Source organism: Nocardia sp. NPDC019219 (assembly GCF_040632645.1).
Taxonomy (GTDB): Bacteria; Actinomycetota; Actinomycetes; order Mycobacteriales; family Mycobacteriaceae; genus Nocardia; species Nocardia sputorum.
The window spans coordinates 114654-229996 of the sequence record NZ_JBEYCG010000005.1; the positions used below are offsets into that span (position 1 = coordinate 114654).

The 115343-nt window shown below is 69.2% G+C and carries 97 protein-coding genes and 3 pseudogenes (2 of these 100 cut by a window edge); 49 read left to right on the top strand and 51 right to left on the bottom strand.

The window, feature by feature from the left end; genetic code table 11:
- The 7 genes and pseudogenes from ABZ552_RS12060 to ABZ552_RS12090 all read left to right on the top strand — a co-directional run.
- On the top strand, nt 1–1210 hold the 3' portion of the coding sequence (locus ABZ552_RS12060; protein WP_281880637.1) for a serine/threonine-protein kinase. The gene continues 266 nt to the left of window position 1, outside the view; only the last 1210 of its 1476 coding nucleotides appear in the window; the start codon falls outside the window, past its left edge; the stop codon is at nt 1208–1210.
- An 18-nt stretch (nt 1211–1228) separates the two neighbouring features.
- On the top strand, nt 1229–2728 hold the full coding sequence (locus ABZ552_RS12065; protein ID WP_281880636.1) for a serine/threonine-protein kinase: 1500 nt from the start codon (nt 1229–1231) through the stop codon (nt 2726–2728).
- Nucleotides 2729–2981: 253 nt separating this feature from the next.
- Complete coding sequence (locus tag ABZ552_RS12070; protein WP_281880635.1) at nt 2982–3827, top strand: helix-turn-helix transcriptional regulator; 846 nt, start codon at nt 2982–2984, stop codon at nt 3825–3827.
- A 76-nt stretch (nt 3828–3903) separates the two neighbouring features.
- On the top strand, nt 3904–4668 hold the full coding sequence (locus ABZ552_RS12075) for a glucose 1-dehydrogenase (protein WP_281880633.1): 765 nt from the start codon (nt 3904–3906) through the stop codon (nt 4666–4668).
- 49 nt (nt 4669–4717) lie between these two features.
- Nucleotides 4718–4858, top strand: a pseudogene (locus ABZ552_RS12080) (cytochrome P450); the annotation flags it as partial.
- A gap of 207 nt (nt 4859–5065) precedes the next feature.
- On the top strand, nt 5066–6277 hold the full coding sequence (locus ABZ552_RS12085) for an FAD-dependent oxidoreductase (protein WP_281919602.1): 1212 nt from the start codon (nt 5066–5068) through the stop codon (nt 6275–6277).
- 156 nt (nt 6278–6433) lie between these two features.
- Nucleotides 6434–6574: a hypothetical protein gene (locus ABZ552_RS12090; protein ID WP_281880632.1), complete on the top strand. Its 141-nt coding sequence runs from the start codon at nt 6434–6436 to the stop codon at nt 6572–6574.
- 28 nt (nt 6575–6602) lie between these two features.
- Here the strand turns inward: ABZ552_RS12090 and ABZ552_RS12095 are convergent, their stop codons facing one another.
- Nucleotides 6603–7205 carry a TetR/AcrR family transcriptional regulator gene (locus ABZ552_RS12095; RefSeq protein WP_281880631.1) on the bottom strand — a complete coding sequence of 201 codons (603 nt, stop codon included), beginning with the start codon at nt 7203–7205 and terminating at the stop codon, nt 6603–6605.
- Between the two features lie 64 nt (nt 7206–7269).
- Between ABZ552_RS12095 and ABZ552_RS12100 the strand changes: the two genes are divergently transcribed.
- Nucleotides 7270–8649 carry a flavin monoamine oxidase family protein gene (locus tag ABZ552_RS12100; RefSeq protein ID WP_357436943.1) on the top strand — a complete coding sequence of 460 codons (1380 nt, stop codon included), beginning with the start codon at nt 7270–7272 and terminating at the stop codon, nt 8647–8649.
- A 74-nt stretch (nt 8650–8723) separates the two neighbouring features.
- On the opposite strand, the gene ABZ552_RS12105 is transcribed toward ABZ552_RS12100, so the two are convergent.
- The 4 genes from ABZ552_RS12105 to ABZ552_RS12120 form a co-directional block, all read right to left on the bottom strand.
- Nucleotides 8724–9080: an HIT domain-containing protein gene (locus ABZ552_RS12105; RefSeq protein ID WP_281918643.1), complete on the bottom strand. Its 357-nt coding sequence runs from the start codon at nt 9078–9080 to the stop codon at nt 8724–8726.
- 159 nt (nt 9081–9239) lie between these two features.
- Nucleotides 9240–10130: a class I SAM-dependent methyltransferase gene (locus tag ABZ552_RS12110; protein ID WP_281880627.1), complete on the bottom strand. Its 891-nt coding sequence runs from the start codon at nt 10128–10130 to the stop codon at nt 9240–9242.
- A gap of 45 nt (nt 10131–10175) precedes the next feature.
- Entirely contained in the window at nt 10176–11096 is a 921-nt protein-coding gene (locus ABZ552_RS12115) for a hypothetical protein (RefSeq protein ID WP_357436948.1), read from the bottom strand.
- Nucleotides 11097–11351: 255 nt separating this feature from the next.
- Complete coding sequence (locus ABZ552_RS12120) at nt 11352–12299, bottom strand: hypothetical protein (RefSeq protein WP_357436951.1); 948 nt, start codon at nt 12297–12299, stop codon at nt 11352–11354.
- Between the two features lie 111 nt (nt 12300–12410).
- Here ABZ552_RS12120 and ABZ552_RS12125 point away from each other — a divergent pair, with 111 nt between their 5' ends.
- Nucleotides 12411–12920 carry a hypothetical protein gene (locus ABZ552_RS12125; protein ID WP_357436954.1) on the top strand — a complete coding sequence of 170 codons (510 nt, stop codon included), beginning with the start codon at nt 12411–12413 and terminating at the stop codon, nt 12918–12920.
- Nucleotides 12921–13146: 226 nt separating this feature from the next.
- Here ABZ552_RS12125 and ABZ552_RS12130 read toward each other — a convergent pair whose 3' ends face one another.
- The 7 genes from ABZ552_RS12130 to ABZ552_RS12160 all read right to left on the bottom strand — a co-directional run bounded on the left by ABZ552_RS12130 (nt 13147) and on the right by ABZ552_RS12160 (nt 20381).
- Nucleotides 13147–14142, bottom strand: coding sequence for an ISL3 family transposase (locus ABZ552_RS12130; protein WP_357436957.1), 996 nt, complete (start codon nt 14140–14142; stop codon nt 13147–13149).
- A gap of 376 nt (nt 14143–14518) precedes the next feature.
- On the bottom strand, nt 14519–15097 hold the full coding sequence (locus tag ABZ552_RS12135) for a VanZ family protein (protein WP_357437224.1): 579 nt from the start codon (nt 15095–15097) through the stop codon (nt 14519–14521).
- Between the two features lie 435 nt (nt 15098–15532).
- Entirely contained in the window at nt 15533–16816 is a 1284-nt protein-coding gene (locus ABZ552_RS12140; RefSeq protein WP_357436960.1) for an IS256 family transposase, read from the bottom strand.
- A 173-nt stretch (nt 16817–16989) separates the two neighbouring features.
- Nucleotides 16990–17385: a DUF6188 family protein gene (locus tag ABZ552_RS12145; protein ID WP_281880620.1), complete on the bottom strand. Its 396-nt coding sequence runs from the start codon at nt 17383–17385 to the stop codon at nt 16990–16992.
- Nucleotides 17386–17807: 422 nt separating this feature from the next.
- Nucleotides 17808–18980 (bottom strand): hypothetical protein, encoded by a 1173-nt coding sequence (locus tag ABZ552_RS12150; RefSeq protein WP_357436964.1) that lies wholly within the window; start codon nt 18978–18980, stop codon nt 17808–17810.
- Nucleotides 18981–19146: 166 nt separating this feature from the next.
- A complete protein-coding gene (locus tag ABZ552_RS12155) occupies nt 19147–19740 on the bottom strand; it encodes a hypothetical protein (RefSeq protein ID WP_357436967.1) in 594 nt (197 codons plus the stop codon).
- 281 nt (nt 19741–20021) lie between these two features.
- Entirely contained in the window at nt 20022–20381 is a 360-nt protein-coding gene (locus tag ABZ552_RS12160) for a hypothetical protein (protein WP_281918634.1), read from the bottom strand.
- 68 nt (nt 20382–20449) lie between these two features.
- Between ABZ552_RS12160 and ABZ552_RS12165 the strand changes: the two are divergent.
- Both ABZ552_RS12165 and ABZ552_RS12170 read left to right on the top strand, forming a co-directional pair.
- Nucleotides 20450–20612 (top strand): annotated as a pseudogene (locus ABZ552_RS12165) (IS5/IS1182 family transposase); the annotation flags it as partial.
- A 40-nt stretch (nt 20613–20652) separates the two neighbouring features.
- Nucleotides 20653–21153: a transposase gene (locus ABZ552_RS12170; RefSeq protein ID WP_357436971.1), complete on the top strand. Its 501-nt coding sequence runs from the start codon at nt 20653–20655 to the stop codon at nt 21151–21153.
- Nucleotides 21154–21177: 24 nt separating this feature from the next.
- On the opposite strand, the gene ABZ552_RS12175 is transcribed toward ABZ552_RS12170, so the two are convergent.
- Nucleotides 21178–21972, bottom strand: a complete 795-nt coding sequence (locus tag ABZ552_RS12175) for a methyltransferase domain-containing protein (RefSeq protein ID WP_357436974.1) — start codon at nt 21970–21972, stop codon at nt 21178–21180.
- Between the two features lie 415 nt (nt 21973–22387).
- Here ABZ552_RS12175 and ABZ552_RS12180 point away from each other — a divergent pair, with 415 nt between their 5' ends.
- The 3 genes from ABZ552_RS12180 to ABZ552_RS12190 all read left to right on the top strand — a co-directional run bounded on the left by ABZ552_RS12180 (nt 22388) and on the right by ABZ552_RS12190 (nt 26904).
- Nucleotides 22388–22843, top strand: coding sequence for a DoxX family protein (locus tag ABZ552_RS12180; protein WP_281880989.1), 456 nt, complete (start codon nt 22388–22390; stop codon nt 22841–22843).
- 130 nt (nt 22844–22973) lie between these two features.
- A complete protein-coding gene (locus ABZ552_RS12185) occupies nt 22974–23858 on the top strand; it encodes a hypothetical protein (RefSeq protein WP_281880614.1) in 885 nt (294 codons plus the stop codon).
- 286 nt (nt 23859–24144) lie between these two features.
- The gene (locus ABZ552_RS12190; protein ID WP_357436978.1) at nt 24145–26904 is read left to right on the top strand and encodes a TIR domain-containing protein; all 2760 of its coding nucleotides are present in this window, start codon (nt 24145–24147) and stop codon (nt 26902–26904) included.
- 188 nt (nt 26905–27092) lie between these two features.
- Here ABZ552_RS12190 and ABZ552_RS12195 read toward each other — a convergent pair whose 3' ends face one another.
- Nucleotides 27093–27371 carry an RDD family protein gene (locus tag ABZ552_RS12195; protein ID WP_281880610.1) on the bottom strand — a complete coding sequence of 93 codons (279 nt, stop codon included), beginning with the start codon at nt 27369–27371 and terminating at the stop codon, nt 27093–27095.
- 127 nt (nt 27372–27498) lie between these two features.
- A complete protein-coding gene (locus ABZ552_RS12200; protein WP_281880608.1) occupies nt 27499–27897 on the bottom strand; it encodes a hypothetical protein in 399 nt (132 codons plus the stop codon).
- On the opposite strand from ABZ552_RS12200, the gene ABZ552_RS12205 reads away from it, so the two are divergent.
- From ABZ552_RS12205 to ABZ552_RS12215, 3 genes are all read left to right on the top strand, one after another.
- The gene (locus ABZ552_RS12205) at nt 27884–29107 is read left to right on the top strand and encodes a serine hydrolase (protein ID WP_281880606.1); all 1224 of its coding nucleotides are present in this window, start codon (nt 27884–27886) and stop codon (nt 29105–29107) included. The two genes, ABZ552_RS12200 and ABZ552_RS12205, sit on opposite strands and share 14 nt — an antisense overlap.
- Nucleotides 29108–29276: 169 nt before the next feature.
- Nucleotides 29277–30518: a tryptophan synthase subunit beta gene (trpB, locus tag ABZ552_RS12210; protein WP_281880604.1), complete on the top strand. Its 1242-nt coding sequence runs from the start codon at nt 29277–29279 to the stop codon at nt 30516–30518.
- An 85-nt stretch (nt 30519–30603) separates the two neighbouring features.
- Nucleotides 30604–31743, top strand: coding sequence for a metallophosphoesterase (locus tag ABZ552_RS12215; protein ID WP_350356410.1), 1140 nt, complete (start codon nt 30604–30606; stop codon nt 31741–31743).
- A gap of 2 nt (nt 31744–31745) precedes the next feature.
- Here ABZ552_RS12215 and ABZ552_RS12220 read toward each other — a convergent pair whose 3' ends face one another.
- Complete coding sequence (locus ABZ552_RS12220; protein WP_281880602.1) at nt 31746–33401, bottom strand: alkaline phosphatase D family protein; 1656 nt, start codon at nt 33399–33401, stop codon at nt 31746–31748.
- A 54-nt stretch (nt 33402–33455) separates the two neighbouring features.
- A complete protein-coding gene (locus ABZ552_RS12225) occupies nt 33456–36074 on the bottom strand; it encodes a LuxR C-terminal-related transcriptional regulator (protein ID WP_281880601.1) in 2619 nt (872 codons plus the stop codon).
- A gap of 225 nt (nt 36075–36299) precedes the next feature.
- Here ABZ552_RS12225 and ABZ552_RS12230 point away from each other — a divergent pair, with 225 nt between their 5' ends.
- From ABZ552_RS12230 to ABZ552_RS12240, 3 genes are all read left to right on the top strand, one after another.
- Nucleotides 36300–36713: a hypothetical protein gene (locus ABZ552_RS12230; RefSeq protein WP_281880600.1), complete on the top strand. Its 414-nt coding sequence runs from the start codon at nt 36300–36302 to the stop codon at nt 36711–36713.
- A 49-nt stretch (nt 36714–36762) separates the two neighbouring features.
- Entirely contained in the window at nt 36763–38115 is a 1353-nt protein-coding gene (locus ABZ552_RS12235; protein WP_281880599.1) for a VWA domain-containing protein, read from the top strand.
- 297 nt (nt 38116–38412) lie between these two features.
- The gene (locus ABZ552_RS12240) at nt 38413–39192 is read left to right on the top strand and encodes an alpha/beta hydrolase (RefSeq protein ID WP_281880598.1); all 780 of its coding nucleotides are present in this window, start codon (nt 38413–38415) and stop codon (nt 39190–39192) included.
- Between the two features lie 35 nt (nt 39193–39227).
- Here ABZ552_RS12240 and ABZ552_RS12245 read toward each other — a convergent pair whose 3' ends face one another.
- The 3 genes and pseudogenes from ABZ552_RS12245 to ABZ552_RS12255 form a co-directional block, all read right to left on the bottom strand.
- The gene (locus ABZ552_RS12245) at nt 39228–41015 is read right to left on the bottom strand and encodes an FAD-dependent oxidoreductase (RefSeq protein ID WP_281880596.1); all 1788 of its coding nucleotides are present in this window, start codon (nt 41013–41015) and stop codon (nt 39228–39230) included.
- The gene (locus ABZ552_RS12250) at nt 41008–42102 is read right to left on the bottom strand and encodes an FAD-dependent monooxygenase (RefSeq protein ID WP_357436986.1); all 1095 of its coding nucleotides are present in this window, start codon (nt 42100–42102) and stop codon (nt 41008–41010) included. Before ABZ552_RS12250 ends, ABZ552_RS12245 begins: the two co-directional genes overlap by 8 nt.
- Nucleotides 42069–42419 (bottom strand): annotated as a pseudogene (locus tag ABZ552_RS12255) (oxidoreductase); the annotation flags it as partial. The pseudogene ABZ552_RS12255 and the gene ABZ552_RS12250, both read right to left, overlap by 34 nt.
- Before the next feature lie 160 nt (nt 42420–42579).
- Between ABZ552_RS12255 and ABZ552_RS12260 the strand changes: the two are divergent.
- A complete protein-coding gene (locus ABZ552_RS12260) occupies nt 42580–43224 on the top strand; it encodes a TetR/AcrR family transcriptional regulator (RefSeq protein WP_281918621.1) in 645 nt (214 codons plus the stop codon).
- 46 nt (nt 43225–43270) lie between these two features.
- On the top strand, nt 43271–44260 hold the full coding sequence (locus ABZ552_RS12265) for a Gfo/Idh/MocA family oxidoreductase (protein WP_281880591.1): 990 nt from the start codon (nt 43271–43273) through the stop codon (nt 44258–44260).
- On the opposite strand, the gene ABZ552_RS12270 is transcribed toward ABZ552_RS12265, so the two are convergent.
- From ABZ552_RS12270 to ABZ552_RS12290, 5 genes are all read right to left on the bottom strand, one after another.
- A complete protein-coding gene (locus ABZ552_RS12270) occupies nt 44243–45493 on the bottom strand; it encodes a glycosyltransferase (protein WP_357436990.1) in 1251 nt (416 codons plus the stop codon). The genes ABZ552_RS12265 and ABZ552_RS12270 overlap by 18 nt on opposite strands.
- Nucleotides 45490–46587 carry an alpha/beta fold hydrolase gene (locus tag ABZ552_RS12275; RefSeq protein WP_357436993.1) on the bottom strand — a complete coding sequence of 366 codons (1098 nt, stop codon included), beginning with the start codon at nt 46585–46587 and terminating at the stop codon, nt 45490–45492. The genes ABZ552_RS12270 and ABZ552_RS12275 overlap by 4 nt, the downstream gene beginning before the upstream one ends.
- Nucleotides 46587–48845, bottom strand: coding sequence for a thioester reductase domain-containing protein (locus ABZ552_RS12280; protein ID WP_357436996.1), 2259 nt, complete (start codon nt 48843–48845; stop codon nt 46587–46589). The genes ABZ552_RS12275 and ABZ552_RS12280 overlap by 1 nt, the downstream gene beginning before the upstream one ends.
- On the bottom strand, nt 48842–58849 hold the full coding sequence (locus tag ABZ552_RS12285) for an HAD-IIIC family phosphatase (protein ID WP_357436999.1): 10008 nt from the start codon (nt 58847–58849) through the stop codon (nt 48842–48844). Before ABZ552_RS12285 ends, ABZ552_RS12280 begins: the two co-directional genes overlap by 4 nt.
- Before the next feature lie 85 nt (nt 58850–58934).
- On the bottom strand, nt 58935–60227 hold the full coding sequence (locus tag ABZ552_RS12290; RefSeq protein WP_281880584.1) for a glycosyltransferase: 1293 nt from the start codon (nt 60225–60227) through the stop codon (nt 58935–58937).
- Nucleotides 60228–61049: 822 nt separating this feature from the next.
- On the opposite strand from ABZ552_RS12290, the gene ABZ552_RS12295 reads away from it, so the two are divergent.
- The 4 genes from ABZ552_RS12295 to ABZ552_RS12310 are packed head-to-tail and all read left to right on the top strand — an operon-like array spanning nt 61050 to nt 63309.
- Nucleotides 61050–61385, top strand: a complete 336-nt coding sequence (locus tag ABZ552_RS12295; RefSeq protein WP_281880583.1) for an Lsr2 family protein — start codon at nt 61050–61052, stop codon at nt 61383–61385.
- Nucleotides 61386–61420: 35 nt separating this feature from the next.
- Nucleotides 61421–62437 (top strand): iron-containing redox enzyme family protein, encoded by a 1017-nt coding sequence (locus ABZ552_RS12300; RefSeq protein WP_281880581.1) that lies wholly within the window; start codon nt 61421–61423, stop codon nt 62435–62437.
- 31 nt (nt 62438–62468) lie between these two features.
- Nucleotides 62469–63122 carry a HemK2/MTQ2 family protein methyltransferase gene (locus ABZ552_RS12305; protein ID WP_281880580.1) on the top strand — a complete coding sequence of 218 codons (654 nt, stop codon included), beginning with the start codon at nt 62469–62471 and terminating at the stop codon, nt 63120–63122.
- Nucleotides 63100–63309, top strand: a complete 210-nt coding sequence (locus ABZ552_RS12310) for a CDGSH iron-sulfur domain-containing protein (protein ID WP_281880578.1) — start codon at nt 63100–63102, stop codon at nt 63307–63309. Before ABZ552_RS12305 ends, ABZ552_RS12310 begins: the two co-directional genes overlap by 23 nt.
- 7 nt (nt 63310–63316) lie before the next feature.
- Here ABZ552_RS12310 and ABZ552_RS12315 read toward each other — a convergent pair whose 3' ends face one another.
- Complete coding sequence (locus tag ABZ552_RS12315) at nt 63317–63805, bottom strand: CinA family protein (protein WP_281880576.1); 489 nt, start codon at nt 63803–63805, stop codon at nt 63317–63319.
- A gap of 139 nt (nt 63806–63944) precedes the next feature.
- Here ABZ552_RS12315 and ABZ552_RS12320 point away from each other — a divergent pair, with 139 nt between their 5' ends.
- Nucleotides 63945–64445, top strand: coding sequence for a hemerythrin domain-containing protein (locus tag ABZ552_RS12320; RefSeq protein WP_281880575.1), 501 nt, complete (start codon nt 63945–63947; stop codon nt 64443–64445).
- 54 nt (nt 64446–64499) lie between these two features.
- Here the strand turns inward: ABZ552_RS12320 and ABZ552_RS12325 are convergent, their stop codons facing one another.
- Nucleotides 64500–65111: an NAD(P)H-dependent oxidoreductase gene (locus ABZ552_RS12325; RefSeq protein WP_281880574.1), complete on the bottom strand. Its 612-nt coding sequence runs from the start codon at nt 65109–65111 to the stop codon at nt 64500–64502.
- A 22-nt stretch (nt 65112–65133) separates the two neighbouring features.
- Nucleotides 65134–66609, bottom strand: a complete 1476-nt coding sequence (locus ABZ552_RS12330; protein WP_281880573.1) for an ornithine decarboxylase — start codon at nt 66607–66609, stop codon at nt 65134–65136.
- Between the two features lie 292 nt (nt 66610–66901).
- Between ABZ552_RS12330 and ABZ552_RS12335 the strand changes: the two genes are divergently transcribed.
- The 5 genes from ABZ552_RS12335 (at nt 66902) to ABZ552_RS12355 (ending at nt 76116) form a co-directional block, all read left to right on the top strand.
- Nucleotides 66902–68095 (top strand): alcohol dehydrogenase catalytic domain-containing protein, encoded by a 1194-nt coding sequence (locus ABZ552_RS12335; RefSeq protein ID WP_281918614.1) that lies wholly within the window; start codon nt 66902–66904, stop codon nt 68093–68095.
- Between the two features lie 83 nt (nt 68096–68178).
- Nucleotides 68179–72786, top strand: a complete 4608-nt coding sequence (locus tag ABZ552_RS12340; RefSeq protein ID WP_357437007.1) for an HAD-IC family P-type ATPase — start codon at nt 68179–68181, stop codon at nt 72784–72786.
- An 88-nt stretch (nt 72787–72874) separates the two neighbouring features.
- The gene (locus tag ABZ552_RS12345; protein ID WP_357437010.1) at nt 72875–74656 is read left to right on the top strand and encodes a thiamine pyrophosphate-requiring protein; all 1782 of its coding nucleotides are present in this window, start codon (nt 72875–72877) and stop codon (nt 74654–74656) included.
- Between the two features lie 20 nt (nt 74657–74676).
- Nucleotides 74677–75237: a hemerythrin domain-containing protein gene (locus tag ABZ552_RS12350; RefSeq protein ID WP_357437013.1), complete on the top strand. Its 561-nt coding sequence runs from the start codon at nt 74677–74679 to the stop codon at nt 75235–75237.
- Nucleotides 75238–75276: 39 nt separating this feature from the next.
- Complete coding sequence (locus ABZ552_RS12355) at nt 75277–76116, top strand: SDR family oxidoreductase (RefSeq protein ID WP_357437016.1); 840 nt, start codon at nt 75277–75279, stop codon at nt 76114–76116.
- Nucleotides 76117–76179: 63 nt separating this feature from the next.
- Here ABZ552_RS12355 and ABZ552_RS12360 read toward each other — a convergent pair whose 3' ends face one another.
- From ABZ552_RS12360 to ABZ552_RS12370, 3 genes are read right to left on the bottom strand one after another with little or no spacing between them, the layout of a single operon-like run.
- Nucleotides 76180–76410 carry a DUF6480 family protein gene (locus ABZ552_RS12360; protein ID WP_281880565.1) on the bottom strand — a complete coding sequence of 77 codons (231 nt, stop codon included), beginning with the start codon at nt 76408–76410 and terminating at the stop codon, nt 76180–76182.
- Nucleotides 76411–76419: 9 nt separating this feature from the next.
- The gene (locus ABZ552_RS12365) at nt 76420–76536 is read right to left on the bottom strand and encodes an LPXTG cell wall anchor domain-containing protein (RefSeq protein ID WP_157111893.1); all 117 of its coding nucleotides are present in this window, start codon (nt 76534–76536) and stop codon (nt 76420–76422) included.
- A gap of 42 nt (nt 76537–76578) precedes the next feature.
- Nucleotides 76579–76959 (bottom strand): inorganic diphosphatase, encoded by a 381-nt coding sequence (locus ABZ552_RS12370; protein WP_281918610.1) that lies wholly within the window; start codon nt 76957–76959, stop codon nt 76579–76581.
- 136 nt (nt 76960–77095) lie between these two features.
- Here ABZ552_RS12370 and ABZ552_RS12375 point away from each other — a divergent pair, with 136 nt between their 5' ends.
- The 3 genes from ABZ552_RS12375 to ABZ552_RS12385 all read left to right on the top strand — a co-directional run bounded on the left by ABZ552_RS12375 (nt 77096) and on the right by ABZ552_RS12385 (nt 79503).
- Nucleotides 77096–77719: an antibiotic biosynthesis monooxygenase gene (locus ABZ552_RS12375; protein ID WP_281880562.1), complete on the top strand. Its 624-nt coding sequence runs from the start codon at nt 77096–77098 to the stop codon at nt 77717–77719.
- 144 nt (nt 77720–77863) lie between these two features.
- Nucleotides 77864–78643, top strand: a complete 780-nt coding sequence (locus ABZ552_RS12380; protein WP_281880560.1) for a helix-turn-helix transcriptional regulator — start codon at nt 77864–77866, stop codon at nt 78641–78643.
- On the top strand, nt 78640–79503 hold the full coding sequence (locus ABZ552_RS12385) for a fructosamine kinase family protein (protein WP_281880558.1): 864 nt from the start codon (nt 78640–78642) through the stop codon (nt 79501–79503). Before ABZ552_RS12380 ends, ABZ552_RS12385 begins: the two co-directional genes overlap by 4 nt.
- 13 nt (nt 79504–79516) lie before the next feature.
- On the opposite strand, the gene ABZ552_RS12390 is transcribed toward ABZ552_RS12385, so the two are convergent.
- The 3 genes from ABZ552_RS12390 to ABZ552_RS12400 all read right to left on the bottom strand — a co-directional run bounded on the left by ABZ552_RS12390 (nt 79517) and on the right by ABZ552_RS12400 (nt 81808).
- Nucleotides 79517–80392 carry a TIGR03619 family F420-dependent LLM class oxidoreductase gene (locus ABZ552_RS12390; RefSeq protein WP_281880557.1) on the bottom strand — a complete coding sequence of 292 codons (876 nt, stop codon included), beginning with the start codon at nt 80390–80392 and terminating at the stop codon, nt 79517–79519.
- A 151-nt stretch (nt 80393–80543) separates the two neighbouring features.
- Nucleotides 80544–81047: a VOC family protein gene (locus tag ABZ552_RS12395; protein WP_281880556.1), complete on the bottom strand. Its 504-nt coding sequence runs from the start codon at nt 81045–81047 to the stop codon at nt 80544–80546.
- Entirely contained in the window at nt 81044–81808 is a 765-nt protein-coding gene (locus ABZ552_RS12400) for an SDR family oxidoreductase (RefSeq protein WP_281918608.1), read from the bottom strand. Before ABZ552_RS12400 ends, ABZ552_RS12395 begins: the two co-directional genes overlap by 4 nt.
- 60 nt (nt 81809–81868) lie before the next feature.
- On the opposite strand from ABZ552_RS12400, the gene ABZ552_RS12405 reads away from it, so the two are divergent.
- Nucleotides 81869–82507 (top strand): helix-turn-helix domain-containing protein, encoded by a 639-nt coding sequence (locus ABZ552_RS12405; protein WP_281880553.1) that lies wholly within the window; start codon nt 81869–81871, stop codon nt 82505–82507.
- Nucleotides 82508–82528: 21 nt separating this feature from the next.
- Here the strand turns inward: ABZ552_RS12405 and ABZ552_RS12410 are convergent, their stop codons facing one another.
- The gene (locus ABZ552_RS12410; RefSeq protein WP_281880552.1) at nt 82529–82786 is read right to left on the bottom strand and encodes a hypothetical protein; all 258 of its coding nucleotides are present in this window, start codon (nt 82784–82786) and stop codon (nt 82529–82531) included.
- Between the two features lie 204 nt (nt 82787–82990).
- On the opposite strand from ABZ552_RS12410, the gene ABZ552_RS12415 reads away from it, so the two are divergent.
- The 3 genes from ABZ552_RS12415 (at nt 82991) to ABZ552_RS12425 (ending at nt 85076) form a co-directional block, all read left to right on the top strand.
- Nucleotides 82991–83173 (top strand): hypothetical protein, encoded by a 183-nt coding sequence (locus tag ABZ552_RS12415; RefSeq protein WP_281918606.1) that lies wholly within the window; start codon nt 82991–82993, stop codon nt 83171–83173.
- Between the two features lie 198 nt (nt 83174–83371).
- Complete coding sequence (locus tag ABZ552_RS12420; protein WP_281880542.1) at nt 83372–84670, top strand: NtaA/DmoA family FMN-dependent monooxygenase; 1299 nt, start codon at nt 83372–83374, stop codon at nt 84668–84670.
- Between the two features lie 4 nt (nt 84671–84674).
- Nucleotides 84675–85076, top strand: a complete 402-nt coding sequence (locus ABZ552_RS12425; RefSeq protein WP_281880541.1) for a VOC family protein — start codon at nt 84675–84677, stop codon at nt 85074–85076.
- On the opposite strand, the gene ABZ552_RS12430 is transcribed toward ABZ552_RS12425, so the two are convergent.
- The 3 genes from ABZ552_RS12430 to ABZ552_RS12440 form a co-directional block, all read right to left on the bottom strand.
- Nucleotides 85066–85929: a hypothetical protein gene (locus tag ABZ552_RS12430; RefSeq protein WP_357437027.1), complete on the bottom strand. Its 864-nt coding sequence runs from the start codon at nt 85927–85929 to the stop codon at nt 85066–85068. The genes ABZ552_RS12425 and ABZ552_RS12430 overlap by 11 nt on opposite strands.
- 541 nt (nt 85930–86470) lie before the next feature.
- A complete protein-coding gene (prcB, locus tag ABZ552_RS12435; protein ID WP_357437030.1) occupies nt 86471–87295 on the bottom strand; it encodes a proteasome subunit beta in 825 nt (274 codons plus the stop codon).
- 108 nt (nt 87296–87403) lie between these two features.
- Nucleotides 87404–88723, bottom strand: coding sequence for a family 1 glycosylhydrolase (locus tag ABZ552_RS12440; RefSeq protein WP_357437228.1), 1320 nt, complete (start codon nt 88721–88723; stop codon nt 87404–87406).
- A 185-nt stretch (nt 88724–88908) separates the two neighbouring features.
- On the opposite strand from ABZ552_RS12440, the gene ABZ552_RS12445 reads away from it, so the two are divergent.
- Entirely contained in the window at nt 88909–90000 is a 1092-nt protein-coding gene (locus ABZ552_RS12445; RefSeq protein ID WP_281880536.1) for a hypothetical protein, read from the top strand.
- Nucleotides 90001–90044: 44 nt separating this feature from the next.
- Here the strand turns inward: ABZ552_RS12445 and ABZ552_RS12450 are convergent, their stop codons facing one another.
- The 4 genes from ABZ552_RS12450 to ABZ552_RS12465 form a co-directional block, all read right to left on the bottom strand.
- A complete protein-coding gene (locus ABZ552_RS12450) occupies nt 90045–91283 on the bottom strand; it encodes an alpha/beta fold hydrolase (RefSeq protein WP_357437033.1) in 1239 nt (412 codons plus the stop codon).
- 42 nt (nt 91284–91325) lie between these two features.
- The gene (locus tag ABZ552_RS12455; protein ID WP_281880532.1) at nt 91326–92324 is read right to left on the bottom strand and encodes an SMP-30/gluconolactonase/LRE family protein; all 999 of its coding nucleotides are present in this window, start codon (nt 92322–92324) and stop codon (nt 91326–91328) included.
- Nucleotides 92325–92627: 303 nt separating this feature from the next.
- Nucleotides 92628–93344, bottom strand: a complete 717-nt coding sequence (locus ABZ552_RS12460) for a metal-dependent hydrolase (RefSeq protein WP_281880529.1) — start codon at nt 93342–93344, stop codon at nt 92628–92630.
- A 354-nt stretch (nt 93345–93698) separates the two neighbouring features.
- Nucleotides 93699–94223, bottom strand: a complete 525-nt coding sequence (locus tag ABZ552_RS12465; protein ID WP_281880526.1) for an AAA family ATPase — start codon at nt 94221–94223, stop codon at nt 93699–93701.
- A gap of 456 nt (nt 94224–94679) precedes the next feature.
- On the opposite strand from ABZ552_RS12465, the gene ABZ552_RS12470 reads away from it, so the two are divergent.
- The 5 genes from ABZ552_RS12470 to ABZ552_RS12490 all read left to right on the top strand — a co-directional run bounded on the left by ABZ552_RS12470 (nt 94680) and on the right by ABZ552_RS12490 (nt 100551).
- On the top strand, nt 94680–95618 hold the full coding sequence (locus ABZ552_RS12470) for a hypothetical protein (protein ID WP_357437038.1): 939 nt from the start codon (nt 94680–94682) through the stop codon (nt 95616–95618).
- A 109-nt stretch (nt 95619–95727) separates the two neighbouring features.
- Nucleotides 95728–96384 (top strand): histidine phosphatase family protein, encoded by a 657-nt coding sequence (locus tag ABZ552_RS12475; protein ID WP_357437041.1) that lies wholly within the window; start codon nt 95728–95730, stop codon nt 96382–96384.
- 455 nt (nt 96385–96839) lie between these two features.
- Nucleotides 96840–97424, top strand: coding sequence for a hypothetical protein (locus ABZ552_RS12480; RefSeq protein ID WP_281880987.1), 585 nt, complete (start codon nt 96840–96842; stop codon nt 97422–97424).
- Nucleotides 97425–97701: 277 nt separating this feature from the next.
- Entirely contained in the window at nt 97702–98271 is a 570-nt protein-coding gene (locus ABZ552_RS12485) for a GNAT family N-acetyltransferase (protein ID WP_357437044.1), read from the top strand.
- A 66-nt stretch (nt 98272–98337) separates the two neighbouring features.
- The gene (locus tag ABZ552_RS12490) at nt 98338–100551 is read left to right on the top strand and encodes a molybdopterin oxidoreductase family protein (protein WP_357437047.1); all 2214 of its coding nucleotides are present in this window, start codon (nt 98338–98340) and stop codon (nt 100549–100551) included.
- A 343-nt stretch (nt 100552–100894) separates the two neighbouring features.
- Here ABZ552_RS12490 and ABZ552_RS12495 read toward each other — a convergent pair whose 3' ends face one another.
- From ABZ552_RS12495 to ABZ552_RS12510, 4 genes are all read right to left on the bottom strand, one after another.
- On the bottom strand, nt 100895–103135 hold the full coding sequence (locus tag ABZ552_RS12495) for a molybdopterin-dependent oxidoreductase (RefSeq protein WP_357437050.1): 2241 nt from the start codon (nt 103133–103135) through the stop codon (nt 100895–100897).
- Complete coding sequence (locus ABZ552_RS12500; RefSeq protein WP_357437053.1) at nt 103132–104103, bottom strand: enoyl-CoA hydratase/isomerase family protein; 972 nt, start codon at nt 104101–104103, stop codon at nt 103132–103134. The genes ABZ552_RS12495 and ABZ552_RS12500 overlap by 4 nt, the downstream gene beginning before the upstream one ends.
- A gap of 149 nt (nt 104104–104252) precedes the next feature.
- Nucleotides 104253–104864, bottom strand: a complete 612-nt coding sequence (locus ABZ552_RS12505; protein ID WP_281880516.1) for a TetR/AcrR family transcriptional regulator — start codon at nt 104862–104864, stop codon at nt 104253–104255.
- 258 nt (nt 104865–105122) lie between these two features.
- Nucleotides 105123–106025 carry an alpha/beta hydrolase gene (locus tag ABZ552_RS12510; RefSeq protein ID WP_281880515.1) on the bottom strand — a complete coding sequence of 301 codons (903 nt, stop codon included), beginning with the start codon at nt 106023–106025 and terminating at the stop codon, nt 105123–105125.
- A 127-nt stretch (nt 106026–106152) separates the two neighbouring features.
- On the opposite strand from ABZ552_RS12510, the gene ABZ552_RS12515 reads away from it, so the two are divergent.
- Nucleotides 106153–108009 (top strand): Na+/H+ antiporter, encoded by a 1857-nt coding sequence (locus tag ABZ552_RS12515; RefSeq protein ID WP_281880513.1) that lies wholly within the window; start codon nt 106153–106155, stop codon nt 108007–108009.
- A gap of 7 nt (nt 108010–108016) precedes the next feature.
- On the opposite strand, the gene ABZ552_RS12520 is transcribed toward ABZ552_RS12515, so the two are convergent.
- Complete coding sequence (locus ABZ552_RS12520; protein WP_281880511.1) at nt 108017–108565, bottom strand: TetR/AcrR family transcriptional regulator; 549 nt, start codon at nt 108563–108565, stop codon at nt 108017–108019.
- A gap of 215 nt (nt 108566–108780) precedes the next feature.
- Between ABZ552_RS12520 and ABZ552_RS12525 the strand changes: the two genes are divergently transcribed.
- The 3 genes from ABZ552_RS12525 to fadD11 all read left to right on the top strand — a co-directional run bounded on the left by ABZ552_RS12525 (nt 108781) and on the right by fadD11 (nt 112244).
- Nucleotides 108781–109383 carry a TetR/AcrR family transcriptional regulator gene (locus tag ABZ552_RS12525; protein ID WP_281880509.1) on the top strand — a complete coding sequence of 201 codons (603 nt, stop codon included), beginning with the start codon at nt 108781–108783 and terminating at the stop codon, nt 109381–109383.
- A 31-nt stretch (nt 109384–109414) separates the two neighbouring features.
- A complete protein-coding gene (locus ABZ552_RS12530; protein ID WP_281880507.1) occupies nt 109415–110065 on the top strand; it encodes an enoyl-CoA hydratase-related protein in 651 nt (216 codons plus the stop codon).
- A gap of 337 nt (nt 110066–110402) precedes the next feature.
- A complete protein-coding gene (gene fadD11 / locus ABZ552_RS12535; RefSeq protein ID WP_281880506.1) occupies nt 110403–112244 on the top strand; it encodes a fatty acid--CoA ligase FadD11 in 1842 nt (613 codons plus the stop codon).
- Here the strand turns inward: fadD11 and ABZ552_RS12540 are convergent.
- The 4 genes from ABZ552_RS12540 to ABZ552_RS12555 all read right to left on the bottom strand — a co-directional run.
- The gene (locus tag ABZ552_RS12540) at nt 112228–113310 is read right to left on the bottom strand and encodes an MBL fold metallo-hydrolase (protein ID WP_357437060.1); all 1083 of its coding nucleotides are present in this window, start codon (nt 113308–113310) and stop codon (nt 112228–112230) included. The two genes, fadD11 and ABZ552_RS12540, sit on opposite strands and share 17 nt — an antisense overlap.
- Nucleotides 113311–113353: 43 nt before the next feature.
- Entirely contained in the window at nt 113354–114592 is a 1239-nt protein-coding gene (gene mshC / locus ABZ552_RS12545; RefSeq protein WP_357437063.1) for a cysteine--1-D-myo-inosityl 2-amino-2-deoxy-alpha-D-glucopyranoside ligase, read from the bottom strand.
- Nucleotides 114593–114729: 137 nt separating this feature from the next.
- Entirely contained in the window at nt 114730–115152 is a 423-nt protein-coding gene (locus ABZ552_RS12550; RefSeq protein WP_281880501.1) for a hypothetical protein, read from the bottom strand.
- A gap of 75 nt (nt 115153–115227) precedes the next feature.
- On the bottom strand, nt 115228–115343 hold the 3' end of the coding sequence (locus ABZ552_RS12555) for an SCO1664 family protein (RefSeq protein ID WP_357437066.1). Its footprint extends 688 nt past the window's final position; 116 of the gene's 804 nt are visible here — the last part of the coding sequence; its start codon lies off the right edge, out of view — the gene reads right to left on this strand; it ends in the stop codon at nt 115228–115230.

Genomic DNA, 115343 nt, shown 5'->3' on the forward strand with positions numbered 1-115343 from the left:
GCGGTACGTCGACGGCGTGGACGCCGCGGAGCTGGTGCGCCGCGGTCCGGCCGTGCTGACCGCTCGGCGCGCGGTACGGATCATCGCCGCCGCGGCTCGCGGGCTGGACGCCGCACATCGCGGGGGGTTGTTGCATCGCGACGTGAAGCCCGCGAACATCCTGGTGTCGACGGCCGACGACGGATCCGACGCGGTGCGCATCACCGATTTCGGTATCGCGCGATCGCTGGACGCGAGCGCGTCGCTGACCACCACGGGATCGGTGCTGGCCAGCTGGGCCTACGCCGCGCCCGAACAACTGACCGGCGCTCCGCTCGACCATCGCGCCGACGTCTACTCCCTCGGCTGCACCCTGTACGAAATGCTGACCGGCACAGTACCTTTCGGTCCCCGTACCCCAGCGGCAAGCCTGCAGGCGCACTTGTACGAACCGCCGCCGCGCCCGTCACGGGCGAACCCGGCGCTGCCCCCGGCCGTCGACGAGGTGGTCGCCAGGGCCATGGCGAAGAATCCCGCCGCCAGGTACGACAGCTGCGGGGAGCTCGCGGCCGCGGCGATCCGCGCGCTCGAGCCTCAGCCTGTCCCGCCCGCTCCTGCCCTGCGCCCACCGCCTCCGCGCGCGAGGACCGGACGGCCGGCGTTGCTCGCTGGGGCGGTGGCATTGGTCGTCGTCGCCTCCTCGGCGGTGATCCTGCTGCGCACCGGCGAACGATCCGGCGGGCATCCGACCGCCGCGCCCACGTCCACCGCGTCGCAGCCCACCACCACCACTGCGCCCGCTACCGCCGCGGCCGCATCGGCCTGGGGACCCGCCGCCTACATCGTCGAGACGTTTCCGAACCTGCTGCCCGCCGATCCCGAAGGCGTGGGCTACCAGGGCATGCGCTGCGCCCTCAACGACGACCGCGGCGCCTGGTTGCACTGTCCCGCCGCCACCGACGAGGGGATCAACGTCAATATTCGCTGCGACCCGTCCCGGCGTCCGCTGACCTATACCTCCGATACCCTCGGCCGCGCCGACCTGCGCGAACAACCATGGAGCCGGTCGTCGGGCACGGGCACCGTCCGCTGGGCCACCGACCGGCTGGCCGGTTTCGGACTGCTGGACGTGGCGTTCACCGACCACCGGAGCTTCTGCGTCGTCAGCGCCTCCGGCGGCGCCGGGGGCCAGGATGTGTACGACAGATGGTGGAGCGGTGCGCCGATCTGAGCCGGGGACGGGATGGGCATGAAGCTGCGGTCGGGCTCGGTGTTCGCCGGGTACCGGATCGAGCGCACGCTCGGCACGGGTGGCATGGGGACGGTGTATCTGGCGCGTCATCCGCGGCTGCCGCGTTCGGTCGCGCTGAAGGTGCTGGACCCGTCGGCCGGCGCCGACGCCGAATTCCGCGCCCGGTTCCGGCGCGAAGCCGAACTGGCCGCGCGGCTGGATCATCCGAACATCGTGGAGATCTACGACCGCGGCAGCGAGGACGACCAGCTGTGGATGTCGATGCGGTACGTGGCCGGTTCGGATGTGGCACGGCTGCTCGGGCACCACGCGGGTGCGCTGCCGCCGCGCCGGGCGGTGGATATCCTCGCCCAAGCCGCCGCAGGACTCGACGCCGCTCATCGGCGCGGCCTGCTGCACCGGGACGTCAAACCGGCCAACTTGCTGGTCACCGCCGGAGACGACGGGCGCGACCACGTCTTCGTCACCGATTTCGGCATCGCGCGCAGCCGCGACGACACCAGTGGGCTGACCGCCGCCGGAGCCCTGATCGCGACGCTCGGGTACGTGGCCCCCGAACAGATCCGGGGCGAGCCGCTCGACCATCGCTGCGACGTGTACGCCCTCGGCGCGACGTTCTACCAGATGCTCACCGGCAGTATGCCGTTCGCGCGCACGACACCCGCGGCGGTGCTGCGCGCGCACCTGGCCGAACCGCCACCGCGGCCCTCGGCGACCGACCCGGCCCTGCCCGCCGCGCTGGACGACGTGATCGCCACCGCGATGGCGAAACGTCCCGCGGACCGCTACGACAGTTGCCGCGCACTGGCCGCCGCTGCGGCAGCGGCGCTCGCGCCGCCGCGCCCACAGCCTGCCGTGCCCCCGCAGCCCGCACCGGCGGCGCGGAAATCTCCACGCGCACTGGTGATCGCGGCCGCCGTGCTGGTGCCGCTGCTCGCGCTCGCCGGTGCGCTGCTCCTGCGGGCGGGGACCGTTCCCGGAGTGGCGACGCCCAACAGTGCGAGTCCGTCTACCACACCCGCTGCCACGACGGTGCCCGCGAGCACCACCACGGCGGTCACCACGTCTGCCTGGGGGCGCAATGCCGAACTCGTCGCGTTGTTCCCCGGCCTGCTACCGGCGACACCCGATGGCGTCGGATATCAGGGCGCCCGCTGCACCGATATCGACGTGGTCAACAACGGCGGAGCTCCTGCGGTCGAATGCCACCAGGACAACGGCATCCACTGGTATGTATGGTCTTTCCGGCGCGGTGACCCGCGACGGGACTCGACGTTCGAGACCGACATCGACAACGACACCACCCGCCAGGACACCTGGCGCAGGTCGTCCGGATCCGGGCGGGTGCGTTGGAGCCACTACCCGGGCGGAAACACCGGACTGCTCACGGCCGGTTTCGACGACCCGGCGCGAGCGTGGGTCGTCGTGGACGTGTCCTGGGACCACCACACCGGCCAGGACCTCTTCGACCAGTGGTGGCAGTCGGCGCCGCTGTGAGCCGCGTTCGACGCCCGCCCGCGTTCGACGCCCAGCGCCCGTTGCGTGTCGGTCGACTGGTGTCGCGGCGGAATCCTCCCACCGCGACGAGGGCTCGTCGGGCATGTTGCACGCCGACTTCGCCCTCATGGACGCACTGCGCCTATCGAGCGACGCCGCGCGGTGAGCGTCGCCGAGGTCGCGATGCGGCCCGGCAGTGACCGGTGCGACGGCCGGAGCCCCGCCCCGGGCAGTTCGCTTGTTACCGTGGCTTATGACCAGCGAAGCCGTGCCGCGACGCCGCGAGTTGTTACGTGACTTTCTGCGCGCCAGGCGGGCGCGGCTGAGTCCGGAGGACGTCGGTATTCCGGCGACGGGCCGGCGGCGCACGCCTGGATTGCGACGGGAAGAGGTCGCCGTGCTGGCCGGGGTCGGCGTCTCCTGGTACACCTGGCTGGAGCAGGGGCGCGTCATCACCGTCTCCGACGAGGTGCTCGATGCGATCGCCCGAGTCCTGCTGCTGAGCGAACCGGAACGGATCCATCTGTACCTGCTGGCAGGACTCAATCCGCCTCCTCTCGAGTGCGCGCCGGGAACAGCCGTCACGCCCGAGGTGCAGCAGTTGATCGATGCCTGGGACGGGCGGCCAGCGGTGCTGCGCGACCGGTACTGGAATGTACTGACCTTCAACGAGACCGCGCGGGTGGTGTTCGGCTACGGCGACGGCGAACACAATTGCCTGCTCACCTATTTCACCAATCCGCGTTATCGCGCCATGGACGAGATATGGGCGGAGAACGCACCGGCCATCGTTGCCGCTTATCGGGCAAGCGCAGCCATTTGTCCTGGTGACGCCGATTTCCGCAAAGTGGTGGACGATCTCCGGTCGGTGAGCGCGGAATTCGCCGAACTCTGGGAGCGGCAGGAAGTCGGAGTGCCGGCGCAGGCGGTGAACGCACTGCGTCATCCCGACCTCGGTGAATTGTTCTTCGACGCGACGACGCTGACGGTCGCCGACCATCCCGAATGGCAACTGGTGCTGTACAACCCGCGGCCGGAGACCGCCACCGCGCAGCGCCTGGAGCGGCTGCACCGCCTGCGCGTCGCCTCGCCCGCCTGACGTCGCAAGGTGGTGGTGCCACACCCACCATAAATGCGCACTGTTTGTTCCGGGGCAGCGTCGGCACGCTGGAGCCATGACGCACGACAGTTCCCGATACCACGGCAAGATCGCACTCATCACCGGTGGCACCAGCGGCATGGGCCTGGCCACCGCGCATCGGCTCATCGCCGAAGGAGCGCGGGTGATCGTCACCGGGCGCGACAAGGCCCGGCTCGACGCGGCGGTCGGCGAACTCGGCGATCGGGCACTCGGAATTGCCGGTGACGCAGCCGATCTCACCGATCTGGAAACCTTGGCCACAACTGTCCGCGAGCGGTTCGGCCGGCTGGACGTGGTGTTCGCGAACGCGGGCATCGGCGCGTTCCAGACCCTCGACGAGGTCACCGAAGGTGAGTTCTACCGAGTCCTCGACACCAATCTCAAGGCCGCGTTCTTCACCATCCAGAAGACGCTGCCCCTCCTGCCGGACGGCGCGGCGATCGTCATCAACGCATCCTTTGCCGCGTACCGCGGCGCACCCGCCGCAGCCCTGTACACCGCGAGCAAAGCCGCGGTGCAGAGTCTGGCCCGCACCTTCGCCGCCGATCTGACGCCCCGGCGCATCCGCGTCAACTCCGTGAGCCCTGGGTACATCGACACCCCGGCCTTCCAAGCCGAAGCATCCGCCGAGGTCAAGTCCGCGATCGCCACCACGGTCGCCGCCGGCCGGGTCGGAACCCCGGAGGACGTCGCGGCGGCGGTCGCCTTCCTCGCGTCGGACGAAGCGTCCTACATCAACGGGCAGGACATCCTCGTCGACGGCGGACTGATCTCGGTCATCCCGGCAGCGATGCTGTAGCCGACTCGACTCCACACTCCGCATCACTCACCTCGATGGCACACCGTACGACCTGCTGCTCGACGCGTTCCCGGATCTGGAGCCGGCGGTGCCGGTCGAAGAACTCGTCCGGCGTCCGGGACCTTTCCATCGGGCACCGGCCGCACTGCCGGTCGTTTTTCCGCCCTCGCCGCCGCTGAACCCTGTGTAGGGCGCAGGTCGGCGGCCGAGCACGGAGTAAAACGGCGGACGGCCCGGCGACCGGTGCCGGGCCGTCGCGCTGCTTGTCAAGGCACAAAGGGCTCGGCTCCGGCGATCTCGTGCGGTGTGGCCCGGGCCTGAAAGCGCCCTGACCAGCATCATCAAGAAGCGCGCAGTCCGGCTGCGGTCGTAGAATGACGACGTGCGGCGCCTTGCAGTGACCGATGCTCCGCGTGTCGTGGTTCTCGGGTCCGGGTTCGCGGGTCTGTGGGCGGCGCTCGCGGCTGCCAGGCGGCTCGACGAACTCGGGGTGGGGCTCGGAACCGTGGATATCACGATGATCAGTGCTACGCCTTATCACGACATTCGCGTGCGCGACTACGAAACCGATCTGAGCACCTCCCGCATCCCGCTGAGCGCTCTACTCGATCCGGTCGGAGTCGAGCACATCATCGGCGAAGTGACGGCGATCAATACTGCGGCCCGGACCGTGGAATCCACCGCGGGCGCTCACGGCTACGACCGGCTGGTGCTCGCGTTGGGCAGCCAGGTGGTCAAGCCCGATATCCCTGGCCTGCGGGAGTTCGGTTTCGACATCGACACCTATGACGCAGCGACCCGAGTGCAAGCCCACCTGCGCCGGCTTGCCGAGGGCCCCGCCGATCCGGCGGCCGCGACAGTAGTCGTCGTCGGAGCAGGTTTGACGGGGATCGAGGAGGCGACCGAGCTGCCCGCGATGCTCGCCGACACCTTCGCCGCGCGTGCCGTCGCACCGCGGGTGGTCTTGATCGACCGCAACCCGTTCGTCGGCTCGGACATGGGCGTATCGGCGCGACCGGTCATCGAGGCGGCGCTGGCCTACGCCGGGATCGAGACCGAGTTGGGCGTCGGGGTCGTCGCCGTCGACGAGCGCAGCGTGACGCTCTCGTCAGGCGAAGTGGTGCCCGCCGCCACCGTCGTCTGGTGTGCAGGCATGCGGGCCAACCCGCTCGCCGCGGATTTCGGGGTCGATCGTGACCGGCTGGGCCGACTCCCCGTAGACGATTACCTGCGGGTCTGCGGTGTACCCGGGGTATTCGCCGCCGGTGACGTCGCTGCCGCGAAAATGGACGACGAGCACATGTCGGTGATGTCCTGCCAGCACAGCCGCCCGATGGGCCGGTACGCGGGATACAACGTCATCGGCGATCTTCTGGGCAAGCCCATGAAGCCGCTGCGGATCCCTTGGTACGTCACGGTTCTCGATCTCGGACCGGCAGGGGCCGTCTATACCGAGGGCTGGGACCGCCACGTGGTCGCGTGCGGCGAGCAGGCCAAAAACACCAAGTGCGCCATCAACACCCGGCGTATCTACCCTCCGTTGAGCCGCGACCGCGACGCATTGCTGGCCGCCGCCGCGCCCGAACTACAGGCCGCGCCCGGGCACTGATCCGCCCACACGCCCCGCGCAGCGGGTTCACGCACCAGTGGGTCAGTGCCTGGCTGCCGCAGGTGGACCGGCAGCGGATGGCTGGACCGCCGGTCGGCGCTGCGCGATATCGCGGCGGCATCGGCGAGGTCGTCGGCACTCTGGTTGATCGCCGACATGAGCGATCGGGACCTGTGGCGGGGCAGCCTGCCGACGGTGTCGGCGCTCGACGTGGCGGTCGCCGCGGTCGAGGATTGTCGTCGACGTTTCGTTGCGCCGCCTGTGGTCGTCGTCGGCTGCTCTGGAACGGTGAGATGAGCCGGTTACTGCGGTGGACGGAGCATCGTCATTCTTGTCGTCGGTTGACGGCGAGCCCGCTCAGGAGTGCACGTGCCAAGGCGGCAGCCTCGGCGCGGCCTTTCTCGGTGTCGGCGGATTCCGCGATGATCAGTGACATCTCGGTCAGTGCGCCGTAGAAGGCGCTGGCGAGTAGTTCCGGGGGATGGGGCTGGATGAGGCCGGCGTCCAGCAGGTTGCGGGCGCCTTCGAGCACCAGGCTGCTGAGATGGCGCTGGTCCACTTCTCGCCAGCGGCGCCAGCCCAGCGCGATCGGGCCTTGCAGCAGCACGATGTGGCGGTAGTCGGGCTCCGTGCAGACGTCGAGGAAAGCCTCCAGGCTGCGGTCGACGCGTTCGAAGGGGTCCGTCGCGGAGTCTATGGCAGCCCTGATGCGTTGCGCCGCACGGTCTTCCAACTCGTCGACGACGGCTTCGAACAGTCCTTTCTTGCCGTCGAAGTGGTGATACAGCGCGCCTCGGGTCAACCCGGCGGCGCGCACCAGCTCCTCGGCGGACAGGTCGGCGTATTCCCGCTCGGCGAACAGCCGGGCCGCGGTCTCGAGCAGCGTCCGGCGGGTGTTCTCGATGTGCCTGTCACGCAGCGACTCCATACTGTACGTTTATCACATACACGATGTATGTTAGATGCACAGCGTATGAGCTTGAAGGATCGAGATGGGTAAATCAGTGGATGTCGTCATCGTCGGCGCGGGCATAGCCGGCCTTGTTGCCGCCCGCGACCTGGTGCGCACCGGCCACGAGGTTCTGGTGCTCGAAGCGCGTGACCGGGTGGGCGGGCGTCTGCTCAACGCCGAGTTGCCCGGTGGTGAGCCCATCGAGGTCGGCGGGCAGTGGGTCGGTCCGACACAGCATGAAGCGATGGCGTTGATCGATGAGCTGGGTTTGAAGACTCATCCGACGCATACCGCCGGCCGCCATATCGCCGAACTCGGCTCGTCGCGTTCGGAGTACACCGGCCGAATTCCCCGGATGAACCCGCTGGCCTTGCTCGACATCGCCCAGGCGCAGCTGCGGCTGGACCGCATCGGACGGCAGGTGTCGCGGACCGAGCCGTGGCGGGCGGATCGAGCCGAAGCGCTGGACTCGCAAACTTTCGACACCTGGCTGCGCCGCGCCACGCACACCGCGCAGGGGCGGGCGTTCTTCCGGGTGGTCACCGAGGCGGTGTTCTCCACCGGACCGGAGGACATGTCTGCGCTGTGGGCGAGCTTCTACTTCGGTGCGGGTGGTGGGCTCGACTCCATGATCGGTGTCAAGGGCGGAGCCCAGCAGGATCGGGTGGTCGGTGGCACGCAGGCGATCGCGCTGGCTGTGGCCGAGCAGCTCGGTGATCGGGTGGTTCTCGACAATCCTGTCACGGAGGTGGACTGGGACGATGCCGGTGTCCGTGTACGAAGCGGCGGGACCGTCGTGCGGGCGCGTCGCGCGGTGATCGCGGTGCCGCCGCCGCTGGCCGCGCGCATCCGCTTCACCCCTGGCCTGCCCGGCGACCGCGACCAGCTCGTCCAGCGGATGCCGATGGGCCGGGTCATCAAGATCAACGTCGTCTACGACGAACCGTTCTGGCGAGCAGACGGGTGGAGCGGCCAGGCCAACAGCGACCATCGACCGCTGGGGACAGTGTTCGACAACACTCCACCCGGCGGATCACCCGGCGTGCTCGTCGGTTTCCTGGAAGGCCGCCACGCCGACGTCGGCTCGCGATCGGACCTCGCCGACCGACGCGCTCAGGTGATCGAAGACCTCGCGGGCTACTTCGGTCCGCGCGCCCGCACACCGATCGATTACATCGAAAAGGACTGGGCCGAAGAAGAATACAGCCGCGGCTGCTACGGCGCGTTCACCACGCCGGGCACCCTCACCCGATTCGGGCACGCCCTGCGCCCCGCGATCGGCCCGCTGCACTGGGCGGGCACCGAAACCGCCACCCGCTGGGCGGGTTACATCGACGGCGCCGCCGAATCCGGTCACCGCGTCGCCCGGGAGATCGGGGCGGCCCTGGCCCCCACCGCGTTGACCGGCGATCCCGCATGACCGCCCGCGATGTGATCGCGCCATACCGTGGATCGGCGTTCCGCCCATAGCCCGCTACAGAAATCCAGCGGGGCTTACCTCTGCGGCCTGCTGAGAGCCACGAATCTGGCCACGCCCGCTCCGGCAGCTACATGCATATGAAGATGCCTGTTGTGCTGCTCGTCGCCGAGAGTCGTCAGGACCTGGCAACCGCCTTGCTCATGGACGACCCGCTGAGCAACGGCCTGGACGACCTCCAACAAGTGCGCTCCCAAGACCGGATCCAGCTCCAGCAGGGAACGAACGTGCTTCTTCGGCACCACGATCACGTGCTCGGCGCCGAAACCGGGATTCGGTGGCCGAAAGGCCAGAACCTGGTCCGTCTCGATCACGACATCCACCTCGACCAGCCGGGGAATCACCTCATCGCAATACCAATCGGGCTCCGTCACCCCAACGACTCTACGATCACATCCCCCGAACTCGGTCGAGATGAACCACGCAGCCGGGGCCACTACGTCACTTTTCACTGATACCAGCTGGCCTCCCGCCTGCCAGGTGGTACAACTCGTTCTGTTACAGAGAAAGCATCGTTAGAACTTCACCTGGAATCAAGGCCGCATCGCAACGAGATTCGCTATGTGTGGTCGAGGATAGGAGTCGAGTTCTTCGGAGCATTCGCTCAGCGCCTCCCGCATGATCTCGATGCGTTTGCCGATCGGAACGTCCATGAGGGCCGGAAGAAAGGTGACTCGCGATCCGTGGCTATAGAATCCGTCCAGCGTGAGAAGAAAAGCCGCGCTAGGTGTCATCGGTAGCGCCCAGGCCTCGACCTCGATATCAGTGAAGCCGGCGGCCCGCAGCTCTGACACTTCCCGATCTGTATCGGCGAACTGGTCGAATTCCTCATCATTTTGGTCACCGTGACGTATTCCGTGGCGTACCGCGATAGACTTCAGATGGTCGACGTAGACGTCACCGAACCTATTGTATATGTTCCCTGCTATCTTCAACGCGCCGAGATATTTGGTGAGGTTGAAGGCCCATTTCCCGCCCGGCTTCAAAACGCCGTGTACGGCGCGATGTAGTGAGTGCCTGTTGTGAAACGTATAATAGTAGGTAAAACTCGACAGAACTGCATCACAACCTGAGAATCCATTGCTGTAGGCGATCGAATGGACATCGGATGCTCGACCCTCGCGAAAAATGATCGGGCACGGGTAGATTCTTTCGCGTGCTCGATCAAGCATCGGAATGCTTGGGTCGACGGCTAATAAGCTTCCTGACCGTCCTATCGCTCGCGCGATGATCTCGGTGGAGAAGCCACTACCTGCGCCCACATCGACCACAGTGTTGCCTCGGCGGATTCGCGCAACCGTGACCAGTCGTTCCGCCGCGGCGGTGTAAATCTGCCCGTAGCTCTCATTGAGACGCTCATACTGCGCCGGATAGGCAGCGGGGAGCGTGGTCCAGTCGAATATCCGAGCTCCAGATCGCGACATGTTCTCCCATAACGTTGCAGAGTCGGTTGAAATAGCGTATGCGGCCTACTTCAGTCGCCCGATTGCGAGCTGGGCAAATCCTGTTACCAAGACAGCGAGTGCGAACGTTGTCACCCCGGTAAGCACATCTGTGGCAAATGCCGCCGGAAATGCTACGACGGCGCCGCCGGAAATCGCGATGATCGGCTCGATTGTAGACGACCAGAGCCGGTAGGTGACGCAACCACTGATCGTCTGCCCTTGCCTCGGCTCCCAGGTCGTATACGAGTACACGGCGCGCCCATCTATCTCCGCTGTCCGCTCGAACGCATGCAGTGATGTTTCATTGCTGTCCACGCTCAGGCTCGCGCCTCTCGGAAAGCTCAATTTGGTCTCGAAGTAATCGGTGTGAGACACGAAGGTGTACGTCCACACAAACGTGTGCCTTCTCGACAAGATGCCTCGACTTGTTGTGTCCACCGAATTTTCGAGAGAGTAGCAGAAATTCAACTCGATGGTTTCGCCGACCATGCAGCTCGACAGATCGAATACGGCGGTCGTGCACGCGACGGTGGTCGATACCTCTGCCTGATCGATACGGTAGGGTAATGGACTCGGCAGCACTCGAATGTCGAGAGCGAACGGCGGACGCTGCGGTGGATGTGGTATACGCCAGCGATATTCTGGCGGGTCTCCTCGCAAATCTCCCAGCCGGAGCACTACTCGGATTTTCCTGGTCAGGTCCCCGGTCTCCGATAGCTCACTGTCGAAGACCACTGCGACCAACCGATGTGGAGATGCAACTGCATCTCCGAATGCGGTATCTTGTTCGCGCAGTTGACGATATATTGCGCGCTCATTGGCTTGTCGCCGTCGAGCAGGCCGTGAGTGCTCGGTACTCACCATCAGTTCCAACCCTACATAGGGACGAGCCAGAGCTCGCATGATCGAGTCCGTCCGATCATAGGCCAGATAGTCGGCGCCCATGACCCGATACAAGATCTGGACCGATGGTGATCGCTCGACACCATGATGCACATGCAGGGTGCTGACCCAACGAAATTCGCTTCGGTGCCCCAGCTGCGAACCGTTCGGGTCGGTACGTCGGCCGATCGACCGCTGGCTGAGCTGACAGACGTTGCATAAGGTGATTCGGCCCGTGTTGCCGATCCGATCATCCCAGGAAGCAACTCGGATCGCTGTGCACGACCGAAACGAGTCGGTCGTGGGCGAGGCTCCAGGTCAACGCTCCCAGACGCTAACCATGGCCACCGCGGTGATCGGATGACCGGCGGATTCTTCAACCACTACGACGATCCCGACGAGTTCTGGGATGACGAGCCGATCCGCCCGGATCGACCAAGTCGCCGCATCCTGAACGCGCGTGCTGAATCCTTCAATCCCGATCAGCGCTATGATGACACGACCGTTTGCGCTGACCGGCTTGCCTCGGTCGCGAAGCTCGGCGGTGACCCGCGGCGAACCGTGGGTGCCGCCGGAGGCGGCGTGCATGTCCAGGGTCTTCACCGTCAGATCCGCGCATCGCTGCTCGAGGGGGGTGGAACCGTTGCCGCCCTGCGCTTCACAAACGCGTAGTAGACCGACGTTGTGGTTGAGGCGACGTCGTATGGAGCAGAATTGAGCAATGTTCGGGCGGGTGAGCGCCATTGACGCGCAGGTAGGTTCAAGAATGACCGCGTTGCGCACATGGTGGTCGATCAAAGACTTCCGCTCGTCGCTCGGGCGCCGCACGGGACGGATCCAGTTGCTGCCGGCGGTTCTACTCGCCCTCGCTGCGGGACTGCTTCGTTCGTTGCCCCAAAACAATGGGGGCCGCCGGCACCGGTGTTCGACTGGGATCAGGACCTCGGCCAGAAGCCCGCCAATGTCGAACCGCAGGATTGGCCACCGACCGTCGCAGTGCCGGTGGCACCCTCGTAAGTCTGAGAATCGTTCGGTTCTCCGACACCCCGCGAAGTCGGTGAGTGCGTCCCACCGTCCTGCATGTCGTCCCACCCGGCGCGGTACGCATCGGCGGCGCTGCCCTTCCAGGATACCGAACAGCGCCTGAACTTCACGGTCCAACGACACCGAGCCCGACCTCAGCTGCTCGGCCACGACATAGGCGAACCTGCCGACCGCCTTCACTTCCTCCGGCACCACATGCAGCGGTATGTCACCTGTCGTCATGATCTCCCTGGCTCTGTCCGCGAACTGTGGGATCTGGCCCACTTTCCGTGAGAGGCGTGGTCTGAGCGCGGTGGGTGGTTGGGGGACGGCGGAGGGCGTTAGGGTCTGTTGGTGGGCAAGCGCCGCGGGAAAACGACAGTGTCGAGCTACGAAGACCAGCTCCGGGAGTCGTATCGCGACTTCGCTGCGCCCAAGTTTCGTTTCGTCCGGGACGTTACCGACCAGCAGCCCTTCGGGGGCGTTTTGAAAGACCTCTCAGCGATCGGTCCGGTGATCGATGATACTGACACCAACTGTGATGTCTGTTTCACATTCGTTGTGCGGGGTGAGCAGCAATTTCTGAGCGTAAGGCTGTCCATGGTGGGGCCCTATGCTGTGATCTTGTCATTCGGGGCGGACGGTTGCGGCAAGACTGCGTTGATCGGTTCCGGACAGCCACAAATGCGCCCGGCTGAGGCTGCTGTCGTTTCGGTTGTCACCGCCCATGGGTTCACGCTGGTACCCGCCCATCATCTGGAAACCTGTGTTCCCATCGCCTTGGTTCGAGGACGTGAAGAAGTGACCCTCTACGCCGCCCTTTTCGAGCCTGGGGCAGAAGTCCCCTGGCTGGACAAGAGTTGAGGAGGCCCCCGGGCCTCACATCATCGTCGCGCGGCGGTGAGGAGCACGCGTTTTGCGTAGCAGTGGAAGTCCGGCCCGGCCGAACATCTGCCTTTTGATCCTCTTGATGTGATTGACGCGGCCCTCGTGATCTCACGGTGGAGCTGTAAGGCGTTGCAACAGCCGGATTCCAGCGCTGATGCAGGTAGGGCTTGAACGGGTCGAGTTTGCTGGGACGCGCGCCTTTTCATTTGCCATCGACCAACTCCTGCCAGGTGGCAGGGTGGGCGTAGCGCTGCACTGTGCGCTTGCCCCAACCCAGGCCGCGAGCGATACCGCGGATGCTGTGCCCCGAAGCGAGCAGATCATGCACCTTCTCGTGGTGCCGCCGGGCGCGCTGCGCGAACCGCCCGCCGGGCTCCTCGTCCTGAGGTCGCAGGCTCAGCTGGTCGGTCGGCTGAGGCTCGGTAGCGCGAAGGCAGTCACGGTGGCGAGCCACGCAGCGCTCGACGGCCTTGGCCAAGTTCTGCCAGAGGTGAAATCTATCCGCGACCTGCATCGCGTCGGGGGCGCCGAGACGGGCTCCCTCGGCGTAGGACCCGGAGCGGTCTGGGCATACCACCTCCACCCCGGGGTGTGCGGCCAGCCAATTCGCCAGGGTTTGAGCGTCTCTGCCCGGCAACAACTCCAGTGGTGCACCAGTCTCGCAGTCGATCAGCACAGTGCCGTAGTTCTGGCCGCGCCGCAACGCGAAGTCGTCCACCCCCACCACCCGTGGCGTTACCGCCGCGGGATCCGGCAACGCCGCGAGCAGGCGCAGCAGAGTGGACCGGCTTGCCGACGCATGCGGCAGCGAGGCCAGTCGCGCACCGGCCCGCCCCGCCAGCGCGACCGCGATACCCTCCAGCATCGCCCGCAGCAGTAGTGTTCGCCGCCCGAGCCGCACCGTCACCCCCGCGACCTGTTCCACGAAAGTGCTGACCCCACAAGACGGTTCGTCGCAGAACCACCGGCGTACCCGCAGCCGGATCGCCAACCGCCGTCCGCCCACCGGCGCGTCGGCCACGTAACGCCCGTATCGGCTGTGCACCCTGGCCGCGTCGCACCCACAGCGTACGCAGGCCACCGCCGCCGCCAGGGCGGACGTACACCACGCCCCCGACCTCTTCGACCTTCTCGATCGCCACCCCGGCCAGGTGCGGCAGCAGCAACTGCACACCATGATCAACACACAGCCGGACATGATCCCAAGACCCCAACCATGCTCCGAGTTCAGGCCACGCCCATCACGAAAAGTGGGCCAGATCCGACTGTGACGTCAGTTGTTCGCCAATCCTGGCGGCGTGTCGCGACCTACACCTCGTCGGAAATGTTCATGAATGCCGACGGCAGAGAGCAGGTCAAGGACTCGGCCCCAGCAGCTATCACGTGCCGAGACACGCGGTAGTGCCGATGGGCGGGTGGCCGTGCGTCACGAGATCGACTGCGGCAGGATCTCCGTTCATGCCGATTTCCGTGTATCCAGCGGGATCGGTCTCGAGTGTGGATCTGTCGATCGGGGCAGGTCGTGGGGGATGGCTGGCATCGACCTGGCCGCCACGCACTTCTCGATGATCTCCCTACTCGGGGAAGGCCGGCTGGCCGACGCCGTCTCGCTCGGAGACGATGCCGGGTGTCGGATCTTCGGGCAATGCCGGCTCGGACCGGTCGGTAACGGCGCCCGACGCCCACAGATGTCGTGAGAGCTGGCCCGCCAGGTATGCACCGGCCGCGTTGAACAGCACGTCGTCGACGGACGAGTGACGGCCGATAGCGAGGGCGAACTGTGCAGTCTCCACCGCGATCGAAGCTGCTGCTCCCACCAACAGGATGCGGTACGAGCGGGTGAACCAGGGTCGGCGCACCGGCAACAGGAAGCCGAGTGCGGCGAAGACCAACAGATTCCCGCCGAACTGCTCGATTACCCGGTCGTCGGCCAGTTGCTCGGCCAGATCACGCAGCGGCACGAGATTCAGCGAACGACCCGTTCCGTTCGGCGTGAGGATCATCCACAACCACGGCGCGGTACCCGTCACGATCCCTACATCGCACAGCGCCGCCCGCCACCCGCGCCGCCCAGCCAGCCACCAGGCCACGAGACCGGCTACCGGTATCGCGGCGACCGCGGCCAGCACGACCCGACCCCACGCCTCCCACATCCCGTTCACACCGCCAGTATCACCTAAATAACCAGCGCCACAGACCTGGCCGAAATCCCCACCCACAGGCGAAGCCGCTGACGAGGTGAGGTGCCCGGTTCCCTCCGGACAGTGACTCACTTCCAGCGCATCACCCCACCCGGCGGCCGCACCCGCCGACTGGTCGTAGCCCGTGCCTGCGAATGTGGCCTCACCCCGTAGCAGACGTGGTCAACCGGGTGGACTCGACGACTCTGCTGACGATGACGAGAAGGTTGTCGCGTAGCGGAGCACACCTGCAGGGTGCCACCGCTTCAGCGCCCGACAGCACACCGCGAACTACTCGGCATCTCGCGGCGCCCGGCCCGCGACAAGGTCCAGCTCTAACGGCTGGTCGCTGTCGCCTGCCAGGCTGAAGGGGGTCTATCTCGCTAACGGTGTTTGCGGCGATCTCTATCAGTAGGTTTGGGCGTTGGGCCAGCGGTCGGCGAAGGTGATCGCGAAGGCGTTGACCGCGGGTTTCCAGCGCATGGTCCATCGTGCCCGACCGGCGCCGGTCGGGTCGAGTGATCGGGTGACCAGATACAGGCACTTCAGCGCGGCTTGCTCGGTCGGGAAGTGGCCTCGGGCTTTGATCGCGCGCCGGTAGCGGGCGTTCAAGGATTCGATGGCGTTGGTGCTGCAGATGACACGTCGGATCTCGATGTCGTAGTCGAGGAACGGGATGAACTCCTCCCACGAGTTCTCCCACAGACGCACGATTGCACCGTATTTCGTGCCCCACCGCTCGGTGAGTTCGTCCAGCGCCGCGCGTGCCGCGGTGGCGTTGACGGCGGTGTAGATCGGTTTCACATCCCGGCGCAGCGCGTCCCAGTGCTGGCGTCCGGCCAGCCGGAAGGTGTTGCGGATCAAGTGGATGATGCAGGTCTGGACCGTGGCCAGCGGCCACACGTTCCCCACCACCTCCGGCAGCCCTTTGAGCCCGTCGCAGACCAGGAAGAGCACGTCCTTGACCCCGCGGTTGCGGATGTCGGTGAGCACGCTGAGCCAGAACTTCGCGCCTTCGCCACCGGTGCCGGCCCACAACCCGAGGATGTCCTTCTCACCGGTGACGCTGACTCCGATCGCGGCGTAGATCGGCCGGTTGGCGACCTGACCGTCTCGGACCTTCACCACGATCGCATCGATGAAGACGGCCACATAAACTTCATCCAGCGGCCGACTGGCCCATTCCTGCATTTCCGCGACCACCTTGTCGGTGATACGAGAAACGGTCTCCTTCGACACCGACGCGCCGTAGATCTCGGCGAAATGCGTCGAGATCTCCCCGGTGGTCAGGCCTTTGGCATACAGCGACAGCACGATCTCATCCACCCCGCTCAACCGGCGCTGGCGCTTGCGGACGATCTGAGGTTCGAAACTGCCGTCGCGGTCGCGAGGCACCTCGATCGGCACCGGCCCGGTCGTCTCGGTCAGCACCGTCTTCGGTCTGGTCCCGTTGCGCACGTTCGCCGAGTCCCGCTCCGCAGGCGCCTGGTTCGGCTCGAACCCTAGGTGTTCGGTCATCTCCTCGTTCAACGCCGTCTCGAGGACGGTCTTGGTGAACTGCTTGAGCAGCCCGTTCGGCCCGGTCAGGGACAAGCCCTGCTGTTTGGCCATACGCACCAGCTCCGCCGCTGCCAGCTCCTCGGCCGAAGCCTCGGCCTTCTTCCTCGCCACGGCATCAAGTGTCGTCATCACGGCACCTTCCCGCTGAAGTTCGTTCAGCGCGTCAGGCCGCAAACACCGTTAGATCCACAGTCCCGCTGAAGGGACCACCGGTTTGCCATGTGGATGGACCGGGTTGGTTCCGGTCGCGGGGCCGTTGTCGATGGTGGCTGAGTATCGGGTGGTTGGTCGATCGGGGGTGGGTTTCAGGGGTGGGGCCAGTCGGTTTCAGGTCCGCCGGGCGGGCAGTACCAGCGTTCGCCGGGAAGGCAGGCTGCCCAGGCTTCGTGGGGTGCTTGTGGAGGGCAGACGATGTGTGCGCTGGTGTCGAAGGTGAGGGTGAGTTCCCAGTTGCGGACCTGCGCGGTGGTCACCCGATGGTTCAGCAGGCCCAGGACCGGGCCTGCTGTGAGCGGATCGTCCTCGACCCGGACTTCCCAGTTCTTGTTCGCCGCGTCTTTGAACCAGAAGTCGGTCAGGTCGACGTAAACTCCGGGCTGGTCGGGTGTTCCGAGATCGAAGACGAGGCGCAGATACGAGTTCCAGATCCAGATCTGTTCGATCTCGAGTCCGGTCAACGCGGAGAACTCGCCCATGGCCATGACCGGGAGCGTAACGAAGGCACCTGATGCGTGCGGACGGTCGAGGTTCGGCGGATGGGGCTGTTGTATTTGTAGTCAGTGCACATTCCGGAGTGCCGAAGGGCTCTTCGCGGCTCGCCCCGGTCTCGGTAGGGGCTGACCGGTGTTCGTGCTCCACAGTCGGACAGTGTGGTCATAGCCCGTGGCGAGGAAGCGGCCGTCGCAGCGCAGATTGCGGCTCAGTTGCCGGGGTTGGCGTCGCCGTCGTGGTTGGTGGGTGGCCGCCTTTGTCGCACCACTGGCCGTTGGCGTCGCGGGCCCGGCCTTCGAATTCGGTGCTGATCAGGCTGTCGACCCCAAGCGTTCCCCAGGCGGAACGCACGGGACCTTCACCGTCGTAGCCCTTGTCGCCGCCGACCTGGCGGTCGTCCCCGCCTTTCGGCTCAGCCGATCCCGAATTCGGCTCTGACCGCGGCGAACAGTGTGTCCACCTCGCGGCCGAAGACCAATCCGGTGGCGTACAGGGTCGTCATCGCGGCATCGAGGGCGTCGGGTTGGTAGGCGTCGATGATGGTCGGCAGCGCGAAGGACGGGCGGTGGATCGGGCCCAGATCAAAGGGGTTCGCCGCCGCAGCGGCGGAGCCGGGGACGATCGTTGCTTCGATGGTGCCGACGTGTCCGTCCGGTGGACCGAAGTCCTCGTCGTGCAGCCGGGTCATGGCCGCGTCCACGTCATCGAACGGGGGCGGCAGCGGTCGACCGTCCCGCAGCGCCGCCAAGGCGGGCCGCACCCACGGCCGGTCGGTGAGCCCGGCTTTCGCGCAGGCTTGGGTCGCCGACCAGCGCGCCAATCGCCGCAACTCGGGATCACCCATTGTGGCGATCGCCTCGGCGATCTCGCGGTCACGGCGTGCGAGGTCTTCCGCGCCGGGGTGATCTTCGAGCCGGGGTATGGGGTCCCCGCCCCAGCGCCGCCTCTGGAAAGCGGCCGCTTGTTCTTGCAGTTCATCGATGTGCTGGCGGCGAGACCCTTTGTCGTCGACTACGACGATCCATTCCTCCGCGTCGTCGACCGGTGCGGTGACATCGGGAAGTGGAATATTCTCAGGCACACCATATCCGGGCATGTCCCACTGCACAGCCGGTAGCGGTTCACTGCCGTCGTCCGGCCAGAGCCGGATACGCCATACATCGCCGGGTTCGGTCGACCCAGGCCAGCCGTAGTTGACGAATCCACGGCCGCTGATCTCGATCAGATACCGGCCCTCGGGAACCGGGCAGTCGACCGCGCCGTCGGTCGGCGACGACAGGCACAGTATGCCCTCCGGTCCGACTCGCAACTTCGTCTCACACACCTGCTGCCACTCGGCACGATCGCCGGGCGGCCGCTCGTTCCACACCTGAACCGTCACCGGCATATGAAAGTTGTTCTGGTGCGGACTCAACACCGCCACCGCCAGCCCATCGGAGGCGAACGGATGCGCCGCCAGCGCGCGGTCGAGGAGTTCGAGCTCCTCGACCGGACTCTCGACGCCGCCGTCGATGCGGAACTGCCCGTAATCCATGAACAGATAAACGGTTTCCTCGCTGACCGGTTGTCTCGACACGCTGCTCATCGCGTCATCCTGGCACCCGAAGCACGCCGCCGCCCGAGGACGACCTTCTCGATCAGGGGAGCCCACATGCCGAATTTCCCTGACCTCGCTATCTACGCCGGCCGATCAACGCGATTCTGGACGAATTGAATGGGGGAGTGCCTGCTCGATTGTCGGAAGCCTCGGTTCAGAACTTGCCGGTGTGGTGTTCGATTCGGTGCCCGAGTCGGGCGGCGAAATCGGTGACGAAGGCATCGGTGAGGGGCGGCCAACCCCAGAAGTCGAAGGCGAGGGCACCCAAGGCGAAGCCGTCTGCCCATTGCCAGGTGGTGATGGGGCTCGGTGTGGTGCAGGTGGGGCAGATTGCTGCGCCGGTGCCTGTCTGCTTCCAGGCGTCGATCGCTTCCGAGAACGGCTGCCAGACAGCGGGATCGGCCTCCCATCGGTGCGGGTAGTCGATGATCACGGTGGTGGCCTGGCAGCGCGGGCATACCGCGGAGGCAGGTTCGATGCCGCCTTGCGCGGGATAGTGGTCGTGGCGGCCGACGATGACGGCGACGGGGCCGGGGATCCAGTCGGCGCCCCATTCCTGGGTGATCCGCGGCCAGTCGGGGCCTGGCACATAGCCTTCGTCGACCTGGAGGCTGTACATCGCCTCGCGTGAAGTCTGCCGAAGCAGCCATCGCCGCGACACCATCCAATCCACCACGTGCTCGGCCAGTGCGCTCGCGTCGGCCGAGGCTACGTCGAGATCGATGATTCGTTCGAAATGGTCACCCACACCCGCATCCTGCCATCGAGGATCGACGCTCGTATCGGAGCCTGCGTGGTGCCGAGTGACCTTCGTCCGATCGGCGAGCAAACTGTCGCCGTCGCAAGCCGGACGGGCAGGAAAGGTGCGATGGAACGATTCTCGCCGGAACCGATGGATTTCGCGAGTGCCGCCGTCCTATCAGGTGAACGCGCTAGGTCCTGTCTCCCAATGATTTGAGCCATGCGACGACGAGGGAAGGGTGATCGCCGCGACCTTTTCCGGGGGTTCGAGTCGAGGGTGCACTGCGGTCAGCAGGTCGGGTGTCCGTATTGCGCGGCGCTCAGGATCAGGACGTAGCCCGAGGCGATGATCAGGATCCCGGCGCTGAGCACTGCCACGGGGAGCGGGCCTACTCTTCGGCGGTTGAGCCACAGGTAGGCGAGCGCGAGCGCGCCGAGCAGGAGCATGACCATTGCGCCGGTGGTTTGGATTGTGTCGATCAGGGTGTAATCGCGGTCGCGTTGTTCACGGGAGCCATGGACTCCTACGTCGCAGAAGTCGCCGTTTGCGGGGGTGATGAGGAAGCCGGCCAGGAAGATGGTGGGGCCGAGGAGGATTGAGCCGAAGATATAGAGAAGCGCCGCGGGGATTGGGCGGATCTTGATCATGACGACTCACGATAGCTCGCGGTCGTTGGGGGGCTCCGTGGGTGTTGTGTGGAGATGCTGTGGGGTGGGACTGGGTGGCCTCGATCGACTCCACGATCGTGCGGGTGCACCAGCACGGCGCGGGCGCCAGACACGACTCGGTGTCAGGGTTATGAACCTGCTGACCACGCTATCGGGCGCTCACGCGGTGGTGGAACGACCAAAGTCCATCTGGTCGCCGACGGTCACGGCCGTGGCCTGGCGGTGCTGCTCACAACCGGCCAGGCCGGCGATGCACCGATGCTCGCGCCGTTATTGGAGGCGGTCGCGGTGCCCCGCCTCGACGGCGGCCCACCACGGCGCAACCGCAACCGCAGGCAATGATCGCCGACAAGGCGTACTCCTCGGCCCCAACCGCGCCTTGCTGCGGCGCAAACGTATCCGCACCGTCATTCCCGAACGATCCGACCAGCTCGCTCACCGCAAACGCAGAGGTCGCCGTGGTGGGCGGGCACCTGATTTGGATCGGGAAACTTATAAGCGTCGCAACGTCATCGAACGTGCCTTCAACAAGGCCAAGCACTGGCGTGCCGTGGCCACCCGCTATGACAAGTTGGCCATCACCTACCGCGCCGGAGTCGTCCTGGCCCTGATCATCGAATGGCTCAAGTCATTGGGAGACACAACCTTGGCCGATGTCGGCCAGATCGTCGGGGTAGGGCGCCCGGTGCCATGCTCCCGCTGTAACAGCACACCGGAGCGTGTGGCACCGCCCGACGTCACCAGCGGGTGATCGTCCGGATACCGGCTCGGCCCCTCACCGTGGGGATGACCGCTTGGCGATGAAGTGGAAGAACCTGGCCAGATGGATGTAGGGCGTGCGGGCGGCCAGCACCAATTCGAGGCGTTCGAGCTGGCGGTAGAACTCGGGATCGGATTTGCGTTCGTCATCGAGGATGTAGTCGCAAACGGTCCGGATGCCAAGATGAGCAATGACCTCGAATCCGGCAGCTGCCAGTTCGGCTTTGACGTGGTCGGGGTAGCAGGCGCGGGTGGTGGTTTCGTAGGCGACGCTGTAGCGGGAGGCAGTGTCCAGCATTCGCAATGCCCGGTCCGGGTCCAGGCCCCGCACTGCGGTCAGCACCGGGTCGGCGTCGGCGTTGGGCGCGATCACCGACAGCACGCCGCTTGCCCGCAGCGGCACCGCCAGTGCTGCGATCACTCCGGCCGGGTCGGGTAGGTACTGGATTACGTTGTGGCACAGCAGAACGTCGAAACAGTCGCGACCGAACTCGGCACCGAGGGTATCGAGGCTCGCGTGCCGGGTAGAAACACGGTCTTCCAGGCCGCGTTGTGCGGCCGCGGCGCGCGCCTCGGCGAGGGACTGATCGGAGATGTCGGCGATCGTGACGTGATGGCCCCGTGCGGCGAGTTCGAGCGCGTCAAGCCCGTTACCACCGCCCACATCCAAGATGGTCAGCGGGCCAGCGGGTAGATGAGCAGTGAGGTTCACGGCTGCGGTGGTGTATCGCAGTCGGCCCCACGGGCTGGCTTGCCACCGCTGGAACTCGCCGAACTTCTCGTCGAACACATCCGCTCTCGACTGGTTCACCGCGCTCCACCGTGCCCTTCGCATCAGGGGGTCGATTCGAGTGTTCGATCGTACGGAACCCCAGCGCGAGAGTCACTGAGTGTCCTTTCGCTCCGGTGCGATGCAGGTCGTGCGCGTGTGTTCGATGACCGCCGCTTTCGGGGCGGCAGCGAACGATTCCCGGGACGGGCAGTCGAGCACCGCGATGGCAGTCATCGTCGTGAGATCCCATATTCGCAGTGTGCGGCTGGCGGTGATGGCGATCGGTCAGCCGTCGATGCTGCTGGTGACAGGGATCGGGCGCCCGTCGATCATGGGTGGCGTCCAGGCGTGGGATCCGTCCGCGGCGGCGCGCTCGCCAGTAGGGTCGGGTGCCGTATCGGGTGACGATATCGGGAGGCGAAGGCCGATGACGGGAACAGGGTCGTTGCCGCGGATGCTCGGCGCGGACGGGCCGGCTGCGGTGATCTGTATCCGGGTGGCGGTGGGGCTGGTGTTCCTCAGCGAGGGGATCCAGAAGTTTCTTTACCCGGACACGCTGGGCCCGGGCCGGTTCGACAAGCTCGGGATACCGGCGCCGACGTTTTTCGCCAATCTCGACGGTGTCGTCGAAATCGCCTGCGGCGCGTTGATCGTCCTCGGATTGTTGACCCGGCTGGCGGCGGTGCCGCTGCTGATCGACATCAGCGGGGCGATCGTGCTGACCAAATTGCGTGAGCTGCGCCCGGGCGGTTTCGGTGGCGTGCAGGGCTTCTGGGGGATGGCCCACGACGCGCGCACCGATTTCGCGATGCTGCTCGGTTTGATCTTCCTGCTGTGGGTCGGGCCCGGCCGCTGGTCGCTGGACGCGGTGATCGCGCGGCGGTTCGGTTCACGCGTAGCGAGGCGATGAACCCGTAGCCCATGTGCAGCTGCTGGTGGCGGTGCGGCACCGCGCGGCAGACGCGGTCGATCCTCGAACGGCTACCGCAGCCCGACGGAGACAGAGCTGCCCGACAGGCGCGGCTCACTAGGCTGGCTGGGTGGAGTTCATAACGGATGTCGAGCGTGGTGGGTGGCTGCTGGCGCGCGTCGGCGAACACGGGGTCGGCGGCGTCGCCGGTACCGGCTTCGAGGCTTATGCGCGGATCCTGCACCCGGTCGAGGCGACCCGCCGCGACGTCACGCTCACCGACGAGTGGGGAAATCCCGAGATCGTGGCGGAGGCGATGTGGCCGTGGGCCGAGGTCGCCATGCGCAACGGCAGAGTGATGCATCCGCTGGTGCAGTGGCGCAACCTCACCGACGGTGAGGACGAAGCGGCGATGTCGTTCGACGACGGCTGGACAGTCGGCCAGACCGTCGAGGGATGGTTCGACCCATCCCTGCTGGCCGCGCTCACTGTCCACCTTCGCGCAGCCACCGAGGCACCGGAAGAGGTGACGGCTGGAGTTTGGAATGGATTCGGCGAGCTGAACACATCCTCGGGCGCGGTGTTCGTCGCGTCCACCGACGGCGATCCGCAGAACCTCGAGCGTGAGCGGGCTCGAATCGACGCCGAGCTGGCTGCCTCTGTTGCGCCGCAGGTGAGTCGGGCGGTCGAGGCAGGGCCTTTCCTGCGGTGGCCGGGGCGCGACTTCCTGCTGTTCGACACCAGTCTCGCCGAACTCGCCGATCCCAGCTGGGTGCATGCGGCGGGCCTGGGATGGACGACCGACTTCCCCGGAGTGACACCCCAGCTGCTCTGGCCCGCCGACCACGCATGGGTCGTGGCCAGCGAGATCGACTTCGACTCCACGATCGTCGCCGGCTCACGGGCTCTGATCGATGCGGTTGTGGCCGACGATCGTTTCGAGGCCTTCGAGATCGCCGAGGAATCGGATCTGAGCTGGGACGGCGACACGATCAACCCCGCGCCGAAGCACTGAGATGTCGGCGAGAGCTCGACCCTCGCCGACGACATCATCTCCGAGCGGTCGATCGGGCGCGTCACGCTGCGGAGGGCGCCTGTAGAGAGACGCTCGGTGCTATGAAACCGGTACCGAGTGTGAGTGGCCGCGGCTACACGCTGTTGCCGGTGTGACGTGAGATAAGCGTCATGGGTAGCTCACTACGCTGTCTTGCGGATGGCGGATGGGGAACGCTGGAGCAGGGGGAAGCAGTTCAGTTGCTCGATGGGGAAGGACTCCTGTGCGCAGCCGCCGTACGTTGACGATGGGCCCGCGACCCTCGTTCGGCACCGCCGATGTCATCGACGTGTTCCTCTCCTACAGTCACGCCTCCGACGACGCCCTCGCCCCCGCGCTGCAACGCGGACTGTCGCGGTTGGCCAAGGGGTGGGCGCGGCCCAGCGCGCTGCGGGTGTTCCGGGATCGCACCGACCTGTCCGCAGCGCACAACCTCACCGCCGAGATCGAGGACGCGCTCCGACGCTCCCGCTACTTCGTGCTGCTCGCGTCCCCGCAGTCCGCCGCATCGCGGTGGGTGCGGAAGGAGATCCGGTACTGGACCGAAAACAAGGCCCCCGACACCTTCCTGATCGCACTCACCGATGGGGTCATCGCGTGGGCCGGTGACGATTTCGACTGGCCGAAGACAACCGCGCTGCCACGGTCCCTGCGTGGTTATTTCGACGCGGAGCCTATTTGGGTAGATCTGACCTTCGCGCGCGATGAGAATCAGCGTTCGTTGCGGCACAGCGGCTTCCGGAGCGCGGTGGCGTCGCTTGCCGCGGGCCCCCGCGGTGTGCCGAAAGCCCGGCTCGACAGTGACGACGTCCGGATACACCGTACTGCTATGCGGCTGCGGATGGCCGCTTTCGTACTGGTGTGTGTCACCGCCGTCACCGCCGTCGTCCAGGGCGCGGAAGCACGCCGCCAACGCGACGTCGCGGAAACCCGTTTTCGCCAGGCCACGGCATTGCGGTTGGTGAGCGAGGCGAGCGCGATGATCGACGGTAGACAAGGCGGTGGTGTGGAGCGTGCGGTGCAGCAGTTGCTCGCCGGCCAGGCGATAGGCGGGCGGTCCGAGACGGCCATGCGCGAGATCTACGACCGGCTTTCCTTGGAGCGGGTCATTCACGCTTCGCAGAACGGGGTCCGCGACACGGCGTTCAGTCCGGATGGGCGGCGTGTCGCTTCGGCCGGCGCCGATGGAACCGTCCGGCTCTGGGATGTGGACACCGGCTGGCAGTTCGGTCGCTCGCTCACCGGTCATCAAGGAGGGGTGAACAGTGTGTGGTTCACCCCTGATGGCCTACGTCTCGCTTCGGCCGGGGCCGATGGCACTGTCCGGCTCTGGGATGCCGAGACCGGGGGGCAACTCGATCGGGCGCCGATGAGTCATCCGAAGTTCGCGGAGCGTGTCGTGATCAGCCCGGATGGTCGCCGGCTCGCCTCGATCGGTGGCCAACGCACCGTTCGCCTGTGGGACGAAGGCACCGGTGCGGAGCTCGCCCAGGTCCGCATACCCGGTGACGCGGCGCTGGGCGATATCGCCTTCGGCCCCGATAGTGCGCAGGTCGCGATCGTCGATGGGAAGGGAGTGGTTTGGCTGTTCGTCGCGGATACGCTCCGCGCCTTGGAGCAGCCTCTTCCCGGCCTCTTCACGAGCATGCTGTCCGCGGTGGCTTTCAGTCCGGATGGGCATACACTCGCCGCCGCTGGCGGTGACGGGATCATCTGGCTGTGGGATGTCCACACCGGCCGGTTGCGCGGACAATCGATGGTCGGCCACAACGGCGTCGTGAATAGCCTCGTATTCGCACCGGATGGAGAACAACTGGTCTCGGCGAGTGGCGATGGGACGATCCGGTTCTGGGAAGTCGCGACGGGCCGCCCCGTCGGCCAGCGCTTCGAGGCGCACGCCGGACAGGTGGATGGGTTAGCCATCGGCCGAGATGGTCGTTTCCTGGCTGCGTCCGCCGGTGACGCGGTGTGGATTTGGGACGTCTACGGCAGCCGGTCGCTCGTCGGGCACACCAGCCATGCGCTGTACCTCGGATTCAGCCCGGACGGGCGGCAGCTCGCTACCGCCGGTGCCGATCAGACGGTGCGGCGATGGGACGTCGATAGGCGTCAGGAGATCGGTCGCCCGCTGGTCGGTTTCGGTGCCGTGGATCAGGTGGCGTTCAGCCCGGACGGCGCTCGCCTCGCTTCCACGGGCTTCGACGGGAGTATTCGGGTCTGGGACGCTGGAACGGGTGAACTCGCCGGTCTGCTCCCGGTCGACGCCGGCAGCGTGAAGTTCAGCCCGGACGGACGCCACATCGCTACCGGAAATCGCGATGGAACGATCCGCTTCTGGGCAGCCGATACACTGCGACCGAGCGGGCCACCCGTGCCGGGGCACGGCAGTGATGCCCGCTTCGGATCGAAGGTCGTCTTCGATATCGCGTTCAGTCCGGATGGAAAGCGTCTCGCATCAGCCGGTGCCGACGCCACCATCCGATTCTGGGATCCCGCGACGGGACAACCGGTAGGGCAGCCGGTTGTCGGACACACGGATGCGGTATTGCAGCTGGCGTTCGATTCGGGCGGAAAACTGCTCGTTTCCAGCGGCGTCGACAAAACGGTGCGGCTCTGGGCCGCTGAGACCGGACAATCGATAGGTGCTCTGATATCTGGGGACATTCCGATCAACGGTGTCGCTTTCAGCTCAGACGGTCGCTATGTCGCCGGCGCCACGGAGTCGGGGACCATCCAGCTCTGGGATTCAGTGACTATGCAACCCTTCGGTCCGCCACTCACCGGTCACCAAGGTCCGGTGAACGGAGTCGCGTTCAGCCCCGACGGTCGGTACCTGGCGTCGGCAGGCGGCGACCACACCGTGCGGCTCTGGCGAATGCTCGACGACATCAGCAAGGCGCTCTGCTCGAAACTAACCGTGAACATGACGAAAGCGCAATGGCGAGAATGGGTCTCGCCCGATATTCCGTATCAGCAGGTGTGTTCCGATCTGCCCGTACCGGAATGATCGGCCGGGTTCTTCGCTTGGGGCACGGAATTTCCTGCGCTCCTGTGTTCAGCGATTCGCAGAGTCGAAAAAGAGTGGCTTACGGGCGCTTTCGCATGTCCACACGGCCCGGCAGTACCATGGGGATGTCGTTCTTCCAGTCGATCTTTCGCTCGGCCGCGCGTACCACCCTGCTGCCAGTTGCCAGATCATGCAGGGCTAGGCGTTTTCCCGCGGGAATCGCCGAGGGTCTGTCCGTCACGGCGGATCAGTAGGAAGACCTCCAGTCCGACGTAGGCGATGAAGTAGCACAACCACGCCGCTATTCCGTAGATCACCGCTTCGTGAGCTTCGGTCGTCAGCAAGGTGACCGGGACCAGCAGGATGCCGACGGGTATCGCGACGAAAAACGTCAGTAGCAGGCAGAAGACAAGATCGAGAAGCCTTGCGGCGAGTCGTCGGACGAACGGAGCGGATTCGTAGGGCATCTGACCTCATCTGTGAGTCTTCTCCGATGACGACTTGCTCGCGGCGAGAGCGTCTCTGGGTACTGTGTCGGAATCGCCGAGCCCTCGCGCTCTGTTACCTACCTGATCAACGGAGTTGAAAAGCCGGTCAGAGCAACCATGATCGGGTGGCGGCAAAGTACGGCAGCGTGGCCTCGTGACGGATCGAACTCGCGAGTGCCTTCCATGATCCCGAGCTGTCGCAGCAGCATCGACGGAGTACGAGGGCGGCGACCGTGATGACGCCCGCGCCGAAGAGGAAGCCGGTGATGAGGGTGGGGACGGCTGGGCGGGTGGGTAATGCTGCGGCGATGAGTAGCAGCAGGGAGAAGGCGGCGTCGGGTAGGGCGAAGATGTTGTCGGCGCGGTAGTCGGCGTTGAAGGCGAGGGCGGCGATCAGCCAGACGCTGACCGGGACGGCGATGACGCGAGGCCGGCTACGAGCCCGAGCAGCGCGGCGGCGGCAGGGCGCGGACGGTGGATAAGCTGACCGGGTGAGCGCACCCACCGCTGGAACCGTGCCGATCGTCGACGACCTGGAGGCCGTGACGACCCGGGGCCCCGAAGACGATCCCGCGGCCTCGGGGCTCAGCCGCGCCGACGTGGAGGCGGTGTGGGAGTCGGTGCAGGCGTGGTACCGCCTGGGCACCACCCCCGCGATCCAGGTCTGCCTGCGCCGGAACGGCAAGATCGCGCTGAACCGCACCATCGGCCACGGCTGGGGCAACGCCCCGGGTGACGGGCCGGACGCGGCCAAGGTCCTGGCCACCCCGGACACGCCGTTCTGCGGGTTCTCGACGGCGAAAGGCGTGGCCGGTGCGTTGATGTTCATGCTCGTCGAACAGGGCGCGTTCACCCTCGACGAGCCGGTGTCGCGCTACATCCCCGAGTTCGCGGCCAACGGCAAGGCGGCGATCACGATCGGCGACGTGCTTTCGCACTCGGCCGGGATTCCCTTCGTCCCGCCGCCGTATCAGGGCGTCGATCTGGTGCTCGACGAGGAACTGGCCGTGCAAGCGCTGGCCGACTTGGTGCCGAGCTGGAAGCCGGGACGGTTCCGCGTGTACCACGCGCTGACGCTCGGATTGATCGTGCGCTCGCTGGTGCGGCGCGCCACCGGCAAGCCACTGCGCGAGCACCTCGCCGAACAGGTGCTCGAGCCGTACGGATTCCGCTGGACCAACTTCGGGGTGCGACCCGAGGACCTGGACAAGGTCGTGCCCAGCGTGAAGACCGGACCGGCTCCCTCGCGCACCGCGAGCTTTCTGGCGCGCAAGGCGGTGGGTGGGCGGATGGACCGGGCGTCGCGTGCGGCGACCGACGGGTTCCTCACCGCCGAGCTGCCGTCGGGCAATCTGATCACCACCGCGTCGGAATTGTCGCGGTTCTACGAGATCCTCACGCGCGGCGCGCCGGACGGACGGCGCATCATCCGGCCGGAGACGCTGGCGGAAGCGGTGCGCCCGGCGCGCTGGATACCCGGCGTCGCCGGACGCGTCAGCCGAGCGGGGTTCGAACTGGGCGGCCGCAGGTCGAAATTCGGCCGCGACACCGGTGCGCACTTCGGGCGCAGCGGATTGACCACCCAGTACGGCTGGGCCGACCCGGCGCGCGGGCTGTCCGGGGCGATCCTCACCAGCGGCAAGGCCACGACCGATACCGAACGGCCGTGGCGGCTGGTGGCCCAGATCTCCGCCACCATGCCTGCCGACCGGTAGCCAGGGGCCGGGCGGCCGCCCCGCGCGGATCGCCTCCACCAGTGAGAACACCTTAGCCATCCGAACGATTTAGTCTGTTAACTCGGTCGTTGCCAACCCGTGGGGTTGTGCTAGCGCTAGCGGAACAGACTGACCCGTCGGCTCTTTGGCGGTGAAAGCGTTGGTGTTGATGAGGATTGACCTTGACGTGGCGGTGCGCGGATCCCGGCACGAGATGTTCCCCGACGAACGCGGCCGGTTCGGCGTGTTCGGCGGCAGATTCGTCCCCGAGGGCCTGATGGCCGCGCTGCTGGACCTGGAGGACGCCTACCACCTCGCCTGCGCCGACCCGGGCTTCGTGACCGAGTACCGTGAGCTGCTGCGCGATCGGGTCGGCCGTCCCACGTTGCTGCATCAGGTACGGCGCTTCGGGGAGTTGCTGGGTGTGCCGGGCGTCCGGGTGTATCTCAAGCGTGAGGACATGGCCCACACCGGCGCCCACAAGATCAACAACGCCATCGGGCAGGCGTTGCTGGCCCGCCGGATGGGCAAGAAACGGATCGTCGCCGAGACCGGCGCGGGCCAGCACGGCGTCGCGGTGGCGACCGTGTCGGCGATGCTCGGCTTGACCTGCGTGATCTACATGGGGACCGAGGACATGCGGCGCCAGGCGTCGAACGTGCTGCGGATGAAACTGCTCGGCGCGGAGGTGCGTCCGGTCGACATCGGTTCGCGGCGGCTGAAGGAGGCGATCACCGAATCGGTCCGCGACTGGGTGGCCAGCGTGGACACCACCTATTACCTGTTCGGGACCGCGGCGGGGCCCGCGCCGTACCCGCGGATCGTGCGGGACTTCCAGACGGTGATCGGCGCGGAGACCAGGGACCAGATCGCACGCCTCGAGGGCAGGCTGCCCGACTACGTGCTGGCCTGCGTGGGCGGCGGCAGCAACGCCATCGGTGTCTTCCACCCGTTCGCCGACGATCCGCGGGTGCGGCTGATCGGCGTGGAAGCGGCCGGGCTCGGCGTGGACACCGGCGAGCACGCGGCCACACTGTGCATGGGCAGCCCCGGTGAGATCGACGGCTCCTACAGCTATCTGCTGCAGGACGAGGACGGCCAGATCGCACGCACCCACAGCATCGCGGCGGGACTGGACTATCCCGGCGTCGGTCCCGAGCTCAGCCATCTGAAAGACAGCGGCCGGGTGACCTATCGAGCCGCCACCGACGCGGTCGCCCTGCGTGGCATGCAGGCACTCAGCCACACCGAAGGCATCCTCGCCGCACTCGAATCCGCCCACGCCCTCGGCCATCTGATGGAAATGGCCGACCGTGGCGAGATTCCCGAAGGCTCCCTGATCGTGCTGTGCCTGTCCGGTCGCGGGGACAAGGATCTCACCGTGGCCGCCGAGCGGCTCGGTGTGGCGTGACCGCTGCTATGGTCGACATCGCCCATGGCGCCGGAGAGGGACCGCGCGCTACACCCGCGCACGAGGACGAGCCCTCTTGAAGTATGTGCCCCGCCTGATCTTGTTCCTGGCGATTCCCGCCGTCTTGTTCCTGCTGCCCTGGTGGACGCTGGTGGCGGCGCCCACCGCGGAATCCGGCCCGCTGTTCTGGCTCGGTTCGGCGCTGTTCCTGCTCGGGTTCGTGAGCCTGCCCGCGGCGATGTTCCTCGGGCACGGGTCCACGCAATCGGATGCGGCCTCGATCGTGGGCGACACTTTGCTCGGCGTGATGTGGGTGCTGTTCAGCTGGTCGGTGCTGGGCAATATCGCGCGCGCCGGATTGACCGTCGCGGGCGTGGCCGATCCGGCGCGATCCGGGATCGTCGCGGTCGGCGTGCTCGCGGCCACGACGGTACTGGTGGTGTGGGGCGTGGTCGAGGCGCGCCGGGTGCCGCGGGTGCGCACGGTGGAGGTAGGCATTCCCGGGCTCGGCGCCGCGCTGGACGGACTGCGCATGGTCGTGGTGACCGACACCCATTACGCCGCGCTGGATCGGCTGCGCTGGTCGGAACGCGTGGTGGAGGTGGTGAACGAGCAGCGTCCCGATATCGCCTGTCACGCGGGCGACCTCGCGGACGGATCGGTGGCGAAGCGGCACGCGCAGGTGGATCCGCTGGGCAAGGTCGAGGCCGAACTCGGCCGGTTCTACATCACCGGCAACCACGAATACTTCGGCGACGCCCAGGGCTGGATCGATCACATGGCCTCGCTCGGCTGGCAGCCGCTGCACAACCGGCACGAGATCGTGCGCCGCGGCGAGGATCGGCTGGTGATCGCGGGCATCGATGACCCCACCGGCGTCGCCTTGCCCGGCCACGGTCCCGACCTGCCCGCCGCGCTCGCCGGGGCGGACCCGGAGGCGCCGGTCGTCCTGCTCGCCCACCAGCCCAAGCAGATCGCCGACGCCGCCGCCGCGGGTGTGGCGCTGCAGATCTCCGGCCACACCCACGGTGGCCAGATCTGGCCTTTCCACTATCTCGTCCGCCTCGAACAGCCCGTCGTCGCCGGGCTGAGCCGCCACGGCGACCGCACTCAGCTCTACACCAGCCGCGGCACCGGGTTCTGGGGGCCGCAGCTGCGGGTGTTCGCACCGAGTGAGATCACCGTGCTGATCCTGCGTTCGGAGCAGGCGGCCGCTCGAGCCTAGAGTCAGCGGTGGCCGCGATCGGCGTCGGCCTGGCTGGCGGCATCGGGCGCGGGCGGTGGGGCGGGCGGGTTTCCGGAACTCCATGCTTCGGTCACACCGGGAATCCCGTTCTGGACGACATAGCTTGCGCGAGTGTGGATGGGCGCGCCGGGACGGCGCACATAGGGCACGACGCGGAAGTCGTTGCGCCATAGCTGATGATCGAGTTCCACCCGGACATAGCCGCGCTGGGCGTTGAAGAATTTGACGTCCGGGTTGGCCGCGAGCAGCCTGCGGCCTTTGTCGCCGAAGTCGGCTCCGTCGCCGTTGCTGGTGATCGAGGTGCCCGTGAATTCCGCCGCGACGACCGGCGACCCCGGATCGGAGTAGTCCCGCCGCAGGTCGGCGGCCTGGTTCTCGTGCCGGTCGCCGGTGATCACCACCAGGTTTCCGGCGCCGCGCGCCGCGGCGGCGCCCAGCACCGCGTTGCGGTCGGCGACATAGCCGTCCCAGGCGTCGGTGGAGACGGCGACCCCAGGACCCGGATCGGAGTCGTTCTGGCTCATGCCCACCTGATTGCCGAGCACCTGCCAGCGGGCCGGCGAGTGGGTCAGCCCGTCGACCAGCCAATCCCGTTGCGCTGCACCGAGAATCGTGCGTTCCGGCGCGAACCGCTCGGTGCACCCGCTGACCACGCTGTCCGAACACACCTGCGGTGTGCGGTATTGGCGGGTGTCGAGCATCGTGATGTCCGCGAGGTCACCGAACCGGAAGCGTCGATGCAGCCGGACCCCCGCGGCCGACGGCAGCTGTGCCAGCCGCAGCGGCTGGTGCTCGTACATGGCCTGGAAGGCGGCGGCCCGCCGACGGCGGAACAGGGCGGGGACGCCCCAGATGTCCAGGCCGATGCCGGGGGAGTCGGCGGCCCAGTTGTTGTCGACCTCGTGATCGTCCATGGTGACCAGCCACGGGAACGCGGCGTGCGCGGCGCGCAGCGGTTGCTCCGATTTGTACAGCGCGTAACGCAGCCGGTAGCCGGGCAGGTCCACGGCCTCGTCGCGGAAATGCGGACCCATGGCGACGCCCGCTCGCCCGCGCAGCCAGGCCCGCTCGTAGATGTAGTCGCCCAGATGCACGACCAGGTCCAGGTCTTCCCGGCTCATGTGCTCGTAGGCGGTGTAATAGCCGGAACTCCACGATTGGCAGGAGGCGAACGCGAACCGTAGCCGCGCCAGAGCCTGTCCGGGTGCCGGGGCGGTGCGCGTGCGCCCCACCGGTGACACGGCCGAGCCCGCCCGGAATCGATAGAAATACCAGCGGTCCGGCGCCAAGCCGTGCACCTCCGGATGCACGCTGTGGCCGAGCGCGCGAGTGGCCACCGCGGATCCGCGGGCGACCACCTGGCGGAAGTGCTCGTCGTGCGCCACTTCGTAGTCGACCGTGACCGGATCCACCGGCATGCCGCCGAGACCGTCCGGCGCCAGCGGGTCCGGCGCCAGCCGCGTCCACAGCACCACGCCGTCAGGGGCGGGATCGCCGGATGCGACGCCGAGGGAGAACGGGTCGCCGAGCCGGCGCGGGGCGGGAAAGCGGGCGCTGCTCGCCGCCGCGGTGCCCGCCAGGACCGCCATCGACCCTGCGGCGCCGACTCGGAACAGTTCGCGACGTGAGAGGGCCATATCCCAGCGTAAGGCCGCGCTCAGCGGCGGGAAGGCGCCGCGGGCGCCGGTAGCTCAGAGCAGGCCGCCGCGGCGCGCGTGGTCGAGCGCGTCGACCCGGGAATTCGTGCCCAGCTTGCCGTAGATGCCGCGCAGATGGGTTTTGACGGTGTTGACCGAGACACCGAGGTCCTCGGCGATCTGCTGGGCGGTGCGGCCGGACGGCAACTGCTTGAGCACGGTCATCTCGGTGTGGGTCAAGGCGGGATAGGCGGGCCTGCGGCGCGCGGCGGGATGCCGCCGGATCGACTCCGCGAAGCTCTCCGCCCGGCCGAGACGGCCCGCGTAGCTGTCCAGCAGCGGCATCGCGGCGGGCACGTCGAGAAACGGCCGCAGGAGCCGGTGCGGCGTGGCGGACCCGAGCGCGTACTCGAGTGCGGTGAGGGCTTTGGCCGGGGCCCGGGACTCGTGCTGCGCCGCGGAGTACAGCAGCCATCCGGTCACCGCGCTGACCGGACGCAGGTCGCCGGCGCGATCCAGGAGCGGTTCGAGAACCGCGCAGGTCGCCTTGCGACGATCGGCCACCGCGTGCAGCGCCGCATCGGCCAACCGCACTTCGGGGACTTCCCCGACGATGCCGCGCGCGCGTTCGACCAGCAATTGCGCCGTCCTGGCATCGTGCACGCGCAGCAGCGCCCACACCACCGGCAGGATCAGGCTGCCCGTCGCGGCGGGCACCGCCCGGTGTTCCAGCAGGGCGAGCAGGCTGCGGCGCAGCGCGTCGACCGCGGCGGACTGCCCCTCGGCCCGCTCGAGCTCCAGCAATCGGCCCACGACGTGGCCGCGCCAACCGGCGACCGGTCCGCAGGAGCCGTCGTGATCGACACGCTCGGTGCGGAGGGACGCGACCTGAGCCGCGTCGGGCGTCTCGCCTTGCAGGTAGGCGCCGTAAGCGGCGACGGCGGTCGCCTGGACGGCGTCGGTGGTCTCCAGCAGCCCGTGTTCCTCCGCTATCGCCAGCGCGCGCGCCGCGCGATCACGCATCGCGGTGGCGGCGTCGACGGCGTCGGCGGCGAACGCCAACCGGGTCAGCGCCCGCAGTACCAGGCGGGGACGGGTCGCGTGCTCGGCGAGTGCGAGTCCGGAATGCAGCAGCTGTTCGCCGCGTTCGACCGCGCCGCCGGCGATGAAGGCGGTGGCGATCTGGATCTCGGTGTAGGCGTCCAGATCGGGGTCGCCGGTCGGCGCGACGTCGTCCGGGATCCGGGACGGAACGGTCCCGGTGGTCGCCGCGACGTCGATCGTCGCGGCGAGCGTGAGCGCGTCGAGCCGCTCAGGGGAGGCGAAGGAGACCTTCGCGGCGCGCCGCGCCCGCGCGGTGTCCAGGCAGGCCACCGCGGCGGCGGTGCTGCCCGCCACCAACGCGTCGACGACCCGCACCAGCCACAGGAACGGGTCGTCGAGCAGGTCGGGCGCCGAGCGGGCGAGCTGATCGAACAACGTCGCGCCCATTCCGTCGAGGACCATGCGCAACGCGCAGGTGGACAGGAATTCGCGGAGCTGGTCGGGGTCCGCGCCCGCGAGCTCGTGCGGCAGCGCGGAAGCGGGCAGCCCCGCCGAGCGCAACCAGCGGGCCGACTGGCGGTGCAGTTCCGCGCACAGCTGCGGCCCCAGGCGGCGGGCCTCGGCGAGGAAGAGTGCGCGCACCAGCGGATGACAGGAGAACCACACGTCGCCGTCGCGGACGACGGAGGCGATCGGGAAGTCGATGCGATCGAGCTCGTAGAGATGATGCCCCGCACCGCCGCCGACGAGTTCGTCGGCGAGTTGCTCGGTGAACGCGACGGGAATGCTGGTGTAGGTGAGGAACTGGCGCAGTGCGGGCGGCAGTCCCGTGACGAGTTCGCTTGTCAGGTAGTCGGCGATCGCGCGGGCCGGGCGCGCGAGCACGGTGAGCGCCGCGGCGCGGTCGTCGGTCCTGGCGGCCACCTGGGTCGCGGCGATGCGCACTAGTGCGGCCCAGCCCTCGGTCAGGGTGCACAGCGTCTCGAGTTCCGCGCCGGTGAGTTCGCAACCGTGGTCCCGGCACAGCGTGTCGATCTCGGCCGGGTTGAAGGCGAGTTCGCCCGGACCCCACCGGGTGAGCCGGGCGTGCAGGTCGAGGACGTGCCAGCGGATCGGCGGGGCGAAGCGGGCGCACAGCACCGTCGTGACCGTCGGTGGGGCATGGTGCAGGAAGTGTTCGAGGCCGGCGAGCGCGAGCGGGTCGGTGAGCATATGAGCGTCGTCGAGCACGAGGACCGTCCGCGTCGTCCGTGCCGCCAGGGTTTCGACGAGCGCCGCGGCCTGGGCGCTCGGCGGTCCGGGGCATGCGGTGACCGCGATGTCGAAGCGTGCGTGCAGCGCGGTCCACAGGGCCGTCGCATCGTCGAGCTGATCGGTGACCGTCAGCCAGGCGACGTCGGATCCGCTCGCGGCGCGCCGGGCGGCCCAGTCGGCCGTCAGTACGGTTTTCCCGGTCCCGGCGGGCGCGCAGATCAGCAGCACGTGTCCGTCGCGAGCGGACGACAACCGGTCGGCGGCGGCGTAGAGCTCGGGCCGGGGCATCGGTGTGAACGGCAACGCCGGTATCTCGGCGGCGGATTGCGCCGCGGCGGGGACGCGGCGTAGAGCGGGGACGTGCGAGGTGGTCACCGTGCCTCCCGGGCCGTGTGCTGACAGATCACTACCGCGCCTCGGTAGCGGAACTTACCCAATGGGAAGTCGGCTCGATCCCCTCATGTGTCGTCGTTATGGAATTTTCATTTCGCGAGCCCGCGAAAAATCGGAGTCACCCGAAACGGGTGAAGTGCCGAACGGTGTGACTGGTGGAGATTCGGAAGGCGTCCGTCCACTACTTCCCGAGAAAGGGGGCGACCGATGACGCACATGACCGAACCGGAGCCACACCCCGTCCGCCGTGGCATCGCGGCGGGCACGTCCATAGCGGCCGCGATCCTGCTGCTGACCGTCGGTGTGCTGTCGATCTTCGAGGGCATCTCGGCGGTCGCCGAGGACGACCTCATCGTCGTCGGCGCCGAGTACGTCTACAAGTTCGATACCACGACCTGGGGCTGGATCCACATCGTGATCGGCATCCTCCTGGTCATCGCGGCGCTGGGCTTGATGACCGGCGCGACGTGGGCGCGGGTGGTGGCGATCTGCCTGGCGGCCCTGTCGATCATCGCGAACTTCATGTGGCTGCCGTACTACCCGGCGTGGTCGATCCTGGTGATCGCGCTGAACATCGTCGTGATCTGGGCGGTGGCCACGTGGCGGCCGGAAGCCGTCTGACCGCGCGGACATTCGCGGCCGCGCGTCCGCGGACGGCACACTGGAGGGCGTGCCCACCCTGAGCAAAGGGGCGAACGCGCCCGTCACCGTGCCGGCTGTGCGCGCGGTCCTGGAATGGTCGGCCGGCCCCGGCGTGCCCGCGCCCGACTTGTCGGCGCTGTTGCTGAGCGCGGCGGGCCGCGTCCGGTCGGACGCGGACTTCGTGTTCTACAACCAACCCGAACACCCCGGCGGCGCCGTCCGGTACCTCGGCGGGCAGGGCGCGGCCGACGCGGTCGAGGTCGACTTGGCTCGAATCGAGCCCGGCGTCGACCGCGTCGTGGTGTGCGCGTCCGCCGACGGCGCGCCGTTCGGGCGGATCGCGGGCTTGCGTCTGCGGCTGCTGGACACGGCCACCGGCGCCGAGATCGCGCGTTACGACATCGCCGCGGGACCGGAGACGGCATTGCTGTGCGGGGAACTGTACCGGCGCGCCGGAGCCTGGAAGTTCCGTGCGGTGGGGCAGGGCTGGTCGAGTGGATTGGCGGGACTGGCAACGGATTTCGGCATCACCGTCGACGACGCGGAACCTGTCGCACCGCCGGTGCCGGTGCGGGAAGTGCCCCCGCCCCCGCCGCCGATGCCCGGTGTCCGGTTCACCGAGGACGAGAACCGGTTGCCGGTCGACATGCGCGAGCGGCTGTCGTTGCGCAAACAACAGGTCGCCGTCTGCCTGGACAAGCACGGGCTGGGCGGCCTGACCGCACGGGTCGTCCTGGTGCTCGACGCGTCGGGGTCGATGACCGGCCTGTACCAGTCCGGCGTCGTGCACCGCGTGGTGGAGCGCATGGCCGCCGTCGCGGCGCAGCTGGACGACAACGGCGCGATGCAGGCGTGGACGTTCGCCAGCAATCCCGCCCGCCTGCCCGATCTGCGCGTCGGCGAGCTGCCGCAGTGGCTGGAGCTGCACGTGCGCTGCGGTCAGTTGTCCTTGTTCGGCGGACGCAGGCCGGCCAGGGGCTTGCGTGACGGCCAGGTCGACATGCGCAAGGTCGGCATCCTCAACGAGGAGCAGAAGGTGCTCGCGGAGGTCCGCGCGTTCGTGCGCGCCGAACCGGCGCCGGTCCCGACGCTGGTGCTGTTCTTCTCCGACGGCGGCATCTACAAGAACCGTGAGATCGAACAGCAATTGCGAGAGGCGGTGGCCGAACCCATCTTCTGGCAGTTCGTCGGTCTGGGCAGTGCGGGCGGCTTCGGGGTGCTCGAACGCCTCGACACCCTCGGCGGCAGGCGCGTGGACAACACCGGATTCTTCGCGGTCGACGACATCGAGCACGTGCCGGATCCGGAGCTCTACGACCGCTTGCTGTCGGAATTCCCGTCTTGGACGCGCGCCGCCGCGCAGGCGGGCATCCTGCGCTGACCGGCAAGCCGCCGCGGCCGGAAAAATCCTCGCGCGGCTGGAGTTCGGCGCATCCGATGAGCGGGTTCCGGTGTGTTCCGACGGCTTGCTTCATGGAAAGCCTTGCGGCGCTTGCCTACTCCGGTGATCGGGAATCGGAGCCTCCGCCGCGGCGTTCCGGCGACACCTGCGCGGCGAGTAGCGTTCCGGCGAGCAAACATCGCCGATCGATCGGTGAAGTCGGTCTTTCCGCTGTCACCGTAGGCGAGGTTGTGGTATCCACCTTCCGGACCGCACTACGAAATCGAAGGGACGCCAATGCCCAGCAAGCCCCCGATCGTTCTTCTGCACGGTGTCACGATGTCCGAACGGGTGTGGGACGACGTCACGCCCTTGCTCGCCGCCCGGCACGAGGTGATCACACCGACCGCGCTGGGCCACCGGGGCGGCCCGCCCGCCCTGCGGCGACCGGCGCGGGTCGAGCATCTGGTGGACGATATCGAACGGCGGCTGGACGGGCTGGGGCTGCGCCGGGTGCACATCGCGGGCAATTCGCTGGGTGGCTGGATGGCGATCGAATTGGCCCGTCGCGGTCGAGCCGAGACCGTCTGCGCGCTCTCGCCCGCCGGGTTCTGGGAGGCCGGGGACCGCAGCCGCTCGGCCGCGACTCGCCGCATCGCTCGCGAGGCGATCACCGGGCAGCTGTTCGGCTTCCTCGCCCCGCTGGGGCTGCGCAGCGCGGTGGTGCGGCGGATCGCGTTGCGCAACATCGCCGTGCACGGTGATCGCCTCAGCGCGGCGCAGGCCATGACCTGCTTACGCGACCTGCTGGGATGCACCGTCACCGCAGACTTGCTCGGCACCGACGAACAGATCGCTCCGCTCACCCCGTTGCCGTGCCCGATCACCGTGGCCTGGGCAGAACACGACCGGGTGCTGCCCGAACCGGTCCACGGCCCGATCGCCCGGGTGCGGCTGCCGGAGGCGGTGTTCTCCGTGCTGCCCGACACCGGTCACGTGCCGATGATCGATGACCCGCGGTTGGTCGCGCAGACGATCCTGGCCACCACGAGCAGCACCGCCGCCGAGGCGTCCTGAGCGAGACCGGACGGGCATTCCGCGGCGCCGCCCGGTCACACGTCGAGCAGGTGGGGCAATCCGGCGCGGTAGCGGTCGGCGTCGATGCGTTTCCACGGCTCGAACACCGGCAGGGACACCAACGGAAAGATCGGCACGCGGGGCGCCGGGTCGTCGGCGGCGTCGAGGATCGCGTTGGCCGCGGCGCGTCCGGATTCGTTGGCGCCCTCCATCGTCGCGAGGTCGATGTTGTTGCGCACGTGGTCGCCGCCGAAGAACAGGTTCGGAACGGCGCAGCGCGCCTGCGGGCGGTGGTCGTAGGAGCCGACCGTGTTGACCAGCAGCGGGGTCTCGTTGTGGATGCCGCTCGCGCTCCAGCTGATCCCGGGGTCCAGATGCCAGGAGCGGATGTCCTCGGGACGCAGCCAGCCCGTTCCGGTGTTGAGCCATTCGGCGAGCTGGGCCCACACCTCTTCGGCGATCTCGGCGGCGGTGCACTGTTTGGCCGGACGGCGGAAGCGGATGCCGGGGGAATCCCAGTCGGAGATGTCCACCGAAAGGCATTCCCGCACGGTGCCGTCGCCGTAGCGGGCGGCGAAATCGCCCACCCACATCGGCGCTTGCCGCAACGCGGTGAGCGCCCACGGCGAGCCGAGCGCCGCGATGTGACCTTCCGGCAGCTCGGTGGGACGGGCGAGGTAGTACTGGATGCCGACCATCCAATCGGTACGCAGCTCCCGCATGCCGGCCAGATGCGGGTCGGCGTCGAGGATGTCCTCGCTCAGCAGCGGGACCGCGTTGTCCACCGGCATCGCGCACAGATACCAATCCGCGGTGACCGCGGTGGCGCGGCCGCTGGGGTCGGTCACCGTCACCGAGGCGATCCGGCCGTCGCGCAACCGCAGCCGCGTCGCCCGCTGACCCATCACGAACTGCACGCCCCGCGACCGCAGATATGTCACCCACGGATCGATCCATGCCTCATTGGTGGGGCGGTTGAGAATACGGTCGATACCGGCGGAATACTGCGGGATCGCCCCGCTGCCCGCCAGCACCAGCGCCTCGCCGATGGTGCCGATCGTGCGGGCCGAACTCACTTGGGGTTTGGCCGCTACGGTGATCCGGGTCAAGGCGCTGACCAGGTATTCGCGATAAGCCGGTGACTTGCCCTCGGCGCGCAGGATCTGCTCCCACGTCACGTATTCCCACTGCCCGAATCGACGTTCGGTACAGGAGGTGAACCAGACGACCATCTGTTTGGCGAAGAAGGCGAGTTCGGCCGGTGGCAGTTCGGGAACGAAGCCGAAGGCACCGATCAGGGTGTTCTGCAACCGCTGCGGGTCGAGCTGGTCGAGGCCACCGAATTCGACCGGCGCATAGATCGGCGGCCTGCCCCGGAAGCCCGCGACGGTGCCCTCGACCCGGACCAGGTTGCCCGCGACGCCATCGGGATTGCCCGGGAAGGGAATGCGCCGCATGGTGTCCGGAAGGTTCTGATAGCAGCCGGGAAAGAACCGGAAGCCGTGCTCGCCGGGCAGGTCCGCGCGGCCGCCGGTGCCGGTGCCCGGCACGCCCATGCTGCGGGCCTTGCCGCCGAGGAACGCCGGTTCGTACACGGTGACCGCGTAGCCGCGCTCGATCAGTTCGTGTGCCGCCGACAGCCCGGCGACTCCGCCGCCGAGGATCGCGACCGATTTGCCTGCGGTGCGCGACCCTGGCGTTCGGCGTGCTGCGGGGGCGGCGTGCGCCGGCGCGGCGGCGACGGCCATTCCGGCCGCGAGCGTGCCGCGCAGCAGGTCGCGGCGGGTGAGGTCGATGGTCGGCCGAGGACGCGAGTCATGCATGTCGATCTCCTGAAGATGCCGCGAGAACGCGCCGCGGCGGCCGGGACTGGATGGCGTCGGCAGGATCGGGGCGCGTGAAGGCGCAGGCCTCCCTCCGTTCGGCGACCGCGTCGCGGCATTCGCCCACCAGGTCCGCGAGAACCGGCCAGGGAGCGCGCCACGATGCGCGCAGCGCGCCCGCCGCGAACGTCGCCGCGCGTGCGGGAGTGAAGACATCCGCGGGAGTCACGGTGCGGGAGAAGATTTCGGTGACCGCGTCGGCCAGCGCGGGGTCGGAGGCGGCCCTGCGATAGAGCTCGATCTCCAGGGGGCGCATCGCCGTGCCCCGGGCCAGCCGGTTGGTCCACTGGTAGACGCCCAGGCATTCCCGATCGCGCAGCTGTTCCCACGCGGCCAATGCGGTGTCGAGGTGCTCGGTGTCGTCGAGGGCCGGTGCGGTGAGTTCGCCGAGCAGCCGGCCGTAGCGCAGCGCGTCCCGGATGCCCTGCGCGGTCACCGGGTCTTTGAAATGGCCCGCGTCGCCGGGCAACGCCCAGCCCGGGCCGGTCGAGCGGCGGAAGTAGGAGGCCAGGCGCGTGGCCGAGCGCACGCGTCCGACCCTGCGGCAGTCCCGCAGGCGCCGCTGCAGCCCCGGCAGCCGCTCGATCGCCTCCTGATAGCGGCGCTCGGCGCGCCCCGCGCCCGGTTCGCCGGGGTGCGCGGGCGGCTGGACGAGGCTCAGCAGCAAGCCGTCGTCGCAGGGGAACGCGGTGCCGAGATCGGAACCGGACCGCCATTGGGCCGCGATGTGGCGCTGGTCGGGCGCGCCGTCGTGCCAGTACGCGAAGTAGCAGTCCCGTCCGCTCGGCGCGGACAACCGAGGCCGGGTGACGCCGACGAGCCGGGCCACCGTGCTGCGACGTCCGTCGGCTCCGACGACCAGGCGGGCGCGCACCTCACGAGCGCCACCCCGTCGGCATAGCGGACGCCCACGCAGCGATCGCCCGACCACAGCAGGTCGGTGACCCGGACGCCCTCGCGAACCCGCGCGCCGGCGTCCACGGCGGTGGCCACGAGCGCGGCGTCCAACCCGGTCCGCCGCACGCACATCGCGTAGTCGACGCCGTCCACCGGCGTGAACGACGACCGGACATGATAGCCGCCGCCGTCGGCGAAGGCCGTGGTCAGCGGAGGCGCGCCGAGCCCGAGGACACGCTCGAGGGCGCCGGCGCGGCGCAGTTCGGCAAGGCCGCCGGGCCACAGCAGGTGCGTCGAGAGGGTGTCGGAGGGAAAGCGCGCGGAGTCCAGTGCGAGGACCTCACGCCCGGCCCGCGCGAACGCGATGGCGGCCGCGGAGCCCGCGCAGCGGGCGCCGACCACCACCACATCGGTGTACTCGATTGCCGGAGAGGGGGATCCGCGCATGCCCGAACACCTCGGTCACATAGTCTCGGACACTGTGTCCGATCGATGGTGAGCGGTGGCCGTCCGAATGTCAATATCGGTGCCGTGTCGGCAGAATGGGGAGACGCACCCGACCCGGCACAGCCGAGCAACGCGGCCCCGCGCCGCAGAGAGGAGCCGGATGCCCTCGCTGACCCGCGTCCCCAGAAACGCACGCAAACCGGTCGACGATCGGCGCGCGGAGTTCGAGCGACGCGTCCTGGCCGCCGTGGAGGACCTGCTCGCCGACGGCACGCCCTACACCGAGATCGCCGTGCACCGGATCGCCGCCGCGTCGCAGTCGGCGCGGTCGACGTTCTACCGGTATTTCCCGGACAAGAGCCGACTGCTGATCCGCATGGCCGAATTGGCCACGGCGGATCTGTTCGAGGCCGCCGAGCGCTGGTGGATCGCCGAGCACACCGGAGGGCAGGCGGGTGTGGTGGCGGCCGTGCGGACCATGATCGCGGGTTTTCGCGAGCACCGGTCGCTGCTGCTGGCGCTGAGCGAGGTGGCGGCCTACGACCGCGACGTCGGCGCGTATTGGCGCGGGCGGGTCGCATCGTTCGTGCGGGTGGTGCGATCGCGCCTGGAGACCGACCGGGCCGAGGGCCGGATCAGCCCGGCGATCGACCCGCACGCCACCGCCGTGGTGCTGACCTCGATGGTGGAACGCGCGATCGCCGCGGGCTTCTCCTCCGGCTCGGGCGTCACCGACGACGCGCTCGCCGAGGCGCTGGGCCGGGCGATCTGGTTGACGGTGTACGGCGACGCACCGCAGCGCTGACGGAACTCCCGGCCGCACAACCGGATTCATTGCTACAGTCGCGCCCATGACGCAACCTCTGCGGATCGGCATCCTGGGCGCCGCCCGCATCGCCCCCGCCGCTGTCGTGCGCCCCGCGCGGGCGCACCCGGACGTGGTGGTCGCCGCGGTGGCCGCGCGCGAGCCGGAACGCGGCCGTGCGTTCGCGCGCGAGCACGGCATCGAGCAGGTCTTCGACAGCTACGCCGCGCTGATCGCCGCGCCCGATATCGACGCCGTCTACAACCCGCTGCCGAACGGCCTGCACGGCCGGTGGACGAAAGAGGCCATCGGCGCGGGCAAACACGTGCTGTGCGAGAAGCCGTTCACCGCCAACGCCGCCGAGGCACAGGAGGTCGCGGCGCTGGCAGTGCGGTCGGATCGGGTGGTCATGGAGGCCTTCCACTACCGCTATCACCCGATGACAAGGCGGGCCGAGCAGATCATCGCCTCCGGGGAACTCGGCGAGCTGGTGCGGGTGGAGGCCGCGATGTGCTTTCCGCTGCCGCGATTCTCCGACATCCGCTACGACTACGCGCTCGCCGGCGGGGCGCTGATGGACGCGGGCTGCTACGCGGTGCACATGGCGAGGGTGTTCGGCGGCGAGGAACCGGAGGTCGTCACGGCCACCGCGAAGCTGCGCGGCCCGCGCATCGACCGCGCGATGAGCGCCGAGCTGCGTTTCCCCTCCGGTCACACCGGCCGGGTGCGTTGCTCGATGTGGTCGTCGGACGTGCTGCGCATCGGCGCGCGCGTGGTGGGTGAGCGCGGCGAACTGCGGTTGCTCAACCCGGTGGCGCCGCAATTGCCGCGCAGGCTGTGGGTGCGTTCGGAGCGTGGCAGGCGTACGGAGAAGATCTCACGCCGCAGCACCTACGCGTATCAGCTCGACGCCTTCGTCGCGGCGGTGCGCGACGGCGAGCCGGTGCTCACCGCGCCGGAGGACGCGGTGGCGACGATGACCGTCATCGATGCCATCTACGCGGCCGCGGGCCTGCCGCTACGGCAACCGGCCTGACGAAGCCGCCGTGATCGCCTCGGTATAGACCGCCACCAGGCGTTCGGTGAAGCGGGACTGCAGCGTCCGGCCGGCGTGGCGGGCGAGAACTTCCCGCATGGCGTCGAGCCGGTCCGGCTGCTCCGTCAGCACGCGCAGCGCCTCGGCCAGTGCGCCGGTCGAGGAATCACAAGCGCGCCATTCCCCGCCTTCGGGGACGGTTTCTGTGACGTCGGGGTCGCAGTGCAGCACGGGAATGCCGGTCGCGACCGCCTCGAGCAGCACCATGCCCTGTGTGTCACACCCGGCGGACGGGAACAGCAGCACGTCATGGGAGCGCATGGCGGCCAGGCACTCCACCTGGCTCACCTCGCCGTGCAGCCGCACCCGCTCGCGCAGCCCGAGCCGGTCGACCGCCGCCCGCAGACGCGCCTCCAGCGCTCCCGCACCGTAGATGTCGAGGGTGCAGCCCGCGGCCCGGTGCACCGCCTCGACGGCGTCCAGTGGCCGCTTCTCCGCGGAGAACCGGCCGCACCAGAGCACTCGCAGCTCACGATCGCGGCCGCGGGAGTGCTCGGGAAGAGCGCGCACGAGATCGTCGTCGACTCCGTTGGACACCACGTGGATCGGCCGGTCCACGCCATGCGCGGCCAGCCGCCGGGCGAAATGCCTGGTCGGCACGACGACTTCGTCCGCGGCTTGCGCCTGGGCGACCAGCGGCCGCCAGGCGTGCCGCGCGGTGCGGCTCTCCGGCAGGCGCGGCATCGCCTCGCGCAGGCCGACGAACGCACCGTGCAGGACGCGCGTGGTGAGCGCGGCGAGGTAGGGGAACGGGGCGTTGCGTTCGATGAACGAGTCGTCGCGACTGTGCATGGACTGCACGACCGGAAGGCCGTGGCGGCGCGCGGCGCGCAACCCGATGACGCCCGCGCCGTAGGTGGTCTGCGCGTGCACGACGTCGAAACCGCGCTCGGCGAACACCGCGTCGACGAGACGTGCGTTCCCGCGGGTGGGCAGGGCGACCGGATAGCCGTTCACCGTCAATCCGGCCGTGGTCGCCAGCAGGACGATATCCGGGTCCGGCGGCATGGATCGCGGTGCGGGAATAGTGAATACCGTGACGTGATGCCCCAGCCGTTCCAACGCCGTGCGCTGCGCGCGCATCGACGTCTGGATGCCACCGAGGGTGGCGGGGTGGAAGTCCGCGAACATGGCGATGCGCAGGGCACGGCCGTCGCCGTTCGGTGCGCTCACACGGCGCCCTGCGATCGGGGGAGGTGATGCCCACAGTCGTCGAGGAATTCGAGGATGTGCCCGTACACGTCCAGGGCCGCGCCGCGACCGAGGAAGGTGTCGAGATGACCGTAGGAAGGGACCTCCACGTAGCGGACGTCCAACTGGGGATGCCGGGCGTTGAGCACGTCGTGGCACAGCTTGTTCGAATCGAGCCAGACCTCGTTGCGGCTGCCCGACAGCAGCAGCACCGGGCAGTCGATCCGATCGGCATGGTCGAGCGCGTTCTCCGGTAGCGCGCGGTAGCGGTCGTCGTTGTCGTTCCAGCGTTGCACCGCGTGCGCCAGCTCCATCCGCCGCAACTGCGGAAGGACATGGACCGGGATCGGCCCGAACAGCTCCGCGAGCCGGTCGTGGGTGCGCGGATCGAGATGGTCGTGCACGAACAGCTCCACGCCCATGCCCCAGCCGCCGTGGACCATCCGGCAGGTGGGATCGGTGCATTCGCCTTTCCTGGTGAGCAGGGCGTAGAGCAGCGTCTTGCGCGACCACAGCCCCACTTTGCGGAAGTCCGACTCGACGTGGTGGACGCGGGAGCCGAGCAGTTCGCCGCCCACGAGCACGCGCATCCGCACCGAGTTGCTCACTTTGGGCGTGAGGAAGACACCCTGGGCGACGACCCCGGCGAGGCCCGGTACCAGTCCCGCGGCCAGGCTCATCGACAGCGCCAGGGCGCCGACGCAGTGCGCGACCACGAACAGCGGCCGGTCGCCGATGCGCGCGCGGATCTGCTCGACGGCGCCGGGCAGGTCGTAGAGGGCCACGTCGTCGAAGCTGAAGCGCGGACCGGCGGCGTTGTAGGGCAGGCGGCAGCTGCCGCGCCAATCCAGCAGCCAGGGTTGGTATCCGGCGTCGAGCAGCGCGTCGACGACGTTGCGGATCTCGGGCAGCAGGAACATGTCCGAGGACACCCCGTGGCCGTGGACCAGCAGGACCGCGGGCCGGTCGGGGTCGTCGACGACGACACGGCGCAAGCCCAGCCGGATGCCGTCGGCGGCCTGGAACGGGATCTCCTCCACGGCGGGCGCGGCGCCCGGGCGGATGGGGGTGAGCATCAGCGCGACTCCTTCGCGTTCCGGCGCAGATCCAGCAGCTCGGTGCCCACGCGTAACGCCGGCTCCAGCAGGCCCTTGCCGAGCTGGGATCCGAACCAGCTCAGCCACAACAGTTTCGCGGTCCGCCGCTGCCGCTCGGACAAGCGCGGATCCACCTGGATGCCGTCGATCTGATCGCGCAGGTAGGTCTCCAGCGGGACGGCGACCTCGCCGGCGAGGCTCGCCGGTTCGCCCGCGCGGCCGAGTTCCACGGTCAGCGTGCGCGCCTGCCGGACGAGGGTGCGGCGCGCCTCGGCGTATTTGTACCCGGACAGCCACCACGCGCCGCCCTCGGCATCGCGCAGCGACAGCCGGTAGTGCATCAGCGGATGCTGCCATCCGTGCCGCAGCGGAATGCCGTCGTGCGGACGCACCGACAGCGCTCCGGACACGGTGAGCGGTTCGTCGTGCAACCGGGCGCAGCGCATCTCGCCGCTGACGTCGACCGTGCGTCCGGCCACCAGCTGGTGGGTGCTCGCGATGGACAGCCGCAGCGTCAGCGCGCAGGAGGTGTCGGCGGTCGCGTCGACGGGCCCGAGCGTGCCCACCAGCGTCTCGGTGAACCACAGGTAGGGTGTGTCCTCCGGCTGCGGCAGCCGCGCCAAGCCGGCGCCCGCGAGCATCTCCAGCGTCTTGCGTTGTGACTGCGCACCGTAGCGGACCGGCTCGGGCAGATTGTGGGCGCGCAGGAAAGCGCGGGTGCGCTCGTCCCCTGCGGCGGGCGCGGAGGCCATCGTCTCCAGCGGGTGCCGGGCGACGGGGCTCTGCAGCACCTGCGCCAGCGATTCCAGCTCCGGCACCGGCTCGGTGCGGATCCGTTCCACCACCTCGTCGCACCAGGCCGCCCAGTGCTGCACCCGCATGTCCAGGCCGATCGCCGCGGACTCGCCGAGCATCTGCTCCAGCGTGGTCGGCGTGCCGGTGAGATGGTAGTTGTGGCCCCACGCGTCCGGTGCGCACACGATCGCCGCCGCGACCTTGCTCACCCAATCCACCGGGGCCACATGCAGATTGCGCAGCGCGGGGACGGTGCCGAACCGCGACAGCGCCGCGATGATGCCGCTGTTGAGGTCGCGGGGATTGTGCGCGCCGGTCTCGCGGTGTCCGCCGATGCCGCCGGGGCGCAGCACCGTGACGACCACACCGTGTTCGCGTGCCCGCCGCAGCACCGCCTCGGCGGCCCATTTCGTCCGGTCGTAGCCGATCACGAGTTTGCCGACGTTCGCCACCGGGTCGTCCTCGCCCATCGCGGCGATGCCGAGTTCGTTGAACACCGCGATCGAGGAGACGTGGTGCAGCGGTTTCGGTCTGCCGGTCGCCGCCAGCCGCCCCAGGGTCAGCGGGCCGAGGACGTTGCCGCTGCGCAGCGACGGGTAGCCGCGCAGGAAGTCGACCGCGGCGCCGACGTTGACGATCGCGTCGATCTCCTCCGCCAGCGTGGCCCAGCGTTCCTCGGACAGCCCGAGACACGGTTCGCGCAGATCGCCGGTCAGCACCGTCACGCGCCTGCGCACCTCCGCCGACCACGGCAGCAGAAACCGCGTCAGCGCCGCGGCCAGCCGGTCGAGGGCGGCCGCCTCGTCCTGCGCGCGGATCAGGCAGACGACGTGCGCATCGCTGCCGCGCAACAGGTCCAGCAGCAGATGGCTGCCGAGGAAGCCGGTGGCGCCGGTGAGCAGCACACGACGCGGGACGACGCGCTGCGGCGGGTCCACGAACGGCAGCCGGTCGGCTCCGGCGACATCGGACATGATCTGCGCGAGCTGCTCGTCCACGGTCTCCGGGGCCGCCACGGTGGTGGCCTGTCCGGTCGTCGGGGAGCCCAGCCAGCGCTCGGCCAGCCTGCGCGGACGGGCGTCGGCGAACACGTCGTCCAGCTCGAGGTGCACGCCGAGCTCGCCGGCCAGCGCCGCGACGAACTGCACCGCGGCGACGGACGTGCCGCCGCCGTCGAAGAAGTCCGTGTCCGGCCCGACGGTCTCGGCGGTGAACCGGTTCGCCACCCGGGTGACCGCCGCGGTGAGCGACTCGACGTCCCATTCCCGGGGACGCTCGACGGCCGGCGGCGCGGTGCGCGCCGCGCCACCGGCGCGCGCCAGCAAGGAGGCCACGTCCAGACCGCCGCCGCGTTCGATGGCCTCGGCGAGGTCGCGCCGATCCGCTCGCGGGTACTCGCCGTTCACGCCGCGCATAGCAAACTCCTTGTCGGACATGGTCATTGCGCCCAGGATCGGAACGTCCGCAGGCGATCCAGCGGCACCTCGGGCTCCAGCCGCTCGGCGTCGACGTCACCGCCGCCCAGCGCGGCGGCCAACCGGCGGGCGGGCACATTGCGGGCGGTGCGGTGGACGGTCATGCGCACCGTCGCGCAGCCCAGCGCCGCCGCACGGTCCGCCAGCCAGCTCAGCAGGCGTTCTTCGACGCCGCGGCCGAGGGCGCGGCAGCTGAGATGCCAGCCGAGCACCCGCAGCACGGTCCCGTCGGCGTGCAGGGCCAGCACGGCGATGGTTCCGTAGTCACCGAACCGGTCCCGCGCCGCGGCCGTCCACACCTCGCCGTCCGCGCGCCAGTGGTCCACATCCTGCTCGGTACCGGCGCTCATCGCGAATTGGCTGGTGCGCCGGACCAGTTGGGCGGCGCGCGCCCGCGTGCGGTCGGTCAGCCGCTCGACGGTCACCTCCAATTGCAGGCTGTCGAGGAACTGCGCGAAGTCCAGTTGCTCGCGGGCCACGTCGCGCTCGCGTTCGTGCCGGTAGAACTCCGCCCGCCCGGCGTCCTCCGCGGTGACCGCCACCGGCGTCACCGGCCACAACCGGGTCAGGAACGCCTCCAGTTCGCCGACCGGCGGACAGGTCACCGCGAGCACCTCCGGCAGCCGCGAGCGCATCTTCGCGATCTCGACCGGGTTGTCGTCGAGATAGACCACGTCGTCCAGCGCGAGCCGCAACGCGCGCGCGGCCTGCGCGAGCCGCTCGGCCTTGCCATCCCATCCGGCGGAGACGACGGTGAAATCGGCGGCGCGCAGCGGACTGTCGGAGCGGTCCAGGACCGCGTGGACGGATTCCTCGTCGTTGTTGCTGATCAGCACGAGCAGAGTCCCCGCAGCACGCCATTGCCGCAGCCGCCGCGCCAGCGCGAGCCGCGGTGCGTCGAAGGTGACGCCCTCAGGCCCGATCTCGCCCACGACGCCGCTCCACAACGTGTCGTCGCCGTCCACGGCGACGACCTTCGGCGCGGGCAGCAGGGCGACGCGGGCGACGTCGGCGAGCGTCAGCGCCACCGCGGCCTGGAACTCCTCGGTGAACGGCAGGTGCGCCAGCGCGTCGGTCCGCTCGTCGAAACGGTTCGCCACCCGGTGATCGCGGGTCCAGTCGGACTCGGTGAGCACCGCGACGCCGGGGATCTCCCGCATCCGCTCGGCGGTGCGCCGCTCCCACCGGGCCAGTCGCTCGTCGAGGGCGGGCGCGGGAAGGAATCCGACGATGATCGGCCCCCGGGCGCGCTCGGCCGCTTCCCGGACGCCGGCGGGATACTGCGCGGCCAGGTCGGTGAGCGCATCGTCGGACAGGGCGCCGAATCGCTCCAGGTCCGCCGCCCGCACCAGCACGATGCCCAGCGCGGTCGACGGCTGGGCGAACACTCCCGACGGGTCGCGCAGTCCGGCCAGGACGTGGTGGTAGGGCGCTTCGAGGACGGTCGGCCCGTCCGCGCCGTGGCCGTGCGCGGAGGCCGCGCTGTACAGATCCGGCAACTTGCCCAACGCGAACGTGGCCCCGAACGCGACACCGTGCGGTACGGCGGGACGCGATGCGCTCGACTGCGGGCGCACCGGCAACCCGGCCTGCTCGACGACCTCGCCGAGCAGCGCCAGATAGTCGTGCCCGAGGCGGGTGCAGGACGCGTCGTCGATGATGTCGGCGTTGTAGGTCAACCAGATCCGACCGGTGTCGGCCAGCACGGCCACCATGAGGTCGAGATCGGAGTACCCGGTTCCCACCGGGACGATGTCCGCGCGCCGGCCCGGCGCGGCGGCCCGCAGGTAGTTGAAGTACACCTCGACCAGCGGCGCGTTGTCCCGGTACAGGCCCTCCGCGGCGAGCGCGGCGAGCACGTCGGAGAACCCGGCTCCGGGGACCAGCAGCCTGCGCAGCCGGTCGCCGGTCCGGCGCAGCAGGTCGTCGACCGACTCGCCGGGCTCGACGGTGGCGGGATAGGGCACCGGCACACCGAAATAGCCGACGGCCGTCGGCGCGTCGGCGTGGATGCGGGTGTCCACGGGGACGGCGAGCGCGAAACGATCGGTGCCCTGCCGCCGGGCGAGCAGCACCGTCAGCGTGCCGAGGAACAGCGCCGCGGGCGTGATGCCCAGTTCGCGGGCGCGCCGCGCCACGTCGTCCCCGAGCCCGGCGGGCAGGTCCAGCAGTACTTCTCCGGCACGGTGACTGCGCTGCGCGGGCCGGGGCCGGGCGAGGGTGAGGTCGAGGCGGCGGCAGCCCGCGAACTCCGCACGCCACTCGGCATCGGGCTCGGTCTGCGGCGCCTGCGCGGCGAGCAGATCGTGCATGTCCTTGTTGGACGGGATGTCCGGGTACGGCGTGCCGGACAGTTCGGCGTCGATCTCCGCGGCGACCAGCACCATCGATTGAACGTCGCACATGCCGTGGTGCGCGCCGAAGATCAACGTCTGCTCGCCGGTATCGGAGGTCAGCAGCTCGAACCGCCACAGCGGCCCCTGCGCCAGGTCGAACGGCTCGCGCATCAGCTCGCCGAACCTGGTGCGCGCGGCGGTGTGGTCGAGCCGATCGACGGCCGTGCAGCGCAGCAGCGGCCCGCCCGGCCTGGCCCGCACCTGCAGCCGGGTGCCGTGCTCCGCGCTGGGCACCACGACCGTGCGCAGCGCCGCGTGCCGCCCGGCGAGGCGGGCGAGGATCGCGTCCAGTTCGGCGTGGTCGACGGCCCGGTGCAGGCGCATGGCCAGCCCGCCGGTCTGCGCGGCACTCGGAACGCCTTGCTGGGCGGTGCGCAGCAGCCGCATCAGGTCCCGGGTGACGGGCAGGGTGACGACCTCGGGGACATCTTGCTCGGGCGGGCGCGCGGCGGGCTCGGCGGTGTCCGTGCGCGCTGCCTCGCCGATGAGGTATTCCGCCAGCGCCACCGGGCTCTGATGGGCGAAGATCTCGCTCAGCGGCACGAGGATGCCGGTGTCGTCGCGCAACCGGTTGCGCAACTCCACCGCCATCAGCGAGTCCATGCCCAGCCCCTGCAACGACCGATCGGGTGTGATGGCGTCCGCGCCGGTATGTCCCAGCACGTCGGCGGCCCGGCGCGCCACCACCTCCACCGCGAGCGCGGTCGCCTCGCCCGGCGGCAGGCCGCGCAGCCGCTCGGCGAACCGCGACCGCATCGACGGATCGCCTGCCTCGCGATGGACGGCAGCGCGGCGCGACGGCGGACGGATCAGCCCGCGCAGCAGCACCGGAACGGACGGCGCGCGCCGCATCGCGTCGGCGTCGATCCGCATCGGCGCCAGCACCGGCTCGGTGCGCCGCAGCGCCGCGTCGAACGCGGCCAAGCCGTCGTGCGCGGACAGCGCCCGCACGCCGGAGCGTTCCATGCGGCGGATGTCGGCCGCCGCCAGCACCTCGTGCATGTCCAGGCTCCACGGACCCCATGCCAGCGATTGCGCGGTGCGTCCTTGTGCGACGCGATGCGTGGCCAGGGCGTCGAGGTAGGCGTTGGCGGCGGCGTAGTTCGCCTGGCCGGGATTGCCGAGAACGCCCGCGACGGACGAGAACAGCACGAAGCACGCGAGATCCATGTCCTCGGTCAGCTCGTGCAGATGGTGCGCCGCGTCCACCTTCGGGCGCAGCACCGCCGCGAGCCGTTCGGGCGTGAGCGAGCCCAGCGTGCCGTCGTCGAGCACCATCGCGGCGTGCACGACACCGCTGAGCGTGCGTCCACGCAGCACCTCCGCCAGCGCGGCGCGATCGGCGACGTCGCAGCGGGCGAAGACCACGTCCGCTCCGAGACCGGTCAGTTCGGCGCGCAGTTCGTCGGCGCCCGGGCCGTCGGCGCCGCGGCGGCTGACCAGCAGCAGTTTGCGGACGTCGTAGGCCCGCACCAGATGCCGGGCCAGTAGTGAACCGAGCCGTCCCGGCGCTCCGGTGACGAGCACGTAGCCGTCGCCGAACTCCGGGCGTCCCGGCGCATCGCCCGTCATCGGCGGCCGCGCCAGCCGCGGCGCGTACAGGGCTCCGTCGCGCACGAGAACCTGTGCCGCACCGGAGGCCAGCACCGTCGCGATATCGAGGTCGGCGTCAGCGCTGTCGACCAGCACGATGCGGTCCGGATTCTCCGACTGCGCCACCCGAGCCAAGCCCCAGACCGCGGCTCCCGCGGTGTTCGGGACGTCCTCGCCGGGCAGCGCCATCGCCCGGCGGGTGCGCACCACGATGGTCGCCGCGGCCAGGCGCGGGTCGTCCAATGCCGCATGGAAGGCTTCGAGTGTCTGCCGTACCGCCGCGTGCACCGCGTCGATCGAATCGCCCTCGGCGACATCGATGAGCACCGCCTCCGGGGCGTGGTGTTCCGGGCCGAGCGCCGACCAGGGCACCGCGGTGACCGGCCGGACCGTCACCGGTGCCGGAAGGGCCGCCCATTCCGGCCGGAACAAGGTGCGGTGCGCGGCGGACAGCGCCCCGTCGAGCAACCGGGCCGCGGGCGCGGGCCGCAGCACCAACGATCGCACCGACACGACCGGGCGGCCGCTGGGATCGCTCGCCGAGACGCGCACCCCCTCGGAGCCGTCGTTCGAGATGCGGACCCGTAGAGCCGTCGCACCGGAGGCGTGCAAACTCACCCCGGCCCACGCGAACGGCAGCAGGGCCGAATCGCTTTCGTCCGCGCTCAGCAGCAGCGCCGCGTGAAGCGCGGAGTCGAGCAACGCGGGATGGATCTCGAACCGCGCGGCGTCGCCGTGGGCGGACTGCGGAAGGGCCACCTCCGCGAAGACGTCCGCGCCGCGCCGCCACGCCGCTCGCACCGACCGGAACATCGGCCCGTACCGATGCCCCCGCCCGGACAGCCGCGCGTACATGGCGTCCACGTCGACGACCGCCGCACCGGCCGGAGGCCATACGGCGGCGTCGAGGTGACCGGCATCGGCTACCTGTTCCTGCGCCAGCATCCCGCGGGCGTGCAACGTCCACGAGGTGTCCAGATCCCGTTCCAGGCGCGAATGGATCGAAACGGGACGGCCGCCGGTCGCGTCGGCGTCCCCGACCGTCACCTGGAGCTGCACCGCCGCATCCTCCGGAAGCACCAGCGGGGCGTGCAGGACGAGTTCGCGCACGTCTGCGGCGGCCACTTCGTCACCGGCGCGGATCGCCAGTTCCACCAAACCGGTTCCGGGCAGGAGCACCGCGGCGGGCGCGGCATGCTCGGCCAGCCACGGATGGGTCCGCAGCGAGATCCGGCCGGTGAGCGTCACGCCACCGGAACCAGGATGCGGCACAACGGCGCCGACGAAGGGATGGCCCGCGGACTGCAACCCGAGCGCGGCGGCGTCCTCGGACGCCGATTCGGTCCAGAACCGCCGCCGGTCGAAGGCATAGGTCGGCAGGTCGACGCGGCCGCGCGCGGGCACCAGACGCGACCAGTCGAGGTCGCGGCCCGCCACCCACAGCGCGGCTTGGGCGCGGGCCAGGCTGCGCGGCCCGTCCTGCTCGCGCACCAGCGAACCGACGGCGACCACCTCGCGACCGGTCTGCTCCGCGACGGCCCGCACGGCGGTGGTCAGCAGCGGATGCACGCCCAGTTCGACGAAATACCGGAACCCGTCGCCGATCATGCGCTCGATCGTGTCGGCGAACCGGACAGGTTCCCGGGCATTGCGGTACCAGTAGCCGCCGTCGGCGGAGTCGTCCGTCAGCTGCTCACCCAGCACGGTGGAGTACCACGGAACGACTGGCGACGCGGCGGTCAACCCGGCCAGTTCGTCCAGCAGTCGCTCGCGGATCGGTTCCAGCAGAGCCGAATGTCCCGCCAGCGCCGGTCCCGCGGCCAGCACCCGCACCTCGACCTGTTCGTCCGCCAGATCCCGCACCAGCGCCTCGACCGCGTGGCGGGCTCCGGCCACGATCGTCGAGCCGGGAACGTTGACCGCCGCAACCGACACCGCCTCGGCCCCGGCCAGGCGTTGCGCGAGCCGCTGCTCGGGCAGGCCGACCATCGCCATCGCGCCCTCCTCGGCGATGCCCGCCATCAGTCGGCTGCGGGCCACGACCACCTGCGCCGCCTCGTCGAGCGTCAGCGCGCCCGCGACGTAGGCCGCGGCGATCTCGCCTTGGCTGTGCCCGATCACGGCATCCGGGAGGACGCCCGCGGCACGCCAGGTGGCCGCGAGCGCGGCCATGGTGGCGAACAGCAGCGGCTGCACGAGGGTGAAGTCGCCCAGTTGCGCCGGGGTGAGCCCGAACAGCGCGGTCGCCAGCGACCATCCGGTGCGATGGCGGAACGCTTCGTCGCAGCGGGCGAATTCGGCGCGGAACACTTCGGACCGGGCCAGCATGTCCCGCGCCATCCCCGCCCACTGCACGCCTTGGCCGGGGAAGACGAACGCCGTCTTGCCCGCGGTGAGCGCCGCGTCCACAGCGACCACGACGTCGGGCGCAGCACGCTGCTCGACCAGAGCGCCGAGACCGGACAGCATGTCGTCGCGGTCGCCCGCGACGACGACGGCGCGCCATTCGAACGGGGTGCGCTGCACCGCCAGGGAACGCGATACGGGTGCGGGGGTCAGAGCGGGGTCATCGGTGACGTGCTCGAGCAGACGGCGCGCCTGACCCTGCAACGAGGCCCGGTTGCGGGCCGAGATCGGCAGCAGGGCCACCCGGATGTCCTCCGGCGCGTCGTCGAACTCGCCGGAGCTGTCGTCGAGTGCGGGCGCCTCCTCCAGGATCAGATGGGCGTTGGTGCCGCTGAGCCCGAACGCGCTGACTCCGGCGCGGCGCGGCCGGGCGCCGCGAGGCCACGGCATCGACTCGGTTCGCACGGCCAACCCGCTACCGTCCCAGTCGATCTGCGCGGTAGGCGGCCCATCGTGGGCCATCCCCGGTATCCGCTCGTGTTGGAGCCCGAGGACCAGCTTGATGACCCCGCCGATGCCGGCCGCCGCCTGGGTGTGGCCGACATTGGATTTCAGCGAGCCCACCCCGAGCGGACGCTCCGGCTCCCGGCCGGGACCGAAGACGCGGGCCAGCGCGCGCGCTTCGATCGGATCGCCGAGGGCGGTGCCGGTGCCGTGCGCCTCCACGTAGTCCACGTCCGCGGGCGTCAGCCCCGCCGAGCGCAACGCCGCATTGATGACCTGCTCCTGCGCGAACCCGTTGGGGGCGCTGATCCCTTGGCTGCGGCCGTCCTGGTTGATCGCGGAGCCGCGGAACACCGCGAGCACCTTGTCGCCGTCGCGCCGGGCGTCGTCGAGACGCTTCAACAACACCAGCCCGGCGCCCTCGGCCCAGACCGTGCCGTCCGCGCCCGCCGAGAACGGCGCGCACCGTCCCGACGGCGACAGCACACCGAGTTTGCACAACTCCACGTGCGCGGTCGGGCCCATCAGCAGTGTCGCGCCACCGGCCAGGGCGAGATCGCACTCGCCCGCGCGCAAGCCCTGCGCGGCCAGATGCATGGCCACGATCGAGGAGGAGCACGCGGTGTCGAGGGTGACGGCGGGTCCGTGGAAGCCCAGGGTGTAGGCGACCCGGCCGGAAGCCACGCTCGGCGAGAGACCGGTGCCCACCTGCCCGTTCAGCTGCTGCGGTGCCGGGTCGGCGAGGTATCCGGTGCTGTACACCCCGAAGTAGACGCCGGTCATGCTGCCCTGCAGCTGTCTCGGGTCTCGCCCGGAGCGTTCGATCGCCTCCCAGCTCAGTTCGAGCATCAGCCGTTGCTGCGGGTCCATCACCGCCGCCTCGCGCGGGCCGATGCCGAAGAACGCGGCGTCGAACTCGTCGACCTGGGTGAGGTACCCGCCGCGGAAGGTGTACGCCTTGCCCTCCGCCGCCGGATCCGGGTCGTAGAGCCCGTCGACGCTCCAGCGCCCCGGCGGCACCTTCGACAGGCCGTCGCGTCCGTCGTCCAGCAGGCGCCACAGCGATTCCGGATCGTCGGCGCCGCCGGGGAAACGACAGGCCATCGCGATGATCGCGATGGCGTCGTCGGTGCGCTCCTGGCGTGCGACGGGCGCGGTCTCGGCTTCGGTGCGGTGCAGCGCCGCGACCACTTGCGCGATGGTCGGGTGCTCGAAGAACAAATTGGTGTCCAGGGTCCGTCCGACCCGGTCGGACAACTCCACGACGAGCTCGACGAGGTCCGCGGAGCCCAGGCCGAATTCGACCAGCGGACGGTGCACATCGATCCGCGCCGGATCGAGATACGCCAACCGGGCGATGATCTCCACCAGCGAGTTCTGCAATTCCTCGGCGGTCATCGCCGCGCCCGAGGACGTGCTCGCCGGCGCACCGAGCTCGTCGAACTCACCGCCCGTGGGCAGCACCGGGGAGAACTCGCCGTCGAGATAGGCCGCACGGCAGGCTTGCCGCTGCACCTTGCCGCTGCTGGTCTTCAGCAGCGCGCCGGGCCGGATCAGGACCACCGATCGCAGCGTGAGCCCGTGCTCCGCGCCGATCGCCGCGCGGATCGCGTCGTCGGCGTCGGCGAGTTCGGCCGGGTCCTCGGTGCGCACCTCCGCGACGACGACGGGCAGCTCCCCCTCGATGCCCTCGTCCACGGAGAACGCCGCCACGCAGCCCGCGCGGACGGCGTCGTGCGCCGTTTCGGCCGTCAGCTCCAGGTCCTGCGGGTAATGGTTCTTGCCGTCGATGATCAGCAGATCCTTGCGCCTGCCCGTGACGAACAGCTCGCCGCCGGACAGGAAACCCAGATCCCCGGTGCGCAGGAAGGCCCGATCAGCACCGTCGAGCCGGGCGTGGAAAGTCTCGTCGGTGGCCGCTTCGTTGCCGAAATAGCCGGCAGCGACACTGGTTCCGGACACCCAGATCTCGCCTTCGACGCCGTCGGCGCACTCGGTGCGGCGGTCGGGGTCCACGACGACGATCGACAGTCCGTCGGCCGGACGCCCCACGCCGACCAATTCGGAGCGGCCCGGCGGCAGGAGCACCGTCGGCCGCGCGCCGAGTTCGGCGGCACTGACGATGAGCGTCGCCTCGGCCAGACCGTAGACCGGCTGGAACGACTCCGCCCGGAACCCCGCGCTCGCGAAGGTGTCGGCGAACCGGCGCACGGTGGCCGGACGCACCGTCTCCGAGCCGTTGAACGCCACCTGCCAGCCTCGCAGGTCGAGCCGATCGATCTGCTCGGACGTCATCCGGCGCAGACACAGCTCGTAGCCGAAGTTGGGTCCGCCGCTGGTGTGCGCGCCGAACGCCGACACCGCCTGCGGCCAGCGCTCGGGGCGCTCCAGGAAGTGCCTGGGCGACAACAGCACCGCGTTCGCCCCGACGAACATCGTCTGCAGCACGGGCGCGATGAGCCCCATGTCGTGGTACATCGGCAGCCAGCTGACGAACAGCGCGTCGGGCAGCGACGCCAGCACCTCCGGCGTATGGCCCAGCGCCGTGGCGATCGCGCGTTCGTTGTGCAGCAGGTTCGCGTGGGTGACCACGACGCCGCGTGGCGCGCTCGTCGAACCCGAGGTGTATTGCAGGAAAGCGACCGAGTCCGGACCGACGGCGGGCCTGCGCCACGCGGCCGCCGCGTCGTCGGGGATCTCGTCGGTGGCCAGCCAGGCCGGCGCGCCCAGCTCGGGAAGGTGCTCGACCGCCGCCGCCGCGTCGGCGCGGATCTGCCCGGTGGTGAGCACCGCGTCGACGCCGGCATCGGTCACCATGTGCCGCAACCGCCGCAGGGACCGCGCGTCCAGCTGCGGCAGCGGTGCGGGCACGGCGACGACATTCGCGGCCAGGCAGCCGAAAAAGCTCGCGATGAAATCCAATCCGGACGGATACAGCAGCAGCGCCCGGCGGATGCCGCGATCCTGCAAGGTGGCGGCGATCGCCCGCGCGCGGACCGACACGGCGGCGTAGGTGATCTCGTCGACGGGACCGTCGGCATCCCCCGTCCGCAGGAAGCGGTAAGCCGTGCGCGCCGAGTGGGTGTCGCCACGGCTGAGCAGGACATCGACGAACGAACGGTATTCGGTCATGCGGTTCAACCTTCGGAACTCGACTGTCACGGTTGTCGTGCGCGCGCCGGACGACGCCGGGATCGCCCGCGGGCCGACCGGCGGCTCATGGTCGGGTGGTCGCGGCAGCCGATTTCTCCACGGCGTCGACCGCGGCGAGCACACCGTTCTCCGCCGCGACCGTGCGGCCGATCTCCGCCGCACGCTGCCGCACCCGCGGCGTCAGGGCCTGCGCCAGCGCTCGATGCAAGCGGTCGGTGGTGATCGTGCGATACGGGAAGGTCGCTCCGATGCCGAGCGCGGCGATGCGCCACCCGTAGAAGAACTGATCGCTGTGCACCGGGATCACCACGGCCGGGATCCCCGCCCGCACCACGTCGTGGGTGTTCCCGCTGCCGCCGTGGTGCACGACGGCGCTGCAGCGCGGCAGCACGCGGTCGTAGTCGAACGAATCGATGATCAACAGGGAGCGGTCGGCGCTGAATCCTTTCGGGAATCCCTCGCCTTTCACCGTGACCAGCGCCCGCGCTCCCAAGCGCGCGCAGACCGTCGCGATCATCTCGCGGCATTCCACCGGATCGAGCACGGGCATTCCGGTCATGCAGAAATAGATCGGTGGTTCCCCTTCGTCGAGCCACGCGTCGAGTTCCGGGTCGACGACCGCTTCACCCCAGGCGTCCCGCAGCGCGGGCGGCAGAACGGAGGCGCCGACGATCGTCGCGCGTTCCGGCCAATCGTGCGGCTTCGGCAACAGCACGGGACTGACCATGTGGACCAGCGGTATCTGCTCGGCACGTAGTCGCCGGAACGGATTGCGCGGCCTGCCCGGCAGACCCATCTGCTGCCGCAATTGCCGGTCGACCTTGCGGTACAGGAACGTGTAGGACAATTCGAAGAGACTGTAGGTCGCCCGCGACAGCAGCCGCGAGGAGGTCATGTTCTTCGCCATGAACGACGACGGGAACTCGTCGGTGCGTTCCAGCGGATAGGGCAGGCAGCCGAGCACCGGCGTCCCGGTCTTCTCGCGGAACTCCATCGCCCACGGCAGCGTGGACGCGCAGGCGACGACGACATCGGCGTCCGCGCAGGTCTCCGCGAGCACTTCGTGCATCGCGACGCCCCGCTCGCCTTCGATGATCTTCACCGTGTCGAGCATGATGCGCACGAACGGCAGTGTCTTGCCGGAGGCCAAAGCGCGTTTGGCCGCGGTCGTCTCGAGCAGTTCCGCGGCGTCGAAGGGAATCACCTGCGGTTCGAAATTCGCGTTGCGCACGATGTGCGCCTGATTGCGGGTGGCGGTGATCGCCACGTCGTGCCCGCGGGCGCGGAATTCGTGCGCCAAAGCGAGATACGGTTGATGATCGCCCCTGGTACCTGCGGGCAACAAGGCCACACGCATACTATCGACTTCCGCTCGTGCACTGGGCTCGTCGGGCCGAGTTCGGTGAATCGGCCGACATCTGGTTCGTTGTGGGGTCCGCCTCCCGCGGATGTCCCACTCGCTCGACAGAGTTCGGAACGGTACTCGGCCCCCCGCCGTCCTCAACGGGCCGATTGCCTGCCTGCAGAATCGAGAGATGATCCTTTCGTCCGAACCGTGAACCGACCGGCTACCCGCACCCGGCATGGTCGGTTCCTGCGAAACCGGCGCAGGCCAGTATTCCGCCTCGACCGGGCGCCGTCCAGACTAGGCGGAAGAGGAGTCGTGAACTTCTCAACGGTGGGAGCCGGTATGCCCCGAAAAATGGGGGGCACAACCGATTTCGGCACGTTACGGTGCCCGGGTGCGGGATCCCGTTCCGCTATGTGTGGCCCGCCGAGCTGGACCTGATGACCGAGCCGGCCGGTCTGCGGCTGCGTGAACGCTGGGAAGGATGGACGCGGGAGCCGTTCACCGGCGAAAGCCGCGGGCACGTCTCGGTGTGGCAGAAGGTCGCCGACTGAATTCGACCGGCAGCAGTGTGGACCGGCTCCGGTGAAATGCGGCTCCGTCGACGCGGCCGGATTCGGCAATTCGCCGAGGGGCCGTTTGCGGCCGGGCCGGGTGCGCGGGCAATATGTGGAGGCTCGACGGTCGCCGCTGGTGCGTCGCCGGTTGCGACGCGCTCCGTGCCGCGGTGGGGGACCCCCGCCGTCCGGTGGGCGGAACTGATCTGTTATCTACTGGCTACGAATGTTTTTTCGACTGCACGCGCTCGGTAACCGTGAAGGGATTATCTCTATGGCACGCAAGGTCGTCGTGACACTGGTCGATGACTACGACGGCAAGTCTCAGGCCGAGGAAACCGTGTCTTTCGCCGTGGACGGCGTGGCCTACGAGATGGACTTGTCGACGGAGAATGCCGGCCAGTTGCGCGGATTCTTCGAACAGTGGGTTCCGTATGCCCGCAAGGTCGGTCGTGCGCGCCGCGGCCGCGGCGGGGTCCTGCGGTCGGCGAACGATCGGGAACAGGCCACGGTGATCCGGGAATGGGCGCGCAAGAACGGCATCGATGTGTCGGCGCGGGGACGGATCTCCGCCGAGGTCGTCGAGGCGTACAAGAAGGCGAACGGATAAGCGATAACGTCGCCGGGCCGGGGTAAGCGACCGGTATGACGGTGATGATCGACCCCCAGCAGCAAGATCTGCCCCGCCCGCGCGGCGAGCTGTCGGAGGCGGTGGTGGAGCTACTGCGCGGCAGGCCGGGCGGGCCGGTGCCGGGGCTGGGTGCGGTGGACCCGTACGGCGAGGACCTGCATCTGGCCCTGCACACCTGCTACGAGCTGCACTATCACGGTTTCGGTCCGGTCGATGCCGGGTGGGAATGGGACCCGGGTCTGCTGGGTCTGCGAGCCGCGATGGAGCAGCGGTTCCTCGGGGCGCTGCGCGACGACGTGCCGGGGGGAGCGGATCTGGACGCGGAACTCGAACAGTTGCTGGTCACCCCGGCCGAGCCGGAGGGACTGAGCGGTTTCCTGCGCGAGGAGGGCGAGTGGTGGCAGATGCGCGAATACTTCGTGCATCGTTCGATCTATCACCACAAAGAGGCCGACCCCTACGCCTGGGTGATTCCCCGGCTGCGGGGCCAAGCCAAGGCGTCGCTGGTCGCTGTCGAGTTCGACGAGTTCGGCGGCGGGCGCGGCGAACGCGTGCACGCGCAGCTGTATGCCGATCTGCTGGCCGGCGCCGGGCTGAACCCGGACTATCTGCACTATCTGGACGCGGTTCCCGCGCCGATGCTCGCGCTGGTGAACATGATGTCGCTGTTCGGGCTGCATCGCTCGTGGCGCGGCGCGCTGGTCGGTCATTTCGCGACGGTGGAGATCACCTCCCCGCCCGGCGCTCAGCGCCTGGTGGAGGCGTTGGAGCGGTTGGACGCCGATCCGGCGTGTCTGCTGTTCTATCGCGAACACGTCGAAGCCGACGCGGTGCACGAGCAGGTCATGCGCACCGGTGTGATCGGTGACCTGCTGCGGCGCGAACCCGCGCTGACGGAGTCGGTGGCCTTCGGCATCCAGGTGACGAACCTGCTGGAGGACCGATTCGCCGATCATGTGCTGGCGGCGTGGCGCTGCGGTGGCAGCTCGTTGCGGGCTACCGGCGGCGGCCCGGGCGGCGCGCGGGATTAAGCAGCGCTCGGCGGGCTATCCGCTGAATGTGATGTTGATTCGACCTCCCGGCGTCTATCCGCCGCAGCTGGACACCTGGTTGCTCGTCCGTGCCCTGTCCGAGGCGGGCGTGCCGCACGGCGGGCATGCGTTGGACGTGTGTACCGGCACCGGCGCTTTGGCCGTCGCCGCCGCGTACACGGGAGCCGCGCGGGTGACGGCGGTGGACGTCTCCCGCGCCGCTGTCGTGTCCGCCTGGTTGAACTGCCGGCTGCGCGGGATCGACGCCGAGGTGCTGCGCGGGGATTTCGCGGCGGTCCTCGGCGGGCGCAGTTTCGATCTGGTGCTGGCCAACCCGCCCTACGTGCCCGCTCCCGAGGGCACCGACAGCCGCGGCCTCGCCCGCGCGTGGGACGCCGGAGCCGGGGGGAGAGCGATCCTCGACCAGTTGTGCGCGTCGCTGCCCACCCTGCTGAAACCGCGGGGCGTCGCGTTGATCGTGCATTCGGCGTTGAGCGATCCCGACAAGACGTTGGCCCAGTTGCGGGAGCGGGAGCTCAAGGCCGCGATCGTGGCACGGGCGACCGTGCCGTTCGGGCCGGTGCTGCGCCGCCGCGCGGAATGGCTGGAATCGGCCGGGTTGATCGGACCCGGTCAGCGAATGGAAGACCTGGTGGTGATCCGTGCCGACCGCATCCGGCAATGAGCAGTGGCGGCGGGTGACGCTCACCGCCGACGGCCCCGCGTTGATCGAGGGCCCGGTCGAGTTCGTGACCGCGGACGGCCGGACGGTCCGGTCCGACCGGTTCGTGGTGGCGCTGTGCTTGTGCAAGCGCTCGAAGAACTACCCGTTCTGCGACACCAGCCACCGCAAGCGGCGCCGCTCGACGTGACCGCGGGTCACGACGGCGAGCCATCCCGGCCCAGCGACCGGACGGTGTCGAGCAGCGTTTCGGTGGCGCAGGCGACGGTCTGCTCCACCACGTCCGCGGGTTCGCCGTCGAACTGACGGTGCCAGGCCCGCACGCCCTGCTCGCCTGCGATCGCGAACCACACCGACCCCGGCGGCTGGCCGTCCTGCGGATCCGGGCCGCCCGCACCGGTGACCGCCACGGCCACACCTGCTTTCAGCAGTTTCCGGACACCCGTGGCCATCGCTTCGGCCGCGATTCGCGACACCACCGGCACGTCGGGCACTCCCAGAACGGTCTGCTTGACCTCCGTGCTGTAGGCCACGAGGCCGCCGCGGAACCAGTCGGAGGAATTCGGCGCGGCGCCCAGAGTGGCCGAAAGCCGTCCGGAGGTGAGCGATTCGGCGACCGCCACGGTGATCTCCGCCTCCTGCGCCAATTCGGCCAGTTCCTGTGCGTAATCGTCCGCGTGGGGCATCTTCGTCCTTTCCTGTGTTCGCTGCCTGTTCACCATACGGCCGGCGACGAGGTGCGCCGCACGGCGCACACCGCGGTTTCGGCGGCGTGGCGCCGGGAATGTCGGCAGAAGACTCGGCCCCCGATGCAAGGAGAAAGCGATGACCACCGACGCGATCGTGCTGCTTCGCGACGACCACAAGGCGATCCGGAAGCTGTTCCGCCAGTTCGAGAAGGCGGGCGACGACGCCGTCGAAACCAAGGGCGACGTGGTGAAGAAGATCATCGAGGCGCTCACCGTGCACACCTATCTCGAGAACGAGTGCATGTACCCCGAGGTGCGAAAACTCGTTCCCGACCTCGAGGAGGACATCCTGGAGTCCTACGAGGAGCATCACGTCGCCGACGTGCTGGTCACCGAGCTGGCGACGATGAAGCCCGACGACGAGCACTTCACCGCCAAGACCACCGTGCTGATCGAGAACGTCGATCATCACATCGACGAGGAAGAGAACGAGTGGTTCCCGAAGGTGCGCGAGCAGCTGGGACGCAAGCAACTGCAGGAGATCGGCGCGCGCATGCAGGAACTCAGGAAGAAGGCGCCGACCTCGCCCGCGCAGCCGTCGGCCTTGAAGAAGACCGTCGACGCCGTCCTCGCCTGACCACGTGATCGCGCCGGCACCCGGAGGGGGCGCCGGCGCGATCACGGGCGGAAGTCATCCGGCGGGCGGGTACTGCTGGGCGCTCAGCACCCGGGCCAGGTGTGCGGCGTTTCGGGCCAGCGCCGCGGTGGCCGAGGCGACGGCCTTGGGCACCGAGTCCAGATCCTGGTAGTCGGTGCCGCCCATGGCTTGATCGTTCCAGTATGTGCAGCCCTGCGCGGGGATGGTGAATCCGATGTCGTTGAGCCCTTGGTACAGATCGGCGACGATCTTGTGCGCGCCGTCCTCGTTGCCGACCACCGCCACCGTGGCCACCTTGCCGACCATCGCGGGACGCCCCTCGTCGTCGGTCTCGGACAGCTCGGCGTCCAGGCGCTCGAGCACTCGCTGCGCCACCGACGACATGTGCCCCACCCACGTGGGGGTCGAGATCAGCAGGATGTCGGCCGCGGCGATCCGCTCGCGGATCGACGGCCACTGGTCGCCGGGCCCCTCGTCGGTGGTGACGCCGGGCAGTACCTCGTAGTCCACCACGCGCAGCGCCGTGCCCGGCACGTCGTGCTGGGCCAGCTCGTCGAGCACCTGCCGGGCGATGAGGTCGCTGCTGGATTCGGCAGGTGACTTCTTCAGCGTGCACACCAGCGCGAGGGCGGTCGGTCCGGCCATGAAGGAAACCTCCTGATCCACATCAACTTCCGGTTCGGCCGCGGGCGACGACCCGGATCGTGCGCAGCCGCGAGTCCGCGGCGTCCGGCACGTTCATGCCCGCGTCCAGCCCGGTGCGCAGGTAGTCGACGACGGCGCCGTCGATGCGTTCACCGGGCACGACCACCGGTATGCCCGGTGGGTAGGGCGTGAGCTGCTCGGCGGCGATCCGGCCGACGGCGTCGCGCGCGTCCACCGTCTCCACCGGGCCGAAGAACGCGTCGCGTGGCAACATCACCGATTCCAGCTGCAGGTCTTCCGGCGAGGGCAGGTCGATGCTCGGCGGGTCGGGGTCGTCGAGTTGGTCGCGCCAGGCGGCGATGCCGTCGATCAGGGTGTCGACGGTGTCCTTGTCGTCGGCGAGCGACAGGGTGGCGAGCAGACGCCGGTGATCGCTCAAACCCATGTCGATGCGCCGGTGCTCACGCAGCCAGTCCGCGGCCTGATAGCCGCTGGCCCCGGTGCCGGACACGTCCATGAGGACTTGGAGCCGGTCGAGGTCGTGTGAGGCTTCCGTGCCGAGCAGTTCGTCTTCGAGCACCTGGATACCGGGGATCTCCGCGAGCTGCCGCCTGGCCTGTTCGGCGACCCGCAGCGCGTCACCGAGCAGTTCCTGGCCACGTTCGACCATCTGCCTGCGCCAGCCGTCGAGCGCGGCGTAGACCAGGACGTTGGGGCTGGTGGTCATCAGCAGGTCGGCGCACTCGCTGAGCCGGATCGGGTCAACGAGATCACCTTGCAGGTGGAACACCGAACCCTGTTCGAACCCGGCGCCCATCTTGTGCACGCTGACCACGCACAGATCCGCGCCGGCGTCCATGGCCCAGGTCGGCAGGTCGTCGTGGAACGGCAGATGCGCGCCCCACGCTTCGTCCACGATGAGCGGCTTGCCCCGCTCGTGGCAGACCTCGGCGATGCCGGCGATGTCGGCGCAGGTGCCGTACGGACTGGGGCTCACGATCAGCGCGCCCGCGGCGTCGGGGTGGGCATCCCAGGCTTCGCGGACCTCTTGTGGCGAGGGCGGGTGCGCGAAGTGCATCTCGGCATCCCAGCGCGGCGTGATCCACCGCGGCTGGACGCCGGAGAAGATGAGCCCGGCGACGACCGATTTGTGACTGTCCCGCGCCACGAGCAGGCCGCCGTCGTGGCCGCCCGCTACGGTCATCATGGCCGCCTTGACCGACAGGGAACTGCCGCAGGTGGAGAAGAACGCCGATTCCGCCCGCACCGCGTCGGCCATGAGCGCCTCGGCGCGGGCCAGATAGCCGCCGCGGGAGAGCCGGTCGTCCAGCCCTGCGACGGCCAGCACATCGGAGCCGAAGGCGTCCCGGCCGATCACGTCCAGGACGCGTTCGTCGGTTCCGCGTCCTTGCCGGTGCCCGGGCGGCGTGAAGCCGTACCGGCCCAGGCGGTGATAGTCGGCAAGCGCTTCCAGCAGAGGAGCTCGTGTATGGTCCACGGCTACCGCCTACCCCCAAACGGCGCCGGCACACCTGCGGCTTACGGTGCCCGTCGTATACGGGCCGCCGCGGTCTTGAACAGCGGCTGCTTGGACGCGGGGTCGACATCGGTGGTCAGCTCGTTCGCCGCCCGGTCGTGCGTGCCGTCCCCCGCGATCCCGGTACCCGTAATGGAAGGGGAGACGCCACCTACCCGAAGGGGGTGCGGGCAAACCCGGCGGCGGTCGTTTCGGGGCCAGGCCGCCGGGTAGGACGGGGACAGTTATCGACCCCGACCGGAGGAGCGCCCGGATGAAGGCAGTGACCTGGCAAGGACGACGCAAAGTCGCCGTGGAGACAGTGCCCGATCCCCGCATCGAGGCCCCCACGGACGCGATCATCGAGGTCACCTCCACCGGGATCTGCGGTTCCGACCTGCACCTGTACGAGCTGCTCGGCGCCTACATGAGCACCGGCGACGTCCTCGGTCACGAAGCCATGGGACGGGTGGTGGAGACCGGCTCGGCGGTCACCGGGCTGTCCCGCGGCGACCGTGTCGTGATCCCGTTCCAGATCAGCTGCGGCGGCTGCTACATGTGCCGGACCGGCCTGCCCACCCAGTGCGAGACGACCCAGGTCCGCCGGTACGGTTGCGGCGCGGCCCTGTTCGGCTACTCGAAACTCTACGGGCAGGTGCCCGGCGGTCAGGCGGAATATCTGCGGGTGCCACACGCGGACGCCACCCATGTCAAAGTGCCCGAGGGACCTGCCGACGACCGCTTCCTGTATTTGTCCGACGTGCTGCCCACCGCTTGGCAGGCGGTGGAGTACGCCGGGGTGCCCGACGGCGGTTCGGTGACCGTGCTCGGTCTCGGCCCGATCGGGGACATGGCCTGCCGGGTCGCGGCGCAGCGCGGCTATCGCGTCATCGGCGTGGACCGGGTGCCCGAGCGGCTGGCGCGGGTGGCCGGGCGCGGCGTGGAAGTGATCGACCTCGCCGCCGCCGACGAGCCGGTCGGCGACATCATCCGCGGCTGGACCGAGGGCCGCGGCACCGACGCGGTGATCGACGCGGTCGGGATGGAGGCCCACGGGTCGCCGATCGCGTCGGTGGCCCAGCGTTCGGCGGCGTTCCTGCCGGACGCGGTGGCCCAGAAGGTGATGGACACCGCGGGCGTCGACCGGCTCGCGGCGCTGAACTCCGCGATCGACATCGTCCGCCGCGGCGGCACGATCTCGGTGATCGGCGTCTACGGCGGCATGCGCGATCCGCTGCCGATGCGGGTGTTGTTCGACAAGCAGATCCAGCTGCGGATGGGCCAGGCGAACGTCAAACGATGGGTGGAGGACATCATGCCGCTGCTGCGTGACGGCGACCCACTGGGCGTGGACGGCTTCGCCACCCATCGGCTACCGCTGAGCGCAGCGGCGCAGGGCTACGCCGACTTCCAACAGAAAACCGACGGCGCGATAAAAGTCGTGCTCGACCCGACCGCCACGAACTGACCGGCGCGGCGGACCCGGCCGCGGTCGTCCGAGACCGCGGCGGCGGACGGTTTGCTCTGTTCGGGCCTGGGTAGCTGCCGTGTATGAGCTTCTTACTACGCGCAGCCGTCTCGCCGTGGTGGCTCGAGGCGCCGACCTCCGTCGCCGCCGAGATGGCCCGCGCAGGGGTGGAGAAGGCCGTCGGTCTGGGCGCGAAAGCGGCACAGGCGCCGGTGCAGGCGGTGGTGGCGGGCGCGCGAGCGAGCGCGTCGCTGCTCAACCTGGGACGTGACGAGGAGCTGCGCGACGAACTGGCGGCGCTGATCGATCCGCATGCGCTGCGCACCCGCCGCCGGGTGGCCCTCTACGAGGACCGGGCCACCGTGGAAGTGCGCGGACTGGACTCCGGCAAGAGCGGCGACGTCACCCGAGCGCTGCACCGGACCCTGGACCGGCGCCGCGACGTGCGCTGGTGGCGGGTGAACGCGGTGACCGGGCGCGTCGTCGCCGCGCTCGAGCACGGCGCGGCCGACCTGCCCGCCCTGGTGTCGGCCATCGAGTCCGTCGAGGCCGACACCGCGGTCGGCGACCTGGACTGGAGCCGCGGCTGTGAGCACCCCGGCGATCGGGAACCGCTGCTGGCGGCCGGGATCCAGGTCGCAGGCGACGTGGGCGCGATCGCGCTGTCGACGGTGGCCGCGGTGCTGCCGTTGCGCAAGCCCGCCCGCGTGCTGCGCGCGGTGGCCGCCTTCGTCGACACCCAGCCCCGCCTGCGCAAACCACTGGAGGAACAGCTCGGCCGTACCCGCACCGACCTGCTGCTCACCACGGCCAACGCCATCGGCAACGCCCTGGGCAACACCGCCGCGGCGGGCACGGCGAACCTGGTGATCGACGCGGTGCACCGCGGTCTCACCCTGACCGAGTCGCTGACCCGGTACGCGCAATGGCGCGACTGGGAAGCCGACATCGACCGCCGCCCGGCGGAAGTCTGCGATCCGCTGACGCCGCGCGCCCGCGTGGTCGAGATGCCGCAGGGACCGATCGAGCGGGTCGCCGACGAAACGGCCGCGGGCGCGCTGGTGGGTGCGGTCACCTCCGTGCTCGGCGGCCGCGGCCTGTTCGGCGCCGCCGACGCGCTGGAACTGGGAGCGCCCAAGGCGGCGCGGGCCAGCCGCGAAGCCTACGGGGCGCTGGTCTCGACGATGCTGGGCCGGGCGGGCGTACTGACGCTGCACCCGCGCGTGTGGCGGCGGCTGGACCGATTGTCGGCGCTGGTCATCGACGGAGAGTCGCTGTTGACCGCGCGCCGGTTGATCCTCGACGCCGAAGCCACCGATCCACGGTGGTCGGTCGCCGAAGTATGGAGCGCGAGCCAGCGGCTGCTGTGGGAACAGGAGGCCGGCGAAGGCGCCCAGAACGACTTGCTGCCCGACGACACCGACCGCTACCTGTCGGCCGGCGGCCACCGGCGTCTGGTGCACCCCGCGACCGGAAGGCCCGACGACGGCGACACCCGCCGCGCCGTGTGGCGCGAACTCCACGACAACGGCACACCGGTGGGACGGGTGCTGGTCGGACGCGAACTCGACCGGCGCGCGCACGCCCTGCTGAGCAGGGCCCGCAGCGCGGGCCTGCGGGTGACCCTCGCCGCGGGCGCCGACGCCGCCGAACTGCGGTCGATGGCCGACGAATTCGTCTCCCCGTCGCGTTCGCTCAGCGAACGCGTGCGCAGCCTGCAACAGGACGGCCACGTCGTCGCGGTGCTGAGTCCCCGCGCGCACAAGGCCCTGGCCTTCGCCGATGTCGGTATCGGGATGGCGGTGCGGGAAGGCAACGCGCTGCAGATGCCCTGGACCGCCGACGCGGTCTGCCGCGATCTCGGGCAGGCCCACCGGGTGCTCGCCGCCATCGCCCCGGCCCGGCAGGTGAGCGAACGGGGCCGCTCACTGGCCCTGTCGGCGGCCGCGCTGGGCGGGTTGCTGCTGGCCGTCGCCCCGGACAGCGCGGGCCGGTCCTCGCCGATGACCGCCGCCCACTACACCGGTCTGCTCAGCGGCGCCTACACCGGCTGGCGCATAGCGCGCGCCGAGCCGCAGGCCACCCTCGCCCCGCTGCTGCCGTGGCACGCCCTCGAACCCGGTGAGGTGCTGAGTCGGTTGCCGCGGCCCGTTCCCGTCGAGGAGCGTGCCGCGCCCAGTCCCGCCGCCCGCATGCCCGGCGCGCGCGTCCTCGCCTCGGCGGTGTCGTTCGCGGGCCAACTGCGCCGCGAGCTGGCCGATCCGCTCACCCCGATTCTCGGGGTGGGCGCGGTCGCCACCGCCGTGCTCGGCGCGCCGTCGGACGCGGTGCTGCTGTCGTCGGTGCTCGGGGTCAACGCGCTGGTGTCGGCCTGGCAGCGGCAGCGTGCCGAGGGTGCGCTGCACCGCCTGTTCGAGGGCGAACGGCTCACCGCCCGCGTGATCGATCGCGCCGAGCTGGACGCGCGCGAACCACGCGAACGGAAGGTGCCCGCCACCGTTCTCGCACTCGGCGACGTGATCGTGCTGCGCGGCGGGGATGTGGTCCCCGCCGACGCGCGACTGCTGCGCGCCGACGACCTCGAGATGGACGAATCCGGCCTCACCGGCGAGTCGATCACCGTCGACAAGCAGGTGCCCGCCACCCCGGGCACGTCGGTGGCCGATCGCGCCTGCATGGTGTTCGAGGGCAGCACCGTGGTCAACGGCACCGCGCGGGCGATCGTCGTGGCCGTCGGCCCCGACACCCAGGCAGGCCGCGCCGCGGCCGGGGCCATCCCGCCGGAGAAGGCAGGCGTGCAAGCGCAGTTGCGCCGCTTGACCGACCGCGCCCTGCCGCTGACCTTGACCGGCGGTGGCGTCGTGACCGGGCTGGGCATGCTGCGCGGCAGGCCGCTGCGCACCGCGATCGCCGACGGTGTGGCCGTCGCGGTCGCCGCGGTCCCCGAGGGACTGCCGCTGGTGGCCACGGTCGCTCAGCTGGCCGCCGCCCGCAGGCTGTCGCGGCACGGCGTGCTGGTGCGCGCCAGCCGCACCGTCGAGGCCCTCGGCCGGGTGGACACCTTGTGCTTCGACAAGACCGGCACCCTCACCGAAGGGCGGCTGCGGCTGACCACCCTCGCCGATCTCGACGACCAGTGGTCCCCGGACGCCGGCTCGGAGAGCGCGCACCGCCTGCTGCGCGCCGCGGCCCGCGCCTGCCCCGACCCCGCCGAGGGCCCGATCGCGCACGCCACCGACCGTGCGGTGGTCGACGCCGCGGCCGAGGCGCTCGGCGAGGACGCCCGCCGCTGGGATCCGATCGAGGAGATCCCGTTCGAATCCAACCGCGGCTACGCCGCCACCCTCGGCCACACCGCCCACAAACTGCGGTTGATCGTCAAGGGCGCGCCGGAAGTCGTCCTGTCGCGCTGCACCCGGGTGCGGACCGACGACACCGACCATCCCTTCGACGAGCACATGCGCGAACGCGCCGACAAGGCGGTGCGCGATCTCGCCGAGCAGGGCCTGCGGGTGCTCGTGGTGGCCCGCCGCGATCTGCCCGGCGAACCCGACGACGTCGAGGCGGCCGTCGAGGAGCTCACCCTGCTCGGTTTCCTCGGCCTCGCCGACGCTCCGCGCCCGCAGACGCTGCCGCTTGTGACCGCGTTGCAACGCAACGGCATCAGCGTGCGCATGATCACCGGCGACCACCCGGTGACCGCCGCGGCGGTGGCCCGCCAGCTCGGTATCGAGGCCGGCCAGGTGGTGACCGGCGCGGATCTCGACCGTCTGGACGAGACCGCGCAGACGGAGCTGATCGAGCAGAGTACCGTCTTCGCCCGCGTCGACCCGGAGCAGAAGGTGCGTATCGTGGCGGCGCTGCGCCGCGCGGGTCACGTGGTCGGCATGACCGGCGACGGCAGCAACGACGCCGCCGCCATCCGCACCGCCGACGTCGGAATCGGTTTGGCCGCACAGGGTTCGGTCGCCGCCCGCAATGCCGCCGACATGGTGCTCACCCACCCCGACCCGCTGGTGCTGTTGCACGCCCTCGTCGAAGGGCGCGGCATGTGGCAGCGGGTCACCGACGCCGTCGGCGTGCTGGTCGGCGGCAACGCGGGCGAAGTGGCCTTCACGCTGTACGGCACCGCGGTCAGTGGCCGGGCGCCGCTGGGCACCCGGCAATTCCTGCTGGTGAACATGCTCACCGACATGTTCCCCGCCATGGCGCTGGCGCTGTCGCGCGAGCGCGACACCGCCGATCCCGACGACGCCGACGATCCGCGGGCGCAGGCGGAGCGGGCCGGAGAGCGGCTGGCCGGACTCCCGCGCGCCCACCTGGGCACGGACCTGCTGCGCACGCTCGGCGTCCGCGGTGTCGCGACGGCTACCAGCGCGTCGGTCGCCTGGACCCTCGGCCGCATGACCGGCACGCAGCGGCGCGCGGCCACCATCGGGCTGGTCGCGCTGATCGGCACGCAGCTCGGGCAGACGCTGGTCTCCGGATACCGCAGCCCGCTGGTGTGGCTCACCACGGCGGCCAGTGGCGCGGTGCTCGGCGCGGTGGTGATGACGCCGGGGCTGTGCGGCTATTTCGGTTGCCGCCCGCTGGATCCCGTCGGATGGGGGATCGCGACCACGTGCGCGACGACCGCCACCGCCGCCGCCGTGCTGCTCCCGCGGCTGCTGCCCCCGCAAGAGACCGCCTAGGGCGGCGGCCGCGCTGATTGGCGCATGACCGCCCGGGTACCCGCCCGTCGACGGACCCTGCCACCGGCACACGGACAGGAGGAACCCTATGGCTCAACAGGTCGGTGACTACGTCGTGCAGCGTCTGCGGGAGTGGGGCGTCGAGCAGGTCTTCGGTTATCCCGGCGACGGGATCAACGGCCTGATCGCCGCTTTCGGCCGCGCCGAGGACACGCCGGCGTTCATCCAAGCTCGCCACGAGGAGATGTCGGCGTTCCAGGCCACCGGATACGCCAAATTCAGCGGCAAGGTGGGCGTGTGCACCGCGACCTCGGGGCCCGGGGCGATTCACCTGCTCAACGGGCTGTACGACGCGAAGCTCGATCACGTCCCGGTGGTGGCGATCGTCGGGCAGACCGCCCGCAGCGCCATGGGCGGCAGCTATCAGCAGGAAGTGGATCTGCAGAGCCTGTTCAAGGACGTGGCGTCGGACTATCTGGTCGAGGTGAACGTGGCCAGCCAGCTGCCCAACGCGCTGGATCGCGCCTTCCGGATCGCGGCCGCGCGCCGGGCCCCGACCGCGGTGATCATCCCGTCGGATCTGCAAGAAGAGCAATACCATCCACCGCAGCACGCCTTCAAGCAGGTGCCGTCGAGCCCACCGGGATCGCTCTCGACACGCGTGGTGCCCGCGCACGAGGACATCCGGCGCGCGGCGGAGGTGCTCGAGGCCGGATCGAAGGTCGCCATCCTCGTCGGTCAGGGCGCCCGCGCGGCCGCCGAGGAGGTCGTCGAGCTCGCCGAGCGCACCGGCGCGGGCGTGGCGAAGGCGCTGCTGGGCAAGGACGTGCTGCCCGACGACCTGCCTTTCGTCACGGGCGCGATCGGATTGCTCGGCAGCAGGCCCAGTTACGAGCTCATGCGCGACTGCGACACGCTGCTGATCGTCGGATCGAATTTCCCCTACAGCCAGTTCCTGCCCGAACCGGGGCAGGCGCGCGCGGTGCAGATCGACCTCGACGGCGCCATGATCGGCATGCGGTACCCCACCGAGGTGAACCTGGTCGGCGACGCGACATCGACGCTGGCGGAGCTGATTCCGCTGGTGCGGCGCAAGGGCGACCGCAGCTGGCGGGAGCGGGTCGAGAAGAACGTCGCCCGCTGGTGGCAGACCGTCGAACGCCAATCCCTGCTGGACGCCGAACCGGTCAACCCGATGCGGGTGGTGTGGGAGCTGTCCGAACGCATTCCCGAGGATGCCATCGTCACCGCGGATTCCGGATCCTCGACCAACTGGTACGCCCGCTGCCTGCGCTTCCGCGGCCGGATGCGCGGATCGCTGTCGGGCACCTTGGCCACCATGGGCCCCGGCGTGCCCTACGCCATCGGCGCCAAGTTCGCCCACCCCGACCGGCCCGTGATCGCGCTGGTCGGCGACGGCGCCATGCAGATGAACGGCATGGCCGAACTGCTGACCATCGCCCGCTACCGCCCCCGCTGGCGCGACCAGCGCTTGGTCGTCTGCGTCTTCCACAACAACGACCTCAACCAGGTCACCTGGGAGCTGCGGGCCATGGGCGGCGCGCCGAAATTCGAGCAGTCGCAAACGCTTCCCGACGTCTCCTACGCCGAGGTCGCCCACAGCGCCGGCCTGACCGGCATCACCGTGCGGACCCCCGAGGAGCTGGGCCCGGCCTGGGACAGCGCCCTGCACGCCGACGGCCCGGTCGTGCTCGACGTGCACTGCGACCCCGACGTGCCGCCCATCCCGCCGCACGCGACCTGGGATCAGATGAAGGACACCGCCGAAGCCGTGCTGCGCGGCGACCCCGACGCCTGGCACCTGGTCGCGCAGGGCGCGAAAGCCAAAGTCCAGGAATTCATTCCGTAGCGACAGAAACGAGTGTTGCGATGACCGACCAGGATGTCGTCGACCTGCTCACCGCCCAGCACGCGAAGATCCGCGAGCTGCTGGCGCGACTACAGGCGGGTCCCGACGCGAAACAGGATCTGTTCACCGACCTGGTGCGGTTGCTGGCCGTGCACGAGAGCGCCGAGGAGGAGGTCGTGCACCCGGTGGCCGGGCGAGCCCGTTTCGGCGCCGACGCCGACATCGTGCAACCGCGGTTGGCGGAGGAGAACGCGGCCAAACGCGCGCTGGCCGACCTCTACGACCTCGGTGTGGACCATCCGGAGTTCGATGCCCGGCTGGCCCGGTTCGCCGCCGCGGTCGACGAGCACGCCACGCACGAGGAAGCCGAGGAGTTCCCGCTGCTGCGCGCGCAGTTCTCCAGCAGCCAACTGAAGCGGATGGCCGGATCGGTGCGGGCCGCCGAGGCGGTGGCGCCCACCCGCCCGCATCCGCACGCGGGGGAGTCCGCGCTGGCGAACCTGCTGGCCGGCCCGCCGTTGGCGCTGTTCGACCGCACGCGCGACGCGGTGCGCGACTGGCGGCAGCAGCAGGACACGTGATCACCCGTAGCGCCGAAGTGCACAGGAGGAAGAGACGACATGGGTTTTCCCGAACAGCAGCAAGACGTCCCTGGTATCCAGGCCAGGATGACCCCGGTCCCGGACTGCGGTGAGGACAGCTACCGCGGCTCCGGGAAGTTGACCGGCAAAGCCGCCGTCATCACCGGCGCCGACAGCGGCATCGGACGGGCGGTGGCGATCGCCTACGCGCGCGAGGGCGCGGATGTGCTCATCTCCTACCTCGACGAGGACGAGGACGCCAAACAGGTCGCCGACCTGGTGACGCAGGCCGGACGCAAAGCCGTGCTCGTGCCCGGCGACCTGTCCGAGGCCGCGCACTGCCGCGCCGTCATCGACCGTGCGGTGCGCGAATTCGGGAAGATCGACGTCCTGGTGAGCAACGCGGCGTTCCAGATGACGCACGAGACGCTCGAGGAGATCAGCGACGAGGAATTCGAGCACACCGTCAAACTGAACATCAACGCCTACTTCTATCTGGTGAAGGCGGCGCTGCCGCACATGCCCCCCGGCTCGTCGATCATCGGCAGCTCCTCGGTCAACTCCGACATGCCCTCACCCACCCTGGCTCCGTACGCGGCGACCAAAGCCGCCATCGCGAATTTCTCCGCCAGCCTCGCGCAGCTGCTGGGCGAACGCGGGATCCGGGTCAACAGCGTCGCGCCGGGCCCGATCTGGACCCCGTTGAATTCGGCCACGATGCCGGTGGAGAAGGTCGCGAAATTCGGCGACGACACCCCGCTGGGTCGTGCCGGTCAGCCGGCCGAACTGGCCCCCACCTACGTCATGCTGGCCTCCGACGACGGCAGCTACGTCTCCGGTGCCCGCATCGCGGTCACCGGGGGCAGGCCGATCCTGTGAGAGTGCGCGCACGCTGACCCACGGTCGGCCGCACGTCCGAGCGGCCGACCGTCGGGGCGCCGGTCACAGCATCGACACCACGATGCCGACCGCCGCGGCGACGAAGAGCAGGATCACCACCGCCCCGATGAGCATCGCCACGACCCCGGTGACGGGGAAGTGGTGTCTGGTGCTGGGCTCCGGCGCCGACAGCCCGGAGGTCTGCGGCGTGTCCGGGGGCGTGGCGCCCGGCGGCACTCCGCCGCCGGGTTCCAGATCGGGTGTTTTCGCGGGATCGGGATCCATCGCGCTCATAGCCGCTCCCTACTCGCCGTCGTTGCCGGGTACCTCGGGTGCGCCGGGCCGTTTGCCGGACCTCTTTCGATAGAGGATCACCGCGCCGACGAGCACCGCGAGTCCGAGAATCACCAACAGTTCCATGCCCGGGACCTACCCGGTATCCGCGCGCCCAATCGGCACCGGTCAGCTCCGTACGAGGACGTAGTGACCGGGGGTCTCCTGGAACGCGACGGCCTGATGGATCGCCGCGTCGTCCAGGACCGGATCTGCGCTCGGGACGATCACCAGCTTGTCGTCATCGTCGTAGAACCGGTGGATGATCCCGACGCAGCGTCCCCGTGCGAAGACCATCGGTTCGGCCGGTCCGAGGAAGTACGCGTCGAGTTCCTGCCCATCGGGGGCGCGGGTGAGCGGGACGTAGCCGTAGTTGGCGAGGTAGCGGAATCCGCACCGGGGGTGATGGCTTCCGTAGGGCCGGTCGATCACGAGATCCACTGTGGCATCGAGGAACAGGCGCGCCAGCCGCAGCGACTCGGAATCCTCGAGCGGCACCGGGTCGGTCATCGCCCCAGGGTACGGCAGGCTCGGGCAGGCGATCCGCGGGTGCAGGCGGGCATTGCGTGCGGACGCGGGCTGGAGGAAGGTGAGTATGTCCGGTGGCGCCACCGGGGCGCCACCCTGACAGGGCGGGAGGTGGCCCGTGTACGCACGTTCCAGCACCATCGCGGCCCAGCCGTCATCGATCGACGACGGGCTCGCGTATCTGCGCGATGAATTGATGCCGAATCTGCCCGAGATCCAGGGGTGGGTCGGTTTGTCCCTGATGGCCGACCGGTCGACGGGACGCTGCATCGCCACGACCTCGTGGGAGACCGAGGAGGCTCTGCACGCCAGCAGAGGGCGCGTCCAGCCACTGCGCGAGGGCATGGCCCGGCGGCTCGGCGGGCGGGCCGAGCGGGTGGAGGAGTGGGAGATCGCGGTGATGCACCGCGACCATCCGGCCGGCGACGGCTCCTGCACCCGGTGCACGTGGGTTCAGGTGGATCCGGGCCAGCTCGATCGGCTGGCCGACACATTCAAGAACGAAGTGCTGCCGCAGACGGAGATGCTCGACGGGTTCTGCAGCGCCAGCCTGTTCATCGACCGGGACAGCGGCCGAGCCGTCGGCGCGACGGTGTGGGAGAACCGGGAGGCGATGGACGGCAGCCGCGAGCAGACCAATCGGATCAGGGCGACGGCGACCCAGCGGGTCGGGGCCAACGTCCTGGAGGTGGGGGAGTTCGATCTGGCCTTCGCGCACCTGCGCGTCCCCGAGATGGCCTGATCGCACAGTGGATCCGGCCGGAACAGCATTCCGGCCGGTGACGCGCGTCCTGCCCGGCGTGGTCGAGAACGGTGCCGCCGGGTAGCGCTGTCGATTACCCGCGAGGTAATGGCCACGCCGGGCGGCCGTTCGTAGGATCGGGGCGTGAGTACCCCGACGGCAGGTGACCTGCTGCGACATTGGCGCCTGGAACGCAGGCTGAGCCAGCTGGAGCTGGCCGGACGAGCCGACACCTCGGCGCGGCACCTCAGCTTCATCGAGACCGGACGCGCTACCCCCAGCCGGACGATGATCGTGCATCTGTCCGAGCATCTGGAGATCCCGTTGCGCGAACGCAACCGCGTCCTGCTGGCCGCGGGCTACGCCCCGGCCTACGCACAGCCCGGCCTGGACACCCCGGCCATGGACGCCGTCCGCGGCGCGATGCGCCAGATCCTGGCCGGCCACGAGCCCTACCCCGCGCTGGCCATCGACCAGAACTGGACGATGATCGACGCCAACAGCGGCGTGGCCGTCCTCATCGCCGGCATCGATCCGGCATTGACGCAACCGCCGGTGAACGCCCTGCGGCTGAGCCTGCACCCCGACGGCATGGCCGGGCGCATCCGCAACCTCGCCGAATGGCGCGGCCACATCTTCGCCCGTCTGGCGCGCCAGGCCGAGGTCACCGGATCCCGGGACCTGGCCGACCTGCTCGAGGAACTGCGGTCCTACCCCGGCGGCGAAGTGGAACTCGCCGTCCCCGAACCCGACCAGGCGGTGGTTCCCCTGCGGATCGACCACGACGGCGACGAGTTGTCGTTCCTCAGTGTCACGACGGTGTTCGGCACCCCGATGAACGTCACCGTCGCCGAACTGGCCATCGAATCGTTCTTCCCCGCCGACGAGGACACCATGAAACGGCTCACCGCAGGCGTCCGGTGAGCCGCGCCGCCCACCTGTCGGCCCTGCTGGCAGCGCCGATTCGCACCGTCACCGATCTCGGCGCCAGCCATGCCTGGACGCTGCACCGCGCCGAACTGACCGACGGCCGGATCGTCTTCGTGAAGGCCTCGGACGGCCCGACGCCCGTCTTCGCGGCCGAAGCGGCGGGACTGACCTGGCTGCGCAGCGCCGCGCCGGGCCCGGCAGGCGACGGCGCCTTACTGCCGGAGGTGCTGGCGGCCGACGAGCGGATGCTGGTGCTGCCATGGCTGCGGGAGACCGGCCCCACGCCCACGGCCGCCGAGCGGCTGGGCCGGGAACTGGCCGCGCTGCACGCCGGCGGATCCGAGCAGTTCGGGGCGCCGTGGGAAGGCTGGATCGCGAGCCTGCCGCTGCCGAACACCCCGACGGACGGACCATGGTCGCGGTGGTACGCCGAACATCGCCTCGCGCCCTACCTGTCCCGGGCGGCCGGTGCGCTCGGCGCCGAGGGCACCCGCCTGATCGAGCGCGTCATCGACCGCATCGACGAGCTGGCGGGGCCGCCCGAACCACCGGCCCGCCTCCACGGCGACCTGTGGTCGGGCAACATCCTGTGGACCCCGGAACGGGCGATGCTCGTCGACCCGGCCGCGCACGCAGGTCACCGCGAGACCGACCTGGCCATGCTCGCCCTTTTCGGCGCCGCGCACCTGGACCGCATCCAGGCCGCCTACCACGAGACCCGCCCGCTCGCCGACGGGTGGCGCGCCCGCACGCCGCTGCATCAGTTGCATCCGCTGCTGGTGCACGTCGTGCTGTTCGGCGCCGGTTACCGGGCGCAGACCCTCGCGGCGGCCGCCGCGGCGCTCGCGTCGTGACCCGCGGCCGGCCTCACCGGTTGACGCGTGCGATGACCTTCTCGGCGAAGCGCGACAGGTTGGCGATCTTCGTCTCCAGCGGCTCGGTGTCCTGCTCGGTGGTGTAAGGCAGCCGGAAGCCGACGATCACGTCGGTGACCCCTTTGTCCTCGAGTCGTTTGATGCCGTCGACGGTGAAACCGTCCAGCGAAATGACGTGCACCTCGAAATCCTTGCGGGTGCCGTACTCCGCGCGCAGCGCGTCCAGTTCGGCCAGCAGCCGGTCCAGTTCGGCGCCGTCGCCACCCGCGTGCATCCACCCGTCACCACGCTGCGCGGCCCGCCGCAACGCGGGTTTGCTGTGCCCGCCGACCAGGATCGGCACCGGCTCGGTCGGCACCGGGCTGATCTTGATCGGCGGAATGTCGTAGAACTGCCCGTGGTATTCGAAGTAGCCGCCCGCCGAGAGCCCGCGCACGATATCGATGCACTCGTCCATCCGCGCGCCGCGCTTGTCGAACGGCACCCCCATGATCTCGAAGTCGTCCGGCCACGGGCTGATGCCGACGCCGAGCCCGAACCGGTTGCCGCTCAGCGCGGCCACCGAGGCGGCCTGCTTGGCCACCAGCACGGGCGGCCGGATCGGCAGCTTCAGCACGAACGGCGTGAAACGCAACGTGGTGGTCACCGCCGCCATCGCCGCGCTGAGCACGAACGCCTCCACGAACGGCTTGTCCTCCAGGAATTCACGGCTGCCGTCGGGGGTGTAGGGGTACTTCGCGTCGGATTCCTTCGGATACGCCACGCTGTCGGCCACGGCCATGGAGGTGTAGCCCGCCTCCTCGGCGGCTTTGGCGAGAGCGAGGTAATACGACGGATCGGTCATCGTCTCGGCGTAGGTGAAACGCATGATGCTCGCCTTCCTGGCGCGTCCAGCGCGCCGCGCGGGTCCCGGCGCCGGTACCCGCCGCAGCGGGCCGTGACCGGAACGGGAGAGGAAAAGGCCGCAAGCGGACCCGAGCCGCCCCGGCAGTTGCCGAGGCCGCCCAGGAGGTCACCGCCTACTGCCATGGGTTGGTGAAGCCTTCCGGAATCAAGTGGTCGAACAGCGCCTTCATCTCCGGCGACAACCGCAGCAATTCGATGTGCGAGCCGATCGGCCCGCCCTCGAGATAGGCGAACTCCATCCCGACGCCCTCGAACCGTCCGCGCGCGGCGATCTCGATCCCCGCCGCCGCGGCCTCCGCGAGCGCGGCGTCGTAGTCATCGGGCACCCAGGCGGCGTGATGCAGCCCTGGACCGAGACGGTCCAGATGCTCGGCATACAGGCTCACTCCGCCGCGCGGCTCGATCAGCTCCAACTGCTGGCCACCGGCATAGCCGAGCGCCACGGCGATGGTGTACTCCGCCGGGGCGCCGCGCAGTTCGGCGGCGTCGGGACCGAAGTGGACCTCCGGGATGGTGAACCACTCGCCCACCCCGTACCGGGTGGTGAACGCCTGGCAGGCCGCGGCCAGATCGGCTACCACCCAGCACAGTTGGAAGATCGGACCGCAGGCGATCATCCGCGCCCCCGGAAACGGCTCATCAGACCCGGACACCACCGGTGCGCGGCGATCACCGCCCTGTTGTAGTGCGGGAACACGATGTAGGGCTTGTTCTTGCGCATGCCGCGCAGGATGTGCCGCGCGGCCCGTTCGGCGCTGATCATCCCGATCGGCATCCGGCGCGCCGCCTGCCGATAGGAATACCCGGGCAGGTCGATCCCGGAATCGACGATGTCGGTCGCGACCCCGCCTTGCACCGCCACGCTCACTTTGACCCCGGACGCTGCCGCTTCGGCGCGCAGCGCGGTGCTCAGTCCGACCACGGCGTGCTCGGTCATCGCGTAGGCGGCCGACGGAGACACCGGCGTCAGTCCCGCGAGCGACGCCATGTTGACGATGTGCCCGGAACCTTGCGCGCGCATCAGCGGGTAGGCGTGCCGCGTCCCGTGCACCACACCCCACAGGTTCACGTCCACGATCCGCTGCCACTGCGGCAAGGGCATGTGCTCGACGGTGCCGCCGAGTCGGATGGCCGCGTTGTTGAACAGGAAGTCGATGCGCCCCAGTTCGGCCACCGCGCCGTGGATCAGGCGGCGCACCTGATCGTCGTCGGAGACGTCGACGACCTGGGTGTGGATCGCGGTGTCGGCGGCCAGCCCGACCAGCCCGGCGGCGTCGATATCGGCCGCCACGACCGCGACGCCGCGTGCGGCCAGCAGGCGGCACAGCGCGGCGCCCAAACCGGACGCGGCACCGGTGACCACCGCCACATCAACCACGCGTTCAATTAAGCATCTGTGTTTAACATCGTCAATACCAGTGTTTAGTACAGTGCGGATATGCCGAGCGACGCATCGCGCACCGCCTTGCTCGACGCCGGGGAACGCCTCATCGCCGAACGCGGCGTCGACGTGCCGCTGCGCGACATCGCCGCGGCCGCCGGCCAGCGCAACAACTCCGCGGTCCACTACTACTTCGATTCGCGCACCGGCCTGATCGAGGCCATCGTCGAACGCCGGATGAACTGGCTCGAACAGCGGCGCATGCAACTGCTGGCCGCCCACGAAGCCGACGGCCGCGCCAACGACGTGCACGCCCTCGTCGCGATGCTCGCGACACCGATCCTCGAACTGCTCGGCCACGACCGGGTCACCCACCTGGGCCGGTTCCTGGAAGTCGTGCGCACCCACCCCGTGGTGGCCGACGCGCACCGCCTCGCGGACGCCGACCGCGCCGCGGTCCGCATCATCGCCACCCGCCTGGACGCGGCGCTGACCGGCCTGCCGCGGCAGCTGCGCAGGCAGCGCCTGGAGACCATGGCCACCGTCATGTTCGCCTTGATCGCCGACTACGAGCGCACCCTGGAATCGGGAGTCCGCACCGCCCATCCCGGGGACGCCGCGGAAATCGTGGACATGATCGTCGCCATGCTCACCGTGCCCGTCCCCGAGCACGCCGCCACCGCGCCCGGACGCTGAGATCGGCACGGTTCCGGCCGCTCAGCCCAGCGTCCGACGTCCCCCGACGCCCTGGACCGCGACCAGCCGCCGATCGCCCTGTGGCCCGGCGGTTTCCGGGAACCTACGGTGCAGCCGCTCGATATAGCGGCGCACGACGCACAGTTCGCTGTGCAACTGGTGCCGCACGGCGGGATCGCCACGGTAGGAGAATTCGATGTCCCGCGCCAAGGTCCGGGCTTGCCGGGTCAGCAACTCCAAGAAGACCCGAGCCTGGGCGAGGTCGGCGTCTTGTTCCATGCGGTGGCCGATCTGTCGTTCGATACAAGTGTCGGTCGCCCAGTGCCCCCCGTGCCGCGGTCCTCAGCCGACAGGAGCAGAACATGATGCTAACCGAGCCGCGGCCCCTCGGGTGCCGAAATGGGACCGTCTTCGGCTATCGCGGGGCGACCAGCCATTCGGCGCGGCGGCGTCCAGGCCGCCGCGCACGCGTATCGTGATCGTATGGGCGTCATCGGGGAGCTGTTTCCGGGCAAGAAGCTGACCCACGAGGGCAGCGAAGACAGCGACGGACAGACCCACGCGCCGCGATTCGACATCGACCTCGACAGCGGAGTGGTGCGGGTGCCGCGCACGGACCGCACCACCGCCGACGACCACGGCGACCAGCGTGAGCGAGAAGCCTAGGACCGTCACCCCGTCGTTCGAACACCCGGACACTGGTGGCTCGAGCAGATTTCGCACTCCAGCTCGGCAACCGCCGCCCATCCCGCCGTTCGGCAGCGGATCGGGCACACCCACCCGCATCGAATCCCGCTCGAGCAGAAAACATCTCGCTGATCGCAACCCGTTACTCCGCAGCCGCGCGCCAGTAGCGTCGCCGCAATGGGCAATGCTGGTGGACGACGGCGGCCGCTGAAAACCGTCACGGGAGTCAGCGGCGCGGTCAGCGTATACGCGGCGGCCATCGATCCGACCGCGACCACGGTCGCGTCATCGATCGAGGTCGCGAAGATCGCCGAACAACACGGATTCGACGCCCTCTTCGCGGCCGACCTGCTCAGTTTCGGCGCCCAAGGCGCGATCGGCGCGCAGGAACCGTTGATCTTCCTGTCGGCGCTGAGCGCCGTCACCTCGCACGTCGGGCTCATCGCGACGGTGACCACCACCTTCCACCATCCCTACAACCTCGCCCGGCTCTTCGGCACCCTCGACCACATCAGCAACGGCCGCGCCGCCTGGAACGCGGTGACCTCCTCGGTAGGGGAGGAGAACTACGGCGACCAGGACCTGCCCAGCCCCGAAGAACGCTACGCGCGCGCCACCGAATCCCTCGAGGTGGTCAACGCCCTGTTCGACAGCTGGCGGCCCGGCGCGCTGACCCCCGACGAGCACGGCGGCGCGATCCTGGACCCCACCCGTGTCCGGCCCATCGACCATGCGGGCCGGTACTTCACCGTGCGCGGACCGCTGAACATCCCGCCCCTACCGCAACGCAGGCCGGTCCAGTTCCAGGCCGGGCAGTCCGCGGGCGGCATCGAACTGGGCGCGCGCTTCGCAGAGGTGGTGTTCACCTCGCTACCCACCCTGGAAGACGCGGTGACCTACACCAAGCGCATCCGCGCCCGGGCGAGCGAACTCGGCCGCGCCCCCGGCCTGCCGTTGATCATGAGCTCGTTCCACGCCACCTACGGCGCCACCGAAGCCGAGGCCAGACGCCTGGCCCGGGAACAGGCGGAGGCGACCGACTTCGACGCCGGACGCGCCGCCCTCGCCGACATGCTCGGCGGCGGCGTCGACCTGTCCGGCCTGCCGCTGGACAAGCCTCTCCCGGAGCACCTGCTGCCCGACGTGGCGTCGGTGCACCGCAGGCGCGGCCGGGTGGAGATCTTCAGCAACTTCGCCCGAGCGGGAAAGACATTGCGCGAGCTGATCATCGCCGCCAAAGACACCGGACACTGGGCCGCGGCCGGAACCCCCGAACAACTCGCCGACGCCGTCGAAGAACGCTACCGGGCAGGCGTTCTCGACGTGATCTCCCTCGGCGGGCTCGCCGACGAACGCACCCGCGACTTCGTCGTCAACGGACTGCTGCCGGAACTGCGCCGCCGCGGCATCGTCGGATCCGACTACGTCGGCGCGACCTTCCGCGACAACCTCGAGCTTCCCCCGCTCCCGGAGTGACGCTGTGCGCATCCTGAAAACCTATGCACGAGTCTTCGTCACCGACCTCGACACCGCCCTGCCGATCTACGAACGGCTGGCCGGCGCGAAGGCGGATCTCCGTTTCGGCTTCGAGGACGCCGAGCTCGCCGCGGTCGGCGATTTCCTGCTCATCGCGGGCCGGGCGCAAGACGTCGAGCGGTACCGGACCACGGTCGGCCCGGTGATCGTCGACGATCTCGACGCCCTGCTGCGGACGGTGACCGAACACGGGGCGGAACTGATCGCCGGACCGCTCACCAGCGCCACCGGAACGTTCGTGTACGTGCGGCACGCCGACGGGGCGCAGCTGGAATACGTCCAGTGGTCACCCGAAACGCGGGCACGCGTACTGGGACCGGATCAGCCCGCAGCCGCTAGCGGGTGAGGACCGGCGTCGAGGTCTTCGACCGGTGCCCGGAGGTCGCGCGCCGCGGTGGTTCGGTGTTGCGCACCCAGGTGACATTGGCGACCAGATCGTCATCGAAGACCAACTCGTCCCACAGCAGCAGCCGCTCGGCCGCGTCCGGTTCAGGGGGCGCCGCCGGACGCGGCGGCTGGACAGCGGCTGGACGCGGCGCCTCGGCGACGGCCGGGCGGGGTGCCTCGGCGGCAGCCGGAGGTTGCGCCGGCTCGGCGGGCAGCGGCGTCACCAACCACGCGAGCGCCCGCATCGGGCTCGAACCGTAGCGCCGACTGCCCTGCGCGACGGCGGCCACCGCGGCGGAGCAGCTGAGCACACCGGCGATCAACGCGACAGGCGTCAGCCCGGCAGCGGCCATGCGCCGATCACCGTTATCCGAAGTGCCCGACGCGCCCTCGCCGAACAAGCGATGCATCAACCCCGCACCGAGACCTTCACCCGGATCGACCAGGATCCGCAATTCCGGCGCCCTGGCATTCAGGTACAGCAGCGCGACGAGCACCAGCATCGCCGCGGCCACACTGGAACCCATGATCACGTGAGCCAGCACGCGGGTACGCGACCGCGCCTGCGCCACCACCGCGAACACGGTGACCATCATCGCGGCCGCGGCCAGCAGACCCCAGGCTCCGCTGATGTTCACGTCACGGAATTTCGACACCGACCACTCGTCGAAACCGTGGGTGACCCCGGTGACCCGGCCGAACGCGTCGGCGCGAGCCTCACCACCCGAACCCGACGCCGACAGCCACGGCTGGAACAGCAACGCGAAGCCGGCCGCACTCGTGGCCGCGGCGAACAAGAATCCCCAATCCACACCCCGTGGTGGCCTCGCGCCGCGTGCCCTGCCTCCGGAGCCGCGGCTCCGGCCGTCTCGCGCTTCGCTTACCTGCCAAGGGGTTGGTTGTACCATTGCTCCAGTTTCGCCGGTGCCGCATGAATTCCCTGACGCTCAACGCAATAACAGTGGAATTGCCCGAAGATCGGAAATCGCGGCACATCAATGAGATGTAATTCGATCGGGCGTCATCGGCCATCGACGGAATTCACCGTAGCAGCGCGGCGGCAGCGGGCAAGCGTGATCGATCTCCCACACATCGCCGCAGCTCCCGGGGCCTACGAGCCGAGAGTGACCCAACCGGTGAGTAACTTTTCGCGCACGGCGTTGAACTCGGCGTTCGCGATTCCACCGCCCGGCGCCGCACCCGGGCACCGCCCAATTGCTGTGACAGGCTTAACAAGTGCGCAGTGGGACTTCGGTCACAAACCCGCACCCCACGCGTTCGCCACGGCCACGCAATCCGCTAACCCGCGGCCCCCCAGTGGATTTCCCCGGAAACCGCACGAAGCGGCTCTCCTCAACGCCCCTCCGCCGCCGCACGCGCGTCGGCGACCACACCGGCGATCTCCGCCAGACGCTCCGCCGCAACCTCCACCGCACCCTCGGCGTCCACCAGCACCGCGGTGGGATAGATCGCCCGCGCCAGATCCGGCCCACCCGTCGCGGTATCGTCGTCGGCCGCGTCGAACAACGCCTCCACCGCCAGCCGCAACGCCGCGTGCTCATCGATATCCCGGTGATACGTCTTCTTCAACGACGACTTCGCGAACACCGACCCCGAACCGACCGCGGTGTAACCGAAACGCTCCTCCCGCCGCCCACCCACCGCGTCATACGACACGATCCGGCCCGCCCGCTCCGGATCGGCGGCATCCACGTCATAACCGACCAGCACCGGAATCACCGCCATGTCCTGCAACGCCGCAGGCAGATTCGCGCGCACCATCGCCGACAACTTCGTGGCCTTGCCGTCGAACGTCAGCGACGCCCCCTCGATCTTCTCGTAATGCTCCAGCTCCACCGCGAACAACCGGATCATCTCCAGCGCCATACCCACCGTGCCCGCGAAACCGGCCGCCGAATACGTGTCGGTGACGAACACCTTCTGCATATCCCGCGTCGCCACCAGATGCGCCATCGTGCCCCGGCGATCACCCGCCACCAGCACACCACCCCGATAACTGATCGCCACGATCGTCGTACCGTGCGGCGCGAAATCGACCGCGCCGCCCGCATCGAAACCCATGGCCGGCAGCAACTGCGGCGCGTACCGGCGCAGGAACTCCGAGAAGGACGCCGCCGGATACTGCAAGCCGAGCGGCAGGTGACTATCGATGGTCATGAATCACCTTTCCGGGCGGAGCGTCACCACCCCCGAACGCGACACGTGCTCGCCGCCGACGTTACCGCAACACCACCACCACGCGGCGACAACCGGCATCACCCGCCACTAAGCCGGGTCGTCCCCGGCGCAGGTATCCACCGCGTCGATCTGCAGACAGGGAACCGGAGCCCGCGTCGGCCGATAAGACGGCGCCACGCCACCCGCACGGATCAGCCGGGCATACGCGTCGACCGCATCCGTCGCACGGCGCGTCAACGCCGGATCGGTCAGCACATCCACCGTGTAGAGCCCGAACCGCGGCGCATACGAACCCCACTCGTAATTGTCCGTCAGACTCCAGTAGTTGTAGCCGATCACGTTCATCCCATCGGCCTTCGCCCGCTGCAACCAATACACCGTGTCCCGCAGATGATCCGCACGCGTATAGCCATCCGGCCGCGCCTGCCCGTTCTCCGTCGGAATACCATTCTCCACCACATACAGCGGACGCCCCGGAAACTGGCGCGCGTAATGCCGCAACGCGTAGTAGATACCCTCCGGATGCACCGGCAACTCCCACATCGCAGGACCACCCTCCGCGCCGCCCTGCGCCGCCTCCCCGGTCTGCGGCAACGGAGCGAAGTAGTAATCCACCCCGATGAAATCCAGCTTCGCCGAGATCCGATCCACGATCGGCTGATTCACCTCCGTCTCCGCGCCCGCCACGTACCCCAGATTGCTGGTCACCTGCGCACCCGGCCGACAACCATGGATGACGTCGTAGATCTCGTTGTGCGCCTGCGCGATCCGATCCACCATCACCGGAGCCTCCGCCACGCTGATCCCCCCGGTACGCAACTCGGTGCCGACATACGCCGCGGGCTCGTTGAACGTCACCCACAACGGATCACGCGCGGCATACCGCTGCACCACCTTGCGCATGTTCGCCAGCCAATCCTCGACCATGCCCGGATTGCGCCACCCACCACGGTCCGACGCCCACCCCGGATACACCCAATGATCCAAGGTCAGCATCGGCCGCATCCCCGCCGCCACGATCCGCGCGATCACCTTGTCGTAGAACCCGAACGCCGCCTCGTCCCACGCATGCGGCGCCGGCTGCAACCGCGCCCACTCGATCCCCACCCGATACACCCGCACACCCAGACGCGCCGCCAGATCGATATCGGAGCCAAAGCGGCGGGCGAAGTCCACCGAATCGAGATACGGATCCGCCGTCTCACCCGATGCGATGAAACGCGACCAGTTGCTGTCCGGCGCATCACCTTCCGACTGAAACCCCGACGACGCCACACCCCACAGAAAATCCCCATCGAACGCAGGCAGCTCCCGGCTCGGCTGAGCAGCGGAAACACCCGAAGCCATCAGCACAGCCGCAGCGGCCGACAACGCGGCGAACCCGCGCCGGTGAGTCCGTATACGCATCGCCGTAGCGTAGCTGTGAGATTGCTGACGGCTGCGAAGGAATCCGCGTGTCGCCGGTTGCGCCACCGTCACAATCCACGTCCCACCCCATCCGCCCAGCGCGCCCCCGGAAAACGCCGCACAACCCCACACAAGCGAAGCAATTGACCGAGCGCAACCGCCGCCGATCGACCAGACTTGCCCAGGTGACCAGATACGCATTCGATGCCGACCGCGCCGCCCTCGTCGCCACCTGGGCGACCGGACGAGGCGACCTCGCCCAGACGGTGGCCACCCTGCCCCCGCAGGTGACCAGGGACCAGGCAACCGATCTGGCGTCGAACCTCACCACCCTCTCGCGATTCCAATGGCGCACCTACACCCACCCGGCCAGCGCCGCGGGCGACCCCGACGTCCCCAACAGCGAAGCATGGCGCCGCGCCGAGGAACGCCGCAACTTCAAAGAAGTCGAAACCGGCCTGCGCACCCCCCACCTGCCCACCGACGAAGGACTGCTCGTCTCCTACAGCGGCGTCGTCGAATCCGCCCACCGCATCGGACGCACCCTCCACGACATCGACGACGCCGCCCTGCTCGACACCGTCGCCGCCGAAGTCCGCACCGAACAAGAAGCCATCGAATCCGCCGAACGCGGCGACCTCTCCGGCCGCGCCCGCCAAGCCGTCGAACTGTCCCGCCCCGACGTATCCCCGGCCCAGGTCCACGCCGCCGACGCACTCCTGCGCGCCGACCCGCTCGGCAGCATCGAACTGTTCACCGAACTCGACCCCGCCTCCGCCTCCGTCGCCGCGGCACACTGGCTCTACGCCGCCGCCGAAGTCGCCGGAGAATCCGCGAACGTACCCACCACCGACGTCGTCGCCGAAGCCGACGACATCGAAGCCCTCCAAGTGGAAACCCCCACCCTCGTACTCGAACGACTCGCCGCCGGCGACACCCCCACCGAAGTCGTCCTCGACCTCATCGCCGAAGCGATGGCCGTGCACGAAGGCCGCGTCCCCGCGCCCTGGAGCCTCGTCGCCCGCGTCGCCGAAATCGAAACCCAAGCCCACCGATTCGGCGTCGACGCCGACACCCGCGAAGCAATGCTCACCGGCTTCCGCATCAGCCGCCTCGACCCCGCCCGCCCCGCCCTCGACCTCCTCGAAGACCTCCTCGACGGCATCCGCGGCTGCCTGCTGCTCTACGCCGCCCACACCGACCACGACGACCCCGAAGCCCACTTCGCCGAAGACGTACGACTGGAAGCCGACGCCGACCCCGAAGACCTCCTCTGAACCCCGGGCGGGACACGGCCACGCCGGTCCCGCCCCCGAAGGGCTCACCCGGAGACTTCGGCAGCCTCCGACGTCAACCAGGTACCCAACGCGCGATACACCGCCTCGTCATTCAGCAACGTGAAATGATGCGCCGCCGCCAGATGCATCCCCTTCTCTACGTCGAACCCGACGCGACGAGTCCGAGCACGACCCGAACCACTCGGAGTGAGAACCAGCCCATCACCGAGCACACGCCCCAGCGGATGCCGCGGACTGCGAGTGACGGTAGCGGTGACGAAATAGTGGTCCGCGCCCACCAACAGCGGAACCTCGCGCACCACCCGGCGACGCAGAGCGTCAGCGTCCAGATCACGCCAATCCTCGTCCACCAGAGAGCCGTCACGAAGATCCCGGATCCCCGCGCTACGCCGACGCAACAGACGCCCGAACGGACGAGTCTCGGGAAACCGCACCAACGCCGCCGACACGAAATGCACCACCTGCTCCAGCGGCGCACCCATATGAGGCGAACCCAGGCACACCACCTGCCGCACCAGCCGCACCCACGGCAATCCGGCCTCACTCGCCACGAAGCACGCACCCCGCGCGACCAGCCCGCCCATCGAATGACCCACCAGCGACACCCGCTCGATCGGCACCGGCCACCGCTCGACCAAACACCGCATCAGCTCGCTGAGCTGCGCCGCGTTCTCCGAGATATGCAGCCCGGAGTTGTACCGGACCTGCAGCGCCGTACAACCGATATCGCCCTCCAGCCGCTCGGCATAAGTCGGCCCACCGCCCAGACGCCACGCGTGCTCGCTCTCCACCAACCCGTGCAGGAAGACCACGACATGCGCGCTGGGCCGCTGAACGCGCGCACCGACCAGCTCGGCTCGCACGGGCGCGCCATCGATCCGGAACGTCATCGGAGCGGCCAGAATCGGGCGCGTCTGCTCGAGATCGTCACCGATCAGACCCTGCAGCGCGGCGAGCAACCCCGAACCGTACACCGTGCGTGACGGCGCTTCGCCGGGCAGATCCGCCGTCCGCTCGGCGACCATGCCCGCCACCACCGCCGATCCGCTGACCACACGGTAGACGCTCTCGGCGATCGCATCGTGCATCAGCTCGACCGGCGCCGCCGCCGGTCCCACACCCCACCGCACCGCGGCGAACACCCGGTGCGCGATCGCCCGGTGCACGGCCGCGATCCCATCCACCGCTCCGCCCAGTTCGTCACCGGCCAGCCGGGCCAGCGCCCTCACCTCCGCTTGCCGTTGGCGCGCGCTCTCCGTCATAGCCTCAGTGTACAAGTGTGCACTGAAAGTGGTCGCGAAACCCTACGGCACGCGCGAGACAGCCACCGCCCGCTCTGTGAGGCTGCCGAGATACAACACGCCGTCCTGTTCGACCACACCGGTCACCATCGAATAATCGGTGCCTTCCACCTGCAGGTCGTGCACGACTTCGCCCGCGAAATCGACCGCCATCACCCACACCGTCCGCGCCGGTTTCGGCTGCACCCAACTGGGCAGCGTCCACACGATGCGCCGCAGCATGCCAGGCAGCGGAAGAAGCCGATCCAGCAAAGGATTCCGTGGCGACGGCAGCGTGATCCAGATCAGGCCGTCGCTGCCGAGGCCCAAGTTGTCCGGGAATCCGGGCAGATTCTCGATCAACCTCTCCCACGTGCCGGCCTTGGGGCCGGACAGCCAATAGCGCGTCAACCGATAGCCGCCGGTCTCCGCGACGACCACGCTGGAACGATCGGGCGCCAGCACCAGTCCGTTGGCGAACTGCAGATCGTCCATGAGCGTCCGCACTTCGCCCGCGGGATCCCGGCGGAACAGGCGGCCGGTGCCGGAGTGCTCCAGAATGTCGCCCATGTACTCGTCGAGGGAGTACCGGCGCGACGACGCCGAGAAGTAGATCGTGCCGTCGGCGTCCCGCACCACATTGCTGGCGAACCGCAGTGGCTCGCCATCGATCTCGTCCACCAGCACGGTCAGCGTTCCGTCGGTGTCCAGCTCCAGCAGCCCACGCTCGACATCGCAGATCAGCACGCGCCCGTCGGCGTCGGCGTGCAGACCGAGCGGGCGACCGCCGGTGTTCGCGAGTTCGCGGACACCGCCGGTAGCCGGATCGATGCTGAGAATCGCGCCGTCCGCGATGCCTGCGATGATCCTGCCGTCGGGGGAGAGCACGACATCCTCGGGCCCCGCGCCGGGCAACTCGAGGCGCCGGACCGGGGGAAGGGGTGGCGTGCTGTGCTTTCGGCGCGCCCGAGCAGGGGAGGGCGGCGGCGTCCAGCGCTGCGGCTGCATGGTCGAGGCAAGCATGGCATCAGGGTAGCCGGGGGAGTGCGGAGTTCTCGGAAGAAACGGCTCGGGGTAGGGGGCCCCGCTGGGTGGAGATGATGGGTGACGAAAGCGATGAGTCGATGTAGTGAATAAGATGTGCTTACGTAGATATGCGCATCTCACTATGTGGCTACCAACCTCCAACCTCACTAACAGGCCACCACACCAATGCAGCAAGGAGGGGAGGGGGAGGCAAGACCCGGCTACTGCCACCAGTGGCCCCACGCGCTGTGGCGCGGCGATCGCCGGGGCGGGGGACGCCCCGGCGGCAGCGTCGAGTTGTCAGGGCTGGTGGGTGATGGTGTACCAAAGGATCGCCAGGGTGCCGAGCGTGAACAACGGTGCTACAAGGAAGGTTTCGACCTTGTTCCCGGTGCGATCGATGACCGGAAGGCTGACTCGAAGGCCGAACGGCCAGAACAGGCGGCAGCCGCGCTCGGTGAGGCAGTCGCCGAGGAGATGTGCGAGCGCACCCAACCCGACCGCGAACGGCAGCCAGACGGGCTTGTCGGCGATCCAATGCTCCATCGCGAAGGTGCCCGCGGAGGCGAGGACCACGATGGGCCCCCACGCCTTGAAGTTGTTGCCGGACGGGCACAGGTGCAGGGCACGCACGGCCAGGGCGAGAAGGAAGAAGACCAGGCTCAGGGTGAACCAGCGGCCGAGCCAGTGCTCGCCGGCCCACGTCCCATAGGCGACGGCCGCGACGAACGCCAAAGAGTGGGTGGCGCCGCGATGGCCGCCCGAGACCCATGAGATCACCTTGCATGCGGTGTGCGTGATCGGACCCAGGGCGTGCGAGATCGTGCCGTCGGGATGGTCGGCGTCGGGCAGCAGCGCCGCACCGGCGGTCAGGAAGACGCCCAGCAGCAGATCGACGGTGCCGAGGTGCCCTGTCGCATCCTGGAGGGCGGGAAACGTCAAGATCGTGACCGGCAACGTCGCCGCTGCCGCCGACCAGGCCAGCGCGCCACTGGTCGCGTGTGAATGTCCAAGCACCGTTCGAACGTTAGTTCAGCTTGCTATCGGTTTGCGAATAACGTTGTCGCCCGGGGTAGTTGTGGATCTGCGGGTAGGGGAGGGCCAGCGGGGCCAGGCGGGTCGGAATCCGTGGCGTGGGCATAGAGATCGAACAGGACGAGTGCCGCGGTGTGGCCGAAGTCTTTGCGACCCTTATGTAACTGACCCCGGGGAAGAAAATATTAGGATACGTCCCTTTGCGTATATATGCATATAGCGTCTCCACCGCATACGAACTCAGCCCGATTATCTACCCAGACAAGCATGTACGCCGGGGGCGGATCCGGCGCGGCTCCAGAAGATCAAGTAGATCGGCGGCAGATGACCCAGCCGTTAGAGGACGTCGCCGATGGTGACTGTGGCCGCGGCCATCACCCGGCGTGCGAGCTCGGGGTAGTCGACCGGGGTAGTGGTGTCGACGGTGACGACCGGAGCGAGTGCGAGGGGTTCGGCCAGTCGCGCCCACCGGTCCCAGTCCTGCGCCAGATGCGCGTCGTCCTGATACAGATCCGCGCGGGCGCGGCTGTGAAATCGCGCCAGAGCGACGTCGGACGGGACCGAGCACCAGACCTCCACGGCGCGGGTGGCGCCGGAGATCGCGATACCTTCGGCGGCGTACCGCATGTCACGAGGCTTGAACCACCAGGAGTCGACCACGACGACACCGGGTAACGCGGCGGCGAGCGCCCACACCGCTTCCATCGCGATGGCCCCGATGTTCGGCAAGACAGCGGTGCTGTCCAGCCCGGAACCCAGTGCCTCCTTGACGAGGTCTTTGCGAATCAGGTGGGCGCGTAGTTCTCGTGCCAGCGGGGGAGCCGACGTCGATTTTCCGGAGCCGGGTAGGCCGTTGACCATGATGAGTAATTCGCAGATGTGACGAAACCTCCAGAGCGGCCGGCGGTACCGGGTCGGCGATCCTCTCGACCGTCGTGTCGTGATTCTTGTTGCTCAACAGCGGGCTCGGCAAGGCCGCGAGCACGAGCCGGTGGCGGAGAGGACAGGACGAGGCGCGCCGAGAATCGGGCCAGTAAACAGATCGCTGACTGTTTCCCAAAGCTGGGGATCCGAGCGACGAGTTCCCACCTACGCTGCATCGCATAGCTCGGCTGATCGATTGCCCACGTTGGTCGGAATCTTGGGCAGAACGTGTGGCAAATACCTGGTTTCGATACCGGGCGGGCTGGACCAGCGGTAGGCCATGTGCAGGAGGTTGCGGTGGGTGAGGGTCGTGGAGTTCATTTGTGCGGCAGTGTTCCGCTGTCGGATGCGCGGACTGTCTTCTCCGAGGCGGCGATACGCGTCGGGAAGCATGTGAAACGCATTCCGGACGGCGAGACCGGGGTGCGGGACAACTGGGTGGTGTGGCAGCTGCCCAAGATGCAGGCACATCCCGACCTGGAAACCGTTCCTCCGCCGAGCCCGGAGTACGGGCCGAGCGAACGGGTGCAGCCCAAGCCCGGCGTAGACCCGGCGTCGATCGACTTCGGTCCGTTGGGGTACGCGGAGGCGGCGGTGGAATCCTGGCAGGTATTCCAGGAATTGCGGGCGGACGGCACGATCCCGGCGGGCATCCGGTTCCAGGTGAGCTTGCCGACGCCGATCGCGGTGATCGGGGCGTTCGTCGCGGGCCCGCAGGGGGAGTTGGAACGCAGATACGAAGCGCGTCTGCTCGACGAGCTGGACGCCATAGTCGCGGCGATACCGGCGGAAGACCTTGCTGTGCAATGGGATGCCGCGGTCGAGTTCGCCATCTTCGAGGGGATCTTCCCGTCTTGGTTCGGTTCTGACAATGCGACACAGCTCGCGGAAGTGGGGCAGCGCCTCGTCCGGTTGGGCGCCGCGGTGCCCGAACCGGTCGAGCTCGGTTATCACCTGTGCTACGGCGATTTCGGGCACCAGCACTTCGCCGAACCCGCTGACACCGGCCGGCTCGCGGCGGTCGCCGACCGGATTCTGGCCGGGCTGGACCGGTCGGTGAACTGGATCCACTTGCCGGTGCCGCGTTCGCGGACCGACGCAGACTATTTCAAGCCCCTTGCCGATCTCACCCTTCCGGCGGAGACGGATCTCTACCTCGGTTTGGTCCATGCCACGGACGGCCGTGCGGGCGCGCTTCAGCGCATCGAAGCGGCCCGTTCCGCGGTCGCCGACTTCGGCATCGCCACCGAGTGCGGCATGGGACGTCGCCCTGCGGAGCAGATTCCCGCGTTGCTCGATCTGCACGCGGAACTGGCCGACATGCTGGGTTGAGTTCCCAGACCGCGGCGCCGGGCCTGTTTTCGGGGTTGGGCCCGGCGCCGAGGCGCGGACTCGAGTCGCGCGACGGTAGGGTGACGCGGCGGGGACCAAGCAGATCTCTGTGGACTGGGGGAGTGGGATGCAGGACCTCTACGTGGTGAGTCACCCGCATGCGGAGCACACCGAACATGATCTCGTCGGTGGGTGGTATGACTCGGTACTGACGGCGCGGGGTCGGCGCGACGCCTGTCTTGTCGCGGCCGAGTTGGTGCGCCGACGTGCCGGTGTGGTGCGGCCGGTGCGGGTCACGACGTCGGATCTGGCCCGTTGTGTGGAGACCGCGCGGCTTGTCGCGGCCGAGTTCGGTGTTCCGGTGACGGTGGACCAGCGGCTGCGGGAGATCAGTTTCGGGGAAGCGGGCGGTCGGCCGAACGCGTGGCTCGCCCAGCGGCAGGTTCCCGCACCGGATCATGATCGGCTCGATCATCGAGGGCCGATCCGTGGTGCGGAGACACGGCGTGAGGTCGCGACGCGGGTGGGCGCGTGTGTGCGTGAGTTGATGGCCGACACCGAGCACGACCATATCGTTGTCACGCACGGCTACGCGCTGACATTCGTGGTCACCACCTGGATGATGCTGCCGGTGGAGGCGGTCGGCTTCGTGTCGTTCGCGACCTCGCCCGGCGCGATCACCCACCTGCGGCACGACGACTACTGGCGCAATCGTGCGATGGTCAGTCTTGCCGACACATCTCACCTGGAGGCCGGGGAGGGCTGAGTTGCTTCCCGGAAGGGCGGGTGCGTCTCTAGTTGACATAATGTCGATTATCGGCGCGATTTCGGCGCGGGTCGGTGAGGCGGCTTACTGCTGGTTTGCCGTTGCTTCGCAGCCTGTTTCGCCGTGCGCCCGGGCCGGTCTCAGGTTCGGGCGGTCGAATGTCGTTGCCGGATTTGGCGGGACGCCCGGCGTGTTTGTCCGGTTGGTGAAAATTTTTCGGTGACTGTTGGCTTGCTTGGTGAATATTGGGATTTCTCTATACTGATCTCCCCTGGCTTAGAGTCTGATTGCATGAAAACGTCACAGTGACGAATTGCAGCCTGGTTGCGGCTACTGTCAGGTCCAGTGATCGGTGATTGGCTCTGGTTGTGGTGGCCAGTTGCGGGCACGCTGGGGCGGTGCTGGTTCGTCGGTTGGTCGCGTTGTACGCGGGTTTGTGGTTGTACGGGTTTTCGATGGCGGTGATGGTGCGGGCTGGGCTCGGGCTGGATCCGTGGGATGTGTTCCATCAGGGCGTGGCGCGGCATGTGCCGCTCAGTTTTGGCGCGGTGACGGCGATTACCGGTGTCGTAGTGCTGTTGGTCTGGATTCCGTTGCGGCAGATGCCCGGCTTGGGCACGGTGAGCAATGTCGTGGTGATCGCCGTGTCGGTGGACGCGGGGCTGGCGTGGTTGCCGTCGTGGGATGCGCTCGCGGTGCGGGTCGGCGCGATGGGGGCCGCGGTCGTGCTGAACGCGGTGGCGAGTGTGTTGTACATCGGGGCGGGCATGGGCCCGGGTCCGCGGGATGGACTGATGACTGGACTGGTTCGGCGGACCGGTCGATCGGTGTGGATGGTTCGCACGGCGATCGAGCTGACCGTGTTGACGACGGGGTTCGTGCTCGGCGGCAGTGTCGGCATCGGAACGCTGGTGTACGCCTTCGGGATCGGCCCGCTGATCCACATGATGATTCCCGCGGTGAACCGATTCCTGCCGGGATTCGCGGCGCCGCAGCCGGCGCCTGTTGTCGATGCGGACGTGGAGGTCTCGACCGCGTAGCCGGGGCTCCCCTGCTCCCCCTCATCGCGTCGCTTATTGTCACTGTGACGCTTCTGGTTGCGGATCCGGAAGGGAGTGCTCCGAGCGAGGGTGCGCAGCACCCCCGATGTGCGAGACGCACTTTGCGACCGGCTCGCACGGGGCCGCTGGTAACCGGCAGCCTGAATTCGACCTCATCGCGGATCATTACGACGGTTGGTCGGATCGCCGAGGTCATCGAAGACTGTGCCGATGAAATCGGTGACGGCGGGCGGCGTGTGCGGGTGACAATCCGGGTGTGTCCGCTCTGATGCCTGATGTGGTCGCCGCCGACGTGTTCGCAGCGGGGTCTCAACCCGTTCTGCGGAGTGAGGCGGTGTTGTTGCGGCCGTGGGTGAACGCCGATGCGGCGGTGATCCGGGCGGTCTATGAGGATCCGGAGATCCAACGCTGGCATGTGCGCGATGTCGTGTCCGAGGGCGAGGCGCTGGAGTTGATCGCGCGCTGGCGGGCCGGGTGGTGCAATGGTGACGGTCCGCAGTGGGCGGTCGTGGTCGGTGACGTGGTGGCGGCGCGGGTGGGGTTGCGGGGGATGTCGCCGCCGGATGGGACGGCGGGGATCGCCTATTGGACAGCTCCGGGATGGCGGGGGCGTGGGGTGACGCCTGCGGCGGTGGAGGCGGTGACCCGGTGGGCTTTCGGGGTGGGTTTCCATCGGTTGGAGGTGTCGCATTCGGTGCGCAATCTGCCGTCGTGCCGTGCGGCGGTGAAGGCGGGGTTCGCGCCGGAGAGTGTCCGGCGCAGTGCGGGGTTGCACGCGGATGGTTGGCATGACATGCATCTGCATGCCCGCATCCGTCCAGCATAGAGACCTGTACGGAATGAGCTGTCCCAGATAGCCTGTGGGAAGCGATCCGGCAGAAGGTGAAAATTGATGAGCGCTACCACCATTGCCCGCCAGTGCACCCTGTGTGAGGCGCACTGCGGAATCCTTGTCACGGTCTCCGGTGATCAGGTGACGCGGATCGAGGGCAATCCGCAGGACGTGCTGTCGAAGGGGTACATCTGCCCGAAGGCGACGGCGATGGGCGGGTTGCACCACGATCCGGATCGGTTGCGTACGCCGGTGCGGCGGGTGGGGTCGTCGTTCGAGCCGATCGGCTGGGATGAGGCGTTTCGCGAGATCGGGCAGCGGTTGCGGCAGGTGCGTCGGGAGCACGGGAACAGTGCGATCGGTATGTATCTGGGGAATCCGGCCGCGCACAGTTCGTCGGTGCTGTACGCGGCGCTGTTGCGTTCGGTGCTGTTGACGCGGAATTTCTTCTCGGCTTCCTCGATCGATCAGTTCCCGCAGGAGTTCGTCGCGTGGCGGATGTTCGGCTCGAATGTGCTGATGCCGGTGACCGATATCGATCGGACCGATCGGCTGGTGATCCTGGGGGCGAATCCGGCGGTGTCGAACGGGTCGGTGACGACCATGCCGAATGCGAAGCAGCGGATTCGGGACGTGCGGCGGCGTGGTGGGAAGGTCGTGGTGATCGATCCGCGGCGGACCGAGACGGCGCGGCTGGCCGATCAGCATGTCGCGGTGGCGCCGGGTGGGGATGTGTATCTGCTGCTGGCGATGTTGCATGTGCTGGTCGCCGAGGATTTGTGTGACGAGGGGGCTGTTGGCGCGTCGACTACGGGCTGGGAGCGGTTGCGGGCGTTGGTGGCCGAGGCGTCGCCGGAGCAGATGGCGCAGTACGCGGGGGTGGACGCGGAGACGATTCGCGGGCTGGCCCGGGAGCACGCGGCGGCGCCCTCGGCGGTGCTGTACGCGCGGATCGGGGTGTGTCAGCAGGTGACCGGCACGTTGACGCATTGGCTGGTGAACACGATCAACGCGGTGACGGGCAACTTGGATCGGGCGGGTGGTCAGATGTTCGCGACGCCGCCGATCGATGCGCCGCGGTATGCGAAGTATCTGCCGATGGGGTACGGGGCGTGGACCGACAGTTCCGGAACCTACAAGTCGTTCCGTTCGGAGTTGCCGGTGGCGGCGTTGGCGGAGGAGATGCTGACCGACGGGCCGGGCCGGATCCGCGCGATGATCACGTATGCGGGTAATCCGGTGTTGTCCACGCCGCAGCGCGGCCGGTTGGGTGCGGCGCTGGACGGGCTGGATTTCTATGTGGCCGTGGACATGTACGTCACGGAGACGACGCGGCACGCGGACATCATCCTGCCGCCGATCTCGCCGTTGGAGCGCGAGGACGTCAACATCCTGTTCCCGGTGTTCAGTGTGCGCAACAATCTGCGTTTCGACGCGCGGGTGTTCGAGCCGCCTGCCGATGGGCTGGAGGATTGGCAGATCATGGCGCGGCTGGTCACCGAGGTGGTGCCGTTGCCGGCGCGCCGGTTGACCGGGCGGGTGCTGAACGCGTTGTTCGATCGGGTCAGTCCCGTGCGGATCGCGGCGCTCGGGGTGGCGGCGGGGCCGTATGGGGTGTTGCGGCGGGGCCGTAAGGGTTTGACCGTGGGTAAGGCGCGTGCGGCGGTGGGCGGCATCGATCTGGGGCCGTTGCGGCCGAGGTTGCGGTCGTTGCTGGGGACGAAGGATCGGAAGGTGCATGTGGCGCCGGAGGATTTCGTGGCGGCGGCCCGTGCGGTTCTTGCGGACGCGCGGCGGGGTAAGGCGGTGACCGCGCCTGTGGACGGGTACGACTTGAAGTTGATCGGTCGTCGTCATCTGCGCAGTAACAATTCGTGGCTGCACAATGTGCCGTCGATGGTGAAGGGGCGGGATCGGTGCACGGCGTTGATGCATCCGCAGGATGCGGCGGCGCGTGGGTTGCGTGACGGTGAATCGGTGACGGTGCGTTCCCGGACCGGTTCGATCGTGGTGCCGTTGGAGGTCAGCGACGATATCCGGGCCGGGACGGTGGCGATTCCGCATGGGTGGGGGCATCAGGAGCCGGGTGTCGGGTGGACGGTGGCGGCGTCGCTGCCCGGCGCGAATGTGAATCTGCTGCATGATCCGGCGTTGACGGACACGTTCTCGGGGACGGCGGCGGTGAACAACACGTGGGTGACGGTGACGCGTGCGGCTGCCGGCGACGACGAGGGCGCCGGGGTGAGCGAGAAGGTGTCCGCGGTGACCGTCTGAGGCGGTGCGGGTGATGCCGTGTTGCGCCGGCTGCCGGTGCCGCGTGTGCGCGGTGATCGGGTAGCCGACGTGGGGTGCGCTGCTACTGTGCTGTTCCCCTCCCCTGGCGTGCGCCGTGTGCGGGTTGCAGGCGGATGCCGTGTTGTGCGATCGGGCGTACCCGACATCCGTTCTCGGGGTGCCCGGGTAGAGGACGGCGCGCGATCAGATCTCGTCGGTGGTGCGGGCAGGTGGGTGCGGAATTGTGGTGCATCCGGGGTGGTCGGGGCACGTAGCCGTGGCCGATCAGGGTAGCGGCTCGAGCGGAAATGCGGTGTGTACACCGCGATTCGGTGCCGGGTCGTCAGGCGGGTTCGATGCGGGCGGGGACGTGTTTGTGCCAGGGGGTGCCTGCGATGGCGTCGCGCCAGGTGAGGTCGGTGAGGTCGTTGGGGGCGACGCCGGTGCGGCGGGTGCCGTCGCCGGTGGGTAGGTCCAGGCCGAGGCCGTTGGGCAGGGAGGCGTGGCCGGGTTGCATGCGGTCGTTGGTTTCCACGGTGGCGACGGCGCTGCCGCGGCGGGTGGTGATGCGGGCTCGGTCGCCGGTGGTGAGGCCGAGGCGGGTGGCGTCGCCGGGGTTGAGGCGTAGTGCGCCTTCGGGGTCGCGGCGCCGCCAGGTGTCATCGCGGAAGATGGTGTTGGCGGTGAAGGAGCGACGCTCCCCTGCTGCCAGCACGAACGGGAATTCCGCGGTGGTGTGGGTGGCTGGTGTGGTGGCGAGGTCGCGTAGGGCGTGCAGGAGTTCGGGGATGGCCAGTGGGATCCGTTTGTCGGGGTGTAGGAGGTAGTCCCAGGCGTTGTCGTAGTCGTCGAGGGTGAAGGTGACGCCGGAGCGGCTGGTGAGGATGGCGTCGAACAGTGCGTCGGCGTCGCGGTGTCCGGCGCGGCGCATCGCGGCCGGGTAGACCTTGGCGACGCGCTGGGCCAGTGCCCACAGGACGGCCGCGGAGCGCGCGCCGTCGGGCAGGGTGGGGCCGAGGGTTTCGTACAGCAGGTAGGGGGCGAGGCCGGCGAGGGATTTGTCGGTGGCCAGCAGGGCGGCGAAAGTCCAGGCGTAGGGGCGTCGTCCGAGTTTCGCGGCGGTGCGCAGCAGGGTGAGTGTGCCGCGGCCGACGGCGTGTAGTTCGCGCAGCAGCCGGGCGTAGATCTCGGGTTCGGGCAGGGTGCCGGGTAGTGGGTCGAGGACGGGGGCGCGCAGGTGGAAGGTGTTGTGCGGGAATTCGAGGTTGAAGAAGGTGGCTTCCCATTTCTCGAATTGGCTGGCGGCGGGTAGGACGTAGTCGGCGTGGCGGGCGGTTTCGGTGCGGGCGATGTCGATGACGACGACCAGGTCCAGGGCGTGCAATGCGTCGCGGAACGCGGTCGAGTCGGCCAGGGAGTGGGCGGGGTTGGCGGATTCGATGATCATCGCGCGGAATCGGTCGGGGTGGTCGGTGCTGATTTCTTCGGCGATGGCGTTGCAGGGCAGCATGCCGCCGAACAGGGGTGCGCCGGTGACCGGGCTGCGTTTGACCTCGCGGCTGTAGCCGGCCAGGGGCGCCATCCAGGAATGCGGTTGCATGGCGCCTGGTTTGGCGAAGTTGCCGGTGAGCAGCCACAGCAGTTTGTCGAGGTAGGAGATGAGGGTGCTGTTGGGGCTCTGCTGGACGCCGAGGTCTTCGTAGGTGGCGACGCTGGTCGCGGCGGCGATGCGGTGGGCGGTGCTGCGCAGGAGATCTTCGGGGACGCCGCAGATGTCGGCGTAGGCGGGGATGTCGATGTGGGCGAGGTCGGTGCGGACGGTGTCGGATCCGGTGGTGTGTTCGGTGAGGAAGGCGTGGTCGAGCAGGTCGTCTTGGACGAGGATCGCCAGCAGGGCTGCCAGGCACCAGGCGTCGGTGCCGGGGCGGAGTTTCAGGTGGATGTCGGCGAGGTCGGCGGTTTCGGTGCGCACCGGGTCGATGACGATCATGGTGCGGGCGGGGTCTTTGGCGATCTGTTGCAGGACGGTGCGGGCGCGGGGGACGCCGTGGGACTGCCAGGGGTTCTTGCCGAGGAAGATCGAGACTTCGGCGTGTTCGAAGTCGCCGGTGGTGTGGCCGCCGGTGAGGTGGGCGTCGACCCATCCTTCGCCGGTCTTCTCCTGGGCCAGGGCGCTGGAGCGGTAGCGGCTGCCGAGGGCGCGGCGCAGGGCGGTGCTGTAGGCGCCGCCGAGGTGGTTGCCCTGTCCCCCGCCGCCGTAGTAGAAGATCTTGTCGCCGCCGTAGGTGTCCTTGATCGCCGTCAAGCGGGCTGCGATCTCGGAAATGGCGGTGTCCCAGTCGATTTCGGTGAAGGTGCCGTCGGGTTCGCGGCGCAGCGGGGTGGTGAGCCTGGTTGCGCCGTTCTGGTAGTGGTCCAGGCGTAGCGCCTTGTTGCAGGTGTAGCCGGCGGAGGCGACGTGGTCTTTGTCGCCGCGGATCTTGGCGAAGCGGCGGTCGTCGAGCTGGATGAGCAGTCCGCAGTTGTTCTCGCACAGGATGCAGGCGGTCTTGTGCCACGTGGCGGTGGCGGGCGGGGTGGTCATCGGCTCACCTGGTCGACGCGGGTGCCGTCCAGCCAGGGTTGCGGGTCGGCGAGGAAGGGGGTGTCGGCGAGACGGTCGAGGTCTTGGAAGAAGGCTTGGGTGGTGCGGGCGGCCGCGGCGGTGGTGCCGACGGAGACGAATCCGGCTTGTTCGGCGTCCAGGCCGCGGGACAGGGTTTTGTCGGGTCCGAAGTAGACGGCGCGTTTGAGTTCGGCGACGGCGACGGGGTTGCGGGCGGCCAGCCGCGCCGCGGTGGCCTGGGTCTGGGCGAGCAGGTCGGCGGCGGGCAGCAGGCGGTGGACCAGGCCGAGGCGCAATGCTTCGCGGGCGGTGAAGGGTGTGCCTTCGAGGGTGATCTCGATGGCTTTGGCGGCGCCGAGCAGGCGGGTGAGGCGTTGGGTGGCACCGCCGCCGGGGATGAGGTTGGCCAGTGTCTCGATCTGGCCGAGGCGTACGTGGTCGGCGTCGGCGGCGTAGCGCAGGTCGCAGGCCAGTGCGATCTCGTGGCCGCCGCCGAGTGCGGGTCCGTTGATGGCGGCGAGGTAGGCGACGCGGGAGCGGTTCATCCGCAGGGTGGTGCGTTTCCAGCGGTGGCCCCAGACCAGGCCGGCGCCGAGGCCTCCGCCGTGGCGTTCGACCAGGCCGGCGGCGCCGGGTACGCGCAGCGCGGCCGCGGCGGCGCGCAGGAACGGGGCGGCGGCGCGGGCGGGGACGAAGGGGTGGGGTCGTTCGATCATGCCGCTGAGGGCGGCGGGGTCGGCGTGGGTGAGGAAGCGGCCGGGCAGTCCTCCGGTGAGCACGACCGCGCCGATCGTGCCGTCGGTGTCGACGGCGGCGGTGAGGGTGTCGAGGTCGCGGACGACGGCGGTGGTGACGAAATTCAACGGTGGTGCGACGACGCGTGCGGTGAGTACCCGCCCGGTGTGTTCGAGTTCGATCGTTTCCAGGTGGAGGTCGGCGGCGGGCATCGGTGGCTCCTTCGGTGCGCGTGTCAGCGGGCGGAAGGCGAGATCGTGTCCGCGCGTGGCTTATTCGGGGGTGGCGCGGCCCTGTTCCCGACTATGGCATTCACCATAGTCGGTGTGTCAAGGGCTGACGTGCCGTGCGGCGGGGTGGCTCAGCTCGCGGCGGGCATCAGCTCGTGCAACGTGGCGACGGCGTCGTCGAGCGGCGTGATGTCGTGGTGGACGCGGCACAGCGCGATGGCGCCTTCGAACGCGGCGACCGTCAGCGTGGCCAGGCGGTGCGCGCGGTCGGCGGGCACGTCGTGGCGGGTCAGCATCCCGGTGAGGGCCTGCTGCCAGCGGCCGAAGATCTCCCCGGCGAGGCGGGCGAACTCCGGGGCTTCGTCGTTGGTTTCGACGGCGACCGCGAAGATCGGGCAGCCGGCGCGGAAATCGCTGTCGAGCAGGGTGCGCCGCCACATCGCGGCGAAGCGGTCCAGCGCGGCGGCGGGTTCGTTGTCGCTGGTCAGGCGTTCGATGAAGGTCGACATCAGCTCGCCCGCGGTGCCGAGGGCGTCGGTGATCAGCTCGGTGCGTCCGCCGGGAAAGTGGTGGTACACCGAGCCGCGTGGGGCGCCGGTGGCGGCCAGGACCCGGTCGACGCTGGTGGCGTTGGCGCCGTGCACGCGCAGGGAGTCGATCGCGCCGTCGATCATGCGTTGCCGTGCCTGGCCCCTGGGGGGACGTGGGGCTTGGGCGTTGCGGGATCGACGTGTGGTTGCCATACCGCCATACTATGGCGTCTACCATAGGTGGCGTGGTCGTGGGGGGGGGGGGGGGGGGCGCCGCCCCGCGCGGCGAACCCCCCGCGCCACCGGGGGCGGGGGACCCCCAGGGGCGGGCTTTAAACATAACGCCCCGAGGGTTGGTGGGGGGGGGGGTGGGCGTTTCTCTGTTGTTTTCCCTACCCCCATATTCCAGCGCCACTCCTTGGGGGGGGGGGGGGGGGGCGCCCCCCCCCCCCCCCCCCCCAACACCAGGGGTCACGCGGTGGGCTTGTGCACCCGGTTGCCGTGGAATTCCAGCAGCGCCTGCAGGGTCTGCTCGGGTGCTTCCAGTTGCGGGTAGTGGCCGATGCGGGGCAGTTCCACCACGTCGGGGGTGGTGATCAGCTCGCGGTAGCGGCGCGCCATATGGCCGCCGGAGACCGGGTCGGTGACGCCGTTGAGGAACCGGATGGGGATCTGGGCCTGCTGCAGGGCGCCCACCCAGCGCTGCCGCTGCCTGCGTCGTTCGGCCATGTAGCGAATGAGCTTGTGGCCGTTGCGTTTTCCGTGCTTGCTGCACCACAGCAGCCAGAATTGGTGCAGTTCGACACCGGTGGGTTTGGTGTCGGGCCCGAACACCGCGGCCAGGCTGCGGTGGAAGGTGCGTTCGCTGCCCAGCACACCGACCAGCGGGCCGAGTGGGCTCGCCAGCAGCCGCTGCACCGGGCGGGGGCGGTGCGCTTCGGGGAACAGGCCGCCGTTGAGCAGGAACACCGAGTCGATCACCAGGGATTCGTCGCCGGCCGCGCGGCGTTCGGCGTCGCGGGCCAGCAGTTCCTGGGCGACGCTGTCGCCGTAGTCGTGGGCGAGGATGTGGTACCGGCCGATGCCCTGTTCGCGGAGCAGGTTCTCGTGGATGTCGGCTTGGTCGGTGATGCGGTAGTCGTAGTGGCGGGGTTTGGCCGACCAGCCGAACCCGATCATGTCGGGGGCGATGACGCGAGCGAAACGCTCGCACAGACCGGGCCAGATGCGATGCCAGTCCCAGGACGCGGTGGGAAATCCGTGGATGCACACCAGCGTCCCGTCGGCGCCTGCGCCTCCGTCGCGCCAGAAGATCTGGTGGCCGCGATGAGTGTGGCGTCGTCCGTTCGCCCGCCAGGACGCGAACTCCTCCATATCTACCTCCTTGTCGTCGACAAGCATGGCGCGTGGGTGCGCCCGGGCACAGTAGTTCGGTGGACCGCGCACGTGTCATCTACCGCGCGGTCCATTTGCCGATCGTGCGCTCTGCGAGAATTCCACCGTGCATGTCGCGATCGGCCTGGTTGTTCTCGTCGCGTCGGCGGCCGCGTTGGCGGCGCTGGCGCGTCGGTTCGGGGTGTCCGAACCGCTGGTACTGACGGTGGGCGGGGTCGCGGCGTCGTATCTGCCGTTCGTGCCGGAGATCCACCTGGAGCCGGAGATCATTCTGCTCGGTTTCCTGCCTCCTTTGCTGTATACCGCCGCGATCCGCACGTCGCTGGTGGATTTCCGGGCGAATGCGCGCACGATCGCGTTGTTGTCGGTGGGGTTGGTGTTGTTCACGACGTTCGCGGTGGCGGTGGTGGTGTGGTGGCTGCTGCCGGTGCCGTTCGCGGTCGCCGTGGCGTTGGGTGCGGTGGTGGCTCCCCCGGACGCGGTGGCCGCGACGGCGGTGGCACGCCGGATCGGGATGCCGCGGCGGATCGTGACGATCCTGGAGGACGAGTCGCTGTTCAACGACGCGACCGCGCTGGTGGCGTTGCGGACCGCGCTGGCCGCGACGGCGGGCACGGTGTCGGTGTGGGCGGCCGGGGCGGACTTCCTGCTCGCGGCCGGTGGCGGCGCGGCGGTCGGGGTGGTGGTGGCCTATCTGCTGGCGATGCTGCGGCGACGCATCACCGATCCGGTGATGGACACGACGCTGTCGTTCCTGGCGCCGTTCGCGGCGTATCTGCCCGCCGAGGGCATCCACGCCTCGGGGGTGATCGCGGTGGTGGTGTGCGGCATGATCCTCGGGCACAACGCGCCGGCCTGGCAGAGCGCCGCCTCGCGCATCGCCGAGCGCATCAATTGGCGCACGATCCAGTTCATCCTGGAAAGCGCGGTGTTCGTGCTGATCGGGTTGCAGGTGCGCGGGATCGTGGAGGGTGCGTGGCACAGCGAACTCGATCACGCCACCCTGGTGGGGTCGGCGCTGGCGGTGCTGGCCACCACGATGCTGGCGCGGCCGATCTGGGTGTTCGGTTCCTCGCTGGTGTCGCGCAGCCTCGGCGGCGGCGCGGCGGTGGGCGTGCGTGAGCTGGTGGTGGTGTCGTGGGCGGGGATGCGCGGTGTGGTGACGCTGGCGGCGGTGCTGCTGCTGGCGCCGGACACGCCGTTGCTGGCGGTGCTGAAGCTGCTGGCGCTGGTGGTGGTGGCGGGGACGCTGCTGGTGCAGGGCACCTCGCTGCCGTGGCTGGTGCGGTGGCTGCGGTTGCGTGCGCCCAGTCGCGCCGAGGACGCGTTGCAGAAGGCGAATGTGTTGCAGCAGGCGACGGCGGCCGGTTTGGCGGCGCTCGAACAGCAGATCACACCGGATACGCCGCCCGGGGTGGTGCAGACGTTGCGTGATCGGGTCTCGTGGAAGGCGAACGCGGCGTGGGAGCGGCTCGGGCGGGCGGAGTCCGAACAGGTGACACCCACCGCGGAGTACCGGCGGCTGCGGTTGGCGATGTTGCAAGCCGAACGCGAAACGGTGTTGCGGGTGCGCGATTCGGGCCATGTCGACTACGAGATCCTGCAGCATGTGCTGGCGCAATTGGATCTGGAGGAGTCGATCATCGATCGTTTCGACGAGGCCGAGGAGGAGCGCGTCGAAACGCTGGCCGCGCCTGCGGCCCAGGAGGCGTGCGCGCATCTGCGGGAGGCGCCGCTGGTGCGTGCCTACGCCGGGCCCGACGAATGCGCCGAGTGCGTCGCGGAGGGGCTGGCGTGGGTGCATCTGCGGATGTGCCTGGCGTGCGGGCACGTGGCCTGCTGCGACTCCTCGCCGGGCAATCACGCGACGAAGCATCACGGGGTCAGTGGCCATCCGGTGATGCGCAGTGTGGAGCCGGGTGAGGCGTGGCGCTGGTGTTTCGTCGATGAACTGCTCGGGTGAGGGCGGGTCAGCGCTGGGCGTGGGAGTAGATCAGGCGTGCGTATTCGGCCAGCAGCTGGTCCAGTGACAGGTTCTCGCCGCCCGCGGCGATCTGCTGGTAGCCGACGAGCATGGCCATGCCCAACGAGGTGACCACGGCGGCGGTGTCGTCGTCGCCGACGACCCCTTTGATCGCTTTGTGCACGGTGCGTCTGCGGGATTCGTCGACGCGCTTGAGGGCGAGGTTGACCGATTCGTCGTTGGCCGCCCAGGCGCGGATGGCGGCTTCGGCGGCGTGATGCAGTCCGGCGGCGAGGTCGGACATGGCGCGGATGTCGTCGTCGGGATTGCCCTGGTTGAACGGCATGGTGCCCAGGATGCGCACTTGGCGGTTCTCCCAGTGTTCGAGCAGGGCGTCGACGAAGCCCTGCCAACTGCCGAAGTGGTGATAGAACGACCCGCTGGTGACGCCGAGCTGCCGGCACAGTACGCCGATGTTCAGACCTTTGAAGCCGAGTTCGGCGAGCACTTCCAACCCGGTGTCGTAGTACTGCTCCTTGGTGACCACTCGTGACATACGCGCGCCGTTCTCTTCGTTCGGTCAAGGGGGAAGGGACCGAACAGTACCCCATCGTAGCGTCGCCCGGACCGAGCACGGGAAGTACCGATGCGTACCCCGAGAAGACTCCTCGGTACCTGTTACCTGCTGAAATACGTAGCCGCCGAGTCTGTTCCGGCTTCCAGGGGCCCTGACAATTCATAACAGAGCAATCGCTCTGTTATGGTTGCGATATGCCCCGCCCTCGCACGCACGACCCCGGCATCGTGCTCGACGCCGCCGAAGCGCTGGCCGTCCGCTCCGGCCCCGCCGCGGTCACCACACGCGCGGTCGCCGCCGCCACCGGCATCTCCAACGGCGCGATCTACCACACCTTCGGATCCCGCGCGGAGCTGCTCGGCCGCACCTGGTTGCGCGCCGCCCGCCGCTTCCTGGACCTGCAGACCGCACTGGTCGACGCGGCGCTGCGGCAAAGCGACGGCGTCGAGGCCGTCGTCGCGGCCGCCGAGGCGCCCGCGGTGTTCGCCGAGCGTCACCCGGACTCCTCCCGGCTGCTGCTGGCCGTGCGGCGCGAGGAATTGCTCGGCGAAGTACCCGAGGCCGTCGCCGCCGAACTGGCCGCCACCGACGCCGTGCTGGTCGAGCTGCTCGTGCGGCTGTCGCGCCGGCTGTGGCAGCGCGGCGACCGCCGCGCCGTCGACGTCATGACGCTGTGCCTGGTCGACCTGCCCACCGCCGTGCTGCTGCGCCGCGACCGGCTGGCCGATCCGCACGCGCGGGAATACCTGCGCGGCGCTGTGCGCGCCGTCCTCGCCGTCGGCCCACCGCCCCTCTGATCCCCGGCACCCGAACCCGAAAGGACCCGCCATGCCCACCCTCGACTACCACGACAAGATCGCCGTCCTCGACCTCGGCGGCGAGGAGAACCGTTTCTCCCCCGAGTTCCTCGACCAGGTCGGCGCCCACCTCGACACCGCCCTGGCCGACGGCGCCCAGGGCCTGGTCACCACCGCGAGCGGCAAGTTCTACTCCAACGGGCTGGATCTGGACTGGCTCGGCGCACACGCCGAGCGCGCCGAGTGGTACGTCGGGCGGGTGCAGGCATTGCTGGCCCGGATGCTCACCCTGCCCGTGCCCACGGCCGCCGCACTGCCCGGTCACGCGTTCGGCGCCGGCGCCATGCTCGCCATCGCGCACGACTACCGGGTGATGCGCGCCGACCGCGGCTACTTCTGCTTCCCCGAAGTCGATATCCGCATCCCCTTCACCCCCGGCATGGCCGCGCTGATCCAAGCCAAACTCGCCCCCGCCAGCGCCGTCGCCTCGATGACCACCGGCCGCCGCTTCGGCGGCACCGACGCCGCGGCCCTGGACATCGTCGACGCCACCGCCGCCGAGGGAGCCGTCACCGACACCGCCGTCGCGCTGCTGACCCCGCTGGGCGGCAAAGACCCCGCCACCCTCGCCGCGATCAAGAACACCATGTACGCCACCGCCGTCGCGGCATTGACCGCCTAGGAATCCCGTTCCGGTGGCTATCGAAATGGGTTGTGCGCCAGACGGTTCGACGCCCGTCGAGGTGTGAGGACGGCGGTGCGGCGAGCCGGTAGCGGCAGCGCCGCCCGACCGACCGCAGCGGGCCGAGCAGCTCGTTTCCCCCAGCACACTGCTCGCCCCGGTCGCCTAGGCGAGCGGGACCCGGCACGACATAATCCGCCGATTCTGTTGCCGGAGTTGCGGTTCCGCGCGCGATCGAGTTGTCGGCCGTGCACGGCAAACGCGCGAAAACGCCCCACGCGGCACACTCGGGCACTTACGGTCTGACAAAGCCGGGTGTACCGAACGGGGTTGTGCGATGACCGAACCGAACACGTCCTGCGCCGCATTCCAGCACAGCGCGGCGATCGACCCGGACGCGGTGGCCGTCCGGTCCATCGGCGGGACGCAGACGCTCACCTGGCGCGAGTACGCCGACCAGGTCCGCGCGGTCGCGGCGGGTCTGGCCGCGCTGGGTGTCGGCCGTGGCGACACGGTGGCGTTGATGATGGGCAACCGGGTGGAGTTCTACCCTGTGGAAGTCGGGGCGCAGCACACCGGCGCGACCTCGTTCTCGGTGTACAACACCCTCGCCCCCGAGCAGCTGGCCTACGTGTTCGCCAACGCGGGCAACCGGGTGGTGATCTGCGAACAGCAGTACGTGGAGCGGATCCGCGCCTGCGGCGCGCCGATCGAGACCATCGTCTGCCTCGACGCCACCGGTGAGGGCATCCTGGGGCTCGACGAGCTCAAAGCCATGGGCCGCGCCGATTTCGACTTCGAGGCGACCTGGCGGGCCGTGCGGCCCCAGGACGTGCTCACCCTCGTCTACACCTCCGGCACCACCGGAAACCCGAAGGGCGTGGAGATCACCCACGCCAACCTGATGGCCGAGGCGCGGGCGTTCCACGCGGTGCTGCCGGTCGAGTTCGGTGACCGCCAGACCTCCTACCTGCCCTCGGCGCACATGGCCGACCGGTTCTGCTCGCTGTATCTGCAGCAGGTGTACGGCACACAGATCACCGTGGTGCCCGACCGGTCGCTGCTGCCCGCCGCGCTCGCCGACGTCCACCCCACCATCTGGGGTGCGGTGCCGCGGGTGTGGGAGAAGCTGAAGGCCGCCATCGAGTTCTCCGTCGCCGCCGAACCCGACCACGCCCGCCGCGTGGCCTTGGAGTGGGCGCTGGGCGTCGCGGCGCGCAAAGCCGCCGCCCAGCTGCGCGGCGAACCGATCGACACGCGGCTGGCGGCCGAATGGGCGCGGGCCGACGAACTGGTGCTGGCGGGGTTGCGCGCGAGAATCGGTCTGGACGAACTGAAGTGGGCGATGTCGGGCGCCGCGCCGATTCCGCCGCAGACCCTCGCGTTCTTCTTCGGCATCGGCATCCCGATCTCGGAGATCTGGGGCATGTCCGAACTGACCTGCGTGGCCAGCGCCTGCTCGCCGCAGCAGGCGCGGCTGGGTTCGGTGGGCCGGATGCTGCCCGGGATGCAGTGGCGCATCGCCGAGGACGGGGAATTCCTGGTGCGCGGGCCGCTGGTGATGAAGGGCTACCGCAAACAGCCGCAGCAGACGGCCGAAGCGCTCGATGAGGACGGGTGGCTGCACACCGGCGACATCCTCTCCGTCGACGCCGACGGGTATCTCCGGGTGGTCGATCGCAAGAAAGAGCTGATCATCAACTCGGCGGGCAAGAACATGTCCCCGGCGAACATCGAGAACGCGATCAAGGCCGCGACGCCGCTGGTGGGCGCGATCGCCACCATCGGGGACGCGCGCCCGTACAACACGGCGCTGATCGTCATCGACGCCGAGACCGCGGCACTGTATGCCGCCGAGCACGCGCTGCCGGACGCTTCGGCGGCGGCGCTGGCAGCCGACGCCGGGGTGATCGCCGAGATCGCGCGCGGTGTGGCCGCGGGCAACGCCACCTTGTCGCGGGTCGAGCAGATCAAACGGTTCACCGTGCTGCCGGTCTTCTGGGAGCCCGGCGGTGACGAGGTGACGTTGACGATGAAATTGCGGCGCGGGCCGATCGCGGCCGAATACGCCGAACAGATCGCGCTGCTCTACGCCGAGGAGCTCGCCGCGACCGTGCACGAACCCCAGCCGCGGCGGTCCCGCGTCGGCGGAGCGGACTCGCTCACAGCGGGAACGTGAGCCGCTGCGGCCGGATGTAGTCGGCCGGGTCGTGCAGGGGACGCAGTTCCGGTCGTCGCGCGGCGGGGATCTTGTCCAGTTCCGCGCGCAGCGGCGCGTCGTAGGTCCCGGCGCTCGCGGTGAGCCCGGGCAGCCAGTTGTCGTGATGGCTCGGGACGAACAGCGCCGGGCGCAGCGCTTCGATGTAGGTGCGGGGATCGCGCAGGCCGTTGCTGATCTGGTTGTAGCCCTGCACGGCGCCGATCTGCACGTCGGTGGCCGGTAGCGCGGCGAAGGCGTCGAACACCTGCGGTGCGCGTTCGGTCAGCGGTGCGGTCGAGTCGTGCCACACCAGGCTGAAGCCGGGTACCCGGAATTGATACAGCAGCACCCCGCCCTCGGGGTCTCGCAGTCGCGGCAGGCCTTGCAGCAGACCGCTGAGCGTCGGCGGGTGGGTGAGCACGACGCCTGGTTCGGGGCGGGGGAAGAAGCGTGGTGATCCGCCGACGGGATCGGGTGGGGTGCGCGCGGAGTGCCGGTGCCGGATGACGGTCACCTCGACCGCGCCGACGGTGCGGTCCTCCCGGGCGCCGATCGCGGTGGCGGCGTCACCGTGGGGGGCGAGGGGAAAGGTGGGATCGGTGACCTGCGCTTCGACCGTGGCGCAGTGCTCGGCGGTGCCGTGCACGGTGGCGCCGGTGGCCTGCGCGATGCGGCCGGCGTCCCCGGCGTGGTCGAAGTGGCCGTGACCGATGAAGATCGCCGCCGGGGCCAGGTCCACCAGCTGTTGCGGGGTGGCCGGGACGTAACCGGTACTGGTCAGCCGCGGCACCCACGCGTCGAGCAGGAACACCGAACCGCCGATGGCCAGCGCGAAGGTGGTGCAACCCACCCACGACAGCACGACCCGGTCGGTGCGCAGGGAGCCGTCGGCGGGGTCGACGGTGTCCGCGCCGAAGAATCGGGTGCGCGCCGCGATCGTGCGCGCATCGGTGGGGTCGGCGGCGGGCCGCAGTCGCCCGGCCGCCAGGGTCGCCAGTTTGCCGCCGGAACCGAACAGGCCCGCGCCGAGAGGGATGCCGCACACGCGGCAACCTCATCACGGGTGCGCCGCCGCGGGCAAGGGGTCGTTACAGGCGGATGCCGAGCAGCGCGTCGACGGCGGTGGCGATCGTCGCGGGCGCGTCGGTGTCCCGGCCGCCGTAGTCGAGGGCCTGGCGGGCCCAGCTGTCGAGCGCGTCGAGCGCTTTGGGGGTGTTCAAGTCGTCGGCGAGATGCGTGCGCAGCCGGGTGACGGTGTCGGTGGCCGAGGGGCCCGCCTGCAGGGCGACGGCGTCACGCCACAACCGCAGGCGCCGCTGCGCCTGCTCGAGCAGGGCGTCGGTCCACATCCGGTCCTGGCGGTAGTGGCCGGCCAGCAAGCCGAGGCGGATGGCGGCCGGGTCGACGCTCTGGCGGCGCAGCGCCGACACCAGCACGAGGTTGCCGCGGGATTTCGACATCTTCTCCCCGTCCAGCCCGATCAGGCCGGCGTGCACGTAGTGGCGGGCGAAGCGGCGGCCCGCGATGAGCGACTCGGCGTGCGCGGCGGAGTATTCGTGGTGGGGGTAGATCAGGTCGCTGCCGCCGCCCTGGATGTCGAATTCCGGGCCGATGCGGTTCAACGCGATCGCGCAACACTCCACGTGCCAGCCGGGACGGCCCGGGCCGAACGGGGCGGGCCAGGACGGTTCGCCGGGCCGCGCCGAGCGCCACAGCAGCGCGTCGATGGGGTCGCGTTTGCCGGGGCGGTCCGGGTCGCCGCCGCGCTCGGCGAACAGGCGCTCCATGGTGGCGCGGTCGTAGCCGGATTCGTAACCGAACTGCTCGGTGGCGTCGGCGCGGAAGTAGACGTCGGGGTACTCGTCGTCGTCGACGACGTAGGCCGCGCCGGAAGCGAGCAGTTTCTGCACGACCTCCACGACCTCGTCGACGGATTCCACCGCGCCGATGTAATCGCGCGGCGGCAGGATCCGCAGCGCGGCCATGTCCTCGCGGAACAGATCGGTTTCCGCGGTGCCCAGCTCGCGCCAGTCCACGCCGTCACGGGCGGCGCGTTCGAACAGCGGGTCGTCGACGTCGGTGACGTTCTGCACGTAGTGCACGTCGTGGCCCGCGTCGCGCCACAGCCGGTTGATCAGGTCGAAGGTCAGGTAGGTCGCGGCGTGGCCGAGGTGGGTGGCGTCGTAGGGGGTGATGCCGCAGACGTACATGGTGGCGGTCGCGCCGGGGGTGACCGGGCGCACCTGACGGTCGGCGGTGTCGTACAACCGCAACGGCGGTCCTGCTCCGGGGACGGTGGGGAGGGCGGTGTCGGACCAGGACTGCATGCTTACGAGGGTAAAGGTGTGGTGGACATCATCGTTGCCCGGCCCGGTGACCACGACCGTCCCGCCGCGGCGGCCGCCCGCCGCGACCTGCGTCTTCCAGCAAATCGTGGGATGTCAATATTTACGGTTTCGCTGAATCAGCTGTCGGCGCGGCCGGTGGGGTCGGCGATCGTATTGGGCGTGATCGCGAAGGTGCCGTCCAGTTCCGGGATGTCGGGATCGGTGTCGGCGAGCGCGATCTGGGTGAACGCGCCGCGCGCGACGTCGAACTCGAGCTCGTGATAAGCGACCGTATCGCCCCAGTCCGCGGAAGGCAACGAGATGAACCGCATCGTGAACCGCCCGGAGTCCACCGAACCCTCGGTGAGGACGTAGACCCCGAAGTGGTTCTCCCCCGCCGAGCTCAACCAGTAGACGCCGTTGTCGTAGAGGTGCAGGTCGGTGTCGGGGTAGGGCTTCTTGTCGTAGAGGTGCACGTAGTGCAACGCGATGCGGTAGGTCGGTGCGCCGATGACGATCCGCACCGTCGGTGCCGCGCGGTCGGGAGTGGAGTGGGGCATCGCGTTCTCCTCGTCGCGCCGGCTGCGGGAAGCTTCAACTGTGTCAGGAAACCCCGCCCGCGGCAGGGTCCGCGGTCAGAACGCGGGCCACGGGATCGGGCGCGAGGTGCGCGGCACCGGCATCACCGGCTCGTCGAGCACCTGCTGGGTGCGTTCGATCAACGCGTCGATCTCGGTGTCGGTGAGGTGCT

Bases quoted from the DNA above. Each gene is read 5' to 3' on its own strand.
- ABZ552_RS12065 (WP_281880636.1), top strand. From the start codon at position 1,229: ATGAAGCTGCGGTCGGGCTCGGTGTTCGCCGGGTACCGGATCGAGCGC.
- ABZ552_RS12070 (WP_281880635.1), top strand. From the start codon at position 2,982: ATGACCAGCGAAGCCGTGCCGCGACGCCGCGAGTTGTTACGTGACTTT.
- ABZ552_RS12075 (WP_281880633.1), top strand. From the start codon at position 3,904: ATGACGCACGACAGTTCCCGATACCACGGCAAGATCGCACTCATCACC.
- ABZ552_RS12090 (WP_281880632.1), top strand. From the start codon at position 6,434: ATGAGCGATCGGGACCTGTGGCGGGGCAGCCTGCCGACGGTGTCGGCG.
- ABZ552_RS12095 (WP_281880631.1), bottom strand. From the start codon at position 7,205: ATGGAGTCGCTGCGTGACAGGCACATCGAGAACACCCGCCGGACGCTG.
- ABZ552_RS12100 (WP_357436943.1), top strand. From the start codon at position 7,270: ATGGGTAAATCAGTGGATGTCGTCATCGTCGGCGCGGGCATAGCCGGC.
- ABZ552_RS12110 (WP_281880627.1), bottom strand. From the start codon at position 10,130: ATGTCGCGATCTGGAGCTCGGATATTCGACTGGACCACGCTCCCCGCT.
- ABZ552_RS12115 (WP_357436948.1), bottom strand. From the start codon at position 11,096: ATGGGCGCCGACTATCTGGCCTATGATCGGACGGACTCGATCATGCGA.
- ABZ552_RS12120 (WP_357436951.1), bottom strand. From the start codon at position 12,299: ATGACGACAGGTGACATACCGCTGCATGTGGTGCCGGAGGAAGTGAAG.
- ABZ552_RS12130 (WP_357436957.1), bottom strand. From the start codon at position 14,142: ATGTCCGGCTGTGTGTTGATCATGGTGTGCAGTTGCTGCTGCCGCACC.
- ABZ552_RS12135 (WP_357437224.1), bottom strand. From the start codon at position 15,097: ATGTGGGAGGCGTGGGGTCGGGTCGTGCTGGCCGCGGTCGCCGCGATA.
- ABZ552_RS12145 (WP_281880620.1), bottom strand. From the start codon at position 17,385: ATGGCCATGGGCGAGTTCTCCGCGTTGACCGGACTCGAGATCGAACAG.
- ABZ552_RS12150 (WP_357436964.1), bottom strand. From the start codon at position 18,980: ATGAGCAGCGTGTCGAGACAACCGGTCAGCGAGGAAACCGTTTATCTG.
- ABZ552_RS12160 (WP_281918634.1), bottom strand. From the start codon at position 20,381: ATGATCAAGATCCGCCCAATCCCCGCGGCGCTTCTCTATATCTTCGGC.
- ABZ552_RS12170 (WP_357436971.1), top strand. From the start codon at position 20,653: ATGCACCGATGCTCGCGCCGTTATTGGAGGCGGTCGCGGTGCCCCGCC.
- ABZ552_RS12180 (WP_281880989.1), top strand. From the start codon at position 22,388: ATGCTCGGCGCGGACGGGCCGGCTGCGGTGATCTGTATCCGGGTGGCG.
- ABZ552_RS12190 (WP_357436978.1), top strand. From the start codon at position 24,145: ATGGGCCCGCGACCCTCGTTCGGCACCGCCGATGTCATCGACGTGTTC.
- ABZ552_RS12195 (WP_281880610.1), bottom strand. From the start codon at position 27,371: ATGCCCTACGAATCCGCTCCGTTCGTCCGACGACTCGCCGCAAGGCTT.
- trpB (WP_281880604.1), top strand. From the start codon at position 29,277: ATGAGGATTGACCTTGACGTGGCGGTGCGCGGATCCCGGCACGAGATG.
- ABZ552_RS12220 (WP_281880602.1), bottom strand. From the start codon at position 33,401: ATGGCCCTCTCACGTCGCGAACTGTTCCGAGTCGGCGCCGCAGGGTCG.
- ABZ552_RS12230 (WP_281880600.1), top strand. From the start codon at position 36,300: ATGACGCACATGACCGAACCGGAGCCACACCCCGTCCGCCGTGGCATC.
- ABZ552_RS12240 (WP_281880598.1), top strand. From the start codon at position 38,413: ATGCCCAGCAAGCCCCCGATCGTTCTTCTGCACGGTGTCACGATGTCC.
- ABZ552_RS12245 (WP_281880596.1), bottom strand. From the start codon at position 41,015: ATGCATGACTCGCGTCCTCGGCCGACCATCGACCTCACCCGCCGCGAC.
- ABZ552_RS12260 (WP_281918621.1), top strand. From the start codon at position 42,580: ATGCCCTCGCTGACCCGCGTCCCCAGAAACGCACGCAAACCGGTCGAC.
- ABZ552_RS12265 (WP_281880591.1), top strand. From the start codon at position 43,271: ATGACGCAACCTCTGCGGATCGGCATCCTGGGCGCCGCCCGCATCGCC.
- ABZ552_RS12275 (WP_357436993.1), bottom strand. From the start codon at position 46,587: ATGCTCACCCCCATCCGCCCGGGCGCCGCGCCCGCCGTGGAGGAGATC.
- ABZ552_RS12280 (WP_357436996.1), bottom strand. From the start codon at position 48,845: ATGACCATGTCCGACAAGGAGTTTGCTATGCGCGGCGTGAACGGCGAG.
- ABZ552_RS12285 (WP_357436999.1), bottom strand. From the start codon at position 58,849: ATGACCGAATACCGTTCGTTCGTCGATGTCCTGCTCAGCCGTGGCGAC.
- ABZ552_RS12290 (WP_281880584.1), bottom strand. From the start codon at position 60,227: ATGCGTGTGGCCTTGTTGCCCGCAGGTACCAGGGGCGATCATCAACCG.
- ABZ552_RS12295 (WP_281880583.1), top strand. From the start codon at position 61,050: ATGGCACGCAAGGTCGTCGTGACACTGGTCGATGACTACGACGGCAAG.
- ABZ552_RS12300 (WP_281880581.1), top strand. From the start codon at position 61,421: ATGACGGTGATGATCGACCCCCAGCAGCAAGATCTGCCCCGCCCGCGC.
- ABZ552_RS12305 (WP_281880580.1), top strand. From the start codon at position 62,469: ATGTTGATTCGACCTCCCGGCGTCTATCCGCCGCAGCTGGACACCTGG.
- ABZ552_RS12315 (WP_281880576.1), bottom strand. From the start codon at position 63,805: ATGCCCCACGCGGACGATTACGCACAGGAACTGGCCGAATTGGCGCAG.
- ABZ552_RS12320 (WP_281880575.1), top strand. From the start codon at position 63,945: ATGACCACCGACGCGATCGTGCTGCTTCGCGACGACCACAAGGCGATC.
- ABZ552_RS12325 (WP_281880574.1), bottom strand. From the start codon at position 65,111: ATGGCCGGACCGACCGCCCTCGCGCTGGTGTGCACGCTGAAGAAGTCA.
- ABZ552_RS12335 (WP_281918614.1), top strand. From the start codon at position 66,902: ATGAAGGCAGTGACCTGGCAAGGACGACGCAAAGTCGCCGTGGAGACA.
- ABZ552_RS12340 (WP_357437007.1), top strand. From the start codon at position 68,179: ATGAGCTTCTTACTACGCGCAGCCGTCTCGCCGTGGTGGCTCGAGGCG.
- ABZ552_RS12345 (WP_357437010.1), top strand. From the start codon at position 72,875: ATGGCTCAACAGGTCGGTGACTACGTCGTGCAGCGTCTGCGGGAGTGG.
- ABZ552_RS12350 (WP_357437013.1), top strand. From the start codon at position 74,677: ATGACCGACCAGGATGTCGTCGACCTGCTCACCGCCCAGCACGCGAAG.
- ABZ552_RS12355 (WP_357437016.1), top strand. From the start codon at position 75,277: ATGGGTTTTCCCGAACAGCAGCAAGACGTCCCTGGTATCCAGGCCAGG.
- ABZ552_RS12360 (WP_281880565.1), bottom strand. From the start codon at position 76,410: ATGAGCGCGATGGATCCCGATCCCGCGAAAACACCCGATCTGGAACCC.
- ABZ552_RS12365 (WP_157111893.1), bottom strand. From the start codon at position 76,536: ATGGAACTGTTGGTGATTCTCGGACTCGCGGTGCTCGTCGGCGCGGTG.
- ABZ552_RS12370 (WP_281918610.1), bottom strand. From the start codon at position 76,959: ATGACCGACCCGGTGCCGCTCGAGGATTCCGAGTCGCTGCGGCTGGCG.
- ABZ552_RS12390 (WP_281880557.1), bottom strand. From the start codon at position 80,392: ATGCGTTTCACCTACGCCGAGACGATGACCGATCCGTCGTATTACCTC.
- ABZ552_RS12395 (WP_281880556.1), bottom strand. From the start codon at position 81,047: ATGATCGCCTGCGGTCCGATCTTCCAACTGTGCTGGGTGGTAGCCGAT.
- ABZ552_RS12405 (WP_281880553.1), top strand. From the start codon at position 81,869: ATGCCGAGCGACGCATCGCGCACCGCCTTGCTCGACGCCGGGGAACGC.
- ABZ552_RS12410 (WP_281880552.1), bottom strand. From the start codon at position 82,786: ATGGAACAAGACGCCGACCTCGCCCAGGCTCGGGTCTTCTTGGAGTTG.
- ABZ552_RS12415 (WP_281918606.1), top strand. From the start codon at position 82,991: ATGGGCGTCATCGGGGAGCTGTTTCCGGGCAAGAAGCTGACCCACGAG.
- ABZ552_RS12420 (WP_281880542.1), top strand. From the start codon at position 83,372: ATGGGCAATGCTGGTGGACGACGGCGGCCGCTGAAAACCGTCACGGGA.
- prcB (WP_357437030.1), bottom strand. From the start codon at position 87,295: ATGACCATCGATAGTCACCTGCCGCTCGGCTTGCAGTATCCGGCGGCG.
- ABZ552_RS12440 (WP_357437228.1), bottom strand. From the start codon at position 88,723: ATGCGTATACGGACTCACCGGCGCGGGTTCGCCGCGTTGTCGGCCGCT.
- ABZ552_RS12450 (WP_357437033.1), bottom strand. From the start codon at position 91,283: ATGACGGAGAGCGCGCGCCAACGGCAAGCGGAGGTGAGGGCGCTGGCC.
- ABZ552_RS12455 (WP_281880532.1), bottom strand. From the start codon at position 92,324: ATGCTTGCCTCGACCATGCAGCCGCAGCGCTGGACGCCGCCGCCCTCC.
- ABZ552_RS12465 (WP_281880526.1), bottom strand. From the start codon at position 94,223: ATGGTCAACGGCCTACCCGGCTCCGGAAAATCGACGTCGGCTCCCCCG.
- ABZ552_RS12480 (WP_281880987.1), top strand. From the start codon at position 96,840: ATGGCGGTGATGGTGCGGGCTGGGCTCGGGCTGGATCCGTGGGATGTG.
- ABZ552_RS12490 (WP_357437047.1), top strand. From the start codon at position 98,338: ATGAGCGCTACCACCATTGCCCGCCAGTGCACCCTGTGTGAGGCGCAC.
- ABZ552_RS12495 (WP_357437050.1), bottom strand. From the start codon at position 103,135: ATGACCACCCCGCCCGCCACCGCCACGTGGCACAAGACCGCCTGCATC.
- ABZ552_RS12500 (WP_357437053.1), bottom strand. From the start codon at position 104,103: ATGCCCGCCGCCGACCTCCACCTGGAAACGATCGAACTCGAACACACC.
- ABZ552_RS12505 (WP_281880516.1), bottom strand. From the start codon at position 104,864: ATGGCAACCACACGTCGATCCCGCAACGCCCAAGCCCCACGTCCCCCC.
- ABZ552_RS12510 (WP_281880515.1), bottom strand. From the start codon at position 106,025: ATGGAGGAGTTCGCGTCCTGGCGGGCGAACGGACGACGCCACACTCAT.
- ABZ552_RS12520 (WP_281880511.1), bottom strand. From the start codon at position 108,565: ATGTCACGAGTGGTCACCAAGGAGCAGTACTACGACACCGGGTTGGAA.
- ABZ552_RS12525 (WP_281880509.1), top strand. From the start codon at position 108,781: ATGCCCCGCCCTCGCACGCACGACCCCGGCATCGTGCTCGACGCCGCC.
- ABZ552_RS12530 (WP_281880507.1), top strand. From the start codon at position 109,415: ATGCCCACCCTCGACTACCACGACAAGATCGCCGTCCTCGACCTCGGC.
- fadD11 (WP_281880506.1), top strand. From the start codon at position 110,403: ATGACCGAACCGAACACGTCCTGCGCCGCATTCCAGCACAGCGCGGCG.
- mshC (WP_357437063.1), bottom strand. From the start codon at position 114,592: ATGCAGTCCTGGTCCGACACCGCCCTCCCCACCGTCCCCGGAGCAGGA.
- ABZ552_RS12550 (WP_281880501.1), bottom strand. From the start codon at position 115,152: ATGCCCCACTCCACTCCCGACCGCGCGGCACCGACGGTGCGGATCGTC.